Below are 113,879 nucleotides of genomic sequence, written 5' to 3'. Positions count from 1 at the left end.
GGTTCGCGCGAGGCGGGTTTGGAACGATCATCACCGAAGGCATCTACACAGACCAGGCGTTCTCGCAGGGCTACGTCCATCAGCCCGGCATGACCGACGAAGTGCAGGCCATGGCCTGGAAGCCGGTCGTCAACGGCATCAAGTCGCACGGAGCGGTGGCCATTGCCCAGATGATGCATGCGGGAGCGATCAGTCAAGGCAATCGCTTTCGCGACAGCACGGTGGGCCCGTCTGCCATTCAGCCAAAGGGCGAGCAGATGACATTCTATCACGGAAAGGACCGCTACGTACTGCCGGCAGCCATCACGGAAGAGCAGATCGCCGACGCCATCGCCGGCTTCGCGGGCTCGGCTGCGCGAGCGATCCAGGTCGCCGGGTTCGACGCCATCGAGATTCACGGCGCCAACGGCTACTTGCTCGACCAGTTCCTGACCGACTACGCCAACAGCAGAACCGATCGCTGGGGCGGCGCCACGGAGAACCGCGTGCGGCTAATCGTGGAAACCTTCAAGGCGGTGCGCGCGAAGGTCGGGAGCGCGGTGCCGGTCGGCGTCCGTATCTCGCAAGGCAAGGTGAACGACTATCATCACAAATGGGCGGGTGCGGAGCGTGACGCCGAAATCATCTTCGGCAGCCTCGGCGATGCCGGCGCCGACTTCGTCCATGTGACCGAGTTTGAGGCGTGGAAGCCTGCTTTCGCCGAGGACGGCCCGTCATTGATGCGCCTCGCCAAGCGCTACGCCCCCAAAGCGACGATTTTCGCCAATGGCAGCCTGCACAACATCGAGCAGGCGGTGGCTGCGCTCGACGATGGCGCCGATGTCGTCACGATAGGCCGCGGGGCCTTGGCGAACCCCGACCTGCCCAAGCGTCTGTTGGACCGCAGCTCTCTGGATGAATTTGACCCTGCGATCCTCGGCCCCATCGCCGACATCAAGGACACCGAACTGATGATGTGAGCGCGTCCCGCGACGTCGATGCCGAGGGCCGACGCTCTGAAGATCGTGCACGCATCGAAAGGAACGATCATGACGGACGCGATCTCCGATGCCTCGGTGGCGTTGTCGCTCATGCTGGAAGCATTGCGCATGCTCGATGGGCCCGAGCATTCGAAGGCTGCGGCCCACCTTCGAGCGGCCATCGAGCAGCTATCGCCTCACACCGCGCAACACTTGCTTCCACCTCTCGGTAAGGCTCCGAGCAGGTCCTAAGTCGTCGTCGGGGGTGTGACCGCAACGATCTCATCATCGCTTCGGCACCGCTCATCTCACCGCACGACCCGTGAAGACGGCAAGGCCGTGATGGTCGAGACCACCGGTGATTTCATAAAAAGACTTCTGATACAGTTCTTATGAATTTTCAAATTCATTCTGGATGACGACTCGCTATCGAAAATATGACTTGCACCAAGTATCTGAAATTACGCGGCTATATTATTTTCTTCGATCACGACAAAGCGAACCAATCCCACGCGTTCTTTGATGTGTTTTTATAAAAACGCATTTTATATAGAGACGCACAATAGTCGGATGCAACCGAAAGGATCAATGGCATGGCCAAGTTCGCCTTCTTCGTCGAGTTGAAAGCCAATCGGGGCAAGGAAGCGGAAGTCGAAGCTTTCCTGAAGCAGGGCGCCGCGATGGCGAAGGCAGAGGCCGGAATAGCGGCGTGGTACGGGCTCAAGGAAGAGGAGCCGGGACGCTACGGAATCATCGACACGTTCAATGACGAAGTTGGACGAGACGCGCATTTGAACGGCGAACTTGCAAAGGCGCTGTTCGCGAAGGCAGGCGAGCTGTTTTCCGAAGCTCCCAAGGTGCACCGGCTTCACGTCATCGCCCAGAAATAGAGCGTCTTACCGAGGCTCTTCGTTGCAAGGCAGATGATGAGCTTGGGCGACGCGACTTAACGAACACTTCAGCGAAGCGACCTCCCCCTAATTCTCCTGAAAAAGGACTCACGATGAACCAGGAATCGCCCAAGCCCACTGTCGTCCTTGTGCACGGGGCCTTCGAAGACGCGTCGATCTGGAATGGAGTGATTGAGAGGCTGCAGCGCGACGGCTACCCGGTCGTCGCCTTCGGCAATCCGCTGCTGGGCCCGGCAATCGACACCGCGTACCTGCGCAGCCTGTTGGACAAGATCCAGGGGCCCGTGATCCTGGCGGCCCACTCCTATGGCGGGGCCGTCATCACGCAGGCCGGGGACGACCCCAAGGTCAAGGGCCTTGTCTACGCGGCCTCCATCATGCCCGCGGTCGGAGAGGCCGCAACCCATTTGCTCGAACGGTACCCCGGCAGCACATTCCCCACGTCCGTCGAGCCGACCACTTACACCCTGCCCGACGGTACCAGCGGCACGTATCTCCTCTACCAGCCCGACAAGTTTCACAGCAACGTTGCCGCCGACGTGCCCGCGAGCGTGGCCGCCCTGATGCTCGCCGGCCAACGCCCCATGAACCTGGCGGCCCTAACCGAACCGCTGACATCCGCGGCATGGACGAGCAAGCCGAGCTGGCAAGTCAGGCCGCTGCAGGATCGCGCCATTCCGGTCGATGAATACAAGTTCGAAGCCGATCGCGCCCACTCCACCGTCATCGAGGTGAACGCTTCGCACGCCGTCCCCGTCTCCAACCCTGAAGTCGTGGCCGACGCAATCGAACAGGCCGCCCGCGCAGCAGCGAAGTAACGGCGTCCGCAAAGGGCGGTTGTCTGGCATCATTCAAACAGGAGGCCCATCCGATGACGCAGGACGGTGAGCAAGAAGCAGCGCCGCCCTGGGATGCGGCTCGGGTGAACCTCACATCGAACGAACTGGCCCCCGGCGTTTTCGCGGTCATGCCTGACGACGTGTTCGAGAAAGACCACGTCGCCACCACGGCCGGCTTCGTGATCGGCGAACGCAGCGTACTCGTCGTCGAGTCAATGCTGAATGGCGATCTCGCCTCGCAGCTTATCGGGCTCGTACGGCAAGTGACGTCGAAGCCGATCCGCTTCCTCGTCAACACCAGCTATCATGGCGACCACGCCTACGGGAATTACCTGTTTCCCGACAGCACTGTCGTGATTCAGCATCCGGCGACCAAGCGCTACATGGAAGAAAGCTTCGAGGACGATCGCCGTTTCATGATCAGCCTCATGGGTAAGGGGAAGGGCATCGAACGCGTGCAGGCACGCGCCGCTGACATCACCGTCCCCGACATGATCAGCGTCGATCTGGGCAGCCGCATCGTCGAGGTCCGTCACTTTGGGTTCGCGCAGACGCCAGGCGATTTGGTCATATGGGCGCCAGACGCGAAGGTGCTTTGGGTCGGTAACATGATCCAAGCACCGTCTCCGGCGCTTCCGTGGCTCCTCGAAGGGCGGCACAAGGAGACGATGACGACCCTTGCGCGCGTGCGCGACTTCCTGCCGGAAGACGCAACCATCATTCCAGGCCACGGCCGGCCGATGCGTCCCGCGGACATCGAATTCCCGCTTCGCTATCTTCGCGAGCTCGACAGCGCCGTGCGCACGGCGATCGCAGAAGGTCGATCGATCGAGGCCACGCTCGAGGCGGTCGCCATGGCGCACTACGGCGAGTACAGCCTGTTCGATTGGGCGCACAACTCCGTCAACGTGCCCGCCGCCTTCCGCCACCTGCAAGAGCCGGGTGGCGGAGTGGCCTAGAGGAAGATGCATCGGGGTCGACCGCGAGCCTGGAGCATCTCGTCGCGTTCGCAACCCTATCGATGTAGCTGATGTTACATCGATTTTTCGTTCGCATCGCCGGGAGAACGTCGATGCCGCCGACGTGTGAATGCAGCAGCGATCGAAGCGCTTGCTGTGCGCGTCACCTCATTGCCGGCTCGCAAGGCAACCCCTTTCGCTGATAGACACAGGGTCGGAGGCAGCTTTCGCCATGGAGCAGTTCGACTCGGTCCGAATCTTCCGGACCGCACGTCGGAAAGCGACTGCGGATTGGTCGGTGCAAGGAAGTCTGCCCCCGTTGTGGTCTTCGTCCTTTGGGCGATCAATTTGCGGGAGCGACCCTTGGCGAAAGGGTTACAGGAAGGGGAAATCAAGCAGGAGCTGCAAAATGGCGGGCACCTGCGCAATGTCCTCATCATCACCAAGACGATCGAGGGTATGGCGGAGCACCTGGCCTATGTTCGGCCGAGCTGGCGACGCGAATTCCTGCCGCTGCGAACCTGGGGCGACAAGGAAGATCGTACCTACAAGGATCTGGATCGGCTGCTCGTGCTTCTCCGCGACGACTTCGGCTATCGGGGCTTCATTGGGCTCTACATGGATGGTGATCCCGATCTCGTGCGCTATCGGGCGCTTTCGGAAAGCGAAGAGGCCGACGACAAGCCGTAAAGCTCGGATCCGACGGCACCGCTGGCTCACTGCGTGGCTCGCGGTGACATCAGGACTCTCACCCGCAGAATAAAAATGGCTCGCTTGATGCGAGCCATTTTCTCATCGGGACCGGTAAAGTCCGAACCTGGTTGCGGGATACACCACCACCGACCATGCCGGGACGACGCCCTTCAGCGATGTCGGGCCGCCAGGGTACGTCACGCGTCAGCGAAGGCCGCCGGTGACGTGGAGTGTCTCGCCCGTGACGTAGGACGCTTCGTCCGAAGCGAAGAAAGCCACCGCGGCAGCGATCTCCTCAACCTTGCCGATGCGGCCAAGCGGGGTGGTGGATTCGATCCAGTTGCGCATGTCGCCCTCGTGCAGGCCGGCGGACACGACGCCTTCGGTGGCGATCATGCCCGGATTGACGGCGTTGACGCGGATCTTGCGCGGCGCGAGTTCCTTCGACAGCACGGAGGAGATCGCATCCACCGAGGCTTTGGTCGCAGTGTAAACGGCGGTGTTCGCCGGCGCGATGGTCGATACGCCCGAGCTGATGTTGATGATGCTGCCCCCATTGGGATTGAAGTGCTGCACCGCTTCCCCCGAGATCAACAGAAGCCCGAGCACATTGAGGTCGAAATGCTTGTGGAAATGCTCAGGCGTGATGGCCTCGAGCGGCGCGAACTCGTAGATGCCCGCATTGTTGACGAGGATGTCGATCGCACCGAACGCCTTCACGGTCTCCGCGACGACGCTTTTCACGTTTTTGGCATCGGCCAGGTTGCCGTGCACGGCGACGGCTTTGCCACCCTTGGCGATGATGGCGGCGACCACGCGGTCGGCGGCCTCTTTGCTGGCGCTGTAATTGACGGCAACCGCCGCACCCTCAGCCGCAAGCCGGGCGGAGATTTCGGCGCCAATGCCTTTGGATGCGCCGGTCACGAGCGCAACTTTGCCTTCGAGTCTCTTGGTCATCGCATGTCTTCCGTTGTTCGGCGGGATGCCGATATTCAATAGTTCAATACTAGTGAACTATTGAATGAATTCAAGGGACGTGCTATATTTTGAGCATGGTGCAGTTCGTTCACCCATCGCGGGACGAGATTACACTCGCCGGGGTGCTTGGAGCTCTCGCGGATCCAATGCGGCTGCGCATCGTCAAAAGCCTGGCCGCGCAAAACGATTGCATGTCGTGCACCGAGGCGGCGCCTTGCCCTGACATGGCGAAGTCGACCCTGTCGAACCATTTTCGGATCCTGCGGGAGGCCGGCCTGATCCGGACGTCAAAGCAAGGCGTCCAGCACCGCAACGTTTTGCGCGAAGAGGATATCAACGCGCGGTTTCCAAAGCTGCTGAAAATGATCCTGAGCTTTCCGGACTGAGGGCATTCGCGCACGACAGATTTGTGGAGCGCGCAAGGTATCCACTGATGTTTCCACCGGGCGTATCCCAAAACAAAAATGGCCCGAGCTTCCGTCCCGGCGCGGCGTGTTGCCCGGCGTTCGCGCCATGATCGATCTTCTGGCTACAGCGCTGAAGGCCCAGGTCTAGCGCGCCGTCTCTGCGCCGACCTGCTAGGGCTGCAAGACATGTTGCTCCGCGCGCGTGACGGAGCCTCCAAGCAGGCACCCCACAGGCCGGCTGTCGGCGAAGCCGAGCCGCACCCGGATCTCGGACAACGATCCCATCGCCCGGCCCTGCATGATGGTGATCCGCGCGCTGTTGCGCTCGACCAGGCCGTTCTTGAGCAGTCCGAACGCGAGCGCCGCGGCGGCAATGCCGGTGGCAGCATCTTCCGGGTAGCCTGATGACTGCGGAAACTGTCGCGCCTCGAAGCGCCGTTCGCCCTGATGTTCGATGGCGTAGGGGTAAAGTCCGGTGGACCCGATCCGCCCGCAGCACGCCTCGATCCGCGCCGGGTCCGGCACCAGCTCGTTGAGCTCGCGGACGCCCTTGATCGGGATGAGCGTCTTCACGCGCGACGTGACGGCGTTCTGCACCGGCATATCCAGCAGATCGCGGCGCGACAGCTTGAGCGTCGACAGAACGTCCTCCTCTTCGGCACGCGAGAGATCAACGACCTTGCCGACGGGCTGGCTGATCTCGACGGACGGTTCGCCCGAGTCCACACGATCGACATAACCCGTCACCGATCCGCTGCGCGTCTCGATGCGGACCTGTTCGCCCGGCAAGCGCCCCTTGGTCGCGAGGACCCAGAGCGCGCCGATGGTCGCGTGACCGCACATCTCCATCTCGTGTCGCGGAACCCAGAACCGGAAGGCATAGTCGGCGTCGCCGCTGGGAGCCGGCAGGACGAAGCCCGACTCATGCCCGAAGCGCCGGGCCACCGACTGCATCCCTGCAGCAGTCAGGTTCGATGCATCGATGACAATTGGACAGGGGTTGCCGCCGCGCCCCGTGTGGGTGAACACGTTGACAAGCTCGACCTCGGTCATTGGACAGCTCGCTTCATGGAGTGCGCGACGGCGTCAACGATCGCGTTGGCAACAGTTTGATGGACCATGGTCAGATTCTGATGGCGCTCGAATGCCTCGCTGGGCGGAAGTGACAACCTCTGCATGTCGAATCCAAACCTGGGAAGTCGTAACGCTATTCAAGTTTTAGTGACATGTCCGGCTAGATCATTTCTTACAAGCGTCGAAATATTTGCACCGCGCCGATGTTTCTTATGCTGATGACAGCAACACCAGGATCCCCGATGCCCCCGGCTGCGCTGGTCTCCCTGGCGACGTCGGTGCCTCCCCACGTGTTTTTGCAAGAGGACGTGCTAACGGCGGCATGGGATGTCTTCGGCGCCCGCTTTCCCGAATTCGAACGGTTCTCAAGCATTTTCTCGAATACCGGCATAGTCAAGCGTCACGGCGTCAAGCCGTTCGACTGGTATCTCGAACGACGAGGCTGGCCCGAACGCACCGAGGCCTTTCTCGAGGGAGCTGAAGCGCTATTTGTCGATGTCGCCGAGAAGGCGCTGGCGAGCGCACAACTTGCTGGCGGCGATGTCGACACTGTCGTGACCGTCTCTTCCACGGGAATCGCGACACCAAGTCTCGAGGCGCGCGTTGCTCGCCGGATGGGCTTCCGGTCCGATACGATGCGTGTACCGGTGTTTGGTCTTGGCTGTGCGGGCGGGGTTTCTGGTCTATCGATTGCGTCGCGCCTCGCCCAAGCGCGCCCTGGCACCAACGTGCTGCTGGTCACGATCGAGCTCTGCTCACTCGCACTTCGCCTGGACGAACTTACCAAAGCCAACATCGTCGCCGTCAGCCTGTTTGGCGACGGTGCTGCTGCAATCGTGTTGCGCGCGGGCGATGGCGGTGCGACGCAGATCGAGGCTGCCGGCGAACACCTTTGGCCGGATACGCTTGGCATCATGGGATGGAGTGTCGATCCGGAAGGATTCGGCGTCATCTTTCGCCGCACCATACCTGACTTCGTCACGAGGCATTTCAACTCCGCCGTGACCGAAATTCTCTCCAGAATGCGTCTTTCGGTGGAAGACATTGACCGCTTCATCTGCCATCCCGGCGGCGCGAAAGTTATCTGCGCATTGGAAGGCGCGCTCGCGCTCGACCAAGGAACGCTCTCCCATGAACGACAGATTATCGCCGACTTTGGTAACATGTCGTCACCCACTGTATTGTTCGTGCTTGAGCAGGCTCGCGCGAAAGGGCTGCCGGCGCGCTCACTGTTGACGGCGCTCGGACCCGGCTTCACCGCGAGCTGTGTCACGCTACGGCACACTGCGTGACGTTTGCTGAACTCATTCTCGGCGCCATCACGCTGCAGCGCGTCGGCGAACTCGTCATTTCGCGCGCGAACACTCGAAAGCTCCTGGCCCGCGGCGCCGTCGAGGTGGCACCCCGGCATTATCCGTTGATCATCACGGTTCATGCCGTCTGGCTGTTGTCGCTGTGGGTGTTCGGCCGCGACCAACCGGTGAATGTCGTTGCCCTGGCCGGCTATCTTATCCTTCAGTGCCTTCGCTTCTGGATCATCTGGACGCTCGGCTCACGATGGACGACGCGGATTATTGTTCTGCCCGAACAGCCGCTCGTGTCAGCGGGACCCTATCGATTTCTGTCGCATCCCAACTATGCCGTGGTTGCCGGCGAGATCGCCGTGCTCCCTTTGGTTCTGGGTTTGCCGCTGCTGGCCATCGTCTTCACCATCCTCAACGCCGCGGTTCTCGCGATCCGCATACGGGCCGAAAACCTCGCCCTCGCCGCATCCCGTGAGACATTATGCGTGGCGCATAATGACTGAACGGGTTACCGAGCCGAGTGCAGCTACGTGGCTTGGCTTCGTCCTGATGTGCCTCGGCATGTTCATGGCGATCCTCGACATTCAGGTCGTCGCCACTTCGCTACCCACGATCCAGAGTACACTCGCCATATCGCGAGAGGCGATGAGCTGGATTCAAACCGCGTATCTGATCGCCGAGATCATCGCCATTCCACTGACCGGGTGGCTTACGCGCGTTCTGACGCTGCGATGGCTGTTCGTTATTGCGATCAGCCTCTTTACCCTTGCCTCCATCGGCTGCGCATTCAGCAGCAGTTTTACGACGCTTGTCAGCTTCCGCGTGCTTCAGGGTTTCGCTGGCGGCGTGCTGATTCCGGCGGTTTTTTCCGCTGTCTTTCTGCTGTTTCCGATCCGTTTGCATCCCGTTGCCACCACCATGGCCGGCATCATGGCCGTGCTGGCGCCCACGGTCGGGCCGGTGGTCGGTGGCTGGATCACCGACACCTGGTCCTGGCATTGGCTGTTTCTGATCAATGTCGCTCCTGGGGTGGTCGCCGCACTCGCCACGCCAATGCTGCTGCCGCGCGAACGACCCCGGCTTTCTGATCTGGCTACACTCGACGTGCCGTCTCTCGGACTTCTTGCGGTTTCGCTTGCATGCCTGGAGATCGGTCTGAAGGAAGGCCCGCAACGCGGGTGGCTTTCTCCATTCTGCTCCATCCTGATCGTCTTGAGTGCTGCCGCGGCAACCGTCTTCGCCATCCGAACACTCAGGGCCGCGCATCCGGTGGTCGAACTGTCAACCTTTAGATCGCGCTCGTTTGCAATCGGTTGCGCATTGAGCTTCTTCCTCGGAGTTGGATTGTTCGGCTCGGTCTATCTCATGCCGGTCTTCCTCGCCTATGTTCGACATCATGACGCATTTGAAATCGGCACGATCATGCTCGTCACCGGCGTTGCGCAGCTTGCCACCGCGCCGATTGCGGGCCTGCTGGAAAGCAGGTTTGATCCCCGCTGGTTGTCGGCGGCGGGGTTTGGTCTGTTCGCGATCGGGCTGGGTTGCAGTGCATTCGAGAGCCGTGTCGCCGACTTTCAAGAAATGTTCTGGCCGCAAGTCTTGCGCGGCGTTGCGATCATGTTTTGCCTGCTGCCTCCGACCCGGCTGGCGTTGGGTTCGCTGACCGCATCACGGGTACCCGACGCAAGCGGCCTGTTCAACCTGATGCGAAACCTTGGGGGCGCAATCGGCATCGCGCTGATCGATACGATCCTTTACGGGCGCACCGGCGGGCACGCCGACGCTTTGCGCGAGCGCCTGATTGCGGGCGATGTGACTGCGGCTCAGGCGATCGGGCTTGACGTCACGCTGTTTACCCACCGCCCTCCGCAGGTCTCCGATGCCACGGTTGAAGCCTATCTGCGTCCCATGGTCGAAAAGGCCGCGTTCGCGCTCAGCGCCAACGAAGCCTGGGCCCTCCTCGCTTGCGTGGCGCTGCTCGGACTGTTGCTCATTCCGTTCGCGGCCGGTCCCCTGGAAGGCACTGATGAGAATTCTGGTGATGGCGCACTCAATTGAGTGGTGAATAGAGATCGCAATTGCCGCGACGCCCGGCCCAACCGGCGAAGTTCGGCGTGGTTCGCTTACCTATCTGAGGAAGGCCGCACTGACCGAGGGACTCGTCGTGACCTGAGACGGTAGGCGCCCGCCCCACCAAAACAAAAATGGCCCGCGTGATGCGGGCCATTTTCGTATCGGAACCGGTAAAAGTCCGAACTTGGTTGCGGGGATAGGATTTGAACCTATGACCTTCAGGTTATGAGCCTGACGAGCTACCGGGCTGCTCCACCCCGCGTTAAACCTTTGCGCGCCTTCGCCGAAATGCCGGGGACGATGAATGAGGGCCGGCGCTATTCGCGTGGCTTGCTCTCGCGTCCCAAAGGCTTCCTTGGAAGGCAACCCCGGGGCAAAGCCCCTCGGGTGCGAGGCGTATGTACCAACCCGGGCTGCCTTTGGAAAGGGCCGCGGGGACGTTTTTTTCGACTTTATGACAGTGAGTTGGGCCGATTTCCGGCCCGTTTGGTGCGCTCTTGCCAGAAGTTCCACAAAGGGCCAGCTTGCGGGCAACAAAACCGGGGGCAAACGTCGTTTTCAGGGGAGACCACCCATGGACCATACCTTGGACCGCCCCTTGGCGAGCGCGCCACTCCCGGCGCTGAAGGATGCCTTCGAGGCCATGGTCGCGCGGGCGCGGGCCGAGCCGGCGCCCGACCTGGCCGAGCGGCTCGACCGGCTGGCGCGGCTGCGCACCGTGGTCGCCGACAACGAGGAGCGATTCCGGCAGGCAATCTCGGCCGATTTCGGCCACCGCTCGGCCGTCGAGACCACTATTGCCGAGACGATGCTGGTGTTCTCCGAGATCCGGCATGCGACCAAGCACCTGAAGAGCTGGATGGCGCCGCAGCGAGTGGCCACCGCGCTGCAATTCCTGCCCGCGCGCAACCGGCTGATCCCGCAGCCGCTCGGCGTCGTCGGCATCATCGCGCCCTGGAATTATCCGCTCCAGCTCACGCTTGCGCCCGCGATCGGCGCGATCGCCGCCGGCAACCGTGTCATGATCAAGCCGAGCGAACTCTCGCCGCACTTCTCAGTGCTGCTGAAGGAGTCGGTGGCCGCGAAATTCGATGCCACCGAGCTACTGGTGACAGGCGTCGAGGACGAAATCGCAAAAGCCTTCGCACACCTCCCCTTCGATCATCTGGTGTTCACCGGCTCGACCCGGGTCGGCCGGCTGGTCGCGGAGGCCGCCGGGCGCAATCTCACGCCCGTAACGCTCGAGCTTGGCGGCAAGTCGCCGGCGATCATCGACGCCTCCGCCGATCTCGAGGAGGCGGCCGAGCGCATTGCCTACGGAAAGCTGCTCAATGCCGGGCAGACCTGCATCGCGCCGGACTATGTGCTGGTGCCCGAGCGCTCGTTGCAGGCCTTCGCCGAAAAAGTGCGCGCGCAGATGCGGCGCATGTTCGGCACCGATCCCGCCAACAAGGACTACACCTCCGTCATCTCCGACCGGCATTATGCGCGGCTTGAAGGACTCGTGGCAGATGCTGCGCAGCGCGGCGCAAAAATCCTGCAACCGGCGAAAGCGGACGATCCGAACTGGAAAGCACACCGCAAGTTCCCGCCGACGCTGATCGTCGGCGCGACCGAGGCGATGGCGGTGATGCAGGAAGAGATTTTCGGCCCCGTTCTGCCGGTGCTGGGCTATCGCGATCCGGCGGAGGCGATCGCTTTCGTCAACGCCCGCGACCGGCCGCTCGCGCTCTACTGGTTCGGCAAGGATCGCGCCGCCCGCGACGAGGTGCTGTCGCGCACGATCTCCGGCGGCGTCACCGTCAACGACTGCCTGTTCCACTTCGCGCAAGCCAACCAGCCGATGGGCGGCGTCGGCGCGTCCGGCACCGGCGCCTATCACGGCGAATGGGGTTTTCGCACGTTCAGCAAACTGAAGCCGGTGTTTTATCGCTCCAAGTTCAACCGCCTCGCCGATCTCTATCCGCCCTACGGCGGCAAGATCGCGCGGCTGGAGAAGTTGATGCGGTTCATGTCGTAGCTTTCAGTCATTGCGAGCGAAGCGAAGCAATCCAGAATCCCGCCGCGGGGACAGTCTGGATTGCTTCGCTTCGCTCGCAATGACGAGAAGAAAATGCAGAGGGGGGAACATCAGTGACTGACACATTCGACTTCGTCGTCGTGGGCGCGGGCTCCGGCGGCTGCGCGGTGGCGGGGCGGCTGTCGGAGGATGCGGCGACATCCGTGGCGCTGCTCGATGCCGGCGGACGGAACGACAATTGGCGGATCACCACGCCATTCGGGCTCGCTTTGCCATACAGCGCGGCCAACTGGGCCTTCGATACCGTGCCGCAGAAGGGATTGAACGGCCGCATCGGCTATCAACCGCGCGGCAAAGGCCTCGGCGGCTCCTCGGCGATCAACGCCATGGTCTACATCCGCGGCCACAAATCGGACTACGACCACTGGGCCTCGCTCGGCAATGCCGGCTGGTCGTACGCCCACGTGCTGCCCTATTTCAAGTGCTCGGAGAACAATTCCGATTTCGACGGCGAGTATCACGGCAAGGACGGCCCGCTGCATGTCAACAGACTGCGCTCGGACAATCCGATCCATGACGTCTTCCACCAGGCCGCGCGCGAGGCGCAGTTCCGCATCCGCGAGGACTTCAACGCCGAGGACCATGAAGGGCTCGGCAGCTACCAGGTGACGCAGCACAAGGGCGAGCGCTGGAGCGCGGCGCGCGCCTATGTGCAGCCCTACATGGACAAGCGCGCGAATCTGCGCGTCGAGACCGGGGCGCAGGCCACGAAGATCCTGTTCGAAGGCGGGCGCGCGGTCGGCATCGAATATGTGCAGGGCAAGCAGACCAAGCAGCTGCGCGCCCGCCGCGAGGTGATCCTCGCCGGCGGCGCCTTCCAGTCGCCGCAGCTATTGATGCTGTCGGGTGTCGGCGATGGCGATGCGCTTGCCGCGCACGGCATTGGCGCCGAACATCATTTGCCGGGCGTCGGGCGCAATCTGCAGGACCATCCGGATTTCGTGTTCGTCTACGCCTCCGACTATCCGCATTTCGTTCATTCATCGCTCGGCCGGTTGCCATCCCTGCTCCGCGCCATCCAGCGGTATCGCCGGGAGCGACGCGGCCTGATGACCACCAATTTCGCCGAGTGTGGCGGCTTCCTGAAGACCAGGCCCGACCTCGCCGTGCCAGACATCCAGCTGCACTTCGTCATCGCGATGCTCGACGACCACGGCCGCAAGAAGCACAAGGAAGCGGGCTTCTCGTGCCATGTCTGCCTGCTCAGACCGAAGAGCCGCGGCAGCGTATGGCTGAAAAGCGCCGATCCGCTCGCTGCACCCATGATCGATCCGAACTTTCTGGGCGAGGCGGAAGATCTCGAGTCGATGGTCGCGGGCTTCAAGACCACGCGGCGGCTGATGGAGACGCCCGCGCTGCGCGCGTTGCAGAAGAAGGACATGTTCACGTCCGATGTGAGAACGGACGACGACATCCGCGCCATCCTGCGCAATCGCGTCGACACCGTCTATCACCCCGTCGGCACCTGCAAGATGGGCACCGATGCGATGTCGGTGGTCGATCCGAAGCTGAAGGTGCATGGCATCGAGGGCTTGCGCGTCGTCGACGCCTCGATCATGCCGACCTTGATCGGTGGCAACACCAACGCGCCGACCATCATGATCGGGGAGAAGGCGGCGGATATGATCAGGGCGGAGGTGCGTGCGAGTTAGCGCAACGCCGCCACCCAATTCTCCGCCGTCGTCCCCGCGACCGAGGGGATCCATAATCACAGGGAGATGTTGTGGGGCGAGATGGCAACTCCGAGTCTTCGCCAAACATCTCCCTGGGGATATGGGTCCCGGGCTCGCGCTACGCGCGCCCCGGGACGACGGCGGGGCTCAATTCAGCAGGAAACCACCATCGACGGTGATGACACTCCCCGTCATGTACCGCGACGCCTTCGAGGCCAGCAGCAGGATCGCGCCATCGAGATCGGACTCGGCGCCGACGCGGCGCTGCGGGATGCGTTTGGCCAATCGCTCGCCCGCGGGCGTCGACCAGAAGGCGTGATTCATTTCCGTGTCGATATAGCCGGGCGCCAGCGCGTTGACGCGGATGTTCTGGCCTGCGAGCTCCAGCGCCATCGCCCTGGTCGCCTGGAGGATGCCGGCCTTGGAGATCGCATAGGGCGACACCGCCTTCAGCACACCGGTGCCGAGCACGGAAGCGATGTTGACGATGTTGCCTTCCTGCTTGCGCGCGATCATGCGGCGCGCGACTTCGGTCGCGAGGAAATAAGCGCCTTTCAAATTGGCGCCGATCACGGCGTCCCAATCGGATTCGGTCTGCTCGGTCGCGAGCTTCTCGATGGCGATGCCGGCATTGTTGATCAGCACCGTGATCGGACCGAGCGCGGCTTCCGTGGCATCCACGGCCTTGGCGATCGATGACATGTCCGTGACGTCGAGCGCGACCGCGGCAGCGCGGCCGCCCTTGCCGCGGATCTCCTCCTCCAGGCTCTTCAGCTTGTCGGTCTGCCGCGCGGCGAGCGCGACGGCCGCGCCATGGTCCGCCAGAACCCGGGCAAATTGCCGCCCCAGCCCCTGGCTCGCGCCCGTCACTAGGATGGTTTCTTGACTGACGTCGAATAAGTCTGACATGACGCTTGCCTTGAGTGTTTTCCCTGAGCTTTGGAGCCACCAATACAGACGATTTTAACGATCTGAAACCGGAATGATCGGTCCGGCGTTCATTCGTTCCAACGACGCAAGCGTTCCATCGAGGCAGGCCTGACGCTCATGAACAGTTTCGATCTCGCGGTCTATGCGGCACTCGCCGTCGCGATCGGCTTCGGTTTCAGGACCGGCCTGCTCGGCAGCGCAATGACCATTCTCGCCTATCTCCTGGCCGCTCCCATCGCCGTCGCGCTGATGCCGTTGATCGTGCCGCAGGTCGCGACCAATCCGAACGCGCCGCTGCTGCAAAACTGGATCTGGTTCTTCGGCATCTTCGTGGTCGTCGGCATGCTCCTTGGTTATATCGGCCGCCTCGCGCTGAACGACACGATACGCGAAGCCGGGATCGGCGACCGGCTCGCCGGCGCCGCACTCGGCGCCGTCAGGGTCGGCCTCGTCGCCACCACGCTGGTGCTGGTGTTCGACCAGATCGTGCCGGCCAACCGCCAGCCGCCGTTCCTCGCCGGTTCGCATCTGCGGCCGCTGTTCTCGGCGGCCGGCAAGATGGGCTTCAAGACATTGCCGCCGGAGGCCGCGGCCGCGATCGACCGCCTCAAGCAGGAACGGCGCATCTAGCTTATTGTCTGGGCATGATCTTTTCGGAAAACCGCTGCACACTTTTCGGGATCATGCCCGCACATTTGCATCGCCGCGCGACCGCGCCATGCATTTTGACGCGGCCCCCTCCCTTATCAGCGGCGCCACGATTGGCTAGAGTGCGGCCCGTCTAAAACCTGCCTGACATTACGGGAGTGAAACAGTGGATCTTGGGATCAAAGGTCGCCGCGCCATCGTCTGCGCATCCAGCAAGGGCCTCGGCCGCGCCTGCGCCATCTCGCTGGCGGAAGCCGGCGTTGACATCACGCTGACCGCGCGCGGCGCCGAAGCCCTGAAGAAGACGGCCGACGACATCCGCAAGGCCTATCCGGGCGTGAAGGTCACCGAAATCGTCGGCGACATCACGACGCCTGCCGGCCGCGAGGCCGTGCTGAAGGCCTGCCCAGAGCCGGACATCTTGATCAACAATGCCGGCGGCCCGCCGCCCGGCGATTTCCGCAACTGGACCCGCGACGACTGGATCAAGGCGATCGACGCCAACATGCTCACGCCCATCGAGCTGATCAAGTCGACCGTCGACGGCATGATGGCGCGCAAGTTCGGCCGCATCGTCAACATCACCTCGGCGGCGGTGAAGGCGCCGATCGACATCCTCGGTCTCTCCAACGGCGCGCGCGCCGGCCTCACCGGCTTCATCGCCGGCCTGTCGCGCAAGACCGTGATCAACAACGTCACCATCAACGGCCTGTTGCCGGGCCCGTTCGAGACCGACCGCTTGACCGGCACCGCAAAGGCCGAGGCCGACAAGCGCGGCACGACGCCGGAGCAGATCCTGGCCGAGCGCGCCAAGCTCAACCCCGCCGGCCGCTTCGGCCAGCCCGACGAGTTCGGCTATGCCTGCGCCTTCCTCTGCGGCGCCAAGGCCGGCTTCATCACGGGCCAGAACATCTTGCTCGACGGCGGCGCCTTCCCCGGAACGCTGTGAGAGCAGTCTGGTACGAGCAAACAGGACCGGCGGCGGATGTCCTCACCTATGGTGAGATGGCGACGCCGGTCGCTGGCCCAGGCGAAGTTCGCATTCGCCTGGAGGCCTCCGGCGTCAATCCGGCCGATGTCGGCCGGCGCGGCGGCAGCTATCGCGCGATGGAATTTTCGCGCCTCATTCCGAACAGCGACGGCGCGGGTTTCGTCGACCAGATCGGCGACGGCGTAACGCGCTTCAGGGTCGGCGACCGGGTCTGGCTGTTCAACGGCCAGCGCAACGGCCGCGCCTTCGGCACGGCGGCCGAATATATCGCGCTCGCCGAGCAGCTGGTGACGCCGCTGCCGGATCATCTTTCCTTTGCGGAAGGCGCAACGCTCGGCATCCCCGCGATGACCGCATGGTGCAGCCTGTTTGCGGATGGGCCGATCGTCGGCAAGACCGTGCTTGTCACCGGCGGCGCCGGCGCGGTTGGCCATTATGCCGTGCAGCTCGCCAAATGGGGCGGCGCGCAGGTGATCGCGACAGTCAGCTCGGCGATGAAGGGCGAGCAAGCCCGGCGCGCGGGCGCCGATCTCGTGGTCAATTACAGGGACGAGGACGTCGTCGCCAAGGCTATGGCGTTCACCGGCGGACGTGGTGTCGATCGCGTGGCCGATGTCGATTTCGGCGGCAACGTCGCGACGACGTTGAAGCTGATGGCGCTCAATTCGACGATCGCCGTCTACGCCACCAACGGCAACCGCACACCCACGGTGCCGATGCGCGAACTGATGGAGAAGTGCATCACGCTCCGCTCGCTCGTCTTGTTCGCGCTACCGCCCGCGCTGCTTGCGGCGGCCCAGGCCGATATCACGAAATGGCTGGCGGCAGGGCCGCGCATTCACAACGTCGCGGCGCAGTTCGCGCTGTCGGATACTGCGCAGGCGCATCTCGCGGTCGAGAAGGGTGACAAGCTCGGCACCGTGATCGTCGACTGCGCGCGGTGACGACTTAGGATACCGGCGTGGTCCGCTCGTCGGTCCAGTCGATGCCGAGCTCGTCCATGCCATCGGCGAGCAGATCGCCCAGCATCGGCTCACCCAGCAGGTATTGCACCGTTTCGCGACGCGGGTTCTTGTATTCACCGCGCGCCTCGGCGGCGCGGGCACGCAGATCGTCCCACTCCTCCACTTCGCCATCGCCGCGGCCAAGCCACATCAGCGTGACGAGGTCGAGCTGCTCGTCCTCGTTCAGCGCGCGGATGAAACCGGACAGTTCGGCTGCGACCGGGTCGGAATTGGTGTCCTCGAGCACGTCGATCTCGTCATCATCAGAGGGATTGGACCCCGAGTCGGGGTCGGACGCCGCCTCCTTGACGTCGAATTCGCGGGCCTTCTCGATGATGAAGGCGACCTTCTCGGCGGAAATGGCAAGCTCTGGCATCGTCGCTCTCTCTGGCTGTCTCGGGGTTCCCCCGATAACGCAACATCGCGACAGATGATCCATTGCGTTCGACGGCGGAAGGCCGCATCTTTCGCGAAAGCAAGAAAATTGGGATCGCCGCATGCCGTGGACCGTGGGCAAGGTCAAAATCACCAAGATCGTGGAAATGGAGACGGTCGGCTCGACCCGCTTCATCCTGCCGGCCGCGACCAATGACGAGATCCAGAAGCTGCCTTGGCTGATCCCGCATTTCGCCACCGAGGAGGGCCGGCTGAAAATGTCGATCCACTCGCTGGTGGTGGAGACGCCGACGCGCCGCATCGTGGTCGACACTGGCCTTGGCAACGACAAGCAGGGCCGCGGTGTCCCGGTCTGGAATAACCGCAGCACGCCGTTTCTGGAGACCATGACGGCGGCGGGCTTTCCCCCTGACAGCATCGACACCGTGCTGTGCACGCATTTGCATGTCGACCATGTCGGCTGGAATACAAAGCTCGTCGATGGCAAATGGGTGCCGACTTTCCCCAGGGCGCGCTACCTGTTCGGCAAGACCGAGTATGAATATTGGCGCGACTATACGGCCGAGCCGGACAAGGTCGCGGTGTTCAACGATTCCGTGAAGCCGGTCGTCGATGCGGGCCTGGCCGAGTTGATCCCGAGCGATCACCGGCTCTGCGAGGAGATCAGCGTGATCCCGACCCCCGGCCACAGCCCCGGGCATATGAGCGTCCTGATCGAGTCCGGCGGCGAACAAGGGTTGCTCAGCGGCGACGTCGCCCATCATCCCTGCCAGATGGCGCATCTCGACTGGTGCTCGGTCGTCGACACCGATACCGCCCAATCGGCCGCGTCGCGGCACAAGGTGTTCTCGCGCTTTGCCGATACCCCGACGCTGGTGATCGGCGGCCATTTCTCGGCCGGGCACATCAAGCGGGACGGGGATGCGTTCAAATTTGTGGCGCTGCAATCGTAGGGTGGGCAAAGCCACCGGGTCGCGCGAATGCGCGCCCGATGACAGGCTCCGCGTGCCCACCATACCGGGCCATCAAAAAGAATTGGTGGGCACGGCGCTCCGCGCCTTTGCCCACCCTACAAAGGAAGGGCTGCAATGCGCCCCGTTTTGAGCGGTTGAATTTCCCGCCGCCCTGTTCCATGAAGCTATTTAACCGATCGGTCCATCTCCAGGGAGAAACGAGAATGAAGCTTGTTCGTTATGGCGAAAAGGGTGTGGAAAAGCCCGGCCTGATCGACAAATCCGGCCAATTGCGCGACCTGTCGGCGCATGTGAAGGACCTGACCGGCGAGGCCTATTCGCCGGAATCCCTGAAGAAGCTGGCGGGCCTTGACCCGGCCTCCCTGCCCGCCGTCTCCGGCAAGCCGCGCTTCGGCGCGCCCGTCACCGGCATCTCGAAATTCGTCGCCATCGGCCTCAACTACAGCGACCACGCCAAGGAAACCGGCGCCGCGATCCCGACCGAGCCGATCATCTTCATGAAGGCCAACACCTCGCTGTCCGGCCCGAACGATGCGGTCGAAAAGCCGCGCGGCTCGACCAAGCTCGACTGGGAAGTCGAGATCGCCGCCATCATCGGCACCCGCGCCAAGTATGTCTCGGAAGCCGATGCGCTGAACTACGTCGCCGGCTATTGCGTCTGCAACGACGTCTCCGAGCGCGCCTTCCAGACCGAGCGCCTGGGCCAGTGGACCAAGGGCAAGTCGCACGACACCTTCGGCCCGGTCGGCCCGTGGCTCGCCACCAAGGACGAGATCAAGGACGTGCAGAACCTGTCGATGTGGCTCGACGTCAACGGCCAGCGCCGCCAGACCGGCTCGACCCAGACCATGATCTTCTCCATGGCCAAATGCGTCTCCTACGTGTCACAGTTCATGACCTTGCTGCCGGGCGACATCATCACCACCGGCACCCCGCCCGGCGTCGGTCTCGGCATGAAGCCGCCGACCTTCCTCAATGTCGGCGATGTCGTCACGCTCGGCATCGAAGGCCTCGGCGAGCAGCGCCAGGAGATTGTGGCGGCGTAAGGCCTCCGCCCTCTCCCCGTCATTGCGAGGAGCGAAGCGACGAAGCAATCCAGACTATTTCCACGGAGACAGGCTGGATTGCTTCGCTTCGCTCGCAATGACGATAACCAACTGCCGGTCACCGCGTAGGACATTTTCCCATGAAACTCTCCTTCTCTGCCGCCTCGCCCTTCGCCCGCAAGGTGCGTATCGCCGCGATCGAGCTCGGGCTGATCGACAAGATCGAGCTCACGCCCGCGACCGTCGCGCCGGGCACGGTCAATGAGGATTATTCGCGCATCACGCCGCTGAAGAAGCTGCCGGTGCTGATCACCAATGACGGCGACGTCATTCTGGATTCCTACGTGATCGTCGAATATCTCAACGAGATGGCCGGCGGCAGCCTGATCCCCGATTACGGCCCGCGGCGCTGGAAGGCCAAGACCGATCACTCCCTGATCAACGGCATGCTCGATTCCATGCTGCTGTGCCGCTACGAGAAGATGGTGCGGCCGCAGGGCCTGCAATGGCAGGCATGGTCGGACGACCATTGGAACCGGGCCTGGACCGGCATGGCGCGCTTCGAGAACATGCCCGAAGTTTTGAACGGCCCGTTCGACATCTCGCAGATCGGCCTCGTCTGCGTGCTCGGCTATGCCGACTTCCGCTTCGCCGATTGCGGCTGGCGCAAGGCCTATCCGAAACTCGACGCCTTCCACCAGAAGATGCTGGAGCGCCCCTCGGTCAAGATCTCGGTGCCTCCAGCGGCGTAAACTAGGCTGCGGGGAGAAGGACGATGCGCGATCGCTTCCCCCGCCTCAGCATTCTCGGCGCGAGCCTCGTGCTCGCGTTGACCGTCTCAGCCACTTCCGTGCAGGCCGACGGCATGGCGACTGGACGACAAAACCTCGCCTGTGGATCGCCGTCGTCAATCGACGACGGGTGGACGACTGCGTCGCCCGACAGCGTTGGCATGGAAGGCATGCGGCTCTGCAGCATCGCTGCACGGCTCGATCAACGCGCGACCTCGGTCCATTCGGTTGTCGTCGTGCGCCACGGCAAGCTCGTCTTCGAGCAGTATTTTCCCGGCTACGACCAACCCTGGGGACAACCGGACGGCCAGCACGAATTTACCGCGACGACGAAGCATGACATGCGTTCGGCATCGAAGAGTGTCGCTTCGCTGCTCGTCGGCATCGCGATCGATCGCAAGCTGATCGAAGGCGTCGACGAGCCCGTGCTCAAATTCTTCCCCGACCATCAGGCGGCGAAGCAGGCGGGCTGGGAGGCCATCACGCTGCGCCATCTGCTAACGATGTCCTCCGGCATTGAATGGGACGAGGCACGGTCCTGGACCGATCCGAAAAACGACGAGCCGCATCTCACCTTTGAGGCCGATCCGATCGGCTATGTGCTCGCAAAGCCAGTCGCTGCGCCGCCCGACGTGCTGTGGACTTATAATGGCGGCGGGACTGAACTGCTCGGCAACATCCTCGAACGCGTCTCGGGCAAGCCGCTGGAGGCATTTGCTCGCGAGGTGCTGTTCCAGCCGCTCGGGATCAGCGATTTGGAGTGGAAAGCCTATAAGAACGGCAAGATTGCAGCGGCCGCGGGCCTTCGCTTGCGGCCGCGCGATGCGACGAAGATCGGCCAGCTCGTGCTCAATCGCGGCCAGTGGAACGGCCGGCAGATCGTCTCGGCCGACTGGATCGCACAATCTACCACGCCGCGCTTCCAGGCGATCGGCTATTTCGGCAGCACGATGTTCTACGGCTATCAATGGTGGATGGGCCGCTCGCTCGCCGGTGACAAGGAAATCAAATGGGTTGCTGCCTTCGGCTGGGGCGGCCAGCGCATCTTCATCGTGCCCGAGCTTGATCTCGTCATGATGACCACCGCTGCCCAATACGGCCAGCCGAAGGAAGGGCTGGCCGCGATCGACATCCTCTCCAACATCGTCATTCCATCCGTGCGCGATGCACGGTGAGCGCAAGGGAAGCGAGCATGAGCCTGAAATTCACCGTCGGCGATCTCACCATCCATCGCGTCATCGAGCAGGAAACCTCGTTCGTGCCGGCGCTGGAGATGCTGCCGGGACTGACGCCTGAGGTCCTAGCCGAGAACCGGGCATGGATGCGGCAGGCCAAGGCGCTGGACGAGCAGGACGTGCTGCTGCTGTGCTTCCAGTCCTATGTTGTGAAGACGCCGCATCACACCATCCTGATCGACAGCTGCATCGGCAACGACAAGCCGCGCCCGCAGCGGCCGAAATGGAACATGAAGACCGACGATACGTACTTGCGCGGACTCAACGCCGCCGGGTTCGCGGTCGACGACATCGATTTCGTGATGTGCACGCATCTGCATGTCGATCACGTCGGCTGGAACACGCGGCTCGAGAACGGCCGCTGGGTGCCGACCTTCCCCAAGGCGCGCTACCTCTTTGCCAAGCAGGAATTCGATCACTGGTCCGAGCAGAACGCGAAGGCGGAGATCCCGCCTTTCGCTGACAGCGTGCTGCCGGTGGTCGAGGCCAGGCGCCACGAGCTGGTCGGCAACGATCACCAGATCGGCGATCACGTCCGCATCCTGCCGACGCCGGGACATACGCCCGGCCATATCGCCATCACGATGGGCCGCGGCAAGGACGACGCCGTGTTCTCCGGCGACCTCATGCATTCGCCGCTGCAGACGCTCTATCCGGAGCTGTCGATCAAGTTCGACGTCGACCCGGCCGCGGCGGCGAAAACGCGCCGCAGCTTTCTCGAGCGCTATTGCGACACCGACACGCTGTGCTGCACCGCGCATTTCCCCTCGCCGTCGGTCGGGAAGATCAGGCGCAAGGGCAGCGCGTTCGTGTGTGCGGCGGTGTAGCGCGCGGCAATCGCCCGGCTTCCGTCATGCCCGGGCTTGTCCCGGGCATCCACGTTCTTACAATCAACGGCAACAAAAACGTGGATGGCCGGGACAAGCCCGGCCATGACGAGGAAACAAAAAATGGCCGACCTCCCCGACGTCCCTCTCCCCGCCGGCATCCGCTCGCGCTATGTCGACGGCATCAACGGCTTGCGCATGCACGTGCTCGAAGCCGGCTTCGAGACCAAGGGGCGGCCCTGCATCCTCTTGCTGCACGGCTTTCCTGAGCTCGCCTTCTCCTGGCGCAAGGTGATGCCGGCGCTGGCCTCGGCCGGTTATCACGTGATCGCGCCGGACCAGCGCGGCTATGGCCGCACCACGGGATGGACCGCGGATTACGACGGCGATCTCACGCCGTTCTCGCTCCTCAACCTCGTGCGCGACGCGCTCGCCCTGGTGTCGGCGTTCGGCTACAGGCAGGTCGATCTCGCCGGGCATGATTTCGGCAGCCCGGTTGCGGCCTGGTGCGCCCTGATCCGGCCCGACGTGTTTCGCTCGGTGACGCTGATGAGCGCGCCGTTCGGCGGAGCGCCGCCGATGCCGTTTGGCACCGTCGACAGTCCGGCAAAGCCGCCAGCAGAAGACCCCGTGCATCGCGAGCTCGCCGCGCTGCCGCGCCCGCGCAAACACTATCAATGGTATTACGCGACGCGCCCGGCCAACGCCGACATGCAGCACGCGCCGCAGGGCGTGCACGATTTCCTGCGCGCCTACTATCACCAGAAGAGTGCGGACTGGACCGACAACAAGCCATATCCGCTGACGTCGTGGTCCGCGGGCGAACTCGCAAAACTGCCGACCTACTACGTGATGGACGCCGGCGAGACGATGGCGGAGACGGTTGCGAAGGAGATGCCCTCGCCGGCCGCGATCGCCGCCAACCAATGGCTGCCGGACAGCGACCTCGCCTATTACAGCGCCGAATACGGCCGCACCGGATTCCAGGGGGGCTTGCAATGGTACCGCTACGGCACCTCGGGCATGCTCAACAGCGAGATGCAGCTGTTTGCGGGCCGCAGCATTGACGTGCCCACCTGCTTCATCTCGGGCAAGCAGGATTGGGGCACCTATCAGCGCCCCGGCGTGTTCGAAGCGATGCAGGGGCGCGGCTGCACGAAGATGCTCGGCTGCCATCTCGTCGACGGCGCCGGCCATTGGGTGCAGCAGGAACAGCCGGCCGAGGTGAGCCGCTTGCTGCTCGAGTTCCTCGCAAAAGTCGCCTGATTTGACCCGGGAACCCCGGCGCCTTATATAGTTTAGAATAATTCTAAACTATTAAACAGGTCCGCCGTGAAGACTTTTGCCGAACTGACCGAGCGCGAGGTGCTTGCGGTCGCGATCTCCTCCGAGGAGGAGGACAGCCGCATTTACATGACCTTCGCCGAGGACTTGCGCGAGCGTTACCCGGACACGTCGAAGATTTTCGAGGAGATGGCCGAGGAGGAACGCGGCCACCGGCATCGGCTGCTGAAACTCTATGAGGAACGCTTCGGCCAGCACCTGCCGCCGATCCGCCGCGAGAACGTCAAAGGCTTTCTGCGCCGGCGGCCGATCTGGCTGACGAAAAACCTGCCGCTCGACACCATCCGGAAAGAGGTCGAGACCATGGAGCTCGAGGCCGAGCGCTTCTACGCGCGGGCCGCCGAGCAGGCCGAGGATGTCGGCGTGCGCCGCCTGCTCGGCGATCTCGCCGAGGAGGAAAAGCATCACGAGAACCGCGCCGTCGCGCTCACCGACGAGATTTTGAAGCCCGACGTGCGCGCCGAGGAAGACCGCACGCGACGGCGCATGTTCGTGCTGCAATATGTGCAGCCGGGCCTCGCCGGCCTGATGGACGGATCGGTCTCGACGCTGGCGCCGCTGTTCGCCGCGGCTTTCGCCACCCACCAGAACTGGCAGACGTTTCTGGTCGGCCTCGCCGCCTCGATCGGCGCCGGCATCAGCATGGGCTTTGCGGAGGCGCTGTCCGATGACGGCTCGCTCACGGGACGCGGCTCGCCATGGCTGCGCGGCATCACCTGCGGCACGATGACGACGCTCGGCGGGCTCGGCCACACCCTGCCTTATCTCGTCCCAGACAGCTGGCCGAACGCATTCTGGATCGCGACGGGAATCGCCGGCGTCGTCGTGTTCTTCGAATTGTGGGCAATCGCCTTCATCCGCGCGCGCTACATGGACACCCCGTTCCTCCAGGCCGTGTTCCAAATCGTGCTCGGCGGCGCCATCGTGCTCGCGGTGGGGATATTGATCGGGGCGGCGTAGCTACCTCGGTGTCATGCCCCGCGAAGGTGGGGCATCCAGTACGCCGCGGCGGATGTGGTGAGAGCGAGTTCTCCAATGCGGGTCTCTGGAATACTGGATCGCCCGCCTTCGCGGGCGATGACGGCCGACTTGTTGCTGGACCTTCCCGCGATGACAGCTAGCCACATATCAATCGCGATCAAACGGCGGTTGCGGCATTCGGTCAAACTGCGCATCATCCCATCAGGGAAGCGCAGGAGCATGTCGTGGCGAAAACGGAATGGAGTTACAAGAGCGCGGTCGAGCTGTCGGCCGCGTTGACCGCAAAGAAGGTCTCCGCGGTCGAGCTCACGCAGGATGCGATTGATCGCATCGAACGTCACGACGGCAAGGTCAACGCGATCTGCGTCCGGGATTTCGACCGCGCGCTGAGCGCCGCGCGGGACGCGGACGCGGCGCGGGCGCGCGGCGAGCGGAAGCCGCTGCTCGGCCTCCCAATCACCGTGAAGGAATCCTACAACGTCGCCGGCCTGCCCACGACCTGGGGCATTCCCGCGCAGAAGGATTTTGTCGCGAAGGAAGACGCACTGCCAATCACGCGGGTGAAGGACGCCGGCACCGTCATCGTCGGCAAGACCAACGTGCCGCTCGGGCTCGGCGACTGGCAGAGCTACAATGACATCTACGGCACCACCAACAACCCCTACGATCTCGGCCGCACACCCGGTGGTTCGTCTGGCGGCTCGTCTGCCGCGCTCGCCGCGGGCTATGGCCCGCTGTCGATCGGCTCCGACATCGGCGGCTCGCTGCGTGTGCCGGCCTTCCATTGCGGCATCTATGCGCACAAGCCGACCTTCAGTCTCGTCGCCATGCGCGGCCACACGCCGCCGCCGCTGCCGCCTTTGCCGTTCGAGCGTGACCTCTCGGTGATCGGCCCGATGGCGCGTAGCGCCGCCGATCTTTCGCTTGTGCTCGACGTGATGGCCGGGCCCGATCCGATCGACGCTGGCCTCGCCTACCGGCTCGAGCTGCCGGCGGCGCGGCACACGGCGTTCAGGGATTTCCGCGTGCTGGTGATCGACACCGATCCGGTGATGCCGACCGACACGGCGGTGCGCGGCACCATCAACCGGCTGGCCGACAATCTCGCCAAGGCTGGCGTCAAAATCGAGCGCAACAGCCCGCTGCTGCCGGATTTCGCGGCCTCCACGCGGCTCTATATGCGCATGCTGATGTCGTTCCTCGGCTCGACTTTCGCGCCCGACATCTATGCTGGCGCGAAAGCGGCAGCAGCGGCGTTGCCAGAGGGTGACAACAGCTTGGCCGCGGAACGGCTGCGCGGTATCGCGCTCAACCATCGCGACTGGCAGGCGGCCAACGGCGGGCGCACCCGCCTTCGCGCGCAATGGCGCGAGCTGTTCAAGTCGTTCGACGCGGTGATCTGCCCGGTGATGCCGACGGCGGCCTATCCGCACGACCATTCGCCAGAGCAGGAAAAGCGCCGGATCAAGATCGACGGCAAGGAGCACGTCTATCCCGACCAGCTCGCCTGGCCGGGCATCGCGACGCTCCCCGGTCTGCCCTCGACCGCGATTCCGACGGGCTTTGCGCCTGATGGACTGCCCATCGGCGTGCAGATCGTCGGCCCGTGGCTGGAAGACCGCACGCCGCTCAAGCTCGCCGAGCTGATCGAGCGCGAATTCGGCGGGTTCGTGCCGCCCCCTTTGTTCAATGACTAGTGCCTCCCGTCATTGCGAGGAGCCCTTGCGACGAAGCAATCCAGACTGCATCCGCGGAGACATTTCTGGATTGCTTCGCTACGCTCGCAATGACGGAGTAAAATAACATAGAGGGAGAGAAACGTCATGAGCCAAGACCTCGACCAGCTCACCGCGCTCAACCACGACTATGTCGCGTCCGTGCAAAACTGCGACGTTAAACGCTTCGACGAAATCCTCGCGCCGGAGTTCTTTTGCTCCAATCCCGACAAGACATTGGTCGACCGCGCCGCCTTCCTGGAGCAGACGGCACGGCCGATCGCAATCCGCAATCTGCATGCGCATGATGTCATCATCCGCATCATGGGCGATTTTGCCATCATCCACGCTGCCACCAGCTACACCACCGCCGACGGCCGGCAGGCGACGGGGCGGTACACCGATTGCTGGACGAAGAAGAACGGGACGTGGCTCGCGGTATCAGCGCACGTGTCGCGGTGAGTTGAGGTCAGCCATCCTCACACTCCGCTGTCATGCCCCGGCTTGACCGGGGCATCCAGTACGCCGCGGCAATAGTCGGTTCACACAGCTTCCGCCGCGGAGTACTGGATCGCCCGCTTTCGCGGGCGATGACACCGTCATTGCGGTTGCTAGCTATCAAACACAATCACGCTGCGCAGCGTCTTGCCGGCCTTCATGTTGGCAAAGCCCTCGTTGATCTCGCTGAGCTTCAGCTTGGCCGAGATCCAATCCTCGAGGTGCAGCCGGCCGCGCAGGTAGAAATCAACCAGCCTCGGCATGTCCACGCGAAAATGGTTGGAGCCCATCGACGAGCCCTGGATCCTGCGCTCGCGCAGGAAGTCGAAGCCGTGCAGCTCGATCTTCTGACCGAACGGGATCATGCCGACGATGGTGGCCGTGCCGCCGGACGCCAGCATGCCAAAAGCCTGCTCCGCGGTCTCCTTGCGGCCGAGCACCTCGAAGGAATGATGCACGCCGCCATTGGTGAGGTCGCGCACCTGCTTCACGACGTCGCCGTCGGTGGGATTGATGATGTCGGTCGCGCCCAGCTTGGTCGCAAGCTGCAGCTTTGCCGGATTGGTGTCGATGGCGATGATGCGCCCGGCGCCGGCGATCTGCGCGCCGTTGATCGCGGCCATGCCGACACCGCCACAGCCGATCACGGCCACGGTCTCGCCGGCCGTCACCTTCGCCGTGTTCACGACCGCGCCGTAGCCGGTGATGACGCCGCAGCCGATCAGCGCGGCGAGATCGAGCGGCATCTCCTTGCGGATTTTGACGATGGCGTTCTCGTGCACCAGCATCTGCTCGGCGAACGACGAGAGGTTGAGGAACTGGTGCAACTTCTCGGGCTTCGACCATTGCATCCGGTTGGAGGCGCCCGGCAACAGCTTTACGGTGGTGTCGGTGCAGAGCACGGTGCGGCCCGTGGTACAGTTGTCGCAGGTGCCGCAGAACACCGACAGGCACGTCACGACGTGATCGCCCGGCTTCACATAGGTGACGTCGGAGCCGACCTGCTCGACGATGCCGGCGGACTCGTGCCCGAGCACCGCGGGCAGCGGATGCGGATACAGGCCTTCCATGAAGTGCAGATCGGAGTGACAGAGGCCGGCGACCGCCGTGCGGATCAAAACCTCGCGTGGGCCCGGCTTCGGCAGGCTGACATCCTCGATGACCAGCGGCTGATTGACTTCATAAAGGACGGCGGCCTTCATCGAGCACTCCCTATCGCTTCTTTTGGTTTGAGCGTGGAGTGCAGCCTACGCTGCCAGAACCAGTTCGCCAACCTCGCTCATGCCGGCGTCGCGATCCCCGAGCAGCAGCGCTGCGATCTTCGCTTGCGCGGCATTTTCCGTCAGCCGGAACGGATCGCTCGGCGCCACGCGATGGTCGATCACCAGCCGCGACAGCAGCAGCCGGCGCGCATCGCCGCGCATTTCGTGGATGCGATGCGCTTCCCAGGCGAGCGCGACCGCGCTCGCGACGTGATAGAGCAAGCTCGTCGCGCGGCGCGCATCGGCCTCGTTCTCGGAATTGCCCGCGACCTCGCGCGCGAAGCCGACGGCGCGATCGACGAGACCGCGCAAATTGTCGCGCCAGGCCTGCGGGACCGACACGCTATCATCGAGCCGCGCATGCAGATCGGCTGATAGCGCGGATTCGGCGCCGTGGCGGCCGACCGCGCGCCGGAGCGCATCGATGGCGACGATGTTGCCGGTGCCTTCCCAGACGGAGCCGAGATGGGCGTCGCGCAGCAGGCGGGGCGTGGCAAATTCCTCGATATAACCGATACCGCCGCGCATCTCGAGCGCATCGCCGCAAACCTTGCGCGCATCGCGCGTCGCACGGAATTTCAGCGTCGGCGTGAGGATGCGCAGCAGCGCCGCAGCATCCTGACTGCCAGCCTCGGCGCGGTCGAGTGCGTCGGCGGTCAGAAAACTCATCGACAGCGCCTGCTCGACCGGCAGCATGATCTTCAGCATCTGCCGCCGTCCCAGCGGCAGGTCGATGATGCGCTTGCCGAACACCACGCGGTTCTTGGCGACCGTCATCGCATCATGATAGGCGCGGCGCATCAGCGCGGTGGATTTGACGCCATTGGAGAGCCGCGACGAGTTCACCATCTCGGCCATCTGCACGAAGCCGCGGTCGAGCTTGCCGACCGCATAGGCGATCGCGCCTTCGAGCTTGATCTCGCCCGAGGCCATCGAGCGCGTGCCGAGCTTGTCCTTCAGGCGCACGATCCGGTAATGGTTCTGCGAACCGTCGTCGAGGAAGCGCGGCATCAGGAACAGGCCGACGCCGCGCGTGCCGGGGCCAGCGCCTTCGGGGCGCGCCAGCAGCATCACGACCTTGGCATCGGCGTTCGAGCAGAACCATTTTTCGCCATGGAGGCGCCAATGGTCGCCCTCCTGCACGGCGCGCGTGGTCAGTGTACCGACATCGGAGCCACCCTCCTTCTCGGTCATGAACTGGCCGCCCTGGGTCAGCTTGCTCATGTCGGTCTGGGTCAGGCCGTCGAGATATTTCGCCTTCAGCGCCTCGCTGCCGAAATTCGCCAAGAGCTTTGCGCAGCCGTCGGTGACGTTGATCGGGCAGCCCATGCCGAATTCGGTCTGGTTGAACAGGAAGGTGAAGGCGTGCTTGGCCACGACGGGATATTTGTCGGGCCAGCCCATGATGCCCTTGCGGATCGAAAGCGCGTGGATGCCGAACTCGCCGAACGCGGCATTCTCCAGCTCGCGATAGGCCGGGTGATATTCGATCCATTGCATGTCGCGGCCGAACTTGTCGCGCTGGTGCAGCACCGGCGTGTGCCGGTCGGCGAGCCGCGCGCAATCGTCGAGATGGCCACCGGCGAGCTCGCCGAGGCGATTGAGATGCGGCTCGATGTGGCGGAACAGCGTATCCGGCAGATGGATACGCAACAGATCAGTCAGCGCCGGATCGGCGCGATAGAAATTCATGCCTGATGTATCGGGCGCCAGCAGACCGGATGGTGCGGCCGCGACACTTTTTGGCTCACCTGTGACCGGCTTGTGCATGATCGTCCTCTTCGTTCCCGCCCGACGGCAATTCTTATCGCTTGCCGCTTGGGATGATGTCGATCATGCTCCAGTCGCAAAGTCGGATAAAGCCGCAAATTGTCAGGGAGGCATGATCGCCGTGAAGGAGCAATTCGCTCTGCGGAATTATGACCGACCCGGCTGGTTGTCCGCGCGGCGGATGCATAGATCAGCGGCTTCCCGTCTCCGAGAGATCACGCCATGGAACATCCGAAATACAAGATCGCCCTCATCGTTGGCGCGGGCGAAGGCCTGAGCGCCTCGCTTGCTCGGCTGCTGTCTGCGCAAGGCATCCGCGTCGCGCTGGCCGCGCGCAAGATCGAGAAATTAGGCGCGCTCTGTAGCGAGACCGGCGCCAAGGCCTATGCCTGCAACGCCACCGAACCTGAGGAGGTCGAGCGGCTGTTCGGCCTGGTCGAACGCGAGCTCGGCACGCCCGAGCTCGTCGTCTACAACGCCAGCGGCCGCACGCGCGGGCCGTTCGTCGATCTCGTTCCGGCCGATGTCGCGCAGGCGATCGCGATCAGCGCCTATGGCGGCTTCCTGGTGGCGCAGCAGGCGGCCAAGCGCATGCTGCCGAACAAGCACGGCGCGATCCTGTTCACCGGCGCCTCGGCGAGCGTCAAGGGGTATGCACAGTCGGCCTCGTTCGCGATGGGCAAGTTCGCGCTGCGAGGGCTGGCGCAGAGCCTGGCGCGCGAGCTCTCGCCGCAGGGCATCCACATCGCGCATTTCGTGATCGACGGCGGCATCCGCAGCGCGGCGCGGACCGAACCCGCCGACAAGCCGGATTCGATGCTCGATCCCGACGCGATCGCGGAGAGCTACTGGAACGTGCTGCAACAGCCGCGCAGCGCCTGGAGCTGGGAGCTGGAGCTGCGGCCCTGGGTGGAGAAGTTTTGAGTTGAGCTGTCGTAGGGTGGGCAAAGGCGCATAGCGCCGTGCCCACCGCCATGAATGAACAAACAGATGGTGGGCACGCTACGCTTTGCCCACCCGACAAGGGCGGGAAATATGACCACCGAAACCACCATCGATACCGGCACCAACGAACTCCTCTGCGTCATCCGCGACCGCGTCGCGGTGATCACGCTGAACCGGCCGGAGGCGCGCAACGCGCTGTCGGACACCTTGACGCCGGCGCTGCGGACGATGATCCGCACCTGCGGCGAGAGCCCCGAAGTCGGCGCGCTTCTGATCACCGGCGCGGGCGCGGCCTTCTGTGCCGGCGGCAACGTCAAGGGCATGGGCGCGCATCGCGATCCCAAGAAGCTCGAGATGTCGTTTGACGACAAGGTCGCCGACCTCCAGGAGCGGCAGCGGCTGCTCACCGGCGCGCTGGTGTCGGTACGCAAGCCGACCATCGCCGCCCTGCCCGGCCCCGCGGTCGGCGCCGGGCTCGCCATTGCCATGGCCTGCGACATCCGCATCGCCGCGCAATCGGCCTTCGTCGCCACCGGCTACGCCCGCATCGCGCTGAGCGGCGACTACGGCATCGCCTGGCTCTTGACCCGGCTGGTCGGCACCGCGCGGGCCCGCGAACTGCTGTTCACCGGTGATCGCGTCGACGCCGCGCGCGCAGAGGCCATCGGCCTCGTCAACCGCGTCGTACCCGACGACAGGCTGCAAGACGAGGCCTTTGCGCTGGCCAAGTCGCTCGCCGAAGGCCCGCGTCAGGCGCTGCGCTACATGAAGGACAATCTCGACGAGGCGCTGTTGTTCGATTTCGAGACCGCTCGCGACCACGAAGCCGGACGGCTGATCCGCCTGACCACGACTGCTGATCACAGGGAAGCCGTGCAGGCCTTCATCGAGAAGCGCAAGGCGGTGTTTACGGGGAAGTAGGGCTACGCAGCCAAGACCATCAGATCATTCCATAGAGTAGGTACCCCATTTTCAGGAGGGCTGAATGGATTGGTCTGAGATTGTGCGGAAAGCCGCGCTGCTGGCGGAGAAGACTGGGTATGTCACGTTCGATCAACTGAACGAACTGATGCCGTCCACCAGGCTGGAACCGGAAGACATCGAGGCCGTACTGACCGCTTTGAGCGACCGGGGTATCTGGATTGCGGAGGAGTAAGGTTCGCTCCTCCGTCCTCGTAGTAGGTCCGTAGCCCGGATGGAGCGGAGCGTAATCCGGGGCCGCTGGCGCACGTGGCACGAATCCCGGATTGCGCTTCGCTCCATCCGGGCTACGCAGCTCACTACTTGGCGGGCGCCCTCGCAAAATCCACGAATGCGCGCAGCGCTGCGGGCAATTGGCGACGGCTTGGATAGTACAGGAAGAAGCCGGGATAGGCCGGGCACCAGTCGGCGAGCACGCGAACCAGCTTACGCTTGGCGAGCAGCGCTTCGACCTGCGCCTCAAACACGTAGGCAAGCCCAGCGCCGTCGAGCGCCGCATCGACCATCAGATCCTGGTCGTTCATCGTCAGCGGTCCCGCGACGTCGATCGCGAGCTCGATGCCGCCGCGCTCGAATTCCCAATGATAGAGCGCGCCTGAGGTGAAACGGTAGCGGATGCAGGGCAGGCCTTTCAGGTCGCGCGGCGTGGTGGGCGGCTTGCGCGATTTGAAGAACCCGGGCGTGCCGACCACGGCAAAACGGTGCCGCGGGCCGATCGGGACCGCAATCATGTCGGCGGCAATGGTCTCGCCGAAACGCACGCCGGCATCGAAGCCGGCCGCGACCATGTCGATCAGGGCGTCGTTGATGACGATCTCGACGCTGACGTCGGGGAATGATTTCAGGAAACGCGTCACGATCGGCAGCAGTACCAGCTGCGCGGACTGGCGGGCGGCGGTGAAGCGCAGCGTGCCGGCGGGCTTGCCGCGGAAATTGTTGAGGTCCTCGAGCGCGTCGTCGATATCGCGAAAGGCCGGCGTGATGCGGGCAAACAGACGTTCGCCGGCCTCGGTGAGCGCGACGCTCCGGGTGGTGCGGTTGACGAGGCGCAGACCGAGCCGCTCTTCGACATTGCGCAAAGCGTGGGACAGCGCCGATGGCGTCACGCCGAGCTCGGTCGCCGCCGCGCGAAAACTGCGGTGGCGGGCAATGGCGAGGAAGGTCGCGAGGTCGGACGGGTCAATCCGCATTAATGAATTTGGCTCAAGAGCTTGCGGAATATATAGCAGATTATCTCAGCTATGGCGAGCCGCTACACCTTGCCCATCGGCTTCCGCACATCGTCGGGGCCAAAATGGAAAGGGCAACATCATGCGTGTCTGGTTCATCACAGGAGCATCCCGCGGATTTGGCGCTTTGATCGCCGAGGCCGCCTTGAAGGCCGGCGATGCGGTGGTCGCGACCGCGCGCGATCCGTCCACTGTCACCGCGCGCCTCGGCAGCCACGAGCGCCTGCTCGCGACCCGGCTCGACGTCACCAGCGAGGCCGAGGCGCATGAGGCGGCGGGCCAGGCTGTGAAGCGCTTCGGGCGCATCGATATCCTGGTCAACAATGCCGGCTACGGCCTGCTCGGCGCGATCGAGGAGGCCAGCGGCGCTGAGACGCAAAAGCTGTTCGGCACGAATGTATTCGGCCTGCTCGGCGTCACCCGCGCGGTGCTGCCGCATATGCGCCGCCAGCGTTCCGGCCACGTCATCAACATCTCGTCGGTCGGCGGTTACACCGGTTATCCCGGCTGGGGCGTCTATGGCGCGACCAAGTTCGCGGTCGAGGGAATCAGCGAAGCGCTGGCCGGCGAAGTGGCGCCGCTCGGCATCAAGGTCACCGTGGTCGAGCCGGGCTTCTTCCGCACCGACTTCCTCGACGACACCTCGCTGTCGCGCACCGCGCAGGTGATCGACGACTATCACGAGAGTGTCGGCAAGACCCGCGCTCACGCCGCCGAATTCAACCACGGCCAGCGCGGCGATCCGCGCAAGCTGGCGCAGGCCTTCCTGACGCTGGTCGATGCCAAGAACCCGCCGCTGCGCCTGCCGCTCGGCAGCGACACGGTGGAGCGGATCGAGGCAAAGAACCTCTTCGTTGCGCGGGAGCTGGCGGGATGGCGATCGGTCGCGACCTCGACCGACTTCACCAATGACGGCGCTTGAGCGAAGGCAAAAAAAGGCCCGGCTCTGGATGACCAGGCCGGGCTCGGAGTGGTGTCAGGCCGAGGCTGAGGGGCTGTCGGCCTGACGGGAAAGGGCGGCGAGGCGCCAGCTCGCGCAGGGAATATCTTTCGGTGCGACGTTGATCTCCTTATCGAAGCGCACCAGCTTCCAGTCGTCGGGATGATTGACGAAAGCGAAACCGGATTTGCGGGCGAGCGAGATCATGGTCTCGTTGGAGCGTAGCGTGTCGCCGAACATGTGCTCGGCACCGAGCGCAGCCGCGCGGCACTCGAGATTCTTCATCAGCGCAGTGGCGATGCCGTGGCCCTGCCAGCGGTCGTCGACCGACAGGCCGAACTCGAGTGTGGAGGTCTCGGCATGGAAGGCGTAGCGCGCCTCGGCGACGATGGTCTCGAAGCCGTCGACCATCTTCGTCGCGACAACAGTGAAGCGTTCGCGCGCGCCGACATCGAGGAATTCGCTCAGCAGGCCCTTTGGCAATTCGCTGATCGCACCGAAGAAGCGGTTGTAGCGGGAGCGGGTCGAGAGCGAGCGGAAATAGTGCTGAAGCTCCTCGGTGTCGCGCGGCTCGACGAAGCGGATGTTGATCGCCTCACCCTGCCGGGTGCGCAGCACGTCCGAATATTGCTTCAGATCTTCGAGGCGAAGAGTGCTCATGACACGAGCCCTGCGGAAAGAGGGACCGCCGGCGCCCCTGTGATCAGGCGGCGCCGGCCTGGCGGCCAATCAGGCCCGCCAGAAGGGTTTGTCAGCCTCGTAGGCGATGTCGGTCCAGGACAGGCCGACGTCGTGGAGATCGCGGGCCGTCCAGTGGGTCAGTTCGCGGCGGGTCCGGTAGCGCTCGTGCCAGACGTGAAGCGTCTCGCCGATCTGCTGGATCAGGCCGGGTGCATGATGATTTGTCATCGAATTGTGGGTCAAAGTAGACATTTTCAGCTCCTCGAGCTAACTTGACCGCTAATATCTGCTTGCTACCGCGTTGCGACAAACGACAATTTGTACCCCTTCGCATGAAATAACGTCATGCATCCTGCTGCCAGATGACTGCCAGATTGCCCTCCCTGAACGGATTGCGGGCCTTTGAGGCCGCCGCGCGCCATCTCAGCTTCACGCTGGCCGCGTCCGAGCTGAACGTGACCCAGACCGCGATCAGCCATCAGATCCGGCGGCTCGAGGAGGAGCTCGGCATCCGCCTGTTCGTCCGGCAGAACCGCGCGCTGGCGCTGACGCCGGAAGCGCGCGACTATTTGCCGGGCGTCCGCGCCGCCTTCAATGACCTCCGCCTTGCGACCGACCGGCTGCTGCGCAAGGACGACGACAAGGTGCTGACCGTCTCGACGCTGGCATCGCTCGCTGCGAAATGGCTGCTGCCGCGGCTGACCGATTTCCAGGAGCAGCACCCCGGCATCGACGTCCGCATCACCACCTCGACCAGCCTCGTCGATTTCCAGCGCGACAATGTCGATGCCGCGATTCGCTATGGCCGCGGTCAATGGCCGGGCCTGCGCGCCGACTGGCTGATGGCGGACGAGCTGTTTCCGGTGTGCAGTCCGTCGCTGCTGCGCGGCGACAAGCCGCTGCGCCAGCCTGAGGATCTCAAAGGCTATCCGCTGCTGCACACCTCCAATGCCAACAGCGATGACTGGCGGCTATGGCTGACGGCGGCCGGCCTTCCGGGCGACATCGCCAGGCAGCCCGGCATCACCTTCGACATGATCTTCATGACCATCCAGGCCGCAATCGACGGCATCGGCGTGGCGATGGGCCGGACCTCCTACGTCCAGGACGACATCGCCAAGGGCCGGCTCGTGGTGCCCTTCAAGATCGCGCTGCCGGCCGATGCGGGCTTCTACCTGGTCGCGCCGGAGGGCCGGCGCGAGGCGCCGAAGCTGGCCGCGTTCCGCGAGTGGATGATCGCTGCAACGCAGAATAAAGCCTGAAAAATCATCAGCTTCCGCGGTGAAATCGATTGACTCGCCGCGCCCCGCGCGAGAGGGGTAGGACAGATTGTCGCAGCAGGCAATCTGCTGCCTTGCCGTGGAATGAGTTCCGGTCCGGCCGCGCCTTCCAGGGGAGTAACGTCATGGCTGGACCAGCAACCAATCCGCCCGAGATCAAGTCGCGCATCGGCGCGATCCTGCGCGCCACATCAGGCAATTTTCTCGAGCAGTTCGATTTCTTCCTGTTCGGCTTCTATGCCGCCGCGATCGGCAAGGCGTTCTTCCCCTCCACCAACGAGACGGCGTCGCTGCTCAACACTTTCGGCGTGTTCTGGCTCGGCGCCTTGATGCGCCCCGTCGGCGCGATCGTGCTCGGCGCCTACATCGACCGCATCGGCCGCCGCCAGGGCCTGATCGTCACGCTCGGCATCATGGCGATCGGCACCGTCGTGATCGCTTTCTGCCCGAGCTATGCGACCATCGGCATCGCCGCGCCCGTCATCGTGCTGATCGGCCGCCTGCTGCAGGGCTTCTCCGCCGGCGTCGAGCTCGGCGGCGTCTCGGTCTATCTCGCGGAAATCTCCACGCCCGGCAATCGCGGCTTCTACACCTCGTTCCAGTCGTCGAGCCAGCAGGTCGCGATCTTCGTGGCCTCGATCCTCGGCTTCATCCTGTCCGAGGTGATGCCGGCGGACGTCGTGACCGCCTGGGGCTGGCGCATTCCCTTCTTCGTCGGTTGCCTCATCATTCCCCTGATCTTCATGCTGCGGCGGACGCTCGAGGAAACGCCGGCCTTCCTCGCCATGAAGAAGCACCCGACGGCAAACGAGGTGTTCGCCTCCGCGCTCGCCAACTGGCGCATCGTCATCCTCGGCATGATGATCGCGGTCCTGACCACGACGACATTCTACTTCGTCACCGTGTACACGCCGACCTTCGGCAAGACGGTGCTGAAGCTCTCGACGCAGGACGCACTGCTGGTGACGCTGCTCGTCGCCGTGACCAACTTCTTCTGGAATCCCGTCGGCGGCGCGCTGTCCGATCGCATCGGCCGCAAGCCGGTACTGCTCGCCATCGCCGGCCTGGCGCTCGTCACCGCCTACCCGGCACTGTCCTGGCTGGTCGCCGCGCCGACTTTCGGCAAACTGCTCGCGGTCGAGATGTTGTTCTCGTTCTATTTCGGCATGTACAGCGGCACCATGCTCGGTGCTCTCGTCGAGATCGTGCCGGCGCATGTCCGCACCACCTGCTTCTCGCTGGCCTTCGCGCTCGCCGCTGCGCTGTTCGGCACGTTCACGCCATTCGCCTCGACCTTGCTGATCGACTACACCGGCAACAAAGCCTCACCCGGCTTCTGGCTGATGTTCGCCGCTGCGCTTGGCATCATTGCCGCATCCATCGTCTATCGCGGTGGCCGCCAAGCGGTGACGACGTACGATGCGACCGGTGAAGCGGCGCCGGCGGTGAGCCACTGATGGTCATTCCGGGGCGCCTCGAAGAGGCGAACCCGGAATCCATTTCTCCCAACATTCTTGCGGCACGATGGATTCCGGGCTCGATGCTTCGCATCGCCCCGGAATGACAGTAACCTAAAGCTCCACCACCACGTAATCGCTCTCGACCTTCACCGGGATGGTCTCGGCGACATACGGGCCCTTCACCACGCTCGCACCCGGCTCGACATGCGCCGGATAGGCCTTCACGCGGAAGCGGCGGGGGTCGCAATAGGACTGGCCGGTGCGGATGTCGAACTCCCAACCGTGCCAGGGGCAGCGGATGATCTCGCCGAGCTTGGTGTATTCGATCTCGCCGGGATCCTTTGATTGCGCGAGCCCGATCAGCGGGCCCTCGCACAGCGCGGCGCCCTGATGCGGGCAGCGGTTCATCAGGCCGAAATACTCGCCCTTGATGTTGAAGACCGCGATCGGCCGTCCGTCGATCTCCAGAAATTTTCGCGTGCCCGGCGGAAGCTCATCCACCGCCGCAATCACGTGCCGCGCCATGCTTATGTCTTCCGCATGATCTGATCGGAAAACCGCTTCACACTTTTCCGGATCATGCGGCTATCCCATAGAGCTTGCGCGCATTGCCGAGATAGAACGCTTCGCGGTTGGCGTCGCTGACGCCCGCCGGCAGCACGCGCGACGGCTCGTCATAGTCCCAATGCGGATAGTCGGTCGCGAACAGCAGTCGGTCCCAGCCGATCCATTTGATGACGTCGAACAGATCCTCGCGCCGCTCCGGGTCCTCCATCGGCTGCGTGGTCCACCACACCTGCTCGCGGATATATTCCGACGGCGGCCGCTTCACATGCGGCACTTCGCTGCGCAGCCGGTGCCAGACCTTGTCGAGCCGCCAGGCGAGCGACGGGGCCCAGCCGAAGCCGGCCTCGATCATCACCATCTTCAGCTTCGGAAAGCGCTCGAACACACCTTCCAAGACAAGGCTCGCCAGCGCCGATTGCTGGCACTGCGAGTGGCCCACCATCTCCTCGATGTAATAGGAAGGCCAGCCGGACGGCGTGATCGGATTGCCGCCGAAGCCGAAAGCGTGCACGCCGACGGGAAGCCCCGCCTCTTCCGCGGCCTGATAGATCGGCCAGTAACGGCGTTGACCGAGCGGCTCGACATTGCGGCTGAGCAGGAGGACCTGCACGAAATTCTTGTCGCCGGCGCGCTCGCGGATTTCGGCGGCGGCCGACAGGCCGTCCTCATTGCCGACGACAATGGACGCCTTCAGACGCTTGTCCTTGCTGGTCCATTTGTCGATCTGCCAGTCGTTGATCGCCGAGCACAGCGCCGCCGAGAGCTCGTGATTGCGGATGCCCTGCCCGGTGTTGAGCGGATTGAGCACGCCGAGTTCCACGTTGTTGGGATCGAGCAGCTGCTTCCGCATGAAGGACAACGAAGAGCCCTGCGGCCCGCCTTCCGGCGGATAGGCGTCGCGACGCGATGCGTTGGGCTGGGCCTTCGGATAGGGCGGGCCTTCCATCATGCCCTGATAGGCATGGACGCCGTAGACTTCGAGATGATGCTGCCAGCGTTTCGCCAGATAAGGATAGAGCTCGGTGCGGGTGGCGCGTGCCGGATGGATGTCGCAGTCCGCGATTGCGGTTTTGACGGTCAGTGGGGAAGCGGCTTCGGTGCTCTCGCGGAATTGGACATTCATCGCCTTGCCTCCTTTGGCAGCGGGCTAAGTCAGGCGGGGATAGGTCGCATGCGGATTTTCGATCATGATCTTGCGCACGAGATCGGGGGTGAGGCCCTCGGGCAGCGCGTCCTGGCCGTCGAATTGCCAGTGCGGATAGTCCGTGGAGAATAGAACCAATTCGTCGGACTGCATATGATCAAACAGGCGAATTAATGTCTCAGGTTCCGGCGGCGCATCAAATGGCTGTAAAGAGAACCGGATGTTGCTGCGCACAATGTCGAGCGGCGCGCGATCGACCCATGGCGTCTCCATTCGCACCCCGCGCCAGAACTTGTGCAGGCGCCAGAGAAAAGGGGAGATCCAGGAGACGCCGGATTCGAGCATCACCATTTTCAGCCGCGGATATTTGGCGAACACGCCCTCGACGATCAGACTGGTGAGCTGAGTCTGGAACGCTTGGGCCTGACCGACATAATCCTCGATGTGATAGGAACCCCAGCCCACGGCAGTCGGCGGATTGTGATAGGCGGAACCGGCGTGAATCCCGACGGGCAGCTGGAGCCGTTCCGCCGCTTCGTAGATCGGCCACAGCGCGCGCTTGCCGAGCGGCGTGTCGCCCATGACCAGCATCAGCACCTGTACGAAGCGGCGGTCCTGTGCGCAGCGCTCGATCTCGGCGACGGCTTTCTCGACATTTTGCGTGGGGATCACGATCGAACCACGCAGCCGTGAATCGCGATCGAGCCATTCCTTCACCAGCCACTCGTTCAACGCGCGGCAGAAGGCGGCCTGCAAATCTTCCGAAAACACCATCTGCACGCCGTAGAGTGGATTGCAGATGGCGTGCGTAAGCTGGAAGGGATCGAGCAGATGGCGCTGCATGTCCTCCAGGCTTGCGCCGGGCTTGCCGGTTTCCGGCCGCCAATCGGGACGCGCCACGATCGGCGAGTTCTGCGGATAGGATTGTGAGACAAGGTCGACCATGCCGCGCGTCGTCACCTGATCGCGCCAATAGTCGTTGAGGTACGGCAGCAGGCTGGTCAGATGCGGCACGGCCGGATGCACGTCGCAGTCCACCCCGCCGGCGATCAGGGACGCCATCACGTCTCCTTCACGTTTCCTCGTCACGTTTTGTCTTGTCCACCATTCAAGCAGGCCTGCCTGTCGTCCGCAACTCGGCCAAGGCCGCTGTCATATGCTAGGAAGGCACAGCTCCGTTGCGAGGACTGAGAGGTTAAAGGGATGAAAGAGCTCGTCGGCATTGCGGAACAGGTTGCGGCCCGACTAATCGCGCGCAAACAGACCATTGCAGTGGCTGAATCCTCGACCGGCGGCCTGATCTCGGCCAGCCTGCTCGCGGTGCCCGGCGCCTCCGCCTATTTCCTCGGCGGCGCGGTGGTCTACACCCGCGATGCCAGGCGCGTGCTGATGGATATTTCGGACGAAGGAATGAAGGGCTTTCGTTCCTCGTCGGAGCCTTATGCAAAGCTGCTGGCCGAACAGATGCGCAGCCGCTTCGGCTGCGACTGGGGCCTGTCCGAAACCGGCGCCGCCGGCCCCACCGGCAACCGCTATGGCGATGCCGCCGGCCACAGCTGCATGGCGGTTTCGGGACCCGCGGCGGAGGTGATCACGCTGGAGACGGGCAACAACGACCGGTTTGCGAACATGCAGATGTTTGCTGCCACGGCGCTGAAGCTGTTGCTGAGGAAGCTGGAGGGGTGAACGCCCTCACATGGGAACCGCACGCGCTCCCGATCTCCAGCCGGACTGACCGTCGTGCCGGCGCATGAGCAAGCGCGTCACCGCCCAGGCGCGATAGGAGCAATGATGCAACTTCCTGCGTTCGTCTTCGCGACCCTGCTCGTCCTTGGGATAACGACGGCGCAAGCCGCCGGGGTCAGAAACTTCGACATTCCTGCCGGTCCGGCGGGACCGGCAATCCGATTGCTGGTCTGGACTCCGTGTGCAGAGCCACCTCGCGAGATGGATGCGCGTGGCGCCACCTTCTTCGCCGTGCCCGCATGTCCGGTCACCGGAGAAAAGCTTCCACTCATCGTGATGTCGCACGGCCGCCGTGGATGGTTCGGCGGTCACCATGACACCGCCGCGGCTTTGGCCGATGCCGGGTTCGTCGTGGCGGCGCTCAATCATCCCGGCGACACCATGCGTGACACCAGCCGCACCGACAGTCTTTCGGTTCTCGTCGAGCGCCCCACGGACATGAGCCGGCTGATCGACTATATGCTCGACGGGTGGTCGGACACATCCCGCATCGATCCTCAGCGCATCGGGCTCTACGGGTTTTCGTTTGGCGGCTACACCGGCCTTGTCGTCATCGGCGGCGATCCCGATCTGCGCAAGGGATTGCCGAATTGCGAGACCTCCAGCCTGAGGGCGTGCAAGCAACTCGAAAGCGGCGAGCTTCCTGATCAGCCGACGACCCATGATAAGCGCGTCAAGGCCGCGGTCATCATCGATCCCTATCCGGTGTTCGTCTTCCCCGAGGAGAATCTGAAAGCAATAGCAGTGCCGGTTCAATTGTGGAGTTCTGACCCCGCGCAGAATGCCGATGGTCTATCCGGATGCTGTGCGGCAGCGATCAATCAAAGGCTTCCGATCAAGCCGGACTACCATTTCGTGGACAATGCCCGGCATTTTTCCTTCCTCGCGACCTGCACCCCAAAGGACGCCCGGGAGGCGCCCGCCGTCTGCACCGATGCGCCGGATTTCGATCGCGTCGATTTCCACCGACGGCTTCACGCAGATGTCGTCGCGTTCTTTCGCAAGCATTTCGCCGAAAGCGCCAAGCCGTAACGCGGCCCTCGGCCCGGCGCCGCGCCGGTCTAAGAGCAGGACAAGCCGTTGCCGGGCTCGCGGCAGAGCTTCGCGCGAACCTCTACGATATCGATATCGTACTCCCCGGCTCTCCGCTTGCGCGAGGCGGAGGCCGAGTCGGCACTGTCCATTGAAAGCAGATTGAGCTGCTTCTTGGTCGCCGCGCTGCACATCAGAGCAGCGTTGCCGCCGAGGTATCTCGACTGGGCGCCAAGCTCCTGCCGGGTGAGCTCCGCGAATGGCCCCAGACGCAATTGCGTTTCGACCGCTGCGATTTCAGCGTCGCTCGCCTGCGTCCGGGCAACACCCTTCATCCTGCGTTCGAAGCCGTTTGCGATCGCCGCCCCATGTGCCGCACCAAGATCCGCAACCTCTTGCGCTGCGTCCGTAAACTCACCGCGCTGGGAACCGGCCAACAGATAGGACTTGCAAGCCAACGGGTTGCTCGCGAGCTTCAGGAGGGTCGCCAGCTCCGCCCGGTCCAGGGCATTGATGTGCTCGTCGTCGGCATAGACTTCCATCTCGCTCGCCAGGATCATGTTGAGTGCACCATTGGCGGCGGGCCATCCGCCCTCGTTGAAGGCCTCTTCGGTCTCCCGAAGGAAGACCGCCCTGAGCGCGGGATCGCTGCGGGCAATCGACGCGGCCAAAGGGAAGCGCGCGATGTTCTGATCGAAATCGCGCGCAAACGCGCTCGGCCCGGAGAGGCTCGCATATGCCAGGTTTCCGGCCAGCAGGGCGACGACGAGGAGCAGCAGGATTGATCTTCTGGTCATGTGAGAGTTTTGGTGTGGGCTACCGCGAGAGATCATCTCACGCCGGGTCACCGTCATCCATTGCAACTACAGGCTGCCCTTAATGAATCCTTTCGCAGCCGTGGCGAGTTGCACGCATGCCCTGCTATCTTGCCAGATGCCGCATGAAGATCCGCACCACATATCCCTGGACCCGCGGCGCTTCGTCATAGATATCCGACGCGAGCCGCTCGATGGTCTCACGCAGGGATAGGAATTGCGCCTGGCGCGCGCTGCTCTCGGTGCCCTGCATGCCCGCGAGCTCGTCCATCGCGGCATCGCTGATCTGGCAATGCACGACCTCATCCTCACGCATCATCGTGAAGCGGAAGGCCAACCGTTCGAGGTCGTGGCCGATGATCCTGTCGCGCGACAGCGGCATCCAATTGTCCCGTTCGCGCCCCCGAACGGGACAATGCTGAAAATCTGACGCTTTGTCACCACCCGCGCCAGGAGGCATCGCTGTCATGCGATGTTCATCAACAGCGAGCTTCCGTCGGTCGGCCCGGCTCCGACGTCAGTAGGCGAGCGCCGTGCCGGTCGGCTTGTCGAGTGCCGCGGCCAGCGATCGATACTCCTCACAATCCGTCCCGCAGATGGCAGCGATCCGGTTGAGATGATAGAGCGCCTGCTCGCGGTTACCCCGCTCGAGCTGCCACAACCCGTAATACTGCCACGTCAATACGTGGTTCGGATCTGCCTTCAACGCGCGCTCGTACCAGACCTGCGACTGCTCGTAGTCGCCGAGCTTGCGGTAGGAATAACCGATGAGGTTGGCGACGTTCGGATGGTCGTCATGGCCGAGCGATTTTAGTTGCTCGATCGCGGTCGCATAGTCGTTTCGCTCGTAGATGGTGTCATAAGCCACGCGGTAGCCGGCCGCGAAGGCGGGATCGCCGATACTGGACTGGTTGTTCGGCTTCCTGCCTTTGTGTGTTGCCTTGGTGCCCCAGCGCTTCGGGTAGACTGGCTGCGGCTGCAGCCTCTGATCCGCGTAGGCTCCGGCATAGGGATCAGTGGAGCTGATGCCGCCCCCGCCACCACCACCACCGCCGCCGCCGGCGGCAAAGGCCGGCGAGCTCAACAGTACTGCCGCAAATGTACCGAGCGTGACGAGCCTGATCATCGCTGTGATCATGTCTGCCTCCTGTCCTGTTCAAGCGACCCCGGACGACGTGATAACCCTGCGTCGGCCGCGATATTCCGGGACACTGTGCTCACAGAGACGTCAGCGTTCGTACGACAGTCACGTTGTCCTTTACTGGAACGCGACCTCGGCGAAGCTTCGCAGCTTTCGCGAATGCAGCCGTTCCGATTCCTGCTGCTTGAGCCGCTCCAGCGCCTTCAGGCCGATCTCGAGATGCTGGCCGACGCGGCGGCGGTAGAATTCGCTGGCCATGCCCGCGAGCTTGATCTCGCCATGCAGCGGCTTGTCGGAGACGCACAGCAGCGTGCCGTAGGGAACGCGGAAGCGGTAGCCGTTGGCGGCGATCGCGGCCGATTCCATGTCGAGCGCGACCGCGCGCGACTGCGACATGCGGCGGATCACCTCGGGCCCCGAGATCTCCCAGTTGCGGTTGTCGACGCTCGCGACGGTGCCCGTGCGCATCAGGCGCTTCAGCTCGAAACCTTCGAGCCCGGTGACGTCCTCGACCGCCTGTTCGAGCGCGACCTGCATCTCGGCCAATGCCGGGATCGGCACCCAGAGCGGCAGCTCGCGGTCGAGCACGTGGTCCTCGCGCACATAGCCGTGGGCGAGCACATAGTCGCCGAGCCGCTGCGTGTTGCGCAGGCCTGCGCAATGGCCGAGCATCAGCCAGGCATGCGGGCGCAGCACAGCAACGTGGTCGGTGACGTTGCGCGCGTTCGACGGGCCGGTGCCGATGTTGATCAGGGTGATGCCGCGATAGCCAGGCGCGACCAGATGGAAAGCCGGCATCTGCGGCGCGCGGGCAGGCGCCACCCCGCTGGTTGCGCCGCCGCTGCCCGTGCTCACATTGCCGGGCGCGACGAAGGCTTCGAGGCCGGCCTCGCCGGACTGCAGCCGCTGCTGGCAGAGCTGCGCGAAGGCATCGACATAGAACTGGTAGTTGGTGAAGATCACGAAATTCTGGAAATGCTCCGGATCGGTTCCGGTGTAGTGGTAGAGCCGCCGCAACGAATAATCGACACGGGCGGCGCGAAACAATGACAACGGCTCGGGCGCGCCCGGCTGAAGCTCGAAAGTGCCGTCGGCGATCGAATCGTCCATGGTGGCGAGATCAGGCACGTCGAACGCATCGCGCAGCGATCGCGTCACAAGGGAATTCTCGCTGGTGGTGATTGCGGCTTCGATATTGATGTCGCGGCGATAGGCGAAGTGGATCGGGATCGACTCGGCGGATTCGCCGATCTCGACGGGAACGCCGTGGTTCTGGATCAACAATCCGATCTGCTCGGTGAGATAGGCGCGGAACAGATCCGGCCGCGTGACGCTGGTCTCGTGCACGCCGGGGCCGGCGACGAAGCCGTAGGCGAGACGCGAGTCCAGCCGCGCATACGTCGCGGTGGTGACGCGGACGAAGGGATAATAGGCCCGCACCCGCGTCGTGATCGCCTCGCCGTTGACATAGGCCTCGAACCGGTCGCGCAGGAATTTCGTGTTGCGCTCGTAGATTTCCTCGAGGCGGGCGACGGCGAGGACGGCGTCGGTGAAGGATTTGGTGGCGATGGAGGGTGGGGACTGCATTGTTCGACCGCCGGGTTGCTGGGCATGAGTCGAACTATAGCAAAGAACGATGGCAATCGTCAGCGAAGGGCGGTTTGCGGACCACACGCTCCACTGTCATGCCCCGGCTTGACCGGGGCATCCAGTACGCCGCGGCGTCCCGGTTCGATCACAGCCGCCTCTGGAATACTGGATCGCCCGGTCAAGCCGGGCGATGACAGCGAGTGTGCGGCGCGCTCCGGGACGACGCGCTTTCGCGCGTCACTTCTCGCGGAAGGCCCGCATCAGCTGGTCGTGCAGCGGCTTCATCAGATAGGACAGCATGGTGCGGTCGCCGGTCTGGACGAAGGCTTCCGCCGGCATGCCGGGGATCAGCTTGGAGTCGCCGAGCTTGGCGACCTCTTCCGCGGGCATCGATACGCGGATGGTGTAGTAGCTCTGCCCGGTGCGCTGGTCGGTGGTGACGTCGGGCGACACGCGGCTGACGACGCCGTTGAGCTCCGGCGTGGTGCGCTGGTTGAACGCAGACAGGCGAAGCAGCGTCTTCTGGCCGATCTGGAGCTTGTCGATATCGACAGGATTGACCTTGGCCTCGACCTGGAGATCGTCGGCCTGCGGCACGATCAGCATCAGCGCGTCGCCGGCGGTGACGACGCCACCGACGGTATGCACGGTCGATTGCAGCACCATGCCGTCCTGCGGCGCGCGGATGTCGACACGGCGGAGCTGGTCTTCGGCGGCGACCTTGCGCTCGATCATTTCACCGATCTTGTCGTTGGTCTCGCGCAGATCCTTGGAGACCTCGCTCACCATGTCCTTGTCGACCTGGATGATCTGTAGCTCGGTCTCGGTGATCTTGCCCTTGGCCTGCGCGCGCGAGGCGATGTATTGCGCGCGCTCGCCGTTGAGGCGGGCGCTGTCGCGTTCCAGCGTGGTGAGGCGGGAGATCTGCACCAGGTGCTTCTCATAGAGATCGCGGACACCGACCAGCTCCTGCTGCACCAGGACGATCTCCCTGTCCTTGGCCTTTTCCTGCGCGGAGAGTCCTTCGATCTCCTCGTTGAGCTGCTGGACACGCTCGCGGAGCTGCGCCTTCTGCCCGGCGCGGCCATTGACGCGGACGTCGAACAACTTGGTTTCGGCGGAGAGCAGGTTCTTGACGTCGGGATCGTTGCCGCGATCGAGGAGCGATTGCGGAAACTCGATCTTGTCGACACCGCGCTGCTCGGCCTGGAGCCGCGCCGTGCGCGCCAGCGCGGCGTCGAGATTCTTGGTGACGATGGCGAGGTTCGCCTTGGTGACCGTGTCGTCGAGCCGCACCACGATATCGCCGGCCTTGACCACGTCGCCGTCGCGGGCACGCAGCTCGCCGACCACGCCGCCGGTCGGATGTTGCACCTTCTTGACGTTGGATTCGACCACGACCTGGCCCGGCGCGATCAGGGCCCCCGAGATCTGCACCGTCGACGCCCAGCCGCCGAGACCGATGACGAGGGCCAGCACGATGGCCAGCCCGAGCATCAGATGAAACCTGATGGAATCCCGCACGGTCCTCTTCGCGGCGGGCTTTCCGCCGCCGATAGCCATCGTGCTCATGACTTGGGCACTCCGCCTTCGCTGACGATCTTGATCGGTGCCGGCGGCGTCACGCGCGGCTGAAGCACCTGGGCAAGCACCTGCTCCTTCGGCCCAAACGCCTGCATACGGCCGTCGCGCAGCACCAGGATCTGGTCGACCGCCTCGACGCCGATCGGGCGATGCGCCACCACGATGACGATGGCGCCGCGCTCGCGCGCGCTGCGGATCGCGCGGGTCAGCGCCTCGTCGCCTTCGGTGTCGAGATTGGAATTGGGCTCGTCGAGCACGATCAGGAACGGGCTGCCGTAGAGCGCACGCGCCAGCGCCACGCGCTGCGCCTGGCCCGCGGAGAGCGCGGTGCCCTGCTCACCGACCTGGGTGTTGTAGCCCTCGCGCATCTTGATGATCATCTCGTGCACGCCGGCTTCCTTCGCCGCGGAAATGATGCCGTCAGAGGTCGCTTCGGGATCGAAACGGCTGATGTTCTGCGCGATGGTGCCGCCGAACAATTCGACGTCCTGCGGCAGATAGCCGATGTGGCGGCCGAGCATGTCGGAGGCCCACTGGTCGAGCGCCGCGCCGTCGAGCCGCACCTTGCCACGGACCGGATGCCAGACGCCGACCAGCGCGCGGATCAGCGACGATTTGCCGGAGCCGCTCGGCCCGATCACGCCGAGGCCATTGCCGGCGGTGAGCGCGAAGGTGACGTCCTGCACGATGAGGCGCTGATCGCCTGGCGGCACCATGGCGATGCCTTCGACCGACAGACGACTGGTGGGCGCCTGCAACTGGGTCGGCATCGTCTGCGGCGGCATCTGCTCCAGCAGGCGCGTGAGGCGCTGCCAGCTCTGACGTGCCGCGACAAAGGATTTCCAGTGCGCAATGGCGAGATCGACCGGCGCGAGGGCGCGGGCGGAGAGGATCGAGCCGGCGATGATGATGCCTGCGGTCGCCTCCTGGTGGATGACGAGATAGGCGCCGACCGCGAGCACGGCCGATTGCAGCATCATGCGCAGCACTTTTGCGACCGCACCGAGACCGCCGGCGACGTCGCTCGCACGCTGATTGCCGTCGAGGTATTTTTCGTTGGCTTCGCTCCAGCGCTGGTTCATCCGGCCGGTCATGCCCATCGACACCATGACTTCGGCGTTGCGTCGGCTGGAGGCGGCGAGATCGTTGCGCTGGGCGGCAAGGCCCATCGCGTCCTTGGCCGGCTGGCGGGACATGAATTCGGTGACCAGCGTCAGCCCGACCAGGATGATGGCGCCGACCAGAGCGGTGAGGCCGATCATGACGTGGAAGGCGAAGCAGATGGCCAGGTACAGCGGCAGCCAGGGCAGGTCGAAGAACGCGCTCGGACCCATGCCGCCGAGGAACGAGCGGACATTGTCGAGGTCGCGCAGCGGCTGCAGGCCCTCGTTGCGGCTGCCGACCAGGAGCGGCAGGCGCACGACGGTGTCGAACACGCGCTTGTTGAGGGCTTCATCGAGCGCCGTGCCGATCCGCCCCAGGATCCGGTTTCGGATCATGTCGAGCATGCCCTGCGCCATATAGAGGAAGCTGGCGATGATGATCAGGCCGACGAGAGTCGGAACGCTGCGGCTCGGCAGAACCCGGTCGTAGACCTCCAGCATGAAGATCGACCCAGTCAGATAGAGCAGGTTGATCATGCAGCTCATCAAGCCGACGCCGACGAACGCCGTGCGACAAGCACGCAAGGCGTCACCGAGCTCTGAACGGCGGACGCCGGGTACGGCTGCCATCAGTCTGATCTCTTTCGGGTAAGGGGCAACGCCCCTGATTTCCTAGGTCGTTCAGGGGTACGCGACCCGGATTAACATCGTATTCCCCCGCGACGAACGCGGCCGAATTAATCCAGGTCCCTGATAGGCCACCTCTACCCCTGACGGCCTCGCACGCAAGTCCGGTATTTCACAGTCTTTGCGGCTTTTTATAGCAGACATCGCGGCCTCTCCCCAGCGGGGGAGAGGCGAAAGTTCTGGCTCACCGAGCCAATGTGACGCTAGAGCCGGCCGCCGCCGCGCACCAGCCGCACCACCAGGAGCAGGATGATGGCGCCGATGGCGGAATAGATGATCTCGGACACGAGGCCGGTGCCGAGATGGATGCCGAGCTTCGGGAACAGGAAGCTTGCGACAAACGCGCCGGCGATGCCGATCACGATGTCGCCAATGATGCCGAACCCGCTGCCGCGCACCACCTTGCCGGCGAGCCAGCCGGCGACGAGGCCGACGAACAGGATGACGATGAGGCCTTGGCCAGAAATGTACATAAGTTGAAGTCCCTCTCCATGAACGGGGGCATGGAACCGGAACCGGGATGAATGGGGTCTGAATGGTCGGTTCGGATAAAAATGTCGAAAACAACCCCATGCACAGTAGGAGTGCAGTTGGCCGGCGGTGCGAGGTGAACTGTGACAAGTCGGTGTTGTCGTAGAGGGATTCTGAAGAAGTGCGCGATTTGAAGTGAGGGACGCGCCGCTCTCTCATTCCCTCCCCCTTGCGGAGGAGGGCCTGGGAGAGGGGTGGCCACGGGCGAGGTCTGAGTTTGTGGCTACCCCTCTCCCCCGCCCTCCCCCGCAAGGGGGAGGGAGCGCAGTGTTGCGCGGGGATGTAGTACGGCTGGAGAACGAACTACGACGCCGTCACCGGCTCCGCCAACACGCACCTCGCCGCCCGGCCCGGTCCGACCTCCACATTCGCAGGCAATTGCTCCAGACACCGCGGCTGGGCGACCGTGCAGCGGGGGGCGAAGGAGCAGTTGTTCGGCTTTTCGGCCAGCGAGGGCGGGGTGCCGGGGATGGTCTCCAGCCGGGCGCCGCGCTTGGCGCCGTGGATGGTGGAGGCGAGCAAGCCCTTGGCGTAGGGGTGCACCGGCGTGCGGACGATGTCGCGGAGCGTCCCCTGCTCCACGATCTGGCCAGCATACATCACCGCGACACGGTCGCAGATCTCGATCGCAACACCTATGTCGTGGGTGACGAAGATGACGGACATGCCGAACTCGCGCTGAAGCTCGCGCAGCAACAGCAGGATCTGGATCTGCACGGTGGCATCGAGCGCGGTGGTCGGCTCATCCGCCAGCAAGATCTTGGGACGGCAGGCGAGCGCCAGCGCGATCATCGCGCGCTGGCGCATGCCGCCGGACATCTCGTGCGGATAGGCATCCAGCCGCCGCCTGGCCGAGGGAATGCGCACGACCTCGAGCATTTCGAGCGCCCTCGCCCGCCCTTCCGCAAGGCTCTTGCCTTCGTGGCGCACGACGCTTTCGGCGATCTGCGCGCCGATGGTGTAGACCGGATCGAGCGCGAGCGCGGGCTCCTGAAAGATCATCGACACGGTCTGGCCGCGGAACGACGACAGCTCCTCGTCGTTCATGGCGAGCACGTCGCGGCCCATCACGTTGACCTTGCCCGAAATCTGCGTGCGCTTCTTCGGCAGCAGCCGCATCAGCGCACGCAGGGTCACGCTCTTGCCGGAACCGGACTCGCCGAGCAGGCCCAGCACCTCGCCGTCACCGAGCGAGAGACTGAGATCGTTCACGGCATAGACCGTGCGCTCCCCGGTGAAGCGGATGTTGAGGCCTGAGATGTCGACGAGCTTTGTCATGACGGCAGTTTCGGCAACCTATCGTGATAGTCGGTGACGCGCTGGAAGGCGGCGCCGATGGTGAGCAAGGTCGCTTCATCGAAGGAGCGGCCGATCAGCTGCATGCCAACCGGCAGGCCGCTTTTCGTGAAGCCGGAGGGAATGGTGAGCGACGGCAGGCCCAGAAAATTCACCGGGCGGGTGAACAGCGTCAGCCGCTGCACCATCGCCGGCGCGTTCGGGCCGCCGCCGACGTCGCTCTCCTCGATCGTCGGCGCCGGCACCGGCGATGCCGGCGCGATGACCGCATCGACACCAGCGGTGGCCGCATTGTGCGCGGCGAGTGCGGGGCCGCGCCAGCGCATGGCTTCGAGATAGGTGATGGCGGGAACGGCGAGACCGTTCTGAAGCCGCATCAGGACCTGCGGGCCATAGTCCTGCGGACGCTCGATCATCCAGCGCTTGTGGAAGGCGGCCGCTTCGGCCGCGAGCACGAGCTGGCTTGCCGCAGACAATTGCCGCTGGTCCGGCAGCTCGACTGTGACGATGTCGGCGCCCTCGCGCTTGAGCACCGCGATGGTCTCGTCCAGCACGCGCGCGACCTCGCCGTCGAGATCGTCGACATAGAAGGACGCGGGCACGCCGATCTTCAGGCCCTTGAGCGACCCCTTGGTGGCGCCGACATAGTCGGACAGCGGCTCATGACTGGTGGTCGAATCCGCGGGATCGGGACCGGCCATCAGCGCCAGCAGCAGCGCGCAATCCTCGGCGGTGCGGGCGAGCGGACCGACGGTGTCGAGCGATTGCGACAGCGGCATCGCGCCGGCGCGGCTGACGCGACCGACGGTGGTCTTCAGCCCGGTGACGCCGCAGAAATGCGCGGGCATGCGGATCGAACCACCGGTGTCGGAGCCGAGCGCCGCAAACGTCAGGCGCGCCGCGACCGACGAGCCCGAGCCCGACGAGGAGCCGCCGGTGATGTGCGCGACGTTCCAGGGATTGCGCACCGGGCCATAATGGGCGTTGTGGCCGGTCGGGCCATAGGCGAATTCGGCCAGATGCAGCGTGCCGAGGCGGACCTGGCCGGCATCCTTCAGCCGCTGCAAGGCCGTGGACGTGACGGTCGGCACGAAGTCGCGGCGGATCAGCGAGCCGCAGGTCGAGACGTGGCCTGCGTCGTAATACATGTCCTTGTGCGCGAGCGGCACGCCGTGCAGCGGACCGCGGACATTGCCCTTGGCGAGCTCGGCATCCGCGGCATCGGCAGCCTTCAACGCGGACTCGGCTTCAACCGACATGAAGGCGTTCAGATGCGGCTGCCACTGCGCGATGCGGTGCAGCAGCGCACGCGTCACCTCATGCGAGGACACCTGCTTCATCGCGATCGCGCGCGCGACCTCGGTGAGCGTCATCAATGCAGGCTCACGGCTCATTTCGACACCTTCTGCGTCTGCGCGATCGGATAGAGCGCGGGCTCGAGATCGAACGGCAGCGTGCCGGCGATGGCCGCAAAGCCTTCGAAGGCCGGTCCGATGGAATTGGAGATACGCGTCGCGATCTCGTCATCAACAGGGACGCCGGCGATCTGCGCGATCGGCTTGATCTCTTTGGGTGTCGGTCTTGTCATGCTGTTTCCTCTGCGGGCGCGCGGCTATGGCCTGATCCCGGTATCGCCATGTAGCACGCGGCTTCGTGGCCCATTGTATCGAGCGCGGTGAGCTTTGGTGCTGCATTTGCGCAGAGCGGCTCCGCAAACGCGCAGCGGGTGTGGAAGCGGCAACCCGGCGGCGGATCGATCGGATTGGGCGGATCGCCGGTGATCGGCGGCTTCTCGGTGCGACGATCCGGGTCCGACGACGGCATCGCGGCAAGGAGCGCACGCGTATAGGGATGCGCAGGGTTGTCCCAGACCTGGTCGACCGGGCCGAGCTCGACGACCTCGCCGAGATACATCACCAGCACGCGATCGCTGATGTAGTGGACGACGTTGAGGTCGTGGCTGATGAAGAGATAGGTCAGGCCGAACTCGCGCTTGAGATCGGCGAGCAAATTCAGCACCTGTGCCTCGACGGATTTGTCGAGCGCCGAAACGGCTTCGTCGAGGATCACCAGCCGCGGCGACAGCGCCAGCGCACGCGCGATGTTGACGCGCTGGCGCTGGCCGCCGGAGATCTCGTGCGGATAGCGGTTGGCGAAGTTTTCCGGCCGCAGGCCCACCTTGCCGAGCAGCTCGCGCGCCAGCGCCCGCGCCGTGCCATCGGCCATGCCGTGCACTTTCGGGCCGAACGCGATCGATTCCTCGATCGTCAGGCGCGGATTGAGCGAGGCATAGGAATCCTGGAACACCATCTGCATGCCGCGGCGCAGCTCGCGCAACGACAGCGCCTGGCCGACGGTCATGCCGTCATAGATGATGTCCCCGGTATCGCGCGGCATCAGATGCATCAGCAGCCGCGCGGTGGTCGACTTGCCGCAGCCGGATTCGCCGACGATGCCGACGGTCTCGCCCTTCGCGACCGAGAAGGAGACGTTGTCGACCGCGCGCACGGTGCGTTTCGCGGCGAACAGCCCGCCGCGCACCGGGAAATGCTTGGTCAGGCCGTTGACCTGGAGCAGCGGTTGCGCGACGCCGCCAACGTCCTCGACCGGCTCCAGCATTTCAACGGATGTGTTGCTCTCGCTCATGGCCTAGTTCCTAATGTCCATGGCGCTGCGCAGGCCGTCCGAGAGCAGGTTGAAGCAGATCGAGACCGCAAAGATCATCGCGCCCGGCAATGCCGCGACCCAGGGATTGACGTAGATCGCGGTGCGGAGCGTGTTCAGCATCAGTCCCCATTCCGGCTCCGGCGGTTTTGTGCCGAGGCCGAGGAAGGAGAGACCTGCGGCCAGGATCATCGAGACCGAAATGAGACTGGTCGCATAGACGAAGATCGCGCCCAAGACGTTGCCGAGGATGTGCACACGCATGATGGTGAAGGGCCCCGCGCCGGACGCACGCGCCGCTTCGACGAAGTCCATGTTGCGCACGCCGGTGGTCACGCTTTCGGCAACACGTGTGATCTGCGGCACGAACACAACGGTCAGGGACACGATGGAATTGAGGATGCCGGCACCGAGCGCGCCGGAGATCGCGATGGCGAGCAGCACGGAGGGAAAGGCGTAGAACACGTCGATCGTGCGCATGATCGCGGTGTTGAGCTTGCCGCCGACATAGCCAGCGACGAGGCCGAGCGACGTGCCGATGCAGAAGGCGAGGATCACGGGCAGGATGCCGATAACGAGTGACAGCCGGCCGCCATAGATCAGCCGCGCCAGCATGTCGCGGCCGAGCTCGTCGGTGCCGAGCGGGTAGCCTGCTGTGCCGATGTGGCGGAGGCGGCGGATCATCGAACCCTTGTAGGGATCTTCAAGTCCGAGCCACGGCGCGAGCACCGCGGAGAGGAAAATCAGCAGCAGCACCAGCGCGCAGGCCATGCTGACCTTGTCGCGGGCGATGCGGCGGCCGACGGTCGCCCAATAGCCGCGCGCCTTGGTCGCGGGCGCGGCCTGGAGCGCGGCGTCGGCGGTCGCTGACAACGGAAGCTCGCTCATCGGCTAGCCCCGCTTGATGCGCGGGTCGATCGCGGCTTGCGCGATGTCGACCAGCAGATTGAGGAAGACGAAGAACAGCGCCAGGATCAGGATCGTGCCCTGCAGCAGCGGCAGGTCGCGCTGGAAGATCGCCGAATTGAGCAGGAAGCCCGACCCCGGCCAGGAGAACACGGTCTCGATCAGGATCGAGCCGCCGAGCATGTAGCCGAGCTGAAGCCCCATCACCGCGAGCGCGGTGGGCGCGGCGTTCTTGATGACGTGGCGAAACACGCCGGTTTCGTGCAGGCCCTTTGCGCGCAGCGCCTCGACAAAGTCCTGGCTGAGGATGTCGCCGGTGAGCGCGCGCACGGTGCGGGTGACGATGCCCATCGGAATCACCGAGGTCGTGATCGCCGGCAGCACGAGATATTTCAGATGCGCCCAGTCCCAGGCCCAGGAGTTGGAGCCGTTCGGCCCGGCGCCGACCGCGGGCAGCCAGTTCAGCTGCACCGAGAAGATGATGACGAGCACCATGCCGAGCCAGTAATGCGGCACGGAGACGCCGGCGATGGCGAAGGAGGTCGCGACCTTGTCGATCCAGGTCTCGCGGAAATAGCCGGCGATCAGGCCGAGCAGGATGCCCATCGTGAAGCCGATGATGGCGGCCGCAATCGCGAGCGTGACGGTGTTGCTGACCGCGCGCATGACCTCGGCGAGCACGGGACGCCCCGTCGCGATGGAATTGCCGAGATCGCCATGAAGGGCACGCAGCAGCCACAGGCCGAACTGCACCGGCAGCGGACGGTCGAAACCATAGGCGGCGCGGAGCTGCGCCGCGAGCTCCTGCGAGGCGTCGGCCGGCAGCACGGCGACCAGCGGATCGCCCGGCGTGATGTGCACGAGCAGAAAGCACACCAGCGCCACGCTGATGACGATCGGAATGACATAGACGATGCGGCGAGCGATATAGGCGAGCACTGGTCTTCTTTCTTCCTTCTCCCCTTGTGGGAGAAGGTGGCGCGCGATCAGCGCGCCGGATGAGGGGTATCTATCCGCAGATACAGCGTTATCGAATGAGAGAGAGGGTCGCTCGCGGAGAGAGACCCCTCACCCGGCTTCGCTGCCGCGAAGCCGCCCTCTCCCACAAGGGGAGAGGGTGCACTGAGCGTGTGGCGCGAACTACTGCATCGACACCAGCGAGAAGTCGATGAACCAGCTCTTGGGCTGCACGACGCCCGTCACCTTCGGGCTGATGGCGCGGGGGCCGACGTCGTGGGCGACGTAGAGGAAGGCTGCATCGTCGACGGAGGCCGCGTGCAGCTCGGCGAGCGCAGCGTCGCGCGCGGCTGGATCAAACGTCTGCCGTGCCTTCTTCACCAGCTCGTCGAACTTGGGCTCGTGGATGAAGCCCCAATTGTTCGAGACCGGCGGCGCCATGCCGGACTGGAGGAAGCGCACCAGCGCGAAGAACGGGTCCATCGCCGCGTAGGTGACGTTGGTCGCGTTCGAGCCGTTGGCGCTGGGGTCCTTGGCGCCGCGGCGCCAGTTGGTGAACAGCGTGTTCCACTCGATGACGTCGAGCTTCACGTCGAAATAGCATTCGGCGAGCGCCTGCTGGAGATATTCGTTCATCGGCAGCGGCTGCATCTGGCCGGAGCCCGACGCCGAGGTCTGGATCTTCACCGTCAGCTTCTTTGACGGACCGAAGCCGGCCTCCTGCATCAACTTTTGCGCAGCCGCCTTGTCGTACTTGATCTCGAAGGTCGGCTTGCCGCGCCAGGGATGGCCGGGCTCGAAGGTGCCGGTCGCCGGCACCATCAGGCCCGCGAGCAGGCCGTCCTTGAGACCCTCGCGATCGACGCAGAGGTTGGCGGCCTTGCGGACGCGGATGTCATTCCAGGGCGAGCCTTCGACGCGCGAGAACTGCCACGGCCAGACATGCGGCTGCTCGTTGGCGTAGAGCTTGAAACCGCGCTGCTTGAGCTCGGGCAACGCGTCGGGCGCCGGCGCCTCGACCCAATCGACCTGCCCCGAGAGCAGCGCCGCGGTGCGCGCGTTTGCTTCCGGCATCGGCAGGAGCACCATCTTGTCGACCTTGGGCACGCGCGCCTTGTCCCAATAGGCCGCGTTCTTCACCAGCTCGAGGCGCTCGCGCGGCGTGAAGCTCGCCATCTTCCACGGGCCGGTGCCCGCGGCGTCCTTGGCGAACGCGGTCCACGCGGCCTGCGACTTCGCCTTGGCGTCGGCGCCTTCCGCCTTGTCGTAGAAATGCTGCCACTTCGCCGGGCTCGCCATGAACAGGTTGGTGAGGTTGATCGGCAGGAAGCTGTCGGGCTCCTTGGTGGTGAGCTCGACCGTCATGTCGTCGATCTTCTTCGCGGAGGCCAGCGTCGGCATGCGCGACGCGGTCACGCCGACCTGGCTGGCGTCGAACTGCGGCGCATCCTGCTTCAGCACCTTCTCGACGTTCCACACCACGGCATCGGCGTTGAACGGCGAGCCGTCATGGAAGGTGACGCCGGGGCGCAGCTTGAAGATCCACTTGGTCTTGTCGGCATCGTCGACCTTCCACTCGGTGGCAAGGCCCGGGATTACCACGCTCGCCTTGTCGGCCGAGGACAGGTCCCAGCCCGTGAGCGCGTCGTACATGGTGAGGCCGGTGAAGCGGTTGCCTTCAAAACCCTGATCGGGCTGGCCCAATGTGCGCGGAATATCGGCAGCGGTCATGCCGATGCGCAGCACGGTTTCGGCGCTTGCCACGCTCGGCCACGCGGCCGCAGTCGTCAGAGCCAGCGCAGCAATCAGCGCCGCGCGGGTGGTTGTCTTCATAAGCATCGTCTCAGTCCTCTTCCGGCTTTCAATGACTAATTTTGATGCAAACGTATGCAATGGCTATGCCAATGGGGAAACTTTTTCTGCAAATTGCCCCTGCGACGACAAGTCTGTGTGATCACGTGTCGGCAAAGCCACCGTCCTGCCTATTCTGGCATCAAGATTGCAAGTTTGGCTCTGAAATCTCCTGGGAGCCTTGGGCCATGCGTATCCGACTATCGACCTGTCTCGCCGTGCTTGCGCTGGCGTTATCCGCGATCACGGCACGCGCCGAAACGGTGGTGCGCTACGGCATCTCGATGGCGGACATCCCGCTGACGACGGGCCAGCCCGATCGCGGCGCCGGCGCCTATCAGTTCACGGCGTACACCATCTACGATCCGCTGGTCGCCTGGGAGATGGACGTCGCCGACCGCCCCGGCAAGCTGGTGCCCGGGCTCGCCACCGAATGGAAGGTGGATGATGCCGACAAGACCAAATGGCGGTTTGCTTTGCGCAAGGGCGTGAAGTTTCACGACGGCAGCGAGTTCAACGCCGACGCGGTGATCTGGAATCTGGACAAGGTGCTCAACGACAAGGCGCCGCAATTCGACAAGCGGCAGAGCGCGCAGGTGAAGACCCGCCTGCCTTCGGTCGCGAGCTACGCCAAGATCGACGATTTCACGGTGGAGATCACGACCAAGACGGTCGATTCCTTCTTCCCCTATCAGATGCTGTGGTTCCTGGTCTCGAGCCCGGCGCAGTACGAGAAGCTCGGCAAGGATTGGGACAAGTTCGCGAGCCAGCCTTCCGGCACCGGTCCGTTCAAATTGACCAAGCTGGTGCCGCGCGAGCTTGCCGAGCTCACGAAGAATCCGGACTACTGGAACAAGAAGCGCATTCCAAAGGCCGACAAGATCGTGCTGGTGCCGATGCCGGAAGCGCTGACGCGCACCAATGCGCTGCTCGCAGGCCAAGTCGACCTGATCGAGACGCCGGCGCCGGACGCCGTACCGCAGCTGAAAGCCGCCGGCATGAAGATCGTCGACAACGTCACGCCGCACGTCTGGAACTATCACCTCAGCGTGCTGCCGGGCTCGCCCTGGACCGACATCCGCCTGCGCAAGGCGCTGAATCTCGCGATCAACCGTGACGAAGTCGTTGGTCTGATGAACGGGCTTGCAAAACCCGCCAAGGGCCAGGTCGACCCGTCGAGCCCGTGGTTCGGCAAACCGACCTTCGAGCTGAAATATGATCTGGCCGCGGCCAAGAAGCTGGTCGAAGAGGCCGGCTACTCCAAGGCGAAGCCGCTGAAGGCCACCTTCATCATCGCCCAGGGCGGCACCGGCCAGATGCTGTCCCTGCCGATGAACGAATTCCTGCAGCAAAGCTTCAAGGAAATCGGCATCGACATCGACTTCAAGGTGGTCGAGCTCGAGACATTATATACGCATTGGCGCAAGGGCGCGGCCGACGAGATGAACGCCGGCATCACCGCCAACAACATCGCCTATGTCACCTCGGACCCGCTCTACGCCATCGTCCGCTTCTTCGCCTCCGACCAGATCGCGCCGGTCGGCGTGAACTGGGGCGGCTACAAGAACCCGAAGGTTGACGGGCTGATCAGCGAGGCCAAGCAGACGTTCGACACCGCCAAGCAGGACGATCTGATCGCGCAGGCCCACGCGCTGATCGTCGACGATGCCGTGCTGGTCTGGGTCGTCCACGACACCAACCCGCACGCGCTGTCGCCGAAGATCAAGCAGTTCGTGCAGGCGCAGCACTGGTTCCAGGATCTGACGACGATCGGGACGGAGTGAAGGCGGCAAACGCCGGTGTCGTAGGGTGGGCAAAGCGTAAGCGTGCCCACCACCTCTATACGCGGAGTAAGATGGTGGGCACGGCGCTAGCGCGCCTTTGCCCACCCTACGGGAGTTGATGTTGGTGGCGAAGAGCAGACGGACGCTACCGCGCCAAACACCGCTGTCGTCCCGGGGCGCGACGTAGTCGCGAGCCCGGGACCCATAACCGCAGGGAGTGGTTTGGCGAAGACTCGGAGTTACCGGCTCGCGCGATAACATCTCCCTGGGGGTATGGGTCCCCGCGTACGCGGGGACGACACTTTCAGTGCAGCACCAGCGATGGCCACGCACTCACACCGCTACTTCGTCAGCAGCGCATACGCGCCGTTCCATCCTTCCGCCGGCGGATTGATCTGGAATTCCTTGATTCGCGCCTCGTACAGCTTGAACAGCTTTTCCAGCGTGTCGGCATCCTCGCTGCGGCGGCCGCGCTCGATCGCTTCCAGCGCGCCCTGCCAGTCGCGGCCGCGGTAGCAGCCGAGCATCTCGATGGTGACGTTGCGCAGGCGCTGGAAAGCGCCCGAATGCATCACGTCCTCGCGGCCGGCGATGGCGTAGATCACCTCGGGCTCGGTCTTGCCCTTGACCATGATGAAGTCGAGCTCGAGGATCGCGAACTTGTCCTTGGCGGCGAGCGCGGTCCTGGAGCCGACGATGATGGGAAAGCCGTATTCCTTCGACTGGCCTTCCAGGCGCGAGGCGAGGTTCACGCTGTCGCCGAGCACCGAATAGTTCTTCTTTAGGTCGGAGCCCATGTTGCCGACGACGCCGATGCCGGTGTTGAGGCCGATGCCGACATTGAGCGGGATGTAGACGTGACCGCCGTCGGCGGCCTCCTGCTCGCGCTCCTTGTTGACCGCGTCGATCTGCTCCAGCATCTGGATCGCGGCCTCGCAGGCGTTGACCTCGTGCTCGGCATCGTCGAGCGGCGCGTTCCAGAACGCCATGATGGCGTCGCCCATGTACTTGTCGATGTAGCCCTTCTGATCGATGATGACGTCTGTCAACGGCGTCAGGAAGCGGTTCATCAGCGCGATCAGGCCTTGCGGATCCTGCTTGTAGCTCTCCGAGATCGTGGTGAAGCCGCGCACATCGGAAAACATGATCGTCATCTCGCGCTCCTCGCCGCCGAGCACCAGCTTTTCGGGCGACTGCGCGAGCTGCTCGACCAGGACGGGCGACATGTATTGCGCGAACATGCCGCGGATCTGCACGCGCTGACGCTGCTCGCGCACGAAGCTCGCGAAGATCAGTGTCAGATAGATCGCGGTGGTCGAGAGCAGCGGATAGGTGAAGTCGATGAGGTAGCGGTACTGCGCGTAGAAGAACCAGGACACGCCGACCAGGATGGCGGCGAACATCGCGCCCGCGAGCCCCAGACGGACAGGGCCGAGATTGGGCGTGAAGATGATGACGAGCAGGCCGATCACGAGCGCGGCGATCAGCTCGACGCCGAGCGCATAGTTCGGCTGCGAGATCACCGCGCCGCTGAGCACGCTCTCCAGCACCTGGGCATGGATCTCGACACCCGGCATGGTCGATGACACCGGCGTGGTCTTGATGTCGTTCAGCCCGACCGCCGAGGTGCCGACCAGCACCAGCTTGCCGGCGATCTTGTTCGGCGGCGCGGTGTTGTCGAGCACGTCGGCCGCCGAGATGTAGATCGAGGGATCCTGGCGGGCGTAGTGCACCCAGAGCTGGCCGTTCTTGTCGGTCGGAATCTCCACGCCCTTGAGGCGCACGGCCCTGATGCCGGTCTTGTCGGTCCGGACCAGCAGCGTCGGCGTTCCCGTGACGACGCGTAAAATCTCGAGGCTGAGCGAGGGCATGATGTTGCCCTGGGCGCGCATGATCAACGGCACGCGGCGGATCAGGCCGTCGCGCTCGGTCTTGATCGAGAACAGGCCGCGGCCGGCCGCGACCTTCTCGATGACGGACACGTTACGCAACAGGCCGGGGAATTCGAACAGGAAACGTTCGGCATCCGCTTCGCCGACCGTCGCGACGCCGGTGAAGGGCAACGACTTGTCGATCTCGGACGAGATCGCCGGCTGCCCGGTTTCGCCCAGCACCACGTGCGAGCGCTTGATCGCGTCGGCGAGGATCTGGTCGTTGGTCGGGAGCTCGCGCAGCCTGGCGCGGGTGGCGTCGTCGAGATCGCGCATCTGGCTCGCGACCAGATCCGGGTTGAGCCGGTCGGCTTCGGAGAACACCATGTCGAAGCCGATCGTCACCGCGCCGTTACCGGTGAGGTTCTGGATCAGGTCCGCGATCCGCGTGCGCGGCCATGGCCACTGGCCGAGCTTGGCGAGGCTCTTGTCGTCGATGTCGACGATGGTGACCGGCCGCGCCGCCTTGTGGCGGGGATCGATCAGCTGGAACATGTCGAAGGTGCGCAGCCGCAATTCCTGGATCGGCGGCGGATCCCAGACACGAGCGCCGGCAAAGACGACCAGCAGCGCAAGGCACATCAGCCGCGCGAAGCCGAGCTTCCGCGCAAACCACCGCCGCAGGATCTTGAGACGCTTCATTTCAGTCGGACTTCCTGACCTGTATCGCGCCCGGCGCACCGATCATGGAGCGTCCGCGAGCGATTGGCTATTCCCCGGCGGTCGAGGATTAAGGATTTTTTGCCGCGGTCAAGCTGCGAGCCGGCCGCCAGGAGGCCCGGGCGGCGATCAGGTGATGTGGAAGATGAAATCGCTGGCCTTCAGATTTGCCGCGATCACGTTCTTCAGCAGGATCGTCTCGTGGTTGTCCAGCGTGATCAGGGCGTCGCCCGATTGCGGAGCGATATTGACGTCGTGCAGCGAGCTGATGCTGCCGAACTGCCGCAGGTCGATCTTGTCGAGGCCGACCTCGAAATCGTCGACGCTGTGCTGGACCGCGGACTGCGACGACGTCGGCGCGAACACGAACTGGTCCTTGGCGCCGCCGCCGATAAGCGTGTCGCTCGACTCGGTGGCGAAGATCACGTCCTTGCCGTCGGTGCCCTCCAGGCGGATGCCCTGGCTGCTGGCGCCCTCGACGAAGATGAAGTTCACGGTGTCGGAATGACCGGTCGAGTCGGCAACGGTCACCTTGATCTTGTCCGTCGCGGGCGGCTGCGGATACTGCTCGGTGCTGGCGCCTGTCGGGTCGTAGGTGATGCCGGCACCTTCTGCGAGGCCGGTGTTGATCTGCTCGAGCGAGCCCGTCGTCGGATATGCACTGACGCTGCTGGTATCCGGATGCGAGGTCGACACCGTGACGGTGAAAATGTCCGTCGCCGCGCCAGAATCGGTATCGGTGACCACCAGATCGGTGATGATATCGTTGCTGTTCTCGCGGATGTGCTCGACGTGGAAGCTCTCGGTATTGATGACTGGACCGATGGCAGGCGTCACGCTGGTGCCGATGGTGGTGATGTCGTGCGAGATCGACGCGGTGCCGCCGGTGCCCGTCGCCGTGAGATCGATCGTCGCCGTCGAGCCAGCGGTGGTGATGGCGCCTGTATAGGTGTCGTCGAGAGCGTGGACGCCCAGCGCGCCAGGCTCGCCGCTGAATCCGTCTGCAGGCACAAACCGGATCAGCGTAGCGGAGCTCAGCACGAGCGCATTCGCATCACCGACCGAGTCGACATCGACCCAGCAGCCGCCAACCTTGTACTGCCAGACGCCCTGGTCAACGGTCGCGGCGTCCGACGTCACCGCGATGGCCTTGAAGGTCGCGCCAGTGTCGGCGTCATGGAACTTGTTCGTGAAGAGATCGCGGATCTTGCTGCCAGCCGGATCGCTGTCGTTGCCGGCGACGGCGGCCAGCGTCGCGCTGTCGAGCGTCGGCGCGTCGTTCTTGCCGGTGATCGTGATGGTGACGTCGGTCGTGGTGGTCTCGCCCCGGCCATCATCGAGCGTGATGGTGGACACGACCTTCGCCGTCTGGTCCTGGCCGAGGAAATCGAGCGCGTTGTCGGCGATCGAATAGTGCCAGGTGACGGTACCGTTGTTCTTGCCGGTCAGCTGATACGTCAGCGCGTTCTTCAACGCGGCGGTCTCGTCGGGCGTGAGCGACGCGGTGAGGTCGGTGGCGCCGTCGAGCCAGGTCACGTCCTGGTCGACCTTCGTCACCGTCGGACGGTCGGTCAGGTCGATGTCCTTGAAGTCGATCGAGCCGGTCGCGGCCGGCGACGGGTCGATCGTCGAGGACGAACCGGTGGTATCGGGCTGCTCGGAGAAGCTTGCGGTCAGCTGCGCCACATCCGTGGTGGTGAATGTCGGCGCATCGTCGTCCGCATGGATCGTGATCAGCGTGTGGCCACCCTCATCGCTGCCCGCGAAGTGCGCGTCGCGATAGTCTCCGATCAGGGTGAGGCTGATGCTCTTGCCATCGTCGCCGGTGACCGTCAGCACGCCGCCGTTCGCGGGGTGGTCGGCATCCGGGACATAAACCGCGCTGGTGCCAGGCCCCCACTTGATCATCGTCAGGTCGATCTTGTCGTTCGCGGACAGCTCCGCGATCGAGCCGCCGAAATCCTTCGTATCGATCTCCAGCTCGGCGCCGTCACCGGCAAGCGTGATCGTTTGCGATACCGCACCCTTGACCTCGAGCGTCGCGCCGGCATCGACGACGACCGCGCCCGTGGCCGAGCCCGACAGCGAGCCAAACAGCGTCAGCGTCCCGGTGTGAACCTCGATCGAGCCGGTGCCGGTGTTGGTGATGTCGCCCGTGATCGACGCAGTGCCCCAGCTGTCGATGTCGCCATAATTTTCGATGGTCAGATCGGCCCCGGAAATGGAGGCCCCGTGCAGATCGATGTCGCCGTGGTTGACGATCGAGGACGCATCGCCGAACACGCCGCTGCCGGCGACCGTCCAGGTACCGCCCGTCTCGTTATTGAACGTGGCGGTGGCGACCGAGATGTTGCCGTTGATGTGGCCGGCGTTGTTGATCGTGATCTCGCCGCCAGTCTCGACGATCGCATAGGTCGATGAGGTCACGCTGCCGGCATCGGCTGGCCCGATGGTGCCGGAGTTGGTGATAAATGCAGCGCCGGTGCCGTTCTCCTGGATGGAGATCGCAGCAAAACCATCGGCGCCGACCACGGAGCCGGTATTGGTGATGTGCGTCGAGCCGACCGCGCCCGCATCGTCCTGGTCGACATTGATGCCGAACGAGGTCGTGCCGGAGATGTGCCCGTTGTTGGTGACGGTGACTGCGCCGTTGCCATGGGAGACGATGTCGAGGCCGACCGCACCGGAAACGCCGCCGCCGATGGTCGCCGTGATATCGCCTGCACCGTTCGCACCGTCGTGCAGCACGATGCCGTTGCCGGTCTGGCCGGTGATGTCGCCCGATGTCGTCAGCGAGATGTCGCCGATGCCGTTCTGAGTGACGACAATGCCGTTGGTCGCACCGGTCAGCGTACCGCTCGGGGCCAGGACGATGTTGCCGCGACTGCCGATCGTCCCGCCCGAAGCGGTGAAGTCGAGCGCGTCGCCCTTGCCCGAATTGATGCCGGCATCGCCGGTGACCGTGAAAGTACCGCCGGTCGTCGCCTGACCGGCGATAGTGCCGGTAAAGGCATGGCTCGTCTTGTCGAGCTTGAGCGTATTGGTGCCGCCGGCGAAGCTGACGGTCTGCGCATCCGCACCACCGAGCTCCAGCGTCGTGTTATTGTCGATGATCAGCGCGCCGACACCGGTGATGCCGCCGGACAGGTTGAGCGTGCCGCTCTGGACTTCGATGGTGCCGGTGTTGGTGACGCCACCCGTGATCGTGTTGAGGCCGGAGACGCTGTAGAGATTGCCGGCATTGCCGAGGCTGCCGCCGTTGATCGAGACGTCGGACAGATAGAGCTTCGAGGTCCCGTCGACCGAGATCGTGCCGCCGGTGTTGGCGACGGTGACGGTCGTCAGCTTCAGCGTGCCGCCGGTCACTGCCTCGATTAGACCGTGATTGGTGATGCCGTGAAGGATGCCGGGATCGATCGTCAGCGTGCCGCTGGTGACCGAGATCGTGCCGGTATTGCCGACGTCGGCGTTGTCGATCGCGCTCGCGCCGGTCGATTCCAGCGTGCCGGCGATGGTGAGCGTGCCGCCGGCCAGGCTCGCACCGTTCAACGTCAGATTCTTGCTCGCATCGACATTGACGGTGCCGTGATTGACGATCGCGGTGCCCGAAACGGTCGCGTCGTCCAGCGTCAGCGTGGCGCCGCTCTCGACCGTCACCGCGCTGACGCTGAGCGTGGCGGCGTTGTCGATCTTGCTGGCGCCGGTGACGTCGATCGTGCCGGCGCCCCTGATGGCGCCGCCGCTGATCGTGGCATAGTCCAGCGTCAGTGCGGCACTGCCGTCGACGATGACGTCGCCGCTCGAATTGTCGACGGTCGAGCCCTGCTCGATCGCGAGCGCGCCGTTGGCGAGCACTTCGATGATGCCGGCATTGGTGACGGTCTCATCGCTGAGCGCATTGCGCGCACCGCTCACCTTGAAGACGGTATTGTTTTTCAGAATGCCGCCGCTCAGGACGGCATCGCCGGTCAGATCAATCTCACCGTTGTTGGTAATCGTGCCGGCGCCGCGAATGCCGGCGTTGAGGACGGGGCCTCCCTCGTCATCACCGCCACCGGTGTCGATCACCGCACCAGCTCCTCCGATGGTCGCATTGCTGACGATCAGCTTGCCGCTGGCGTCGACCGTGATCTGGCCGGCATTGGTAACGCTGGAGCCCTGATGGATCGTCAGCCAGCCGTTGGCCAGCACCTCGATCACACCGGTCGCGGTGTTGGACACGGTCTCGTGGGCGAACTCGACCGTGCCCTTGACGTTGACTGTGCCGGAATTGTTCAGCGTGCCGTTCTCGATCAGGCTGGTGCCGTCGAGCTCCAGCGTGCCCAAAATGCTGACGGTGCCGCCATCGACCGTCGCGGTGTCGACGATCAGCGTCGAGCCGGCATCGGCCCTCAGCAAGCCGCTGGCGTTGTGGATCGTGGCGAGCGTCTTCAGCGTGCCGCCGGACAGCTCGATCGTGCCGGAATTGGTGATCTTGGTGCCGCTGGCGAAATCGCCGCCGCCCGCGAGCGTCAGATAGCCGGCATTGGTGAGCACGCTCGTGCCCAGAATCTCGGCCTTGCCGCCGACCGACATCGTTCCGGTCGCGGCGGTCGTGAGGATCGAATCGGCACCCATGTTGAGCGCGCCTGATATCGTCAGCGAGCTCTGGACGATCACTTTCGGCGGCGGGCCACCGAAATCGTTCATCGTCAGCGACTTGGCGTAGGCCGCAGTGTCGATCGTCACCGGATAGGACGGCGTCAGGCCGTGCAGCTGATCGGTGATGACGATGACATCGTCATTGATGGTCGGGACCGTGCCGGTTGCCCAGTTCGCCGCGTCCTTCCAGAAGCCGCCGGAGGGAGCGCCGGCCTTGTCGGTCGCGATCCACACCACCGCGGGCGCATCGGTGCCGGTGATCGTGACGGTGATGGTCTGCTTCGAGGTCGCGCCTTGCGAATCCGTCAGCGTCACGGTGTAGACCAGCGTCAGGACCTCACCTTTCGGGATGAAGTCGGCGAGATAGACCGGCAGATCGGCCAGCGACCAGTTGATGGTGCCGGTGCCGTCTCCGGTGCTGTCGGCGCCCGCCGCGATCGCGACCGACATCGCGCTCTGGAACGCCGCGAGCGGGCCCGGCGGAACGGTGCCATCAGGCAGGGTCGCGCTGGTCAGCGCCACCGACACCGTATGCTTGTCGGTGAGATCGACGTCGCCGAAGTTCAGCGTGCCCGTCGTCGGCACATCGCTGGTGAGCGGGCCACCCGGCACGCTGGTGCCGCCTTCAAAGATGATGACCGGAACGCTGGTGGTGATCACCGGCTTGTCGTTGGTGCCGGTGATCGTGATCGTGATGGGGATGAAGGCGGTCTCGGGGCTGACCGAGAAATTGTTGTCGACGCGGACCATGTAGGTCAGCGTCAACGTTTCGCCGGCCGCGAGGAAGTCGAAGACGTGGTCGGGGATCGTGTAGGTCCAGACCGCCGAGCCGTTGTTGTTGTTGCCGCCGTCGGCGACGACGTTGATCTGGATCTGCGTCGCCGCGATGTCCTGCTTCTGGAGCGCGGTGAGCGAGCCGGTGACGTCCTGGCCGGCGCTCTTGTAGACGTAGTTCGGCGCGTCGGCGAGGTTCACGCTCACCGTGGGCCTGTCGCCCAGGTTCTGGTCGATGAAGGTGATGCGGCCGGAGATCGTGTCGGAATGCGTGGTGTCGCCGGTCGTGTCCGCGCGCTCGGTCAGCACAAACGCCGTCTTCACATTGCCGTTGAGATCGAGGCTCTGAGACAGAGGCTTGCCGGGGTAACGGTTGAAAGGCGTCGTGTGATCGCTGGGCCCCTGCGGTCCCTGCTGACCGAGGTTGGTGAAGAGCGCGGTCGCGATGTAGCCGGCCGGCGTCTTGATGACCAGGCCGTCGCTGGTCTGCGTGATCGTGTCGGTGAAGTTCGTGGTCAGCTTGGTGTTGGTGTTGTTGTCGGTGAACTTCAGCGTGAACACGTCTGTGATCAGCCTCTGGACGTCCGGCGACAGCATCCCGTTGGTGATCGAGACGTTGCCGCCGCTGATCTGGATCATCTGGCCGGCCTGGTTGACCGTCGCGATCGGCAGCAGCGTGACCTTGTCGAACAGGATGTAGGAGCCGGTCGTGCCGTTCGGCTCGACCAGCACCTGGAAGCTCGCCTGCGGCTGCGGATCGCCGCCGCCGGCGGGAACGACGAAGTTGATCTGGGTCAGCACCGCCGTGCCGCGGATGCCCATGGTGGCGACCGGCGTGTCGATCTTCATGTCGCCGTGCTTGGCGGTCTCGCCCGCGACGAAGGTGATGGTGCCCGCAACCAGGCTCAGCAGCGAGGAATTGCTCGACCCGTTGGGGTCGTAGACCATCTCGTTCAGCACCATCCGCGCATTGGAGGACAGGCCGAACACGGTGCCGTCGATGAAGGTGATGCCGAGCGTCGAATCCGCGCCGGTCGAGACCACATCGCCCTTCTCGACGTTATCGCCGTTGTTCAGCGTGACCGAGACGCCGTTGCGAACCGCGGTCGCGCTGCCGGAGAGTTTTGTGACGTGGCCGATGACCTGCGCGGCGGCGATGCCGGGCGCGGCCTGCGCAACCTGCACATGGCCCGTGAGCGCGTTGACGACGTCGCCGGTGAGATGGGCGCCATCGGGCGAGGCGATCGCTGCGCGCTTGTCGCCCTTGAAATAATCGTGAATGACGAACTCATGCCCCTCGTGGGACAGCACGAGGTCGAGACCTGCGCGCTTGAACTCGCCATTGAAGATCAGGTTAGCATCGGGAACAACGAACGTGCCGTCGGGCACGTGACCGTGCGCCTTCGCGACAAAAGGCTTGGCGATAAAAGTCTTGGCCGTAAAGGAATCGATATGAACGTCCGCGGCCGAGCGGGAACCCTCGCCATCAAGGGGAATCGTGGCGTCAAATTTGCCAGCGTAATTCAACCGGGGGGCACCGCAAAAAAGAGTTAAAATCTAAGTAAGTAACGACCGCCTAAGCTTGAATAGCATTACCAAGTCCTTAGCGAAACCATCTATTGCTTGTGTGATTCCCATCACTTGGCTGGAGGAGTCCCCAATAGCGGCGCCTTCACAGAGAAGCCGAAGTAATTCTTCAAATATTCCGAGGTCGGTTTTCGGCTTATTTTCACGCATTCCCAGTCATCCAAAGTAATCAGTCGCCCCTATCGAACGACGGATACTTGTGTCATCTTTTGTTCGTAGTACCCCGCAGCATCCTGCGACAAATACGGGGCAGAATCTGTGACCCAACTAACAGAACCCGTGAAATAACGGGCTGTTAGCCATAAGCGGTAGAATCAGCCCTCCCGCAACTTCTCCCTGCAATTGGTTCCATTTCGCGGCGACGGAGCCCTCCTAGCCGGCGAATCGTAAAATTTTACGCAATTTGCACAGGCCCGTTTCAGCCTGTCCCACGGTTTTGGGACCCCTGCCGGGCGCGTTAAGCAGAACAAAACGGCCCGTCTCGCACTATCTCCGCGAAAGCAACAAAGCCCGGCACGACCAGGTCGAGGGGGACCTGGCGAAGCCGGAAGGGGATGTCAGATGGAGACCGCTGCTCGCTCGCGCGCCTGGCGCGCTGTCCTTGTGCTGTGCGGATTGATCCTGCTCGGATCGGCCGCCGAGCTCCGCGCCGGCACGCTGCTGTCGCCTGGAGCCGGCGTCCTCGTGCGCAGATCCGCCGAGCCGTTCGGCGTGTTCGCCTTCGCCATCTCGTCCGGCAGCCTCCAGCAGAAATGGTTCGCGCTGAAGCAGAAGCTCGACGACGACATGGTGCAGCTCGCGCTGTGCGACGGCGACCGGGACAATTGCGCGTCGCCCGCGGCGCTCAAGCTGATCGCCATCGTCGACCAGGCCCGCAGCCGCGACGGCCGCGCGAAGCTGGGTGAGACCAATCGCGCCATCAATCTTGCCATCCGGGCCGCCAATGACGGCGCCGACGACGTCTGGAGCTCGCCGCTCGCGACCTTCGCGCGGGGCGCCGGCGATTGCGAAGACTATGCCATCGCCAAGCTGGCCGCGCTGCGGCTCGCCGGCGTTGCCAATGAGGACCTCCGCATCGTCGTGGTGCGTGACGTCAGGGCCGGCGAAGAGCATGCGGTTGCCGCAGCAAAGCTCGGCGGCCACTGGCTGATGCTCGACAACCGCCGCATGGCGATGGTCGAGGACGACGCGGCCCAGACCTACCAGCCGCTGTTCGTGCTCTACCAATCCGCCGTGATGAAATATGTCGACGAACCGGTGCGGTTGTCGATGGCCGCACCCGAGGCGCACTGATTTTCTTGTAGCCCGGATGGAGCGAAGCGAAATCCGGGACTTTCACGACGCGCACCGCTCCCGGATTACGCTTCGCTCCATCCGGGCTACGGGTCTCACGTAAACCGTCACGCCACAAAGCCGTTTCGCCGCGCGATCCGGGGCGCTAGCATGGCGCCTTTGCGGGGGCGACTGGAATGCGGTTCATCGTGCTGTCTGTGCTTGCGCTGCTGGTGTTGCCGGCGGCACCAGGCTCCGCGCAATCGGGCCCGTCCGACCGCTCCATCGCCGACAGGCTGCCGCTATTTGCCCGAAACAACTGCCAGCAGATCCGCGATCCCGGCAATCAATTGATCTGCGGTGACGCCGAGCTGGCCGCCGCCGCCGAGAAGCTCGGCACGGCGATCGAGGCGCGGCTCGCCCGCCTGCCCGATCGCCTGCCCGCGATCGAGGAGAATGCGATTTGGATCCGACAGCGCAACCTCGGCTGCGGCATCGTCGGCCAGACCGCGATCCGCACCGACGATTTCGACCGCGTGAAGGCGTGCCTTCTCAAGGTCACCGAAGAGCGCGCCGCAATCGTGCGTGATCCCGATTTCGACTGTCTCGCGGCCAACACGGCCGCGGGCGCGCTGATCTGCGCGGACCCGTCGCTGGCGCTCACCGAAACCGAGCTCAACAGCCAGGTGCTGGGCCTGATCGGCAGGCTGGATCCGACCGCGGCCCGCTTTGCCTTCGCCGAATACGGCCGATGGACGAGGGAGCGCGATCGCAAGTGCAATCTCGTCGGCAAGGAGAACGTGCCGCTTGCCGAGCTTTCGTCCGCGGAAGATTGTCTCGCCGACCATCTGAAGCGCAAGACCGAGGAGATCGCCGCCGCCAAGGGCGATCCGAAGAAAGTGTTCGGCCGGCAGGTCGCGGCCCGCTCGCCCGACACCGATGCCGTCGATTTCTGCGCCGCCCGGATTCACGCCGCCAATTCGTGCGGCAATTTCCTCCGCATCAACCGCGTCTACGCGCTCGACAGCCAGGTGACCGACCAGGAGGCGCAGGTCACGGGCGAGATCGAGATGGTCGTGCTGGCGCCCTTCACCATGTGCAGCAAGGTCGCATCCACCTGCACCGGCACCTGCTGGGACCCCAGGACGGGCCGTCCACAGCCCGGCCTCGGCAGCAAGGAGCGATCCGGCGAAGCCTTCAACGTCACGCGCCGCCTGAGAATCCAGCGGACCTTCGCTTTCGTCAAAGCCGCCGACGGCTGGCGCTGCCGGGAAGACGAGCTCGCGCCGGTGAATTCGGGGACGGCGGGCGGGGGATCGTAGGTTCTCCCCGTGGCGTGCTTTCTTCCTTCTCCCCTTGTGGGAGAAGGTGGCGCGCACATCGTGCGCGCCGGATGAGGGGTTCTCTCCACTCGCACGACCATTCATGAGGATAGAGACCCCGAACCCGGCTTCGCTCACGCGAAGCCAGCCTCTCCCACAAGGGGAGAGGGTGCACCGTCAGCGCCGCAAGAGCGAAGCCATCAAAACATCAGATTATCCTTCACCAGCACCCAGCGGCCGTTCTTCACTTGCTGCACCTGGGTGACGGTGGTGGCGAGATGGTTGGTCTTCGAGAACACCGTCGGCGGCGAATTAAAGATATCCTGGAACTTGTCGCCGGACTCCAGCGCGTCGAGCATCTTCTGGCCAGTGAGATCCTTGCCAGCCTTGTTGGCATAATGCGCGAACGTCATCACCGCATTGTAGCCGATGATCGCCTGGGTGTTGGCGTCGGCGTTGAACATCTTCTTGTAATTGACGAGCCAGTCCTTCACCTTTCCCTTCGCGGTGTCTTCGTAGGGAATTTCGAAGTTCGAGGCGGAATACAAGCCTTCCACCACTTCCTTGCCGAGCGCCGGCACTTCGAGCACGTTAACGGGCGTGGCGCCGAGGAAGGTGACGTCCCATCCGAGCTTCTTCGCTTCACCCATCGTGCCGATCGGCTCACGGAGGACCGCGCCGAGCACGACGAGGTCGCAACCGTCGGACTTCATCTTGGCGACCTGCGCGCTGAAATCGGAGGCGCCGCGCTTGTAGCTCGTGATCGAGGCCGGCTGCAGCTTCATGGCGGTGAGCTGCTGGTTGAAGCCGTCGAGCACGTTTTTGCCGTACTCGTCGTCCTGATGCAGGATGCACGGCTTCTTGAAATTCTTTGCCTCTATCATGTATTTGAGCGCTGCGCGCGTGCTCTCGACATAGGGCAGGAGGTTGTTGAACTTCAGCCTCTCCTGCGGCTTGGCCGGATCGAACTTGAAGGTGAACTCGGCCGCCGTCAGCGGGAAGAGCTGAAGCACGCCGGCGTCGAGCAAGATATCCTGCGCAGCGAGCACGGTCGGCGATCCCATTGGACCCACCATCGCGAAAATCTTGTCGCGCTCGATCAGCTTTTGCGAAGCCAGCACCGCTTTCTTCGGATCGTAGCCCGAGTCCTCGACGACCAGCTTGATCTTGCGGCCCTGGACACCGCCCGCCGCGTTGATCTCCTCGACCGCCATCTTCATGCCGTTCGAGACCGGCACGCCCCAGCCCTTGATCGGCCCCGACAGGTCCTGATGGGTGCCGATGACGATCTCGGATGCCGAGATGCCATCGTTGGTGACCTTGGTTTGCGCCGCGGCCGGCAGACAGGTGAGCACCACGGCGCTCACAGCAAGGCCGAACGTACTGAACGATTTCGACATTGACGTCTCCTCTCCTTTGGGCCCGTATGGTGCGAAGGGCGGGGGCCACAGCTCCTTCGCTTTCTCGAACTGGCAGGCTCGTCACGCCACCGCGCGCTGGCGATACATCGCCTCGATCTCGGCAGCGTAGCGCTTGTTCACGAAGCCGCGCTTCAGCTTCATGGTCGGCGTCAGCTCCTCGTCCTCCGGGGTCAGCTGGCGCTCGATCAGGTAAAATCTCTTGATGGTCTCGACGCGGGCGAAATTGCCGTTGACCCGTTCGATCTCGCGCCAGATCAGGTCCTGGATCTCCGCCGCGCGGCACAGGCTCGCATAATTGGTGAAGGGGATGTCGTGGTCCTGGGCGAATTTCTCGACATTCTCCTGGTCGATCATCACGAGGCAGGTCAGATAGGGCCGCTTGTCGCCGATCACCACGGCATCCGAGATGTAGGGCGAGAATTTGAGCTGGTTCTCGATCTCGGACGGCGTAACGTTCTTTCCGCCGGAGGTGATGATGATGTCCTTCATCCGGTCGGTGATGCGGACAAAGCCTTCGTTGTCGATGGTGCCGACGTCGCCGGTGTGCAGCCAGCCGCGATGGTCGATGGTCTCGGCGGTCTTCTCGGGCTGATTCAGATAGCCCATGAACAGGAAGTCGCCCTTGATCAGGATCTCGCCATCGGGCGACAGCGCGACCTCGCCCCAGGACACGGCAGTGCCGACCGAGCCGAACTTGATGCGTTCCGCCGGCATCATGGTCGCGACGCCGCAATTCTCGGTCTGGCCGTAGACCTCGTGCATGTCGATGCCGAGCGCGAGATACCAGCGGATCAACTCCGGCGCGATCGGCGCAGCGCCGGTGAACGCGATGCGGCAGCGGTCGAGCCCGATCATGCGGCGGATGTTGCGGAACGCGAGCCGGTAGGCGATGCCGTTGGCGATGCGCAGCGAGAGCGGCGGCGCCCTGCCCTCGATCCGGCAATCGACCATGCGATAGCCGACCTTGATGGCGCGGCGATAGACCCATTGCTGCAGCGGCGTCGCGTCCTTCAGCGCGATGGTGATCGCGGAATAGAACTTCTCCCAGACGCGAGGCACCGCAAAGAAGACGGTCGGCTGCACCTCGCGCAGATTGTCCGGCACCGTCTCCGGGCTCTCGGCGAAATTCATCACCGAGCCGAGTGCGACCGAGATGTAGTAGCCGGCGACCCGCTCGGCGACGTGGCAGAGCGGAAGGAAGATCAGCCGGTCTTCGTCCTCCCGCGCCGAGATGAAATCGTTGGCATGCCGCATCTGATGCGTGACGCTGCGGTTCGCGTGCATCGCGCCCTTGGGCGGACCGGTGGTGCCCGAGGTGTAGACGAGGATGACAAGGTCGTCCGCGCTGCGGCTGTCGATCATCTCCTGCCACAGCTCCTCGCGGCCGACCATGTGGTTGCGGCCGAGCGCACGGAACTCGTCGAGCGACATCACCATGTCGTCGGAGAAGCCGCTGAGGCCCTCCATGTCGAACACGATGATCTTTTGCAGGGACGGACAGCGCGCGCGGCAGGCGAGCACCTTGTCGAGCTGCTCCTCGTCCTCTGCAAAGATCACCCTGGTCCGGGAATCGTTGACCAGATATTCGACCTGGGACGATGCATCGGTCGGATAGATTCCAGAGGAAACACCGCCGGCGCACAAAATCCCCATGTCGGCATGAACCCATTCCGGCACGGCATTGGCGATGATGGAGGCGACGTCGCCGGGCAGAAAGCCGGAGGCGCGAAGCGCGTAGGCGATCTCCTTCGAGATCTCCAGCCACTCGCGCCAGCTGGTCGGCTGCCAGATGCCGAATTTCTTCTCGCGAATAGCCGGCCTGTCGCCCCGCGTCTCGGCGGCGCGCAAGAAGCTCTTCGCGATCGTATCAGCGACCGTCAGCACCGCCGGTCGGGCCATGCGCGTCTCCTCCTTGTCGCTCTCCCCTCCGCTGCCTGCCTTGCCGGCGGTCTGTTGTTGCGGATGGGCCAATCCATTTAACGCCTTCTCCTAGCGCCAAATCTTCAGCGCCAAGTCTTCTTCTTTTTCCAGCGCCGCTCGCCTCGTGCGCCCGCCTCCTTGGCACCAAGGTAGAATTCCTGAATGTCCTGGGAATGCATCAAGCGGTCGCAGGTGTCGTTCATCACGACGCGGCCGATCTCCAGCACGTAGCCGTAATGCGCCGTCTCCAGCGCCACCTTGGCATTCTGCTCGACCAGCAGGATCGACATGCCCTGCTCCTCGTTGACGCGGCGGATGATGGTGAAAATCTCCTTCACCAGCAGCGGCGACAGGCCGAGCGAGGGCTCGTCGAGCAGCAGCAAGGTCGGCCGGTTCATCAGCGCGCGCCCGATCGCGAGCATCTGCTGCTCGCCGCCGGAAAGCTGGCCGGCCGGCTGGTTGATGCGCTCCTTCAGCCGCGGGAAATAGCCGTAGACGCGCTCCAGATCCTCCGCGACGCCATCACGATCCCGGCGCGGATACGCCCCCATCATCAGGTTCTCGCGCACCGAGAGGAACGGGAATACCTCGCGCCCCTCCGGCACATGGCTGAGGCCGAGCCGCACGATCCGGTCCGCCTCCATGCGCTGGATCGACCTGCCCATGAATTCGATCGTGCCCTTCTGCGGATCCAGAATGCCCGAGATCGTCTTCAGCACCGTGGTCTTGCCGGCGCCGTTGGCGCCTAGCAGGGTGACGATGCGGCCGCGCGGCACCTCCAGCGAGATGCCGCGGATCGCCATGATCGGCCCGTAATAGCTCTCGATGTTGGATAGCTTCAGGATGATGTCGGGCGTGACGGCGGCGTCCATGCGTCAGGCTCCCAGATACGCGGCGACGACATCGGGATGCTGCTGCACCTCGGCGGGCGACCCCATCGCCAGCACCCGGCCATAGTTCAGCGCGATGACGCGATCGGAGACGCGGTTGACCAGCGACATGTCGTGCTCGACCATCAGCACGGTGACGCCGAGCTCGTTCTTCATGTCGCGGATCCAGAAAGACATGTCGCCGGTCTCCTCGACATTCAGGCCGGAGGACGGCTCGTCGAGCAGGATCAGTTTCGGCTCCGAGCACAGCGCGCGTGCGAGCTCGATCACCTTGCGCACGCCATAGGGCAGGCCGGAGATCAGCTTGTCGCGATAGGGTTCGAGATCGAGGAACTCGATCACCTGCTCGACCCTGCGGCGATGCACCTTCTCGTTCGCCCGCACGCTCGGCAGGAACAGCAGCTCCTGCCAGAGCCGGGTGGTCGAGTGACGGTGGCGGCCGACCAGGAGGTTGGAGAGCACGGTCGCGTTCTCGAACAGCTCGATGTTCTGGAAGGTTCGCGCGATGCCGAGCCTGGCGATGTCGTAGGGCGGCTGCTCCGTGATGTCCTGGTCTTCGAAGAAGATGCGGCCCGTGGTCGGCCGGTAGATCCGCGAGATCAGGTTGAAGATCGAGCTCTTGCCGGCACCGTTCGGTCCGATGATCGAGAGGATCTCGCCCTTCTCGACCGCGAAGGATACCGCATCGACCGCCTTCAGCCCTCCGAAATGCAGCGACAGGTTCTCCGCGCGAAAGTAGCTCATCGGTTGCGCTCCGACTTCACGTAGATCTTCTGACGCTTGAAGGTGGCGCGCTTGTAGAGCGGAAACAGCTGGAAGAAGAGCTTGATCTTGAGCCAGCGGCCGTAGAGCCCGAGCGGCTCGAACAGCACGAACAGCACGATGATGATGCCGTAGATCGCACCCTTCAATCCGTTGAGCGAGGCGAACGCCGCGACTTTCGACTGGATATTGCCCGCAGTCGCCGGACCCGCCCCGAACGTCGCGGCAATGCCGGCGATGATGCCGGGCAGGTCGTCCTTCAGATAGGTCAGGAACGGGTCGATCATCACGATGAAGATCGCGCCCAGCACCGCGCCGTGCAGGCTGAAGGTGCCGCCGATCAGGATCACGATGATGAACTCGATCGAGAGCTGGAGCGTGAACATCTCCGGCGAGATGAAGGAGAGCTTGTGCGCGAACAGCACGCCGGCAAAGCCGGTGATCGCCGCCGAGATCGCAAAGGACTTCACCTTGTACAGCGCGACGTTGACGCCCATGCTGCGCGCCGCGGTCTCGCTGTCGCGGATCGCGACGAAGGCGCGCCCCGTCGGCGAGCGCAGCAGATTGAGCGTGCCGACGATGGTCAACACCAGCACGGCCAGGCAGAGGAAATAGAAAGTCGGGCTGTCGCGCGGGACCGTGACGCCGAGCAGCGACAGGGTCTTGACCCGCATGCCCTCGTTGCCGTTGGTGACGCTCTCCCAGCGGGCCAGGATCTCCTCGACGATCAGGGCAAAGGAGATGGTGGCGATGACGAGGTAGATGCCGGTCAGACGCAGGGCGGGAAAGCCGACCATCGCGCCGATCAACCCGGTCAGGGCACCGGCAGCGAGGAAATAGACCGGGAACGGCACGTTATATTTCTGCAAGTATGCCGCCGTGTAAGCGCCGATCGCGAGGAACGCGGCGTGGCCGAGCGAGGCTTGCCCGGTAAAACCGGTCAGGATCAGAAGGCCGACGCCAACCGTCGCGTAGATGCAGACGAAGACGAGCTGGCTCATCAGATAGCTGGAGAGCACATAGGGCGCGATCAGCAGCAGCGCGAGCAGGATGCCGTAGGAGACGACGTAGCCGGAATGCGGGAACAGCTTGATGTCGTCCTCATAGTCGGTCTTGAACAGGAAGCGCATGGCGTTCAGACCTTCTTGCGGACGTGAAGGCCGAACAGGCCTTCAGGCTTCAAGAGAAGTACGGCGAGCAGCACGAGATAGGGCGCGACGTCCTTCCAGCCCTCCGCCAGATAGAAGCCGGCCATGCTCTCGATCACGCCGATCAGCACGCCGCCGACGACCGCGCCGGGGATCGAGCCAAAGCCGCCGAGGACTGCGGCGGGAAACGCCTTGAGGCCGAGCACGAGGCCGACATTGGAATGGATGAACGTGATCGGCGCCAGCAGCACGCCGGCGCAGGTCGCGACCGCCGCGCTGATCGCCCAGACGACCGACACCACGCGCTTGACCGGGATGCCCATGTAATAGGCCGCCAGCATGTTCTCGGAACTGGCGCGCATCGCGGTGCCGAGCGTGGTCTTGTTGAAAAACAGCCAGAGCAGCGCGCACAGGATCATCGTCGCGGCGATCACCGAGAGCTTGTCATAGGCCAGCACCAGCGAGCCGACGCGCAGCACGCCGTGGCTGAACGGCGTCTCGATCTTCAGATCGTCGGTACCCCAGATCATCCCGGCGACCGAGCGCAGGAAATAGCCGAGGCCGATGGTGGCCATGATGATGGAGAATTGCGGATAGCCGAGGATCGGCCGCACCACCACGCGCTCCGCCAGCATGCCGAACAGCGCCATGGCCGCCACCGCACCGGCAAAGCCGATCCAGTAGTTCAGTCCCATCATGCCGATGAAGGTGAAGGCGAAGAAGCCGCCCAGCATCATCAAATCGCCCTGGGCGAAATTGACGACCTCGGTGGCCTTGTAGACGAGCACGAAGCCGAGCGCGATCAGGCCGTAGACGCAACCGAGCGCAACACCGCTGACCAGCTGCTGAACGAAATCCAGCATCGCCGCGCAACCTCCCGATACAACAGCGGCTCTTCGCGACCGCCTTGCTGCATCTTGTGTCCAGTCGCTACGCGGTCGTTTCGCCGCGTTAGCGCCATTTGTCCCGGCAGCAATTCAGCCTGAACCGTCCAGCGCTGTCAACAAACGGTGACTTGCCATTAGTAGCAACCGGATGGCGGAATTTGGGGGCCGTATATTCACGGTGCCGAAACATCTTGGGATCATGGTCGCGAGCGATGCAAAACCGGATGGTGTGGCCGTCATGAAGCCGGACAGATCGGCGCTGGAAGTCCTGGGGTTAACGAAGCGTTTTGACCGTCTGGCGGTCGACAGCCTCGATCTCACCATTCACGCCGGCGAATTCTATGCGCTGGTCGGCCCCAACGGCGCCGGCAAGACCACCACTTTGCGCATGGTTGCGGGCCTGTTGCGGCCCGATGCCGGCGCGGTCTCGATCTTCGGCATCGATGCGCTCGCAAATCCCGTCGCCGCCAAGCAGCTGATGGCGTGGGTCTCCGACGAGCCCATGATCTACGACAAGCTGACGCCGCTTGAGTACCTCGAATTCGTCGCCGGGCTCTGGGGCATCGCGCCGTCGGCCTCGGAACCGGTCGCGCAGGACCTACTGACCTCGCTCGGGCTCGAGCCGCACCGGCACGAACGCTGCGAAGGCTTTTCCAAGGGCATGCGCCAGAAGGTCGCTCTCGCCGGCGCGCTGGTGCACGATCCCCGCCTCATCATCCTCGACGAACCGCTGACCGGCCTCGACGCCGTTTCCGCCCGCCACGTGAAGGGGCTGCTGAGCGAGCGCGTCCGCGCCGGCTGCACGGTCATCATGACCACGCATATTCTCGAGGTGGCCGAACGCATGGCCGACCGCATCGGCGTGATCGCCTCGGGCCGTCTGGTCGCCGAGGGCACGCTGACCGAGCTGCGCCAGCAGAACGGCCATGCCGACACCAGCCTGGAAGATCTCTTCATCGCGCTGGTGACGCTTCCGGAAGCCGCATGAGCTCGGCAACCGCGCTCTCCTGGTTTGCCCGCCACGAGCTCCGGCTCGCCTGGCGCGAATGGTTCGCCATGATGACCGGCGGGCGGCGCAAGCGGGCGCGCGCTGCAATGATCGGCCTGCTGTTCTTCGCGGCCCTCCTACACGTACCGGCCTGGGCTGTGATCGGCCGTTTCGCCGACCTGCAGCTGCCGCTCGACAAATCCTCGCTGATCGTGATCTCGGCGACGATCTTTCTGGCCTGGACGCTGATGCTGTCTCAGGCGATCGAATCGGTGACGCGGGTGTTTTACGCCCGCGCCGATCTCGACCTGATGATGTCCTCGCCCGCGACGCTGGCCAATCTGTTCTCGGTGCGCATCGCCGCGATCGCACTGGCCGTCACCGTGATGGCGCTGCTGTTCTCGACGCCGTTCATCGACGTGCTGGTGATCGGCGGCGGCGCGCGCTGGCTTGCGGCGTTCGGCGTCGTCATCGCCATGGGCCTCTCGGCCGCGGCGATCGCGATCGCCGTCACCATCCTGCTGTTCCGCCTGATCGGCCCGGCGCGCACGCGCTTCGTCGCCCAGGTCCTCGCCGCGATGATCGGCGCCGGCTTCGTGATCGCGCTCCAGGTCGCCGCGATCATGTCCTATGGCACGCTGTCGCGCTTCACCATCCTGACCTCGAGCAGCTTCGCCGCCTACGCGCCCGACGTCGACAGCATCTGGTGGTGGCCGGCGCGGGCGACCATGGGCGACAGCGAGGCGCTGCTGCTGCTCCTGGCGCTCGGGCTCGTGCTGCTCGGCAGCGTCATGGCGATGTTCTCGCACCGCTTTGCCGACACCGCGATCGATGCCGCCGCTTACGGCGCCTCCGGCAGCAAGGCCGCGAAACAGCGCCCGTTCCGCGGCGGATCGCGGCAACAGGCGCTGCGGCGCAAGGAATTTTCGCTGCTCTGGCGCGATCCCTGGCTGATCTCGCAGACGCTGATGCAGCTGCTCTATCTGGTGCCGCCGGCGCTGCTGCTCTGGCGCAACTTTGCCGACAGCTCCGCTGCGCTGACGCTGATCACACCCGTCATCGTGATGGCGGCAGGACAGCTCGCGGGCGGGCTCGCCTGGCTGACGATCTCGGGCGAGGACGCGCCCGACCTGGTTGCGACCGCACCGCTGACGCCGTCCAGCGTCATCCGCGCCAAGATCGAGGTCGTGCTGATCGCCATCGCCGCCATCTTCTGCCCGCTGATCGCGGCACTCGCTTTCGCCTCACCGTTCCAGGCCGCGGTCAGTGCCGCGGCTGTCATCATCAGCGCGGCGTCCGCGACTGCGATCCAGCTCTGGTTCCGGGTGCAGGCCCGGCGCAGCCAATTCCGCCGCCGCCAGACCTCGTCGCGGCTCGCAACCTTTGCCGAAGCCTTCTCCTCGATCGGCTGGGCCGCCAGCGCGGCGCTGCTGCTCGCGCTGCCGCTTGCCGGCCTCATCAGCGGCCTGATCACCGCGGGCCTCATCGCCATCACCTGGAAGTTCAGCCCAAGGCGCAACTAAACGCCGTGAGTAGGGCTGCGACACTGACGCGCTGTTGATCGCGGCCTATTGGCCACGCGCTGCATTGCACGCTAGACTTCTTCCGAAGTCATCGGGGACGGATTCATGCGGCGACTGGTTTCAGCGGCTCTGGCGCTGTTCGGCGCATTCCTCTCTCCTGCTCTCGCCCAGCAGCCACCTCAGCGGAGCGAATGCCTGGCGATGGCAAACGGCGCGCCCCGCGCAATACCGGCCGCCTTCCGGCAGGCCGCAGGCTCGGCTGAAGTCCAGATCACCTATGCCGGCCATTCCACCTATTTCATCGACACGCCGGGCGGCCTGCGCATCGCGACCGACTACAGCGGCGCCTACCAGGTCGGACGTCTGCCCGATATCGTCACCATGAACCGGGCGCACAGCACCCACTACTCTTTACTTCCCGACAAGCGCATTCCCCATGTGCTGCATGGCTGGGGCGAGGACGGCAAGCCGGCCGTCGTGTCGGAGCGCATCGGCGACACCTTCATCCGCAACGTCACAACCGACATCCGCCGCTATTTCGGTGACGATTCCGGCACCGACATGATCCGCGACGGCAATTCGATCTTCATCTTCGAGGTCGCCGGCCTCTGCATCGGCCATCTCGGCCATCTCCACCACAAGCTCGACGAAACCCATTTCGCCCAGATCGGGCGGCTCGACATCGTGATGGTGCCGATCGACGGCACCTACACCATGTCGCTCGACGGCGTCTCCGAGATCACCAAGCGGCTGCGCGCCTCTGTGGTGCTGCCGATGCATCGCTTCGCCACCCCGCTCGACGAGTTCATGCACCTCATCGGCCGGCAGTTCGAGATCGACCGGCGCAGCGAGCGCTCCTTCCGGATGTCGCGGGACGCGCTGCCGACGACGCCGACGGTGATCATCCTCGACGGCGTGTGACGCGCAATTTTCTCCAAGTCGATTGCCGTTCGGTCGTGCTGATCTCCTCGCGACGGGAGATCGACATGACAGACTTTGCCAGACTTTTGTACGCGGACGGACCGAACCCCGAGCACGCGGCGGCGCTCCAGCTCTATGGCCGCTTCGTCGGCGACTGGGATGCCGGGATCACCGCTCATGGCCCCGATGGAACCACGCACACCGCGCCCGGCGAAATCCATTTCGGCTGGGTGCTGGAAGGCCGCGCCGTTCAGGATGTCTGGATTATCCCTCGCCCAGCGGCTGCGCCGGCGTTTCCGATCGCCGGCAATTGGTACGGCACGACGCTACGGGTCTACGACCCCTCCATTTCCGCATGGCGGATTTCCTGGTTCGATCCCGGTCGTAGCGTGTTCCGCCAGCAGATCGGCCGCCCGCGCGGCGCGGACATCGTGCAGGAAGGTACGACCGATGCGGGCGACCTGACACGCTGGAGTTTCACAAAGATTACCGATGATTCCTTCCATTGGCTCGGCGAAGTGAAGCCGGCAGCCGCCGCCGATTGGCGGCTTGTGGTCGATGTGAGGGCGAAGCGGCGCAAGGGCTAACGACGGCGCCGCTGTGCTCGCGATGACGGGTGCGGTTGCGCAGCACGCGCAGCTGGATGCGAAGGAGAGGTGCTAGGCTCCCCCCACAAAAAATAAAGGGAGCGAATGCCGATGGCTGCAAGCGGTGTGCCCGCCAACACGAGCGGGCTATTCGTCGAGCCGCGCGAGGACTGGCTCGCGCAATATCAGGAGGAGATCATCGATCCCTTGCGGCCGATCGTCGATCCTCATCACCATCTCTGGGATCGCGGGCAGCGCTATCTGATCGAGGAGATGGCGGCCGATATCGCCTCCGGGCACAACATCATCGCCACCGTCTATGTCGACTGCCGTTCGATGTATCGCGCGCACGGGCCCGAGGCATTCCGGCCGGTCGGCGAAGTCGAGTTCGCCAACGGCGTCGCCGCCATGAGCGCAAGCGGCGGCTACGGCACGGCCGCGATCTGCGCCGGCATCGTCAGCCACGTGAACCTGTTGCTCGGCGATGCCGCCAAGCCGGTGCTGGAAGCCGAGATCGCGGCGGGCAACGGCCGCTTCCGCGGCATCAGGCATTCCTCGGCCTGGGACGAAGACCCTGTCGTCGCCGGCATGTATGCCAATCGGCCGAAGGGGTTGTTGCGGGATCCTACTTTCCGCAAAGGCTTTGCCTGCCTCGCACCGCTGAACCTGAGCTTCGATGCCTGGCTGTTTCACCCGCAGATCGGCGAGCTGACCGAGCTCGCGCGCGCCTTTCCCGACACCAGGATCGTGCTCGACCATTGCGGCGGCCCGGCCGGCGTCGGTCGCTTCGCCGGGCGGCGCGAAGAGGTGTTTCCGCAATGGCGCGCCTCGATCCAGGAGATCGCGAAGTGCGAGAACGTCTCGGTGAAGCTCGGCGGGCTCGCGATGTGCCTGCTCGGCTATGACTTCCATCTGCGCGCGAAGCCCCCGTCATCCGAGGAGCTTGCCGCGGCCTGGCGGCCCTATGTCGAGACCTGCATCGAGGCGTTCGGCCCCAAGCGCGCGATGTTCGAGAGCAATTTCCCGCCGGACAAGGGCCAGTGCAGCTACCAGGTGATCTTCAACGCGTTCAAGCGTATCGCGGCGCCCTTGAGCGAGGCCGAGAAGACGGCGCTGTTCTCGCAGACGGCGAGCGATGTCTACCGGCTCGAACTGCCGTCATGACGAGAAGAGGGGCCGGGATGTTGGTCCCGGCCCCTCTTCCGTCGTGGCCGCTGGGAAGCGTCCTTGAAAATGCTTGAACTCTAGCCAGCCCCCAACAGCGAGGCGGGGCGGCGCTCGCCGGCGGAGACGAACATCCGCTTGAGCTTGTTGACGACGCGGATCAGGAATCCGATCATCACGGGATTGGTCTTGCGGCAGAAGGCGATCTTCTTGACGTGGCCTTCGACATGCCATTTGGCATGCGCGCCGTCGCGGAAGAAAATGACGTCGCCCGGGCCGTAACGCTTCGGCGGCATGCCGTCGCTTTCGAGCACGATCGATCCTTCCATGATCATGATCGTCTCGTCGATGTCGTAGTACCAGTTGAAGCGCCCTTCGGTGCAGTGCCAGATGATGGTCGAGGCGGTGCCGTCGGCGCTGGTCGACAGGATGTGCGAGCGCGACACCGGATTGCCTTCGATAATCCAGGACGGCTCGATCGGCCGCAGCTCGAGATCCACGTTGCAACTACTGATTTCAATCAATGACGGCGACATCTGCTTCCCCAGGGAATAAAATATGTATGGCCGGGTCTGGGCCCGGATTGTTTCCAAAGATGTTGGAACGCTAGTAGCCGGTTTTTAATTCTTTCTTACGCAGGCGCCGACAATCAGCCGCAAGTTGCAGGCGCGACGAGGTTAACGTCGGGATTTGCCTGCAAATTCGCGCACATGAACCCATCTTTTCTGGGGTGCGACAAAGTGCGCGAAAGTGACCAGCGAAGGAGCCCGCACCGATGCCCCTCACCCCGGAGGTTCTGACAGCCCAAGGCGAGGTCGTCGCCTGGCTCGGCAGCCTCGATGTTTCCTTCGCAACCGAAGATGAGCCCTGGTTCACCATCGACGGCGTCGAAAACCCCCGGCAGATCGGCAGCGACGGCTGCGGCGGCACCTTCGTGCTGCTGCCATCGCGGAATGTGCTCTACGTCTCATCGGAGGGCCGCGCAGGAATTATCGCCGGCACGTTCGAGGCCTTCATCCAGCTCTTTGTCGCCCACCCCTACTGGCTGGACATCCTCAAATTCTCCGCCGGCGGCGATCTCGCAGAGATGCGGCGCGCGGCGGATGCGCTTGAGGCGACACTCGACCAGGAGGATGACGTCAACGCGGCCCGCGAGGAAATTCGCGGCAGCCTCGACCTGCCCGATGCGGACGATCCCATCGAAGCGCTTTACGAGGCGGTCGCCACGTCCGACGTCATCGTGCGGGCCACCGACGGCAGCCCGTTCACGACGCTGTTCAACCGCTTCAGCATCGACAACAACCGGATGCTGCGCAACGCGGCGGCGTGAGAGCGCGTGACGCCAGCGCTGGGGCTTGAACCTTCCACCATCATCGTCATGGCCGGGCTTGTCCCGGCCATCCACGCCTAGCGGCACAAAGAACGTGGATGCCCGGGACAAGCCCGGGCATGACGAGCAGCGGCGGACTACTTCGCCCACTCGCCCTTGCGGAACACCGGCACCTTGCTGCCGTCGGCGAGAATGCCGTCGATGTCGGTCTCGGCAGAACCGATCATCCAGTCGATATGGATCAGGCTCTGGTTGCCGCCTTGCGCGGCGATCTGCTGCGGCGTCAGCTGCGCGCCGTTGACGAAGCACTTCGAATAGCACTGGCCGAGCGCGATGTGCGAGGCCGCGTTCTCGTCGAACAGCGTGTTGTAGAACAACAGCCCGCTCTGCGAGATCGGCGAGGAATGCGGCACCAGCGCCACCTCGCCGAGACGCCGCGCGCCTTCGTCGGTGTCGAGCACCTTGTTCAGCACCTCCGCGCCGCGCGAGGCCTTTGCGTCGACGATCCTGCCGTCCTCGAAGCGCACCGCGATGTTGTCGATCAGCGTGCCCTGGTAGGACAGCGGCTTCGAGCTCACGACATGGCCAAAGACGCGCCGGCAATGCGGCGTTGTGAAAACCTCTTCGGTCGGGATATTGGCGTTGCAACTGATGCCGTTCTTGGACAGCGAGGCGCCGCCCTCCCATTCATGTCCGTCGGCCAGCCCGATGGAGAGGTCGATGCCGGGACCTGAATATTGCAGCGCGCGAAAGCGCTGGCCGTTGAGCCAGTTGGTGCGCTCGCGCAGCACCGCGTTGTGGCTCGCCCAATTGCCCATCGCATCCTCGCGGTCGACGCGGGAGGCCGCGAAGATCGCGTCTGCCAGCTTGCCGATCGCAATGTCCTCGGGATCATCAGGGAAGACCTGCTTGGCCCATGACGGGCTCGGATAGGCGATGATGTTCCAGTTGGTGTCGAAATTGACGATTTTTTCCAGCGCCGGCTGATAGGCTATCGAATTGGCCTTGCTGGCGCGCGCCACCTTGGAAGGATCTTCGCCGGACAGCAGCATCGGATTGTCGCCGACGATGGCGAGCCGCGCGGTGTTGTCGGAGAACGCCTTGGCCATGCCCTCATAGAGCCAGTTGGCGGCACGATCGAAGCTGTTGTCCTGGCCGTGGCGGTAGCGCGCCAGCGTCATCTCCTCATCCGACAGGATCGGCGTCACGATACCGGCGCCGGCCTTGTAGGCGTGCACGGCGATCCGCCGCACCAGCGGCAGCGCGATCGCGGGCGCCGTCAAGAGCAGATCCTGTCCCGGCCGCAAGCCCAGGCCCACCTTCACCGCCACCTCGGCCAGCCGGTCGAGTTTCACGGGATCGATGGGAACGGCGGAATTGCGGTGATCAATCATGCGGGGTCCTCTGCCGAAGCTCTCTCGTTCAATCTAAGTCTAGCATCGCAAGGCGCAAGTGCGCGAGCGCCTTGCGACACGGAGAGATACGGAGTTTCGCGCATTTTGGTTTTCAACGCGTTGCCGATTTCAGCACCCGGTCGACCATGGCAGGCGCAAGGCCGAGGTAATTTTTCGGTGAAGTCAGCGCTTCGATCGTGGCACGGTCGATCCTGACGGAGACGCGGGGGTCGGACGAGAGCGCGTCCGCCAATGTCAGACCCTTCTCATTGGCGAGCCGGCAGGCATCATAGACCACGTCATGCGCCTCCTGCCGCCCGATCTGCGGCGCCAGCCCCATCATGACCGCTTCGGCCACGATCTGGCCGCGGCTGATGGCGAGATTGTCGTTCATCTTCCTTTCATCGACGATGAGGCCTGCGAGCGCGAACTTCGCCTGGTGCAGCGCGCCGGCGGTCAGCACGAAGCTTTCCGGGATCGCCATCCATTCGGCATGCCAGGGCCCGGTGGCGCGCTCGAAATCCTGCACCATCGCATCCAGCATCAGACCGGCATGCTGGCGCACCGCCTTGGACGCCGCGAGCATCAGCTCCGAGGAGATCGGGTTGCGCTTCTGCGGCATGGTCGAGGAGGCGCCGCGGCCCTTGACGAAGGGCTCGTAGACCTCGGCGAACTCGGTCGAGGCCATGATCATGATGTCGAGCGCGATCTTGCCGAGCGAGCCTGTGACGAGCGCGAGGAAGTTCACGGCCTCGGCAAAGCCGTCGCGCGCGACGTGCCAGGTCGAGGCGGGAACGCCGAGCTCGAGCTCGACGCAGAGCGCCTCCTGCACCTCGAACCCCTTGCCGCCGAGCGAGGCCAGCGTTCCGGCGGCGCCGGCGAACTGTCCGACCAGCACGCGCGGCTTCAATTGCACGAGCCGCTCGGCGTGGCGGTCGAACATCGCGAGCCAGATCGCGGTCTTGTAGCCGAACGTCACCGGCAGCGCCTGCTGGAGATGGGTGCGGCCGGCCATCGGCGTGTCGCGGTAGCGCTTCGAGAGGTCCGCGAGGATGTTTCGCAGCTCGGCGATGTCGCGCTCGACGATCCCGAGCGCGGCGCGCAATTGCAGCACCACCGCGGTATCCATGATGTCCTGCGTGGTTGCGCCCCAATGCACGTAGCGGCCGGCCTCGCCGCACTGTTTCACCATCTGATGCACCAGCGGCAGGATCGGATAGCCGACGATGTCGGTCTCCTGTCGCAGCAGATCGAAATCGAATGCGGCGACGTCGGTCCGCGCCGCGATCTGGTCGGCGGCTTCCTGCGGGATCACGCCGCACTTCGCCTCCGCCTTCGCCAGCGCCACCTCGACCTCGGCATAGCGTCCGACCAGCGCGACATCGGAAAACACTTCGCGCATCTCGGGCGTGCCGAAGGCGTCGCGGAACAGCATGGAATCGAGCACGGTCGTCGAGGCGGGAAAAGCGGGCATGGGCGTTTCTTTATGGTTTGCGTTTGTGTGAGAGCAGCTTACGCGGGCCGCGCTGTTCGGCAATGGACATTCATGGCTCGCCACACATTCGATGCCGTACGACGACATTACGACGGCGCATCGCTCCATCACCCCGTCATCCTGAGATGCGAAGCGTGCGACGCGCGGCGGCGCACGAAGCGCCTCGAAGTGATGAGCGGCCGCGATGCAGCCGGGCCGTCGCCCTTCGAGGGCCGTGACAAGGCGGCCACTTCAGGGGGACGGGATAAATTGTGAGCGCGGCAAGATCGGGCTATGTGCGCAGCCCGCGCACCAGACCCGCCACATTCTCATTCAAGTTGCATTCCTATCCGAAAACGGCATAGCAGCCATCACGCGATCGTGGTGAACCCGGCAGGCCGCTCAGCGGACTCACAGTCTTAGAGTCGAAATCCATTCTGATTTCATCATTGCCTGATGTCATTGCGAGGGTTGAGTTTTCGACGTGCAGTTTATGTTCCGGGACCACCTTCTCGACACCGACCGGCGCGAGCTGAGCCGCGAGCAGGTTCCCGTGGCCGTGGAGCCGCAGGTCTTCGACCTCGTCGTCCACCTCATGGAGAACCGCGACCGGGTGGTCAGCAAGGATGAGCTGATCGACAAGATCTGGCACGGGCGCAGCGTCTCCGAATCCACCCTGACCAGCCGGATCAACGCGGCGCGCAAGGCGATCGGCGACAGCGGAGCCAACCAGGCGCTGATCCGCACCATCGCGCGCAAGGGCTTTCGTTTCGTCGGCGCTGTCCAGACGCAGCGCGGCGCGGCCTTGCCGGAGCCGGGCCGTGTCGCCCAGGCGCCGCAGGCGGCGCTCGCGCTGCCCGACCGTCCCGCGATCGCCGTGCTGCCCTTCACCAATATGAGCGGCGACCGCGAGCAGGACTATTTCTCCGACGGCATCAGCGAGGACATCATCACGGCGCTGTCGAAGCTGCGCTGGTTCTTCGTCGTCGCCCGCAACTCTTCCTTCGTCTACAAGGGCCGCGCCGTTCACATGCACGAAGTCGCGCGCGAGCTCGGCGTACGCTATGTGCTCGAAGGCAGCGTGCGGCGCAGCGGCGATCGCCTGCGCATCTCGGCGCAGCTCAACGACGTCTCGACCGGCAGCCATCTCTGGGCCGAGCGCTACGACCGCGAGCTTGCCGACATCTTCGCCGTGCAGGACGAGATCACCGAGGCGATCGTCGCCGCGATCGAGCCGCAGCTCTATACCGCCGAAAGCTTTCGTGCCCAGCAGAAGCCACCGGGCAGCCTCGACGCCTGGGACCTCGTGATGCGTGCGCTGTCGCATTATTGGCGCATCACGCGCGAGGACAACGCCGCCGCACAAGGACTGCTGGAACAGGCGACCGCGATCGATCCCGCCTATGGCAAGGCGCTGGGCCTGCTCGCGACCAGCCATATCTTCGGCGCGCATATGGGCTGGGCCGACATGGCCATGACCGTGCCGGTCGCCGAACGCGCGGCGCTCGCGGCGGTGGAAGCCGATCGCGAGGACGCCTGGGCCCATCACGGTCTGGCTTATACTTATTTGTTCCGCCGCCGCTTCGACGACGCGCTGGCTGAGTTCGAGCTGACGCTGCAACTCAATCCGAATTTTGCGATGGCGCACGCTTTCTACGGCGTGACGCTGTGCTACGCCGGGAGATGGCGAGACGGCGATGCCGCCGCTCGCCGCGCGCTGCGGCTGAGCCCGCGCGATCCGCTCGCGGCGATCTATTGCGGCGTAGCCGCCTATGCCCAGTTCATCGGCCGCAACTATGAGGGCGCCGTGCAGATGGCGCGGGAATCGATGCGGCAGCGCGCCGATTTCGTCGGCGCCCATCGCGTGCTGACGGCCGCCGCCGGCATGTTGGGCGATCCTCAACTCGCGGCGTACGCGCTGCGGGGCCTGCAACGCACCCAGCCCGGCATCTCGCTGGCCTGGCTCACGCGCGAGCTGCCGATGCGGCGGGCAGAGGATCGCGAGCACTATCTGCAGGGGTTTCGGCGCGCGGGAATGAGGTGATGCTGTTTACCCTCCCCTGGAGGGGTCCGGGACGAGCGTAGCTCGCCCGTGGGTCGGCTCGCATCTGAGCGCAGCGAAGATGAGAGACGGGGTGGGGTGACGGTCTCTCCACAATGAACACTGCCTGCGTGGAGAGATCCCCCACCCCGCTCGCGCTTCGCGCGATCGACCCTCCCCCTCCAGGGGAGGGTAAGTGCACCCTACTCCTGCATCATCTCGCCGCTGCCGCCGAACTCGGCCGGAAAGTCCTTCAGTTTCGGCAGGCCATCGCGCATCGGCAGCACCGTCTCGGCGTAGTTGACGTGAACACCGGGTGTGAATGCGAGCGTGGGGATGGTGGCGGTGAAGACGTCGATCAGGTCGAGCGGCGGGTGGTTGGTCATGAGATGACCGCCGCACTTCTTGCAATATTTGCGCTGGCTGAGCGGCGTCTTGGCAAAGGTCTCGACGTTCTGGGCGCCTTCGGTGATGCGCACGGCTTCCGGCTTCCACAGGCTGAAGGCATTCACCGGTCCGCCCGACCACGAGCGGCAGGAGCGGCAATGACAATAGCCCATCGCCGCCGGCTCGCCTGTGACCTCGATTGTGACCGCGCCACAGAAGCAGTTTCCGACATGTTTCATTGGGTCGTCTCCGTTGGATGAAGGTTGAAATTCCTCTCCCCGCTCCGGCTCGCCGATAAACCGGCAAAGGCGGATGCGGGGAGAGGCGTCGGAGCGGAGGGAATCACCCCGAGGGACGTTGAGGGCTGGAGGCCGGCAACGTCCGTTACGCGCTTCGGTTCCGCCGCGCGTCCTCCTTTCGGTGGACGCGGCGGAAAGATGCTACGGCTATACCGATCTGCGCCAGGGAATAAGCATCGACACCCGTTGTTTGTACTGCCGGTATTCGTCGCCGAAGAGATCGACGAGGTCGTGCTCCTCCAGCGCGATGCCGACGAAGATGTAGAGCGTGGTCACGGCCGCGAACAGCAGATGGCCCGCCGTCATGACCGGCGCCGCCCAGAACGCGATGATGAAGCCGAGATAGATCGGATGACGAACGAACTTGTAGAACAACGGCGTCTTGAAGCGCGGCGGCGCCGCCTCATTGCCCACGAGATGGTTGGTCACCTGGTGCAATCCGAACAATTCGAAGTGATTGATGATGAAGGTCGAGGCGAACACCAGCACCCAGCCCGCGAGGGACAGCGTGACCAGCGTCACGGCGAGATCCGGGTTTCCGACATCCCATACGACCGCAGGCATTGGACGCCACTGCCAGAACAGGAGCAGCAATGACAGGCTCGCGAACAGCACGTAGGTCGAGCGCTCGACCGGCTTGGGGACGAACTGCGTCCACCACGCCTTGAACTGCTTGCGCGCCATCACGCTGTGCTGAACGGCGAACAGCGTCATCAGCAGTAGATTGATGATGACGGCTTCGGCCGTCGGCGTGTCGGTTCCGGTGTCGATGGTCTTCGGCACCACCAGCCCCATGACGAAGCCGATGGCGTAGAGAATGGTGACGAAAAACACGAGATATGCCGCAATTCCGTACAGAAAGCCGATGAATTTGAAAATGCGTGAGCCCGCAACCTCCGGGCCGATGGAATGAAGCTGGTGATCAAGTTGGGTCATAGAACGCTCCGTTGTGCCGAGGCATCGGCACTGTTTAGTGTTCGCACCATGCCGGATCGGACACCCCCTGACTTTCACGGACGGTTGATTTTCGCCTGAGACCACTTTGATTTTTGCTTGAGACGACAGAAACGTGCGATTTCTCTTTGAAAACAACGTGCTCGACGGCGACCTGCGGGAACTGACGTGCAGCGGCGCAGCCGTGCCGCTGCAGCCGCAGGTGTTCGATCTGCTGCTCTATCTGGTCGCGCAACGCGCCCGTGTGGTCAGCAAGGATGACCTGATCAGCCAGATCTGGAGCGACCGCATCGTCTCGGATTCCGCCCTGAACAGCCGAATCAATGCCGCGCGCAAGGCGCTTGGCGACGACGGCGCGACGCAGCGGCTGATCAAGACGATCCCGCGCAAGGGCTTTCGCTTCGTCGGCGAAGTCCGGGAAGATGTAGCAGCGACGCTTGCGCCGGTGGAACCCGGCCCTGCCCCGGTGCGCGCCGTGACGGACCGCCCGGCGATCGCAGTGCTCGCCTTCGAGAACATGAGCGGCGATCCCGCGCAGGAATATTTCGGCGACGGGATCAGCGAGGACATTCTCACCGCGCTGTCGAAGCAGCGCTGGTTCATGGTGATCGCCCGCAATTCGTCCTTCACCTACAAAGGGCGCTCGGTTCATATCAGGCAGATCGCCGAGGAGCTCGGCGTCCGCTACATCGTCGAAGGCAGCGTGCGCAAGGTCGACAACCGTGTGCGCATCACCGCGCAGCTCAACGACGCCACCACCGGCAGCCATCTCTGGGCCGAGCGCTACGACCGCGAGCTTGTCGACGTCTTCGCCGTGCAGGACGACATCACCAACGCGATCGTCGCGGCGATCGAGCCGCAGATCCATGCGGCCGAGAATTTTCGCGCCGACCGCAAGCCGCCCGCGAGCCTCGATGCCTGGGACCTGCTGATGCGCGCGCTGTCGCATTACTGGCGAGTGACGCAGCAGGACCACAAGGCTGCGCAGGCATTGCTCGAACGCGCCATTTCGATCGACTCGAACTACGGTCAGGCGCTGTCGGTGCTGGCGGCAAGCCACATGTTCGGCGTCCATCTCGGCTGGGCGGAGCTTGCCACGACGGTGCCGATCGCGGAGGCCGCCGCGCTCGCCGCGGTGCGTCATGACCACGAGGATGCCTGGGCCCATGCCGCGCTCGGCAGCGTCTTCTTCTCGACGCGCAGGCTTTCCGACGCGCTGTCCGAGTTCGAGCAGGCGCTCGCGCTCAACCCGAACTTCTCGCTGGCGCAGGGCTATTACGCCCTGGCGCTGTCCTACGCCGGTCGTTCCGGGGAATCGTTCGATGCGGCGCAGAGGGCGATCCGGCTCTCGCCGCGCGATCCGTCGCTGGCGATCTATTACGGCATTGCCGGCTATGCGCGCTTCACCGAACGGCATTACGACGAAGCGATCGCGCTGGCGCGCGAGGCGATCCGCCATCGCGGCGACCTCACCGGTGCCTACCGCGTGCTCGCGGTGTCCGCCGGCATGACCGGCGACGGCGCGCTGGCCGAGATGGCGCTGGGCGAACTCCGCCGTACCCAGCCCAACATCTCGCTGCACTGGATCGCAACGCAGCTGCCCTGGGCCAGTGACGCCGATCGCGAGCACTATCTGGAAGGGTTCCGGCGCGCGGGGTTGGGGTAGAGAACTCCCTCTCCCCGCAAATGGGCAAAGGGCGGATGCAGATACGACGCGTCGTCTCAGGCTCCTCCGCACGCGGTCAGTGGATCGTAATCGGGCCGCATCAGCATCGCGTGGAGCTGGCGCCGCCGAATGCCCATGTTGCCACCGTCGAAGATCGGCAGCGCCAACGCGTCCTGCAACAAGCGGCCGAACGGCGCCGCGTGATCATAGCTGTCGATGCCGACCACGCGCATCAGGTCGGTGATGACCCGCACCGCGGCTTCGGAGCCGAAGATCTTGGCCTGGATCGCGAGCTCGTCGGCGCCCGGTGATTGCGTATCGAGCGCATGGCAGGCCCGCCAGCTCAGGTAGCGCGCGGCTTCGATAGTGGTCTTGGCATCGGCGAGTGCATAGCCGACCGCCTGATGCTCGATGATCGCCTGTACCCCGCCGCGTTTCTCGGTGCGGGCAAAATGCAGTGCGAAGTCGAAGGCGGCCCGCATCATGGCGACGCCGAAGATGCCGACCAGCGCCGCCGTGCCGGTGAAGGCGGCGGACGCCAGCATCAAGCCGCCCCCCTCCTGCCCGAGCAGATTGCCGTGCGGCGCGGTGACGGCACGCAGGCTGAATTCCGGCACGAGGTGAGCGCGGTGGCCGATCGAATCAATGGCGCGTTCGAACACGATGCCATGCACCGGGCCTTCGACCGCAATGATGGAGACACCCTGCTCCGGTGGCGCGGCGGGATTGGTCCGGCACACCACGCACAACACGTCGGCGCCATTGCGATCCCACCCGGTGGCGGACGACACCCATTTCTTGCGGCCGTTGATGATCCAATTGCCGAGCTCGCGTTTTGCGGTGGTGCGCACGCCCTCGCCCGGCGGCGGTGCGGCAGCATTGGCGCTGCCGCCGGGTTCCGAGGAGCAGAAGCCCGCAAGCGGAGCGCCGCTCGTCTTCAGGAACGGTGCAAGCAGGCGGGCGCATTGCTCCGCGGTGCCACCAAGCAGAATTGGCAGCAGACCGAGCACCGTGCCGAGCATGGTCAGCGTCACGCTCGGATTCACGGCGTAGAATTCTTCCGCCAGGATCGCCATGTCGATGAGTCCGGCATTGTCGCCGCCCGCCGGCGCCGGAATGCATTTGCGCAGATAACCGGCAGCGACCATCGCCTCATAGGTCGGCTTCGTCGCGAGGAAGCGCTCTTCCGGCGTCGCCAGCAACTCGGCCTTGCCGGCGCCGGCCAAGACCTCCGCCGCGAATTTTCGCGATTGAAGCTGCAACGCGCGCTGCGCAGGTGAAAGCGTGAAATCAATCGCCATCGAACATCTCCCTCGCTCCGGCAGGTCACCAGGGTGAGCCGAGCGAGGGCGGAAAATCTTGGTCGGCAGCGACCTAATTCTTGGCTGGAGGTGAACTACTCGCCCTTCCCCTTCGTCCTGCGAAATTCGCGCGGGGCGAGGCCGTGGCTGCGCTTGAAGAGGCGGTTGAAGTGCGAGATGTCGGAAAAGCCGGCCTCATACGCGATCGTGGAGATGGTCTTGTGACGATGCTGCGCGTCGAGCAGGTCGCGGGCGCAGATCAGGATCCGCCGATCGCCGACATGCTCGCCGACGGAGCGGCCGGTCGCGACGAACAACCGGTGCACATAGCGCTCCGAGCAGCGGAACTTCCGGGCAAGCAATTCGGCATCGAGACCGGGATCGTCGCTGTGGCGGTCGATATGGTCGAGCATCATCGACAGCAGCACGGGCGCATTCACGCGCGCAACCGGCATTTCACCCAGCATCTCCGGTGCATGCGCGATCAGCTCGACCACATGCGTGCCGCTGCTTGCCGCAACGGCGGGTGCTGCCAGGCAAAGCTCGGCATAGCCCGCGAGCGTGCGCGACAACGCGCGGCCATTTTCCCTCCTCGACAACGCAAGCCGCGGAGAATCCGTAAAGCTCTTTGGCAGGTGCCGCCGCGGCACGGCAAAGCAAAAGAGGCGGAAGTCGCGGCCGTTGGCAATCTCGAACGGCTCGGTCGTATCGGCGACCGCGAGGTCGCCGGGCGCACAGACCTGCTCGTGTCCCCGCTGCGTCGTGCGGCCCAGACCCTCGAGCTGGAGATTGACGAAGCAGAGATCGTCCGTGCTTCGCGCAATATGGGGCCGCAGCCGGAGAACGCAGTGCCCTGTGGCTTTCACCAGCGAAATCTGGACCGACGCAGCGTCGGTACGCGCGATCGAACCTTCGAAGGGACGGTCGGCGATTTTACGCGGCTCGAGCCGGACAAAGGCCGCAGCGAGATCGTCGGCCCAACTGCCGAAGGGCCGATCGGCACGAGAGGGCTTGGCTGACCATTCCATAGGTGCGCCCCCGGAACGAGGAATTCGCGCGTGCAAATTCAGATTGGACGACCCAGCGGGACGGAAGGATAGCTTTTGGCGAACAACCGGTCAAATCTCGAAGGCGCGCAATATGCGACCGCCATCACGTCGTCATTGCGAGTGCAGCCGTCGGCGTACCGGAAACCACGTGAATGGTTAGAGAAGCAATCCGCTACTTGGCTTTGGCCTGTATCGGCTTCGGTGCCGGCACGGCGGCCCATTCCTTGTCGGCGCGGGGGCCGTTGAGATCGCCGGTGAGGCCGACGAGCTGGCCGGGCAGCACGTCGAGGGTCTGCTGCCAGGTCTGGGTCTGGCACAGGAACTTGATCAGGCAACCCCTGAGCTTGAGGCGATCGGCGGAGTCGCGCCACAGCGAGACCGAATAGGATTTGCCGTCCTCGGCATTGTAGATCTCGCCGGCAAACTGTCCCTCCGGCGTCGCCTGCAAACCCATGATGAGCTGATGGCCGAGCAGCGCGCGGGCGCGTTTGTCGGGATCGGGATTCTCCTTGTCGCGATAGGGCTGGCCGCGCTTGTCGGCCGGTTCCTTCATCCAGACGATGAAGCCGCAGATGCGGTCGCGCGACGGCCCGCAGCGCTCGAGCCTGATGCGCGCGCGGCCGTCCTGGACGAGCCAGGTGCCGCTGGGGTCGGGCGGCGCCGCGGCGCCGGCGCGGCCGCCAAACACCATCATCAGGATCGTGATCGCAACGCGCAGCACGAAGCGAAGGACAATGTTCATCTGCGGCACCTTTCGTTGGATGGGTCGCGGCGTCAGTTCAATTGCGCCATCAGCGCGTCGGCGCCCTTGTCGAGGCCAGCGGTGGCGGCGGCGAGCGCGCCGGCGGTGGCCTTGATGTCGTAGGCAGCCGGGTATTGCTTGGTGACGTAGGCGGAGAGCAGGCGCGCGGCGGCGGCGTCGAAGATCTCGACGCCGTAGATGACCGAGCCGGTCATGGTGCCTTCGCCGTCGCGCGCGGCCTGCACGCCGTTGTAGACGGCGCCGGCGACGTCGAAGCGGGAGAGCGTGCCGAGCACCGGCGTGTTGGCGACGGCGCCGGTGAGTGTCAGCCTGATCCGCAGCGTCTCCGGCCCACGCTCGCGCACCAGCGCGAAGCGGCCGCGCAGACCCTCGGCGAAACGGTTCTGCATGTAGGCGGCAAGCGTCGCCTTGTCCTTGTCGGACATGTCGCCGAACTGGTGATCCCTGCCGCGATAGACCACGACCGGTTCGAGGATGACTTTGTTATAAGCGCGCCAGTCGACCGGCGTGGAATAGCGGTAGGGCACGCGGCCGGAGGCGTCCGACTTGTCCGGAGCCATGTAGGCTGAGGACGCCATCCCGGAATACGGCACGGGCGCGACGGTGGCGCAGCCCGCGACGGCTGCGCCGAGCAGCAGCGTTCCCAGACCGCGCAGGGCGATCGAGCGATTCATTCCAGACTCCTCTAGCGGCTTGCTGCCCAGGCAGTGGCGACCGCAGCCGCGTACGGGACCAGACGCGGCTGCGGCGCTCACCAGTGCCAACCCAAGGCTTCGTCCGGGGCCATCTCGGAAGCCTTGAGTCGTCTCAGTGTGTCGATTTATAAAACCGACTAGACGGTTTGTAAAGTTCAAAAACGCGGGCATGGCACATTTGGCCGCAGGCGCGGCTTTGGGCAGCGATCGGCGGGAAATCGTTAACGATGAATCAGGCGCGCTTGCGCGGCGTTGCGGCCTTTGCCGCCGAAGGCGCGCCGGATTTGGCGGTGCGCTTGGCGCCCGGCTGCGCGAGGCCGGTCCACTGCGCGTCGTCGAGCAGACGCGCGAACAGCCGCTGGTGCTCGTCCTTGCTGAGCGGTGACATGCCGAACAACGAGCTCAGCAGGAGTCCCATCGCGCCGGCCCAGCGCAGCATCGCGAGATCAGGATCAGTGGCCTCTTCCCTGATCGCCGCCATCCTCTCCATCTCGCGCTCGCGCGGCAGCGCCATCAGGCTCGGATTCTCGACCATGGCCGCAACCAGCGCCAGCGCGGCAGAATTCGGCGAGGTGGCCGCTTCGCGCACGGTCGCGAGCTGGGTCGCCAGATTGGGATTCGCGGAGGTCGCGCTCACCTTTGCCATGGTGCTGGTGGCGAACTCCTCGAAATGCGCCATCTGCCGGTCGAGCAACGCCTTCAGCACCGCTTCTTTGGTGCGGAACTGATGCATCACGCCGCCCTTGCTGAGTCCGCTCTCGCGCGCGATCGCATCCAGCGTCAGCCGGCCCGGCCCGGCGCGCGCGATGATCGCGATGGCCGCTTCGAGTGCGGCGTTACGGGATCGTTCGGAGCGGCTGGCATTGTCCATGGCCGACTTGTCTCCGTGACAAGACAATGAATCAAGTGAAAACAGGACGCGCTGTACATTTTTTGTGCGAACACTGTCGAGACTTTCATCTTGCGGCCCCGAATGAGACTGTGTGAGCCTCGATACCGGATGGGGACTGGGATGGGCCGGCCGGAGCTTTGCGCGCCATGACGTGCGAAGCGTTCTCGGCCGGTCTCGCTTGAGAAAGATACGACATGCCAAAACGAGTGTTGCTTGGTGCCCTCCTGGCTTGCGGCCTCACGGCCTCGGCGCTGGCGCAAGAGCCGAGGACGGGGGGCGTGATCAACGCCGTGATCCAGCCCGAGCCGCCCGGCCTGATGCTTGCGCAGGTCCAGAACGGCCCGACTCAAATGGTCTCGGGCAACATCTTCGAGGGCCTGCTGCGCTACAGCCCCAAGCTCGAGCCGCTGCCGGAGCTTGCCGAAAGCTGGAGCGTCAGCGAGGACGCCAAGACCTACACCTTCAAGCTCAAGAAGGGCGTGACCTGGCATGACGGCAAGCCCTTCACCGCCGCCGACGTCCTGTTCTCGATGGAGATGCTGAAGCAGACGCATGCGCGTGCCCGCACCAATCTGGCGCAGGTCGACAAGATCGAGACGCCGGACGACTATACGGTGGTGTTCACGCTGAAGCAGCCGTTCGGACCGTTCCTCGGCATCTTCGAGGTCGGCTCGATGCCGATGGTGCCGAAGCATCTCTATGAAGGCACCGACTGGAAGACCAACCCCTACAACAACGCGCCGGTCGGCACCGGCCCCTTCATGTTCAAGGAGTGGCAGAAGGGCTCGTTCATCCGCCTGGTCAAGAACCCGAACTACCACGAAAAGGGCAAGCCCTATCTCGACGAGATCTACTGGCAGATCATTCCCGACGCCGCCGCGCGCTCGGTGGCGTACGAGACCGGCAAGGTCGACGTGCTGCCCGGCGGCTCGGTCGAGAATTTCGACGTGCCGCGGCTGTCCAAGCTGAAGGACACCTGCGTCACCGGCGCCGGCTGGGAGTTCTTCTCGCCGCTCGCCTGGCTATGGCTCAACAACCGCCAGGGTCCGCTCGCCGACAAGCGGGTGCGGCAGGCGATCATGTTCGCGATCGACCGCGATTTCGCCAAGGACGTGATCTGGAACGGGCTCGGCAAGGTGGCGACAGGCCCGTCCGCCTCGACCATAAGGTTCTACACCGACGACGTGCCGAAATACCCTTACGATCCGGCCAAGGCCAAGGCGCTGCTGAAGGAAGCCGGCTACAAGGGCGAGAAGATCCGCCTGCTGCCGCTCGCCTATGGCGAAACCTGGCAGCGCTGGGGTGAAGCCGTGAAGCAGAACCTCCAGGACGTCGGCATGAACATCGAGACGATCGCCACCGACGTTGCCGGCGGCAACCAGAAGATCGGCGACTGGGACTACGACATCGCCTTCACCTATCTCTACCAGTATGGCGATCCCGCGCTCGGCGTCGGCCGCAATTATATCTCCAGCAACATCGCCAAGGGGCAGGTCTTCAACAACGTCGAGGGCTACTCCAACCCGGAGATCGACAAGCTGTTCGCCGACGGCGCGACCGCGACGCCGGACTCGAAGCGCAAGGAGATCTACGAGAAGGCGCAAAAAATCCTGGTCGAGGACGTGCCGGTGGCCTGGATGCTCGAACTGCAATTCCCGACCATCACCCGCTGCAAGGTCAAGAACCTGATCACCACGGGGATCGGCGTCAATGACGGCTTCAAGGACGCATGGCTGGACAAGTGATGACTGCCCTCTTCACCTCTCCCCGCTCGCGGGGAGAGGTCGAATGTGCGCATAGCGCACATTCGGGTGAGGGGGAGTCTCCGCGAGTCCAACTATCACCGTCCCCGCGGAGAGTCCCCCTCACCCCAACCCTCTCCCCGCATCCGCCTTCGTCGAGGCTTCGGCGGACAAGAGCGGGGCGAGGGAGCCCAGTGTCTCCGTGGCTCCAGGTCACGCTACAAGAGATGACTCTCTAATATGCTCTCCTTCGTCGCTCAGCGTATCGTGAAGGGCGTGATCGTCCTGCTCGCGATCGTCGTTCTCAATTTCTGCCTGATCCGGCTTGCGCCCGGCGACCCCGCGGTCGTGATGGCGGGCGAGGCCGGTGCCAGTGACCAGGTCTTCGTCAAGCAGCTCCGGGAAAAGTTCGGCCTCGACAAGCCGCTGCCCGAGCAGCTCTTCATCTACGTCAAGGGCGTCGTCACGCTCGACCTCGGCTTCTCCTTCCGCCAGCAGGCGCCGGTCGTGAAGCTGATCGGCGAGCGGCTGCCGGCGACGCTGCTGCTGACACTGACCGCATTCGCGATCTCGCTCATGCTCGGCGTTCTCTTCGGCACCTTCGCCGCGCGCTTTGCCGGAACCTTCCTCGACACGGCCATCACCGTGTTCGCGCTGATCTTCTACGCCATGCCGATCTTCTGGGTGGCGCTGATGGGAATCCTCCTGTTCTCGGTCACCATGGATTGGCTGCCGAGCTTCGGCTACGAGACCGTCGGCGCCAACCTCACCGGCATTGCCCACGCAGTCGACGTCGCAAAGCACCTGATCATGCCGGCGATGACGCTCGGCCTGTTCTTCATGGCGACCTATACCCGCATGACGCGCGCTTCGATGCTGGAGGTGAAGCGCCTCGACTTCGTCAAGACCGCGCGCGCCAAGGGCCTTTCCGATGCCGTGATCCAGCGTCGCCACGTGCTGCGCAACGCGCTGCTGCCGGTCGTGACGCTGGCCGGTGTGCATTCCGGCACGCTGATCGGCGGCGCCGTCATCACCGAGACCGTATTCGCCTGGCCCGGCATCGGGCGTCTGATGTACGACGCGCTGCTCCAGCGCGACTACAACCTCCTGCTCGGCGTCTTCGTGATCTGCTCCGCCATGGTGCTGATCTTCAACCTCATCACCGACCTCGTCTACCGCCTGGTCGACCCGCGCATCGAATTCGCTTCATGAAACAGTTCTGGAAATCGATGCTGAAGAGCCCGAGCGGCGTCGTCGGGCTCGTCATCCTTGTCCTTGCGATCTCGATCGCGGTGTTCGGGCCGATGCTGTTCCCGAATTCACCCTGGCGCATGGTGCAGCGGCCGTTCCTGCCGCCCTTCACGCTCTCGACCGTGCCACTCGGCACCGACGCGCTCGGCCGCGACGTGTTCGCCGGCATGATCTTTGGCGCGCGCGTCTCGCTGCTGGTGGGTCTCGTCTCAACGCTGGTCGCGCTGGTCGTCGGCGTTCCCATTGGCGCCATGGCCGGCTATTTCGGCGGCAAGGTCGACGACGCCCTGATGCGCTTCACCGAGTTCTTCCAGACCATTCCGAGCTTTGCGCTCGCGATCGTGCTGGTCGCGATCCTCCAGCCCTCGATCTATTCGATCGTGGCCTCGATCGCGGTGGTGAGCTGGCCGCCGGTCGCCCGCCTCGTGCGCGGCGAGGTGCTGTCGCTGCGCACGCGCGAATATGTCCAGGCCGCGGTGGTCACGGGCCAGAGCAACACCTGGATCATCCTGCGCGAGATCCTGCCCAACGCGCTGTCGCCGGTGATCGTGCTGGCCTCGCTGATGGTGGCGACCGCCATCCTGCTGGAATCCTCGCTGGCGTTCCTCGGGCTCGGCGATCCCAATCTGATTTCCTGGGGCTACATGGTCGGCGCCGGCCGCACCGTGATCCGCCAGGCCTGGTGGATCACCGTGTTTCCCGGCGTCGCCATTCTGATCTCGGTGCTCGGGCTGAACCTGATCGGCGAAGGCCTCAACGACGCGCTCAATCCGCGCCTGTCGCGGGAGGGCCGCTGATGATGACCGCCCCGCCCGCCGTCTCGATCAAGAATCTGCGGATCGCGCTGCCCAAGGGCGCCGAGCGTCCGTTCGCGGTCGACGGCGTTTCGCTGGATTTGCGGCCCGGCAAGATCGTCTGCGTCGTCGGCGAATCCGGCTCCGGCAAGTCGATGTGCGCGCATGCGCTGATGGGCCTTCTGCCTGATACGGTCACCGTCACCTCCGGCGAGATCCAGTTCGAAGGCCGCGACCTGCTCAAGCTCGACGACGACGGCTGGCGCGATCTGCGCGGCCGCCGCCTCGCGATGATTTTTCAGGAGCCGATGACCGCGCTCAATCCGTTGATGCGGATCGGCGACCAGATGGCGGAGATGTTCGAGGCCCACGGCCTGCTGACGCCGAAGGAGCGGCGCGCCAAGGCCCTATCGCTGGCGCGCGAGGTCGGCCTGCCCGACCCCGAGCGCATTGTCCGCGCCTATCCGCACCAACTCTCCGGCGGCCAGCGCCAGCGCGCCATGATCGCGATGGCGCTCGCGCTCGAGCCCGCAGTGCTGGTCGCGGACGAGCCCACCACCGCGCTCGACGTCACCACGCAGGCGCAGATCCTGAAACTGATCCGCAACCTCCAGCGCAACCGCAACATGGCGGTGATGTTCATCACCCATGATTTCGGCGTGGTCGCCGACATCGCCGACCAGGTCGTGGTGCTCAGGCATGGCAAGGTCGTCGAGGAAGGCCCCGCTAGCTCCGTCTTCAACAATCCGCAGCATGACTACACCAAGGCGCTGCTCGCCGCCGTGCCGTCGATGGACCCGCCGGCGCGCGAGCCGCTCGATGACCAGGCCAGGGCCGTCGAGGTGATCGGGCTGGACAAGACCTACGTCACATCAGGCGGTTGGTTTCGCGACGACCGCCGCGTCGATGCCGCGCGCGAAGTCAACTTCAACATCCTCAAGGGCGAGACGCTCGGCCTCGTCGGCGAATCCGGCTCCGGCAAATCGTCGGTAGCGCGTCTGGTGATGCGACTGATCGAAGCCGACCGCGGCACGGTGCGGATCGGCGAGACCGATCTCACCTCGCTGTCGGGCAAGGCGCTCCGCGCCGAGCGCCATCGCATCCAGATGATCTTTCAGGATCCGTTCGCCTCGCTCAATCCGCGCCGCAAGGTCGGGCACATCATCGCCGACGGTCCGATCGCAGCCGGCATCGATCCGAAAGTGGCGTTCGACCGCGCCCGCGATCTCCTCAAGATGGTCGGACTGGACGCCGGCGCGCTCGACCGCTACCCGCATGAATTCTCCGGCGGCCAGCGTCAGCGCATCGGCATTGCGCGCGCGCTCGCGCTCGAACCCGAGATCATCGTCGCCGACGAAGCCGTCTCCGCGCTCGACGTCTCCGTGCAGGCGCAGGTGTTGCGACTGCTCGAAGACCTCAAGGCGCGCCTTGGCCTCTCGATGCTGTTCATCACCCACGATCTGCGCGTCGCGGCGCAAATCTGCGACCGCATCGCGGTGATGCAGCGCGGCGCCATCGTCGAATTGAAGCCGACCGCACAACTGTTCGCCGCGCCGGAGCACGCCTATACGCGCGAACTGCTGGCGGCGGTGCCCGGGCGGAAAGAGCCCGCGCCGGCGGCGTGAGTCGGCCGATCGCGGTTGCTACTTGCCCGGAGGGTTGGTGTTCTTCCAGGTGGGGACTGAGTTGGTCACGCCGACCGATGGTTGATTAGACGTTCCGACCGACGGCGCCGTGACGGTCCCGACGGTCTGTCCGGAGCTTCCATAGGTCGTGCCTTGCGTTGCTGGCGCTCCGGAAAGACCGCCCGTGTTGCCTTGGGTGCCCGCCGCAGACGTCTGCGCGCCTGCAGCGAATGGCGATGCCGCAAATCCGACCGCGATAAGTACCGCAATCGAGCGTCTCGTTCCTGTCATGGCTAATCCTTTCGGGCGCGGTGTCTCAGTCGCGTCGGCCGTTCGCTCGTCGAACCACTCGTGCACTGAGCAATCTTACAACTCCACGCGCGTGAAAATGTGCCGCAATACGATCACACTGCAGGGCCTGGCGCTCCATCACGATAGCGCGACGAGCAGCTCCAGCCGAACAGGGGCGCACGGGCGCACTCCCGGCGCATTGGCTCGCCGCCGCACGGAGGATGCTCGCATGTCGTGCCTTGCTTGCAGCGGTCCCGGGACGCAAGCAGCGCGCGCCGGCAACGTCAGGCCAGCGCATCAGCCAAGGTATTCCGCTCCTCTTCGGGCGACGGAACACTCACGGGCTTTTTATCCCTCGTGACCGGCCGCACAGATGCGAAACAGAGGCCGACACCCCAGATTCGCATGGAATGATTTCCATCATCTGATGATGGACTTCCGATCCATTGGAGCCGATATGGGCCAGGTTATTCAGTTTATCTCGAAATCCGAGCGCGAGCGCGTTCGCCTCATTCAGGAGGCACGCGCGATCTACGACAGCATTTTTCCGCCGGCTGATCCGAGCGGCGAGCCGCAGGGCAAGGCGACGATCGGTCGCGCGGCCAACGGCGACGCAGGAAATCTGGCGTGATCAAGATCATCGCTGTGCTCTGCAGCCTCTCCTCTCCGGCAAATTGTCACGAGCAGATCGTCACCACCTCGGACTTCGCCAACGTCTCGATGCAGTCCTGCCTGATGGGCGCGCCGCAGCTCGCCGAATGGATGAACCAGCATCCGGCCGAACGCCTGGCTGGATGGCGCTGCGTGTTCGGTCAACAGACCGGCAGGGGCGCCTGAGGCCACAGGCCGTCTGGTCGAGGACGGCGCCATCCAGTTGAACCGTGACGAGCATGCATCGCCAGGCTAGAATGGCGACGCTGCTTGGCAGAGGGGGACGCCGGATGGAGGTCGCCAGCCTCGTTCTTCCCGTGTTCGCAATCATCGTCACCGGCTGGCTTGCCGGCGAACTCGGTTATCTCTCCCGCTCGCTTGCGGACGCGCTGGTGCATTTTGCCTACAACGTGGCGATGCCGGCGCTGCTGATCGTCACGATCGCCCAGGAGCCGGCGCGCAACCTGCTGGAATGGCGCTTCCTGCTCGCGTTCGGCGGCGGCTCCCTCCTCTGCTTCGCGCTGGTCTTCCTGGCGGTCCGTGCGGACGGCAAGCACGACCTCGCCAGCAGCACGATCCATGGCATGGCGGCGGCCATGACCAATACCGGCTTCGTGGCGCTCCCGATCCTGCACGCGATCTACGGCCAGCCCGCCGTCTTGCCCGCCGCGGTGGCGACGGTGTTCGTCGCCGGCGTGATGTTTCCGCTCACGGTCATCCTGCTGGAAAGGGACGTGCGCAGCCCTGCCCATTCCGCCGGGCTGGTGAAGCAGATCCTGCTCAATCCGATGGTGCTGTCGACGCTGATCGGTCTCGTCTGGGCGATCACGGGCTTGCCGATTCCGGCGCCCGTCGCGGCCTATCTGAACATCATTGCCGCCGCGCTCACGCCCTGCGCACTGTTTGCCATCGGGCTTGGCCTGTCGGTCGACGGCCTGCGATCCAACCTGAAAGCATCGTTCGCGCTCGCGACCGTGAAGCTGGTGGTGATGCCGCTGATCGTCTACGGACTTTGCGTGGTCACTGGCCTCAACCCGCTCTACACGGTCGCCGCCGTCATATGCGCGGCCGTGCCGACGGCGAAGACCGTCTATGTGCTGGCGCACGAGCACAAGGTCGAGGAGAAGCTGGTCGCGGCCACCGTCTCGGTCACGACGATGCTGTCGGTCGCGACATTGCTGGTCGCGCTCTACCTGCTCTCAGGCCTCGCGCCGGGTGTGCGTTGACAGTCGCCGGCGCGCCTGGCGGCGTGTTCTCTATCTCGTGGTGTTGCTCCAGGTCGGCACCGAATTGGTCACGCCGACCGACGGCCAATTGTACGATCCGATCGAGGGCGCCGTGACTGTCCCGACCGTCTGTCCGGACGACCCGTAAGAGGTCCTGGGCTGCGCGACCGGCAATGCGGCGGCGCCATAGGTCGGGGCCACCACGCTCGTGCTGTAGTGATGCCGGCTCGGCCGGGCCTTCTTCGCTTCGGCTGCAAAAGGCGCGGCAAGCAGTCCGACAGTGATGAGTGCGGCAATGGCGGGTTTGATGCTTGTCATGGCGGTTCCCTTCATTGGCTGCGAGCCCATTGTGCCATGTGTTCATTCAACGCGGAATTTCCATGGGTACCCGTTCATAACTTCGTGCACGCCCGAATGTGCCTGACCCGGACACCGCTGCCGTGGTCATCGTCGCTTCGGACGACATGCCTTGCGGCCATGTCGCTCCTTGACTGTCGCGACGGAGTGCATCAGCGCCTTGAAGGCGACGATCGCCGGATCGTCAGCGAGCGCGTGGTCGGGCCGCGACTCCAGATGCTCGACCACGGCCAGCAGCGCGTCCGCGATCTGTCCGATCTGCTTGCCGTAACCGGCGACATCCGACAGCACGTCCTTCTCGACATCTGGCGCCGAGGATTGCCCCACCGTGATGTTGACGAGACCGAACTGGCCGCCGGTGGGACTGAAGAACGACGGATAAATGGACTGGACGACATCCCCCGACAGGGGCAGCTTGAACACAGGCATGCGATTTCGCCTCGCTGACGCTCGACCGGCATGGACACACTATCACGACCACTCGCCTTCGGATGGACCCGAATCAGCGCTAGTGCATTGCCTTCAGTGACTTCCCTGGACGCAAGCAGCATGACCGGCCCCGAACTGAAGCAGCTCCGCAACGACCTTTCCGATGCCCTCGAGCGCAAGCTCACCGCGGCCGACATGGCCAAGCTTTGCGGACTGCCGGAGAAGGGCGGCGCCGACACCATCCGGCGCTGGGAAGTGAGCGGGCCGACGCCGTCCGCAACCAAGGTGCTGCGCGTGCTGGCGATGGCGAGCGAGCGCTATCCGATCATGGAGAAGTTCGACGTCTTCGATCGCCACGACGTCCGCGAGGAAGACCGGCCTGCAAGGCGCGCGGCCTTCCGCGCGCAGATGCGCGATGAGGTACGGCGGCGGCTTGGTTAACGAGAGACATGCGCAAGTTACCCGAGACGTGCGACGTTAAGCCTTCCTTCACCACTTCTTAAGCCGCCATTAAGCACGAAAATCATTTACAGCCCAATAAGTTAGGTTGGCTGTCGCTGTGCCACGGATGTGACAGCATTTTCGTCAAAAGCGAGCTATCTGCAAAACCAACGACGGCGCGGACAGCGCGTCTGCCGGGGACCAAAGTGCTGGAGTTCAAGACGATGAAGAAGATTTTGTTTGCGACCGTTGGGCTGCTCGTGGTGGGCGCTGCCGCGCCGGCCGTCGGCGCCGATCTCGGCAACCGCAACTATTACAAGGCGCCTGCGCCGGCCTATGCCGCGCCGATCTACAACTGGACGGGCTTCTATGTCGGCGGCCATGTCGGCGGCGCGTTCTCCAGCGACAACAATTTCAACGGCCTCTCCACCGGCAACAACGGCAACGGCCGTTTCCTCGGCGGCGTGCAGGTCGGTGCTGACTGGCAGTTCAACCCGAACTTCCTGGTCGGCGTCGAAGGCCAGTATTCCTGGCTCTCCGGCAGCGTCGGTGCGGCGTTCCCGGGCGGCGTCGCCTACAGCAACGACCAGCGTGGCCTCGGCTCGATCACCGGCCGCGTCGGCTACACCTGGGGTCCGGGCCTGCTCTACGTGAAGGGCGGCTACGCCTATTCGGACAACAACGAGAAGGTGACGATTGGCGGCGTGCCGACCGGCTTCATCATCGATGGCGATCACCGCAACGGCTACACCGTCGGCGCCGGCCTCGAATACATGTTCGCCCCGAACTGGTCGGCCAAGGCCGAGTACCAGTACTACAATTTCGGCGACGCACACTTCACCGCGGGCCCGCTGGTGGGCACCGGCAACTTCACGACCGACGACCACACCTTCAAGGCGGGCGTCAACTACCGCTTCAACTGGGCCAATTCGGCGGTCGCGCGCTACTGATCGCGCCTCAAAAATCTCTTCGCAATCAAGGGCCGGCAATTCTGCCGGCCCTTTCTTTTTTCGCTGTGCGGAACAGGCGCAACCGATTGTGCAACTTGCGATTTTTTAACCCGACCCAGGGATACTCCGCGGCGAAAATATAAAGATCACGCGTGGGGGAATTTCGATGGCGATCCGTCTGGGTGCTGGCCGTGTCCTTGGCCGTCTCAAGCCTCGTTTCAAGATGCCAAGGTGGGGCGTGCGCGGCAGCCTGTTCGCCGCCTTCGCATTGATCGCCGGCATGGGCCTCGTCATCGCAGCCGGCGCCGGCTTCGTGTTCAATCACCTCGGCGCGACCATGATGGATCTGAGCGGCCGCGACATCCCGCGCCTCTCCGCCAGCCTGCAGCTTGCCTCGCAAAGCGCGACGCTCGCGGCGCAAGGCCCGGGCCTGCTGGCATCGCCCTCCGACGAGGCGCTGAAGGAACGCACCAAGAGCGTGAAGGACATCCAGCAGCTCGCCATGGCCAAGCTCGGCGAGATCATCGAGCTCGGCGCCGACAAGCAGATCGCAACCGCGCTGCGCGACACCGCCAAGAGCATCGACGAGGCGACCCAGAGCCTGGTGTCGGCCGCGCGCGAGCGGCTCGAGACCGGCGCGCTGCATGACAAGCAGTATGAGGCGCTGCGCAACGCGCAGCTCACCTTCGTCGGCGCGGCCGGTCCTGCGATGCTGGACGCACAGACACGCTTGAACGCGATCCTCGGCGCGGCGGAAGTTTCCGCCGATGATGCGACTGAGGCCGCCCGCACCGTCTCCCAGGTCGCGACAATCTCCGCCAACGGCAATCTCATGGCCGCCGACATGATGGCGGCGCTGTCGGCCAACAATAGCGACACGCTGGAAGCGATCGAGAAGGAGTTCAAGGCGACGCGCGACCGCGTCAAGTCGAACCTCGAGGATCTCCCGAACATGCCCTCGATGCAGACGGTGCGCGACGCCGTGCAGAAGCTGTTCGCCTTCGGCGAGGGCAAGACCGGCGTGTTCAAGATCCGCCAGAAGGAGCTCGACGCCATCGACTACGGCCAGACCATTCTGGACGAGACCCGCAAGCTCAATGTCGGTCTCGGCATCAGCGTGCAGCAGCTCGTCGACGGCGTGCAGAAGGAGACCAACGCGTCGACCTTCCAGGCGCGCCAGGAGATCTCGCTCGCCACCACCGCGATGCTGGCGCTGGGCGCGCTGATGCTGGTCGGCTCGGCGCTGTTCGTCTGGCTCTATGTCGGCCGCAACATCCTGCGGCGGATCGGCGCGCTGCATCAGTCGATGCAGCTGCTCGCGAACGGCGACCTCGAGACCGAGATCTACCGCTCGAAGCACCACAATGACGAAATCTCGGTGATGGCGAACACGCTGCAGGTGTTCCGCGAGAGCATGATCGAGGCCCGCGCGATGTCGAGCGAGCAGGACAAGGACCGTGTCGCCAAGGCCGAGCGTGCCGCGCGCATGGAAGCGAAGATCGCCGAGTTCGAGGGCGCGGTACGCAACGCGCTCGACAATCTCGCGCAGTCGGCCAATTCGATGCAGTCCACCGCGCAGAGCATGTCGAACACCGCCGACCAGTCCAACGCACTGGTGAACGCGGTTGCCTCCGCCGCGGAGGAAACCTCGGTCAACGTGCAGACCGTGTCATCAGGCACCGAGCAGCTGTCGTCCTCGATCGAGGAGATCAGCAAGCAGGTCGTCACCTCGGCCGCGATCGCCAGGAAGGCGGTCGACGAGGCCGGCGCCACCGACACCACGGTGCAGAGCCTTGCCGACAGTGCGAGCCGCATCAGCGTCGTGGTCGACCTGATCCAGACGATTGCGTCTCAGACCAACCTGCTCGCGCTCAACGCCACCATCGAGGCGGCGCGCGCGGGCGAAGCCGGCCGCGGCTTCGCAGTGGTCGCCTCCGAGGTGAAGAGCCTCGCGAGCCAGACCGCCAAGGCGACGGAAGAGATCCGCACCCAGATCGCCAGCATGCAACAAGTCACCACCTCGGCGGTCGGCGCCATCCAGGGCATCGGCCGGATCATCGGCGAGATCAACGACGTGACGACGACGATCGCCGCCGCGGTCGAGGAACAGGGCGCAGCCACCCGCGAAATCGCCCGCAACATCCAGCATGCCGCCGGCGGCACCAGCGAGGTCTCGAGCAACATCATCGGCGTCTCCACGGCGTCCGCGGAAGCCGGCGCGGCGGCGAGCCAAGTGCTTGGCGCCTCCGACGCGCTCCGCCGCGAAGCCGACATGCTGCGCGGAGAGATCGACGCGTTCCTCAACAACATGCGGGCGGCGTAAGCCGCCGGCCCGTAGCCCGGATGGCGCGCGGCGTAATCCGGGTTACGGAAAACTGCTGGTATGACCGCCATGCGGAGACCACGGCCCGGCCTTTTTCGGCTGGCGCCCCGCGCCCGGCGGGTTTAAGCCGGTAGCATGAACCCGAAAACCGACACCGTGCAGTCCTCGGCCGAGGCCCTGCGCTATCCCTGGGAACAGCATCCCGGCCCCGAAGAGATCGTCGAGGTGCGTCCCGGCGTGTTGTGGGCGCGGCTGAAACTGCCGTTCCGCCTCAACCACGTGAACATCTACCTGCTCGCCGACGGCGACGGCTATGCCATGATCGATGCCGGCTTCGGCAACGAGGAGACGATCGAGGCCTGGACCAGACTGTTCGAGGGGCCGCTGAAGGGCGTCAACATCACGCGCCTGATCGTCACGCATTCGCACCCCGATCACGTCGGCCTCGCGGGCTGGATCGTCGAGCGGTTCAACTGCCCGCTGGTGATGACGCAGGTCGAATATCTGCAATCGGTCTACCACCAGAACCGCGGCACCGAGGAGCGGCGCGAAGCCCAGCGGCTGTTCTTCCGCCGCCACGGCATGGACGAGTCGCTCACCGAAAAGCTGCTCGGCCGCGGCCAGGATTATCTCAAGCGCGTCTCGGTGCTGCCGCCGTCCTACCGCCGCATCTCGCATGGCGACGAGGTCGTGATCGGCACGCGCCGCTTCAAGGTGATCACCGGCGGCGGGCACGCGCTCGACCAGGCGATGCTGTATTGCGCCGACGACAAGCTGTTCCTCTCCGCCGACCAGGTGCTGAGCAAGATCTCGCCCAATGTCAGCGTCTGGGCGGTCGAGCCCGACCAGAACTCGCTCGGCGAATATCTGGCCTCGCTCGCGAGCCTCACCACCACCCTGCCCTACGATCTGCTGGTGCTGCCCGGCCACGGCGTGCCGTTCTATGGTCTGAAGACCCGCATCAAGCAGCTCGCCGATCACCACGAGGAGCGCTGCCGCCTGATCGCGGAAGCCTGCAGCGAGGTGCCGCAGACCTCGCGCGCCCTGGTGCCTGTCGTGTTCAACAAGCACGTGCTTGACGAGCACCAGATGGGCTTTGCCGCCGGCGAACTCGTTGCGCACGTCAATTACATGATCGTCGAGGGCCGGCTGACGGCGGAGACGAAAGACGGCGTGCTCCAGTTCCGGACGACGTGAGCCACGGCGTCATGGCCGGGCTTGTCCCGGCCATCCACGTTCTTTCGAGAAGAAACGAGTTCGCGGATGCCCGGGACAAGCCCGGGCATGACGAGTTTGTGGAAGCGGCTCACTTCATATTTGCGATCGCGTGCATCGCCGCGACGTAGCCGAACGGGCCGAGCCCGCAGATCACACCGGTTGCCACGAACGAGATCTTCGAATGCCGGTGATATTCGTCGCGGGCATGGATGTTGGAGATGTGGACCTCCAGCACCGGGCCTTCGAATGTCTTGATCGCGTCCATGATCGAGACCGAGGTGAAGGAAAGACCGGCCGGATTGATGACGATCGCATCGGCATCCTGCCGCGCCGACTGGATCAGATCGACCAGCACGCCTTCATGGTTGGACTGGTGGAAGGCGAGCTTGAGCCCGAGCTTGGCAGCCGCTTCCTCGCAGCTTGCGTTGACCTGGTCGAGCGTGGTCGTGCCGTAGATGTGCGGCTCGCGGATGCCGAGCATGTTGAGGTTGGGACCGTTGAGGATCATCACGCGCTTCATGGACAGGTCCTTCTAGAAGTTAGCCACCGAACCATTTGGCCGGGCCGGTGACGAGAACGGGAAACAGCGTCAGCAAGGCTAGCACGACGAGCTGCGCGATCATGAAGGGCCAGACGCCCCGGATCAGATCATCCATCGAGACGCGGGCAACGCCACAGACGACGTTGAGCACGACGCCGACCGGCGGCGTGATCAGGCCGATCGCGTTGTTGATGATGAAGAGCACGCCGAAATAGACGGGGTCGATGCCGGCCTGCTTGACGATCGGCATCAGGATCGGCGTCAGGATCAGGATCGTCGGCGTCATGTCCAGCGCGGTGCCGACGATGACGACGATGATCATCAGAACGAAGGTGAGGAGGGTCTTGTTGCCCGCGAACGGTTGCACGAGCGCCACGATCTGGTCGGAGATCTCGGCAACCGTGATCAGCCAGGACGATACCAGCGCCGCGGCGACGAGGAACATCACGACAGCCGTGGTCTGCGCGGTCGAGACCAGCAGCGCCGGCAATTGTGCCGGCCTGAGCTCGCGATAGACGCCCATCGCCACCACCAGCGAGTAGACGGCGACGACGACGGCCGCTTCCGTCGGCGTGAAGATGCCGAAGCGCAGGCCGAAAATGATGATCATCGGCAGCATCAGGGCCCAGAAGCCGTCGATCAGCGCGCGCCAGATCTCAGTGAAACTCTTGCGCGGCAGGCGCGCCGGATTCTCCTTGCGCACCACCCACCACCAGGCAAAGCACAGGCCGACGCCGAGCAGCAGGCCCGGCACGATGCCGGCCAGAAACAGCTTCGAGATCGAGACATTGGCGGCGACGCCGAAAATGACGAAACCGATCGACGGAGGAATGACGGGCGCGATGATCCCGCCGGCAGCGACGAGGCCAGCCGCACTGGCGCGATTGTGGCCGGCGGCGGCCATCATCGGCACCAGGAGCGCACCGAGCGCCGCGGCGTCCGCGACCGCCGAGCCCGAGAGTGAGGCCAGAATGCATGACGTCAGGATCGCGACATAGCCGAGCCCGCCGCGGAAATGGCCGACCAGCGCGATCGCGAAGTTGAGGATGCGGCGCGCCAGCCCGCCGGTGTTCATGACTTCGCCGGCGAGGATGAAGAACGGCACCGCCATCAGCGGGAAGGAATCGACGCCGTTGATAACGTTCTGCGCGATGATCTGGGAATCGAACATCGCCAGATAGGTCATCAGCGCGATGCCACAGATGATCAGCGCAAACGCAATCGGCATCCCGATCGCCATGGCGCCGAGCAGCGAGAAGGTGAAGACGGCGACAGTCATGCCTGCTGCTTTCCGCTCGCGGCGCCAGGAGAATGCGGGAGCTCCTCGGACTCGCTGATGGCGATCAGATCGGCATCGGCGACCTGCCCGGTCACGAGCCGATAGAGCTCGTGCACGATGATCACGCAGGAGGAGGCGCCGAACACGATCCCGGCAGCGTAGAACAGGCCGACCGAGAGCCCCGAGGCGGGCGCCACCGTATCCCAGTTCAGCACCGTCTGCTTCCAGGAGCCCTCCGTCAGCAGCACGGAGGCATAGAGCATCAGCGCGTGGCTGAGGCCGTAGCAGACCTTGCGGCCGAACGGCGACAGCACCTTGACGAGGCTATCGACGCCGAGATGGGCATGCTCCTTCAGGCCGATGATCGCACCCAGAAACACCATCCACACGAACAGCCAGCGCGACAGCTCTTCCGAGATCGCAATCCCGGAATTGAAGCCGTAGCGCAGCACGACGTTGCCGAACACCAGCACCACCATGGCGGCGAGCAGCACCGCGATCACCGCGCGGAGCAGCCAGAAATAGGCGTCGACCATCGTTTTCATCATGTCCGTCCTGCTGCGCGTCGGCTTACGGCTTCAGCGCGTGCACGCGGTCGAGTTCACTGTTGAACAGCTTGACGATGGCGGGGTCGTAGTCGGCCGAGAATTTTTCCGCGATCGGCTTGGTCTTCTCGCGCATGCGATCGAGCTCGGCGGGTGCGATCTCGTTGACGGCCATGCCCTTGGCCTTGAGCTCGTCGATCGCGGCAGCGGCCTGCTCGCGGCTGACCTTGCGCTGGTAGTCGCGTGCCTCGATCGCCGCGTCCTGCAAAATCTTCTGCTCGTCGGGCGAAAGACCGT

The 113,879-nt window shown here is 64.3% G+C and carries 104 protein-coding genes and 1 tRNA gene (2 of these 105 running past the window's edge); 53 read left to right on the top strand and 52 right to left on the bottom strand.

Going from position 1 to position 113,879, the window contains the following annotated elements; translation table 11 throughout:
* From AB7G19_RS05245 to AB7G19_RS05225, 5 genes are all read left to right on the top strand, one after another.
* Positions 1-959, top strand: the 3' portion of a protein-coding gene (locus tag AB7G19_RS05245; RefSeq protein ID WP_425364320.1) for an NADH:flavin oxidoreductase. 145 nt of this gene lie to the left of the window's left edge; the window shows 959 of its 1,104 coding nt (coding positions 146-1,104); the start codon falls outside the window, past its left edge; it ends in the stop codon at positions 957-959.
* A 593-nt stretch (positions 960-1,552) separates the two neighbouring features.
* Positions 1,553-1,849 (top strand): putative quinol monooxygenase, encoded by a 297-nt coding sequence (locus AB7G19_RS05240; RefSeq protein ID WP_063980866.1) that lies wholly within the window; start codon positions 1,553-1,555, stop codon positions 1,847-1,849.
* A 113-nt stretch (positions 1,850-1,962) separates the two neighbouring features.
* Complete coding sequence (locus AB7G19_RS05235; protein ID WP_063980865.1) at positions 1,963-2,688, top strand: alpha/beta fold hydrolase; 726 nt, start codon at positions 1,963-1,965, stop codon at positions 2,686-2,688.
* A 53-nt stretch (positions 2,689-2,741) separates the two neighbouring features.
* Entirely contained in the window at positions 2,742-3,668 is a 927-nt protein-coding gene (locus AB7G19_RS05230; RefSeq protein ID WP_231143837.1) for an MBL fold metallo-hydrolase, read from the top strand.
* Positions 3,669-3,989: 321 nt separating this feature from the next.
* Positions 3,990-4,358 carry a hypothetical protein gene (locus AB7G19_RS05225; RefSeq protein WP_063980863.1) on the top strand — a complete coding sequence of 123 codons (369 nt, stop codon included), beginning with the start codon at positions 3,990-3,992 and terminating at the stop codon, positions 4,356-4,358.
* A 207-nt stretch (positions 4,359-4,565) separates the two neighbouring features.
* On the opposite strand, the gene AB7G19_RS05220 is transcribed toward AB7G19_RS05225, so the two are convergent.
* Positions 4,566-5,318: an SDR family NAD(P)-dependent oxidoreductase gene (locus tag AB7G19_RS05220; protein WP_063986064.1), complete on the bottom strand. Its 753-nt coding sequence runs from the start codon at positions 5,316-5,318 to the stop codon at positions 4,566-4,568.
* Between the two features lie 95 nt (positions 5,319-5,413).
* Here AB7G19_RS05220 and AB7G19_RS05215 point away from each other — a divergent pair, with 95 nt between their 5' ends.
* On the top strand, positions 5,414-5,725 hold the full coding sequence (locus tag AB7G19_RS05215) for an ArsR/SmtB family transcription factor (protein WP_028148917.1): 312 nt from the start codon (positions 5,414-5,416) through the stop codon (positions 5,723-5,725).
* A 192-nt stretch (positions 5,726-5,917) separates the two neighbouring features.
* On the opposite strand, the gene AB7G19_RS05210 is transcribed toward AB7G19_RS05215, so the two are convergent.
* Positions 5,918-6,799 (bottom strand): PhzF family phenazine biosynthesis protein, encoded by an 882-nt coding sequence (locus AB7G19_RS05210; RefSeq protein WP_063980861.1) that lies wholly within the window; start codon positions 6,797-6,799, stop codon positions 5,918-5,920.
* A 263-nt stretch (positions 6,800-7,062) separates the two neighbouring features.
* Here AB7G19_RS05210 and AB7G19_RS05205 point away from each other — a divergent pair, with 263 nt between their 5' ends.
* The 3 genes from AB7G19_RS05205 to AB7G19_RS05195 are packed head-to-tail and all read left to right on the top strand — an operon-like array spanning position 7,063 to position 10,182.
* Entirely contained in the window at positions 7,063-8,112 is a 1,050-nt protein-coding gene (locus AB7G19_RS05205; protein ID WP_063986063.1) for a type III polyketide synthase, read from the top strand.
* Positions 8,109-8,627: an isoprenylcysteine carboxyl methyltransferase family protein gene (locus AB7G19_RS05200; protein ID WP_063980860.1), complete on the top strand. Its 519-nt coding sequence runs from the start codon at positions 8,109-8,111 to the stop codon at positions 8,625-8,627. The genes AB7G19_RS05205 and AB7G19_RS05200 overlap by 4 nt, the downstream gene beginning before the upstream one ends.
* Positions 8,620-10,182, top strand: coding sequence for a DHA2 family efflux MFS transporter permease subunit (locus AB7G19_RS05195; protein ID WP_231143836.1), 1,563 nt, complete (start codon positions 8,620-8,622; stop codon positions 10,180-10,182). The genes AB7G19_RS05200 and AB7G19_RS05195 overlap by 8 nt, the downstream gene beginning before the upstream one ends.
* Before the next feature lie 200 nt (positions 10,183-10,382).
* Here AB7G19_RS05195 and AB7G19_RS05190 read toward each other — a convergent pair.
* A tRNA-Met gene (locus tag AB7G19_RS05190) sits at positions 10,383-10,459 on the bottom strand.
* A gap of 312 nt (positions 10,460-10,771) precedes the next feature.
* Here AB7G19_RS05190 and AB7G19_RS05185 point away from each other — a divergent pair.
* Positions 10,772-12,217 (top strand): coniferyl aldehyde dehydrogenase, encoded by a 1,446-nt coding sequence (locus tag AB7G19_RS05185; protein WP_063980858.1) that lies wholly within the window; start codon positions 10,772-10,774, stop codon positions 12,215-12,217.
* A 113-nt stretch (positions 12,218-12,330) separates the two neighbouring features.
* On the top strand, positions 12,331-13,929 hold the full coding sequence (locus tag AB7G19_RS05180; RefSeq protein ID WP_063980857.1) for a GMC family oxidoreductase: 1,599 nt from the start codon (positions 12,331-12,333) through the stop codon (positions 13,927-13,929).
* Between the two features lie 168 nt (positions 13,930-14,097).
* Here AB7G19_RS05180 and AB7G19_RS05175 read toward each other — a convergent pair whose 3' ends face one another.
* A complete protein-coding gene (locus AB7G19_RS05175) occupies positions 14,098-14,859 on the bottom strand; it encodes an SDR family oxidoreductase (protein WP_063980856.1) in 762 nt (253 codons plus the stop codon).
* Positions 14,860-14,997: 138 nt separating this feature from the next.
* Between AB7G19_RS05175 and AB7G19_RS05170 the strand changes: the two genes are divergently transcribed.
* The 3 genes from AB7G19_RS05170 to AB7G19_RS05160 all read left to right on the top strand — a co-directional run bounded on the left by AB7G19_RS05170 (position 14,998) and on the right by AB7G19_RS05160 (position 17,463).
* Entirely contained in the window at positions 14,998-15,510 is a 513-nt protein-coding gene (locus tag AB7G19_RS05170; RefSeq protein ID WP_028157265.1) for a CvpA family protein, read from the top strand.
* Between the two features lie 184 nt (positions 15,511-15,694).
* The gene (locus tag AB7G19_RS05165) at positions 15,695-16,477 is read left to right on the top strand and encodes an SDR family oxidoreductase (protein WP_231143834.1); all 783 of its coding nucleotides are present in this window, start codon (positions 15,695-15,697) and stop codon (positions 16,475-16,477) included.
* Complete coding sequence (locus tag AB7G19_RS05160; protein WP_283017980.1) at positions 16,474-17,463, top strand: NADPH:quinone reductase; 990 nt, start codon at positions 16,474-16,476, stop codon at positions 17,461-17,463. The genes AB7G19_RS05165 and AB7G19_RS05160 overlap by 4 nt, the downstream gene beginning before the upstream one ends.
* A 4-nt stretch (positions 17,464-17,467) precedes the next feature.
* On the opposite strand, the gene AB7G19_RS05155 is transcribed toward AB7G19_RS05160, so the two are convergent.
* On the bottom strand, positions 17,468-17,899 hold the full coding sequence (locus AB7G19_RS05155) for a DUF3775 domain-containing protein (RefSeq protein ID WP_038933620.1): 432 nt from the start codon (positions 17,897-17,899) through the stop codon (positions 17,468-17,470).
* A gap of 121 nt (positions 17,900-18,020) precedes the next feature.
* Between AB7G19_RS05155 and AB7G19_RS05150 the strand changes: the two genes are divergently transcribed.
* The 9 genes from AB7G19_RS05150 to AB7G19_RS05110 all read left to right on the top strand — a co-directional run bounded on the left by AB7G19_RS05150 (position 18,021) and on the right by AB7G19_RS05110 (position 27,294).
* On the top strand, positions 18,021-18,872 hold the full coding sequence (locus AB7G19_RS05150; protein WP_063980853.1) for an MBL fold metallo-hydrolase: 852 nt from the start codon (positions 18,021-18,023) through the stop codon (positions 18,870-18,872).
* 224 nt (positions 18,873-19,096) lie between these two features.
* A complete protein-coding gene (locus AB7G19_RS05145; RefSeq protein ID WP_063980852.1) occupies positions 19,097-19,939 on the top strand; it encodes a fumarylacetoacetate hydrolase family protein in 843 nt (280 codons plus the stop codon).
* A 140-nt stretch (positions 19,940-20,079) separates the two neighbouring features.
* Positions 20,080-20,691, top strand: coding sequence for a glutathione S-transferase family protein (locus AB7G19_RS05140; RefSeq protein WP_063980851.1), 612 nt, complete (start codon positions 20,080-20,082; stop codon positions 20,689-20,691).
* Between the two features lie 23 nt (positions 20,692-20,714).
* Positions 20,715-21,905 (top strand): serine hydrolase domain-containing protein, encoded by a 1,191-nt coding sequence (locus AB7G19_RS05135; protein WP_063980850.1) that lies wholly within the window; start codon positions 20,715-20,717, stop codon positions 21,903-21,905.
* A gap of 17 nt (positions 21,906-21,922) precedes the next feature.
* Positions 21,923-22,792 carry an MBL fold metallo-hydrolase gene (locus AB7G19_RS05130; protein WP_063980849.1) on the top strand — a complete coding sequence of 290 codons (870 nt, stop codon included), beginning with the start codon at positions 21,923-21,925 and terminating at the stop codon, positions 22,790-22,792.
* Positions 22,793-22,915: 123 nt separating this feature from the next.
* Positions 22,916-24,058, top strand: a complete 1,143-nt coding sequence (locus AB7G19_RS05125) for an alpha/beta hydrolase (RefSeq protein WP_063980848.1) — start codon at positions 22,916-22,918, stop codon at positions 24,056-24,058.
* Between the two features lie 66 nt (positions 24,059-24,124).
* Entirely contained in the window at positions 24,125-25,096 is a 972-nt protein-coding gene (gene mbfA, locus AB7G19_RS05120; RefSeq protein ID WP_063980847.1) for an iron exporter MbfA, read from the top strand.
* Positions 25,097-25,341: 245 nt separating this feature from the next.
* The gene (locus AB7G19_RS05115) at positions 25,342-26,814 is read left to right on the top strand and encodes an amidase (protein WP_063980845.1); all 1,473 of its coding nucleotides are present in this window, start codon (positions 25,342-25,344) and stop codon (positions 26,812-26,814) included.
* A 126-nt stretch (positions 26,815-26,940) separates the two neighbouring features.
* Positions 26,941-27,294, top strand: coding sequence for a nuclear transport factor 2 family protein (locus tag AB7G19_RS05110; RefSeq protein WP_063980844.1), 354 nt, complete (start codon positions 26,941-26,943; stop codon positions 27,292-27,294).
* Positions 27,295-27,443: 149 nt separating this feature from the next.
* Here the strand turns inward: AB7G19_RS05110 and AB7G19_RS05105 are convergent, their stop codons facing one another.
* Together AB7G19_RS05105 and AB7G19_RS05100 are read right to left on the bottom strand one after the other, a co-directional pair.
* Positions 27,444-28,532: a Zn-dependent alcohol dehydrogenase gene (locus tag AB7G19_RS05105; RefSeq protein ID WP_063980843.1), complete on the bottom strand. Its 1,089-nt coding sequence runs from the start codon at positions 28,530-28,532 to the stop codon at positions 27,444-27,446.
* A 45-nt stretch (positions 28,533-28,577) separates the two neighbouring features.
* Complete coding sequence (locus AB7G19_RS05100) at positions 28,578-30,362, bottom strand: acyl-CoA dehydrogenase family protein (protein ID WP_063980842.1); 1,785 nt, start codon at positions 30,360-30,362, stop codon at positions 28,578-28,580.
* A 222-nt stretch (positions 30,363-30,584) separates the two neighbouring features.
* On the opposite strand from AB7G19_RS05100, the gene AB7G19_RS05095 reads away from it, so the two are divergent.
* The 3 genes from AB7G19_RS05095 to AB7G19_RS05085 all read left to right on the top strand — a co-directional run bounded on the left by AB7G19_RS05095 (position 30,585) and on the right by AB7G19_RS05085 (position 32,463).
* The gene (locus AB7G19_RS05095) at positions 30,585-31,286 is read left to right on the top strand and encodes an SDR family NAD(P)-dependent oxidoreductase (RefSeq protein WP_063980841.1); all 702 of its coding nucleotides are present in this window, start codon (positions 30,585-30,587) and stop codon (positions 31,284-31,286) included.
* A 111-nt stretch (positions 31,287-31,397) separates the two neighbouring features.
* Positions 31,398-32,228 (top strand): enoyl-CoA hydratase, encoded by an 831-nt coding sequence (locus AB7G19_RS05090; protein ID WP_063980840.1) that lies wholly within the window; start codon positions 31,398-31,400, stop codon positions 32,226-32,228.
* Positions 32,229-32,292: 64 nt separating this feature from the next.
* On the top strand, positions 32,293-32,463 hold the full coding sequence (locus AB7G19_RS05085) for an RNA polymerase sigma factor region1.1 domain-containing protein (protein WP_063980839.1): 171 nt from the start codon (positions 32,293-32,295) through the stop codon (positions 32,461-32,463).
* A 124-nt stretch (positions 32,464-32,587) separates the two neighbouring features.
* On the opposite strand, the gene AB7G19_RS05080 is transcribed toward AB7G19_RS05085, so the two are convergent.
* Entirely contained in the window at positions 32,588-33,478 is an 891-nt protein-coding gene (locus tag AB7G19_RS05080; protein ID WP_063980838.1) for a LysR family transcriptional regulator, read from the bottom strand.
* A 121-nt stretch (positions 33,479-33,599) separates the two neighbouring features.
* On the opposite strand from AB7G19_RS05080, the gene AB7G19_RS05075 reads away from it, so the two are divergent.
* On the top strand, positions 33,600-34,439 hold the full coding sequence (locus tag AB7G19_RS05075) for an oxidoreductase (protein ID WP_063980837.1): 840 nt from the start codon (positions 33,600-33,602) through the stop codon (positions 34,437-34,439).
* Positions 34,440-34,493: 54 nt separating this feature from the next.
* Here the strand turns inward: AB7G19_RS05075 and AB7G19_RS05070 are convergent, their stop codons facing one another.
* The gene (locus tag AB7G19_RS05070; RefSeq protein ID WP_063980836.1) at positions 34,494-35,117 is read right to left on the bottom strand and encodes a GNAT family N-acetyltransferase; all 624 of its coding nucleotides are present in this window, start codon (positions 35,115-35,117) and stop codon (positions 34,494-34,496) included.
* A gap of 69 nt (positions 35,118-35,186) precedes the next feature.
* Positions 35,187-35,390 (bottom strand): DUF1127 domain-containing protein, encoded by a 204-nt coding sequence (locus AB7G19_RS05065; RefSeq protein ID WP_063980835.1) that lies wholly within the window; start codon positions 35,388-35,390, stop codon positions 35,187-35,189.
* Between the two features lie 110 nt (positions 35,391-35,500).
* On the opposite strand from AB7G19_RS05065, the gene AB7G19_RS05060 reads away from it, so the two are divergent.
* Positions 35,501-36,400 (top strand): transcriptional regulator GcvA, encoded by a 900-nt coding sequence (locus AB7G19_RS05060; protein WP_063980834.1) that lies wholly within the window; start codon positions 35,501-35,503, stop codon positions 36,398-36,400.
* A gap of 143 nt (positions 36,401-36,543) precedes the next feature.
* Positions 36,544-37,875, top strand: a complete 1,332-nt coding sequence (locus tag AB7G19_RS05055; protein ID WP_063980833.1) for an MFS transporter — start codon at positions 36,544-36,546, stop codon at positions 37,873-37,875.
* Between the two features lie 114 nt (positions 37,876-37,989).
* Here the strand turns inward: AB7G19_RS05055 and AB7G19_RS05050 are convergent, their stop codons facing one another.
* The 3 genes from AB7G19_RS05050 to AB7G19_RS05040 are packed head-to-tail and all read right to left on the bottom strand — an operon-like array spanning position 37,990 to position 40,651.
* Positions 37,990-38,403, bottom strand: a complete 414-nt coding sequence (locus AB7G19_RS05050; protein ID WP_028149261.1) for a Rieske (2Fe-2S) protein — start codon at positions 38,401-38,403, stop codon at positions 37,990-37,992.
* A gap of 52 nt (positions 38,404-38,455) precedes the next feature.
* Complete coding sequence (locus AB7G19_RS05045) at positions 38,456-39,568, bottom strand: amidohydrolase family protein (protein ID WP_063980831.1); 1,113 nt, start codon at positions 39,566-39,568, stop codon at positions 38,456-38,458.
* Between the two features lie 24 nt (positions 39,569-39,592).
* Complete coding sequence (locus tag AB7G19_RS05040; RefSeq protein ID WP_063980830.1) at positions 39,593-40,651, bottom strand: amidohydrolase family protein; 1,059 nt, start codon at positions 40,649-40,651, stop codon at positions 39,593-39,595.
* A gap of 141 nt (positions 40,652-40,792) precedes the next feature.
* Between AB7G19_RS05040 and AB7G19_RS05035 the strand changes: the two genes are divergently transcribed.
* Positions 40,793-41,275, top strand: a complete 483-nt coding sequence (locus AB7G19_RS05035; protein ID WP_063980829.1) for a CinA family protein — start codon at positions 40,793-40,795, stop codon at positions 41,273-41,275.
* 105 nt (positions 41,276-41,380) lie between these two features.
* Positions 41,381-42,367 (top strand): alpha/beta hydrolase family protein, encoded by a 987-nt coding sequence (locus tag AB7G19_RS05030; protein WP_063986062.1) that lies wholly within the window; start codon positions 41,381-41,383, stop codon positions 42,365-42,367.
* Positions 42,368-42,396: 29 nt separating this feature from the next.
* Here AB7G19_RS05030 and AB7G19_RS05025 read toward each other — a convergent pair whose 3' ends face one another.
* The 14 genes from AB7G19_RS05025 to AB7G19_RS04960 all read right to left on the bottom strand — a co-directional run bounded on the left by AB7G19_RS05025 (position 42,397) and on the right by AB7G19_RS04960 (position 57,480).
* Complete coding sequence (locus tag AB7G19_RS05025) at positions 42,397-43,221, bottom strand: hypothetical protein (RefSeq protein ID WP_187387913.1); 825 nt, start codon at positions 43,219-43,221, stop codon at positions 42,397-42,399.
* A gap of 67 nt (positions 43,222-43,288) precedes the next feature.
* On the bottom strand, positions 43,289-43,564 hold the full coding sequence (locus AB7G19_RS05020) for a DUF1488 family protein (RefSeq protein WP_063980827.1): 276 nt from the start codon (positions 43,562-43,564) through the stop codon (positions 43,289-43,291).
* A gap of 135 nt (positions 43,565-43,699) precedes the next feature.
* The gene (locus AB7G19_RS05015) at positions 43,700-44,320 is read right to left on the bottom strand and encodes a tetratricopeptide repeat protein (RefSeq protein ID WP_063980826.1); all 621 of its coding nucleotides are present in this window, start codon (positions 44,318-44,320) and stop codon (positions 43,700-43,702) included.
* Positions 44,321-44,440: 120 nt separating this feature from the next.
* On the bottom strand, positions 44,441-45,910 hold the full coding sequence (locus AB7G19_RS05010; RefSeq protein WP_063980825.1) for an AMP nucleosidase: 1,470 nt from the start codon (positions 45,908-45,910) through the stop codon (positions 44,441-44,443).
* Positions 45,911-46,150: 240 nt separating this feature from the next.
* Positions 46,151-47,485, bottom strand: coding sequence for an HlyD family type I secretion periplasmic adaptor subunit (locus AB7G19_RS05005; RefSeq protein WP_063980824.1), 1,335 nt, complete (start codon positions 47,483-47,485; stop codon positions 46,151-46,153).
* Positions 47,482-49,230 (bottom strand): type I secretion system permease/ATPase, encoded by a 1,749-nt coding sequence (locus AB7G19_RS05000; protein ID WP_063980823.1) that lies wholly within the window; start codon positions 49,228-49,230, stop codon positions 47,482-47,484. The genes AB7G19_RS05005 and AB7G19_RS05000 overlap by 4 nt, the downstream gene beginning before the upstream one ends.
* Positions 49,231-49,490: 260 nt before the next feature.
* Positions 49,491-49,760 (bottom strand): GlsB/YeaQ/YmgE family stress response membrane protein, encoded by a 270-nt coding sequence (locus AB7G19_RS04995; RefSeq protein WP_063980822.1) that lies wholly within the window; start codon positions 49,758-49,760, stop codon positions 49,491-49,493.
* A 361-nt stretch (positions 49,761-50,121) separates the two neighbouring features.
* Positions 50,122-51,096 (bottom strand): ABC transporter ATP-binding protein, encoded by a 975-nt coding sequence (locus tag AB7G19_RS04990; protein ID WP_063980821.1) that lies wholly within the window; start codon positions 51,094-51,096, stop codon positions 50,122-50,124.
* On the bottom strand, positions 51,093-52,508 hold the full coding sequence (locus AB7G19_RS04985) for an Asp-tRNA(Asn)/Glu-tRNA(Gln) amidotransferase GatCAB subunit A (RefSeq protein ID WP_063980820.1): 1,416 nt from the start codon (positions 52,506-52,508) through the stop codon (positions 51,093-51,095). The genes AB7G19_RS04990 and AB7G19_RS04985 overlap by 4 nt, the downstream gene beginning before the upstream one ends.
* The gene (locus AB7G19_RS04980) at positions 52,505-52,702 is read right to left on the bottom strand and encodes a hypothetical protein (protein ID WP_018321359.1); all 198 of its coding nucleotides are present in this window, start codon (positions 52,700-52,702) and stop codon (positions 52,505-52,507) included. The genes AB7G19_RS04985 and AB7G19_RS04980 overlap by 4 nt, the downstream gene beginning before the upstream one ends.
* Entirely contained in the window at positions 52,699-53,760 is a 1,062-nt protein-coding gene (locus AB7G19_RS04975; protein ID WP_063980819.1) for an ABC transporter ATP-binding protein, read from the bottom strand. Before AB7G19_RS04975 ends, AB7G19_RS04980 begins: the two co-directional genes overlap by 4 nt.
* 3 nt (positions 53,761-53,763) lie before the next feature.
* Entirely contained in the window at positions 53,764-54,666 is a 903-nt protein-coding gene (locus AB7G19_RS04970; protein WP_014498429.1) for an ABC transporter permease, read from the bottom strand.
* A 3-nt stretch (positions 54,667-54,669) separates the two neighbouring features.
* Positions 54,670-55,623, bottom strand: coding sequence for an ABC transporter permease (locus AB7G19_RS04965; RefSeq protein WP_014498430.1), 954 nt, complete (start codon positions 55,621-55,623; stop codon positions 54,670-54,672).
* Between the two features lie 201 nt (positions 55,624-55,824).
* Positions 55,825-57,480, bottom strand: coding sequence for an ABC transporter substrate-binding protein (locus AB7G19_RS04960; RefSeq protein WP_063980818.1), 1,656 nt, complete (start codon positions 57,478-57,480; stop codon positions 55,825-55,827).
* Positions 57,481-57,680: 200 nt separating this feature from the next.
* On the opposite strand from AB7G19_RS04960, the gene AB7G19_RS04955 reads away from it, so the two are divergent.
* A complete protein-coding gene (locus AB7G19_RS04955) occupies positions 57,681-59,276 on the top strand; it encodes an ABC transporter substrate-binding protein (protein WP_441267734.1) in 1,596 nt (531 codons plus the stop codon).
* A gap of 341 nt (positions 59,277-59,617) precedes the next feature.
* Here AB7G19_RS04955 and AB7G19_RS04950 read toward each other — a convergent pair whose 3' ends face one another.
* Positions 59,618-61,849 carry a CHASE2 domain-containing protein gene (locus AB7G19_RS04950; RefSeq protein WP_063980816.1) on the bottom strand — a complete coding sequence of 744 codons (2,232 nt, stop codon included), beginning with the start codon at positions 61,847-61,849 and terminating at the stop codon, positions 59,618-59,620.
* 147 nt (positions 61,850-61,996) lie between these two features.
* Positions 61,997-68,809, bottom strand: a complete 6,813-nt coding sequence (locus AB7G19_RS04945; RefSeq protein WP_441267733.1) for a VCBS domain-containing protein — start codon at positions 68,807-68,809, stop codon at positions 61,997-61,999.
* 621 nt (positions 68,810-69,430) lie between these two features.
* Between AB7G19_RS04945 and AB7G19_RS04940 the strand changes: the two genes are divergently transcribed.
* Both AB7G19_RS04940 and AB7G19_RS04935 read left to right on the top strand, forming a co-directional pair.
* Positions 69,431-70,162: a transglutaminase-like cysteine peptidase gene (locus tag AB7G19_RS04940; protein WP_063980814.1), complete on the top strand. Its 732-nt coding sequence runs from the start codon at positions 69,431-69,433 to the stop codon at positions 70,160-70,162.
* Between the two features lie 176 nt (positions 70,163-70,338).
* Positions 70,339-71,463, top strand: coding sequence for a lysozyme inhibitor LprI family protein (locus tag AB7G19_RS04935; RefSeq protein ID WP_063980813.1), 1,125 nt, complete (start codon positions 70,339-70,341; stop codon positions 71,461-71,463).
* 200 nt (positions 71,464-71,663) lie between these two features.
* On the opposite strand, the gene AB7G19_RS04930 is transcribed toward AB7G19_RS04935, so the two are convergent.
* The 6 genes from AB7G19_RS04930 to AB7G19_RS04905 form a co-directional block, all read right to left on the bottom strand.
* Positions 71,664-72,863, bottom strand: coding sequence for an ABC transporter substrate-binding protein (locus tag AB7G19_RS04930; protein WP_063980812.1), 1,200 nt, complete (start codon positions 72,861-72,863; stop codon positions 71,664-71,666).
* Between the two features lie 81 nt (positions 72,864-72,944).
* Positions 72,945-74,783, bottom strand: a complete 1,839-nt coding sequence (locus AB7G19_RS04925; protein ID WP_063986061.1) for an AMP-dependent synthetase/ligase — start codon at positions 74,781-74,783, stop codon at positions 72,945-72,947.
* Between the two features lie 104 nt (positions 74,784-74,887).
* Entirely contained in the window at positions 74,888-75,676 is a 789-nt protein-coding gene (locus AB7G19_RS04920) for an ABC transporter ATP-binding protein (protein WP_063980811.1), read from the bottom strand.
* A 3-nt stretch (positions 75,677-75,679) separates the two neighbouring features.
* A complete protein-coding gene (locus tag AB7G19_RS04915) occupies positions 75,680-76,438 on the bottom strand; it encodes an ABC transporter ATP-binding protein (RefSeq protein ID WP_063980810.1) in 759 nt (252 codons plus the stop codon).
* Positions 76,435-77,586: a branched-chain amino acid ABC transporter permease gene (locus AB7G19_RS04910; protein WP_028148665.1), complete on the bottom strand. Its 1,152-nt coding sequence runs from the start codon at positions 77,584-77,586 to the stop codon at positions 76,435-76,437. Before AB7G19_RS04910 ends, AB7G19_RS04915 begins: the two co-directional genes overlap by 4 nt.
* A gap of 5 nt (positions 77,587-77,591) precedes the next feature.
* Positions 77,592-78,467: a branched-chain amino acid ABC transporter permease gene (locus tag AB7G19_RS04905; RefSeq protein ID WP_014498442.1), complete on the bottom strand. Its 876-nt coding sequence runs from the start codon at positions 78,465-78,467 to the stop codon at positions 77,592-77,594.
* Positions 78,468-78,729: 262 nt separating this feature from the next.
* Between AB7G19_RS04905 and AB7G19_RS04900 the strand changes: the two genes are divergently transcribed.
* From AB7G19_RS04900 to AB7G19_RS04880, 5 genes are all read left to right on the top strand, one after another.
* Positions 78,730-79,479, top strand: a complete 750-nt coding sequence (locus tag AB7G19_RS04900; RefSeq protein ID WP_063986060.1) for an ABC transporter ATP-binding protein — start codon at positions 78,730-78,732, stop codon at positions 79,477-79,479.
* Positions 79,476-81,002 carry a hypothetical protein gene (locus AB7G19_RS04895; RefSeq protein WP_063980809.1) on the top strand — a complete coding sequence of 509 codons (1,527 nt, stop codon included), beginning with the start codon at positions 79,476-79,478 and terminating at the stop codon, positions 81,000-81,002. The genes AB7G19_RS04900 and AB7G19_RS04895 overlap by 4 nt, the downstream gene beginning before the upstream one ends.
* Positions 81,003-81,107: 105 nt before the next feature.
* Positions 81,108-81,923 carry an MBL fold metallo-hydrolase gene (locus AB7G19_RS04890; protein WP_063980808.1) on the top strand — a complete coding sequence of 272 codons (816 nt, stop codon included), beginning with the start codon at positions 81,108-81,110 and terminating at the stop codon, positions 81,921-81,923.
* Positions 81,924-81,988: 65 nt separating this feature from the next.
* The gene (locus AB7G19_RS04885) at positions 81,989-82,510 is read left to right on the top strand and encodes a hypothetical protein (protein WP_063986059.1); all 522 of its coding nucleotides are present in this window, start codon (positions 81,989-81,991) and stop codon (positions 82,508-82,510) included.
* 111 nt (positions 82,511-82,621) lie between these two features.
* Positions 82,622-83,674: an amidohydrolase family protein gene (locus AB7G19_RS04880; RefSeq protein WP_063980807.1), complete on the top strand. Its 1,053-nt coding sequence runs from the start codon at positions 82,622-82,624 to the stop codon at positions 83,672-83,674.
* An 80-nt stretch (positions 83,675-83,754) separates the two neighbouring features.
* Here the strand turns inward: AB7G19_RS04880 and AB7G19_RS04875 are convergent, their stop codons facing one another.
* Complete coding sequence (locus AB7G19_RS04875) at positions 83,755-84,210, bottom strand: cupin domain-containing protein (protein WP_063980806.1); 456 nt, start codon at positions 84,208-84,210, stop codon at positions 83,755-83,757.
* A 239-nt stretch (positions 84,211-84,449) separates the two neighbouring features.
* Between AB7G19_RS04875 and AB7G19_RS04870 the strand changes: the two genes are divergently transcribed.
* Positions 84,450-85,004, top strand: coding sequence for a hypothetical protein (locus AB7G19_RS04870; protein WP_063980805.1), 555 nt, complete (start codon positions 84,450-84,452; stop codon positions 85,002-85,004).
* 137 nt (positions 85,005-85,141) lie between these two features.
* Here the strand turns inward: AB7G19_RS04870 and AB7G19_RS04865 are convergent, their stop codons facing one another.
* Positions 85,142-86,398: an aminopeptidase gene (locus tag AB7G19_RS04865; RefSeq protein ID WP_063980804.1), complete on the bottom strand. Its 1,257-nt coding sequence runs from the start codon at positions 86,396-86,398 to the stop codon at positions 85,142-85,144.
* Between the two features lie 112 nt (positions 86,399-86,510).
* Positions 86,511-87,872, bottom strand: coding sequence for a 3-carboxy-cis,cis-muconate cycloisomerase (gene pcaB, locus AB7G19_RS04860; protein ID WP_063980803.1), 1,362 nt, complete (start codon positions 87,870-87,872; stop codon positions 86,511-86,513).
* Between the two features lie 484 nt (positions 87,873-88,356).
* On the opposite strand from pcaB, the gene AB7G19_RS04855 reads away from it, so the two are divergent.
* On the top strand, positions 88,357-89,916 hold the full coding sequence (locus tag AB7G19_RS04855) for a winged helix-turn-helix domain-containing protein (protein ID WP_063980802.1): 1,560 nt from the start codon (positions 88,357-88,359) through the stop codon (positions 89,914-89,916).
* Between the two features lie 200 nt (positions 89,917-90,116).
* Here AB7G19_RS04855 and AB7G19_RS04850 read toward each other — a convergent pair whose 3' ends face one another.
* Positions 90,117-90,539: a GFA family protein gene (locus AB7G19_RS04850; RefSeq protein ID WP_028148676.1), complete on the bottom strand. Its 423-nt coding sequence runs from the start codon at positions 90,537-90,539 to the stop codon at positions 90,117-90,119.
* Between the two features lie 207 nt (positions 90,540-90,746).
* A complete protein-coding gene (mddA, locus tag AB7G19_RS04845; RefSeq protein ID WP_063980801.1) occupies positions 90,747-91,535 on the bottom strand; it encodes a methanethiol S-methyltransferase in 789 nt (262 codons plus the stop codon).
* Positions 91,536-91,668: 133 nt separating this feature from the next.
* Between mddA and AB7G19_RS04840 the strand changes: the two genes are divergently transcribed.
* Positions 91,669-93,219: a winged helix-turn-helix domain-containing tetratricopeptide repeat protein gene (locus AB7G19_RS04840; RefSeq protein WP_208089065.1), complete on the top strand. Its 1,551-nt coding sequence runs from the start codon at positions 91,669-91,671 to the stop codon at positions 93,217-93,219.
* A 56-nt stretch (positions 93,220-93,275) separates the two neighbouring features.
* Here AB7G19_RS04840 and AB7G19_RS04835 read toward each other — a convergent pair whose 3' ends face one another.
* The 5 genes from AB7G19_RS04835 to AB7G19_RS04815 form a co-directional block, all read right to left on the bottom strand.
* On the bottom strand, positions 93,276-94,520 hold the full coding sequence (locus tag AB7G19_RS04835) for an acyl-CoA dehydrogenase family protein (protein ID WP_063980800.1): 1,245 nt from the start codon (positions 94,518-94,520) through the stop codon (positions 93,276-93,278).
* 95 nt (positions 94,521-94,615) lie between these two features.
* The gene (locus AB7G19_RS04830; protein ID WP_441267732.1) at positions 94,616-95,548 is read right to left on the bottom strand and encodes a helix-turn-helix domain-containing protein; all 933 of its coding nucleotides are present in this window, start codon (positions 95,546-95,548) and stop codon (positions 94,616-94,618) included.
* A 193-nt stretch (positions 95,549-95,741) separates the two neighbouring features.
* The gene (locus tag AB7G19_RS04825; protein ID WP_063986058.1) at positions 95,742-96,311 is read right to left on the bottom strand and encodes a DUF2147 domain-containing protein; all 570 of its coding nucleotides are present in this window, start codon (positions 96,309-96,311) and stop codon (positions 95,742-95,744) included.
* A 32-nt stretch (positions 96,312-96,343) separates the two neighbouring features.
* On the bottom strand, positions 96,344-97,006 hold the full coding sequence (locus AB7G19_RS04820; RefSeq protein WP_063980798.1) for a DUF3313 domain-containing protein: 663 nt from the start codon (positions 97,004-97,006) through the stop codon (positions 96,344-96,346).
* A 253-nt stretch (positions 97,007-97,259) separates the two neighbouring features.
* Complete coding sequence (locus AB7G19_RS04815) at positions 97,260-97,898, bottom strand: TetR/AcrR family transcriptional regulator (protein ID WP_063980797.1); 639 nt, start codon at positions 97,896-97,898, stop codon at positions 97,260-97,262.
* Between the two features lie 215 nt (positions 97,899-98,113).
* Between AB7G19_RS04815 and AB7G19_RS04810 the strand changes: the two genes are divergently transcribed.
* The 4 genes from AB7G19_RS04810 (at position 98,114) to AB7G19_RS04795 (ending at position 103,331) form a co-directional block, all read left to right on the top strand.
* On the top strand, positions 98,114-99,664 hold the full coding sequence (locus tag AB7G19_RS04810) for an ABC transporter substrate-binding protein (protein WP_063980796.1): 1,551 nt from the start codon (positions 98,114-98,116) through the stop codon (positions 99,662-99,664).
* A 237-nt stretch (positions 99,665-99,901) separates the two neighbouring features.
* On the top strand, positions 99,902-100,873 hold the full coding sequence (locus AB7G19_RS04805) for an ABC transporter permease (protein WP_063980795.1): 972 nt from the start codon (positions 99,902-99,904) through the stop codon (positions 100,871-100,873).
* Entirely contained in the window at positions 100,870-101,709 is an 840-nt protein-coding gene (locus AB7G19_RS04800) for an ABC transporter permease (RefSeq protein ID WP_028148686.1), read from the top strand. Before AB7G19_RS04805 ends, AB7G19_RS04800 begins: the two co-directional genes overlap by 4 nt.
* A gap of 2 nt (positions 101,710-101,711) precedes the next feature.
* Positions 101,712-103,331, top strand: a complete 1,620-nt coding sequence (locus AB7G19_RS04795) for an ABC transporter ATP-binding protein (RefSeq protein ID WP_063986057.1) — start codon at positions 101,712-101,714, stop codon at positions 103,329-103,331.
* A gap of 18 nt (positions 103,332-103,349) precedes the next feature.
* On the opposite strand, the gene AB7G19_RS04790 is transcribed toward AB7G19_RS04795, so the two are convergent.
* Entirely contained in the window at positions 103,350-103,622 is a 273-nt protein-coding gene (locus AB7G19_RS04790; RefSeq protein WP_084794951.1) for a hypothetical protein, read from the bottom strand.
* A 457-nt stretch (positions 103,623-104,079) separates the two neighbouring features.
* On the opposite strand from AB7G19_RS04790, the gene AB7G19_RS04785 reads away from it, so the two are divergent.
* The 3 genes from AB7G19_RS04785 (at position 104,080) to AB7G19_RS04775 (ending at position 105,499) form a co-directional block, all read left to right on the top strand.
* Positions 104,080-104,253: a hypothetical protein gene (locus AB7G19_RS04785; RefSeq protein ID WP_187387912.1), complete on the top strand. Its 174-nt coding sequence runs from the start codon at positions 104,080-104,082 to the stop codon at positions 104,251-104,253.
* Positions 104,250-104,459 (top strand): hypothetical protein, encoded by a 210-nt coding sequence (locus AB7G19_RS04780; RefSeq protein ID WP_028148688.1) that lies wholly within the window; start codon positions 104,250-104,252, stop codon positions 104,457-104,459. The genes AB7G19_RS04785 and AB7G19_RS04780 overlap by 4 nt, the downstream gene beginning before the upstream one ends.
* 104 nt (positions 104,460-104,563) lie before the next feature.
* A complete protein-coding gene (locus AB7G19_RS04775) occupies positions 104,564-105,499 on the top strand; it encodes an AEC family transporter (RefSeq protein ID WP_063980792.1) in 936 nt (311 codons plus the stop codon).
* 30 nt (positions 105,500-105,529) lie between these two features.
* Here AB7G19_RS04775 and AB7G19_RS04770 read toward each other — a convergent pair whose 3' ends face one another.
* Together AB7G19_RS04770 and AB7G19_RS04765 are read right to left on the bottom strand one after the other, a co-directional pair.
* Positions 105,530-105,817 carry a hypothetical protein gene (locus AB7G19_RS04770; protein ID WP_063986056.1) on the bottom strand — a complete coding sequence of 96 codons (288 nt, stop codon included), beginning with the start codon at positions 105,815-105,817 and terminating at the stop codon, positions 105,530-105,532.
* A gap of 126 nt (positions 105,818-105,943) precedes the next feature.
* The gene (locus AB7G19_RS04765) at positions 105,944-106,285 is read right to left on the bottom strand and encodes a hypothetical protein (RefSeq protein WP_063980791.1); all 342 of its coding nucleotides are present in this window, start codon (positions 106,283-106,285) and stop codon (positions 105,944-105,946) included.
* Positions 106,286-106,405: 120 nt separating this feature from the next.
* On the opposite strand from AB7G19_RS04765, the gene AB7G19_RS04760 reads away from it, so the two are divergent.
* From AB7G19_RS04760 to AB7G19_RS04745, 4 genes are all read left to right on the top strand, one after another.
* A complete protein-coding gene (locus AB7G19_RS04760; protein ID WP_063980790.1) occupies positions 106,406-106,726 on the top strand; it encodes a hypothetical protein in 321 nt (106 codons plus the stop codon).
* A 224-nt stretch (positions 106,727-106,950) separates the two neighbouring features.
* Positions 106,951-107,676, top strand: coding sequence for an outer membrane protein (locus AB7G19_RS04755; protein ID WP_063986055.1), 726 nt, complete (start codon positions 106,951-106,953; stop codon positions 107,674-107,676).
* Between the two features lie 166 nt (positions 107,677-107,842).
* On the top strand, positions 107,843-109,999 hold the full coding sequence (locus tag AB7G19_RS04750) for a methyl-accepting chemotaxis protein (RefSeq protein ID WP_063980789.1): 2,157 nt from the start codon (positions 107,843-107,845) through the stop codon (positions 109,997-109,999).
* 135 nt (positions 110,000-110,134) lie between these two features.
* Positions 110,135-111,196 (top strand): MBL fold metallo-hydrolase, encoded by a 1,062-nt coding sequence (locus AB7G19_RS04745; RefSeq protein ID WP_231143827.1) that lies wholly within the window; start codon positions 110,135-110,137, stop codon positions 111,194-111,196.
* Between the two features lie 109 nt (positions 111,197-111,305).
* Here the strand turns inward: AB7G19_RS04745 and aroQ are convergent, their stop codons facing one another.
* The 4 genes in view from aroQ to AB7G19_RS04725 are tightly spaced (at most 25 nt apart) and all read right to left on the bottom strand, a layout consistent with a single transcriptional unit that may run on beyond the window.
* Entirely contained in the window at positions 111,306-111,737 is a 432-nt protein-coding gene (gene aroQ, locus AB7G19_RS04740; protein ID WP_063980787.1) for a type II 3-dehydroquinate dehydratase, read from the bottom strand.
* 19 nt (positions 111,738-111,756) lie between these two features.
* Positions 111,757-113,037 (bottom strand): TRAP transporter large permease, encoded by a 1,281-nt coding sequence (locus tag AB7G19_RS04735; RefSeq protein ID WP_063980786.1) that lies wholly within the window; start codon positions 113,035-113,037, stop codon positions 111,757-111,759.
* Entirely contained in the window at positions 113,034-113,582 is a 549-nt protein-coding gene (locus tag AB7G19_RS04730) for a TRAP transporter small permease (RefSeq protein WP_063986054.1), read from the bottom strand. The genes AB7G19_RS04735 and AB7G19_RS04730 overlap by 4 nt, the downstream gene beginning before the upstream one ends.
* 25 nt (positions 113,583-113,607) lie before the next feature.
* Positions 113,608-113,879 carry the 3' end of a TRAP transporter substrate-binding protein gene (locus tag AB7G19_RS04725; RefSeq protein WP_063980785.1) on the bottom strand. It continues 757 nt past the right edge of the window, so only the last 272 of its 1,029 coding nucleotides appear in the window; its start codon lies off the right edge, out of view — the gene reads right to left on this strand; its stop codon occupies positions 113,608-113,610.

The organism is Bradyrhizobium sp. 215_C5_N1_1, from assembly GCF_052075935.1.
In the GTDB taxonomy this organism is placed as follows: domain Bacteria; phylum Pseudomonadota; class Alphaproteobacteria; order Rhizobiales; family Xanthobacteraceae; genus Bradyrhizobium; species Bradyrhizobium barranii.
Note: the sequence above shows the minus strand (reverse complement) of the source record. Positions and strands in the feature narration are given on the sequence as shown.

Coding starts and splice junctions, on each gene's coding strand:
- AB7G19_RS04875 (WP_063980806.1), bottom strand. CDS start 84,210: ATGTCGCCGTCATTGATTGAAATCAGTAGTTGCAACGTGGATCTCGAG.
- AB7G19_RS04930 (WP_063980812.1), bottom strand. CDS start 72,863: ATGTCGAAATCGTTCAGTACGTTCGGCCTTGCTGTGAGCGCCGTGGTG.
- AB7G19_RS04850 (WP_028148676.1), bottom strand. CDS start 90,539: ATGAAACATGTCGGAAACTGCTTCTGTGGCGCGGTCACAATCGAGGTC.
- AB7G19_RS04825 (WP_063986058.1), bottom strand. CDS start 96,311: ATGAACATTGTCCTTCGCTTCGTGCTGCGCGTTGCGATCACGATCCTG.
- AB7G19_RS04940 (WP_063980814.1), top strand. CDS start 69,431: ATGGAGACCGCTGCTCGCTCGCGCGCCTGGCGCGCTGTCCTTGTGCTG.
- AB7G19_RS05095 (WP_063980841.1), top strand. CDS start 30,585: ATGGAACATCCGAAATACAAGATCGCCCTCATCGTTGGCGCGGGCGAA.
- AB7G19_RS05215 (WP_028148917.1), top strand. CDS start 5,414: ATGGTGCAGTTCGTTCACCCATCGCGGGACGAGATTACACTCGCCGGG.
- AB7G19_RS04975 (WP_063980819.1), bottom strand. CDS start 53,760: ATGAGCGAGAGCAACACATCCGTTGAAATGCTGGAGCCGGTCGAGGAC.
- AB7G19_RS04920 (WP_063980811.1), bottom strand. CDS start 75,676: ATGGACGCCGCCGTCACGCCCGACATCATCCTGAAGCTATCCAACATC.
- AB7G19_RS04910 (WP_028148665.1), bottom strand. CDS start 77,586: ATGCGCTTCCTGTTCAAGACCGACTATGAGGACGACATCAAGCTGTTC.
- AB7G19_RS04745 (WP_231143827.1), top strand. CDS start 110,135: ATGAACCCGAAAACCGACACCGTGCAGTCCTCGGCCGAGGCCCTGCGC.
- AB7G19_RS04880 (WP_063980807.1), top strand. CDS start 82,622: ATGGCTGCAAGCGGTGTGCCCGCCAACACGAGCGGGCTATTCGTCGAG.
- AB7G19_RS04735 (WP_063980786.1), bottom strand. CDS start 113,037: ATGACTGTCGCCGTCTTCACCTTCTCGCTGCTCGGCGCCATGGCGATC.
- AB7G19_RS04955 (WP_441267734.1), top strand. CDS start 57,681: ATGCGTATCCGACTATCGACCTGTCTCGCCGTGCTTGCGCTGGCGTTA.
- AB7G19_RS04795 (WP_063986057.1), top strand. CDS start 101,712: ATGACCGCCCCGCCCGCCGTCTCGATCAAGAATCTGCGGATCGCGCTG.
- AB7G19_RS05210 (WP_063980861.1), bottom strand. CDS start 6,799: ATGACCGAGGTCGAGCTTGTCAACGTGTTCACCCACACGGGGCGCGGC.
- AB7G19_RS05240 (WP_063980866.1), top strand. CDS start 1,553: ATGGCCAAGTTCGCCTTCTTCGTCGAGTTGAAAGCCAATCGGGGCAAG.
- AB7G19_RS05030 (WP_063986062.1), top strand. CDS start 41,381: ATGCAACTTCCTGCGTTCGTCTTCGCGACCCTGCTCGTCCTTGGGATA.
- AB7G19_RS04770 (WP_063986056.1), bottom strand. CDS start 105,817: ATGACAAGCATCAAACCCGCCATTGCCGCACTCATCACTGTCGGACTG.
- AB7G19_RS05005 (WP_063980824.1), bottom strand. CDS start 47,485: ATGAGCACGATGGCTATCGGCGGCGGAAAGCCCGCCGCGAAGAGGACC.
- AB7G19_RS04980 (WP_018321359.1), bottom strand. CDS start 52,702: ATGACAAGACCGACACCCAAAGAGATCAAGCCGATCGCGCAGATCGCC.
- AB7G19_RS04820 (WP_063980798.1), bottom strand. CDS start 97,006: ATGAATCGCTCGATCGCCCTGCGCGGTCTGGGAACGCTGCTGCTCGGC.
- AB7G19_RS04950 (WP_063980816.1), bottom strand. CDS start 61,849: ATGAAGCGTCTCAAGATCCTGCGGCGGTGGTTTGCGCGGAAGCTCGGC.
- AB7G19_RS04915 (WP_063980810.1), bottom strand. CDS start 76,438: ATGAGCTACTTTCGCGCGGAGAACCTGTCGCTGCATTTCGGAGGGCTG.
- AB7G19_RS04755 (WP_063986055.1), top strand. CDS start 106,951: ATGAAGAAGATTTTGTTTGCGACCGTTGGGCTGCTCGTGGTGGGCGCT.
- AB7G19_RS04835 (WP_063980800.1), bottom strand. CDS start 94,520: ATGGCGATTGATTTCACGCTTTCACCTGCGCAGCGCGCGTTGCAGCTT.
- AB7G19_RS04830 (WP_441267732.1), bottom strand. CDS start 95,548: ATGGAATGGTCAGCCAAGCCCTCTCGTGCCGATCGGCCCTTCGGCAGT.
- AB7G19_RS05045 (WP_063980831.1), bottom strand. CDS start 39,568: ATGAATGTCCAATTCCGCGAGAGCACCGAAGCCGCTTCCCCACTGACC.
- AB7G19_RS05135 (WP_063980850.1), top strand. CDS start 20,715: ATGCGCGATCGCTTCCCCCGCCTCAGCATTCTCGGCGCGAGCCTCGTG.
- AB7G19_RS04760 (WP_063980790.1), top strand. CDS start 106,406: ATGACCGGCCCCGAACTGAAGCAGCTCCGCAACGACCTTTCCGATGCC.
- AB7G19_RS04730 (WP_063986054.1), bottom strand. CDS start 113,582: ATGAAAACGATGGTCGACGCCTATTTCTGGCTGCTCCGCGCGGTGATC.
- AB7G19_RS05085 (WP_063980839.1), top strand. CDS start 32,293: ATGGATTGGTCTGAGATTGTGCGGAAAGCCGCGCTGCTGGCGGAGAAG.
- AB7G19_RS04905 (WP_014498442.1), bottom strand. CDS start 78,467: ATGCTGGATTTCGTTCAGCAGCTGGTCAGCGGTGTTGCGCTCGGTTGC.
- AB7G19_RS05035 (WP_063980829.1), top strand. CDS start 40,793: ATGAAAGAGCTCGTCGGCATTGCGGAACAGGTTGCGGCCCGACTAATC.
- AB7G19_RS04750 (WP_063980789.1), top strand. CDS start 107,843: ATGGCGATCCGTCTGGGTGCTGGCCGTGTCCTTGGCCGTCTCAAGCCT.
- AB7G19_RS05175 (WP_063980856.1), bottom strand. CDS start 14,859: ATGTCAGACTTATTCGACGTCAGTCAAGAAACCATCCTAGTGACGGGC.
- AB7G19_RS05230 (WP_231143837.1), top strand. CDS start 2,742: ATGACGCAGGACGGTGAGCAAGAAGCAGCGCCGCCCTGGGATGCGGCT.
- AB7G19_RS04995 (WP_063980822.1), bottom strand. CDS start 49,760: ATGTACATTTCTGGCCAAGGCCTCATCGTCATCCTGTTCGTCGGCCTC.
- AB7G19_RS05040 (WP_063980830.1), bottom strand. CDS start 40,651: ATGGCGTCCCTGATCGCCGGCGGGGTGGACTGCGACGTGCATCCGGCC.
- AB7G19_RS04985 (WP_063980820.1), bottom strand. CDS start 52,508: ATGAGCCGTGAGCCTGCATTGATGACGCTCACCGAGGTCGCGCGCGCG.
- aroQ (WP_063980787.1), bottom strand. CDS start 111,737: ATGAAGCGCGTGATGATCCTCAACGGTCCCAACCTCAACATGCTCGGC.
- AB7G19_RS04935 (WP_063980813.1), top strand. CDS start 70,339: ATGCGGTTCATCGTGCTGTCTGTGCTTGCGCTGCTGGTGTTGCCGGCG.
- AB7G19_RS05000 (WP_063980823.1), bottom strand. CDS start 49,230: ATGGCAGCCGTACCCGGCGTCCGCCGTTCAGAGCTCGGTGACGCCTTG.
- AB7G19_RS04990 (WP_063980821.1), bottom strand. CDS start 51,096: ATGACAAAGCTCGTCGACATCTCAGGCCTCAACATCCGCTTCACCGGG.
- AB7G19_RS05105 (WP_063980843.1), bottom strand. CDS start 28,532: ATGAAGGCCGCCGTCCTTTATGAAGTCAATCAGCCGCTGGTCATCGAG.
- AB7G19_RS05100 (WP_063980842.1), bottom strand. CDS start 30,362: ATGCACAAGCCGGTCACAGGTGAGCCAAAAAGTGTCGCGGCCGCACCA.
- AB7G19_RS04890 (WP_063980808.1), top strand. CDS start 81,108: ATGCGGCGACTGGTTTCAGCGGCTCTGGCGCTGTTCGGCGCATTCCTC.
- AB7G19_RS04800 (WP_028148686.1), top strand. CDS start 100,870: ATGAAACAGTTCTGGAAATCGATGCTGAAGAGCCCGAGCGGCGTCGTC.
- AB7G19_RS05220 (WP_063986064.1), bottom strand. CDS start 5,318: ATGACCAAGAGACTCGAAGGCAAAGTTGCGCTCGTGACCGGCGCATCC.
- AB7G19_RS05140 (WP_063980851.1), top strand. CDS start 20,080: ATGAAACTCTCCTTCTCTGCCGCCTCGCCCTTCGCCCGCAAGGTGCGT.
- AB7G19_RS04775 (WP_063980792.1), top strand. CDS start 104,564: ATGGAGGTCGCCAGCCTCGTTCTTCCCGTGTTCGCAATCATCGTCACC.
- AB7G19_RS05015 (WP_063980826.1), bottom strand. CDS start 44,320: ATGATCACAGCGATGATCAGGCTCGTCACGCTCGGTACATTTGCGGCA.
- AB7G19_RS05060 (WP_063980834.1), top strand. CDS start 35,501: ATGACTGCCAGATTGCCCTCCCTGAACGGATTGCGGGCCTTTGAGGCC.
- AB7G19_RS05065 (WP_063980835.1), bottom strand. CDS start 35,390: ATGTCTACTTTGACCCACAATTCGATGACAAATCATCATGCACCCGGC.
- AB7G19_RS04870 (WP_063980805.1), top strand. CDS start 84,450: ATGCCCCTCACCCCGGAGGTTCTGACAGCCCAAGGCGAGGTCGTCGCC.
- AB7G19_RS05185 (WP_063980858.1), top strand. CDS start 10,772: ATGGACCATACCTTGGACCGCCCCTTGGCGAGCGCGCCACTCCCGGCG.
- AB7G19_RS04895 (WP_063980809.1), top strand. CDS start 79,476: ATGAGCTCGGCAACCGCGCTCTCCTGGTTTGCCCGCCACGAGCTCCGG.
- AB7G19_RS05075 (WP_063980837.1), top strand. CDS start 33,600: ATGCGTGTCTGGTTCATCACAGGAGCATCCCGCGGATTTGGCGCTTTG.
- AB7G19_RS05235 (WP_063980865.1), top strand. CDS start 1,963: ATGAACCAGGAATCGCCCAAGCCCACTGTCGTCCTTGTGCACGGGGCC.
- AB7G19_RS05025 (WP_187387913.1), bottom strand. CDS start 43,221: ATGACGGTGACCCGGCGTGAGATGATCTCTCGCGGTAGCCCACACCAA.
- AB7G19_RS05020 (WP_063980827.1), bottom strand. CDS start 43,564: ATGCCGCTGTCGCGCGACAGGATCATCGGCCACGACCTCGAACGGTTG.
- AB7G19_RS04865 (WP_063980804.1), bottom strand. CDS start 86,398: ATGATTGATCACCGCAATTCCGCCGTTCCCATCGATCCCGTGAAACTC.
- AB7G19_RS04900 (WP_063986060.1), top strand. CDS start 78,730: ATGAAGCCGGACAGATCGGCGCTGGAAGTCCTGGGGTTAACGAAGCGT.
- AB7G19_RS05150 (WP_063980853.1), top strand. CDS start 18,021: ATGCCGTGGACCGTGGGCAAGGTCAAAATCACCAAGATCGTGGAAATG.
- AB7G19_RS05130 (WP_063980849.1), top strand. CDS start 21,923: ATGAGCCTGAAATTCACCGTCGGCGATCTCACCATCCATCGCGTCATC.
- AB7G19_RS05205 (WP_063986063.1), top strand. CDS start 7,063: ATGCCCCCGGCTGCGCTGGTCTCCCTGGCGACGTCGGTGCCTCCCCAC.
- AB7G19_RS05145 (WP_063980852.1), top strand. CDS start 19,097: ATGAAGCTTGTTCGTTATGGCGAAAAGGGTGTGGAAAAGCCCGGCCTG.
- AB7G19_RS04815 (WP_063980797.1), bottom strand. CDS start 97,898: ATGGACAATGCCAGCCGCTCCGAACGATCCCGTAACGCCGCACTCGAA.
- AB7G19_RS05155 (WP_038933620.1), bottom strand. CDS start 17,899: ATGCCAGAGCTTGCCATTTCCGCCGAGAAGGTCGCCTTCATCATCGAG.
- AB7G19_RS05050 (WP_028149261.1), bottom strand. CDS start 38,403: ATGGCGCGGCACGTGATTGCGGCGGTGGATGAGCTTCCGCCGGGCACG.
- mddA (WP_063980801.1), bottom strand. CDS start 91,535: ATGACCCAACTTGATCACCAGCTTCATTCCATCGGCCCGGAGGTTGCG.
- AB7G19_RS04805 (WP_063980795.1), top strand. CDS start 99,902: ATGCTCTCCTTCGTCGCTCAGCGTATCGTGAAGGGCGTGATCGTCCTG.
- AB7G19_RS05055 (WP_063980833.1), top strand. CDS start 36,544: ATGGCTGGACCAGCAACCAATCCGCCCGAGATCAAGTCGCGCATCGGC.
- AB7G19_RS04960 (WP_063980818.1), bottom strand. CDS start 57,480: ATGCTTATGAAGACAACCACCCGCGCGGCGCTGATTGCTGCGCTGGCT.
- AB7G19_RS04970 (WP_014498429.1), bottom strand. CDS start 54,666: ATGAGCGAGCTTCCGTTGTCAGCGACCGCCGACGCCGCGCTCCAGGCC.
- AB7G19_RS04925 (WP_063986061.1), bottom strand. CDS start 74,783: ATGGCCCGACCGGCGGTGCTGACGGTCGCTGATACGATCGCGAAGAGC.
- AB7G19_RS05170 (WP_028157265.1), top strand. CDS start 14,998: ATGAACAGTTTCGATCTCGCGGTCTATGCGGCACTCGCCGTCGCGATC.
- AB7G19_RS05110 (WP_063980844.1), top strand. CDS start 26,941: ATGAGCCAAGACCTCGACCAGCTCACCGCGCTCAACCACGACTATGTC.
- AB7G19_RS05125 (WP_063980848.1), top strand. CDS start 22,916: ATGGCCGACCTCCCCGACGTCCCTCTCCCCGCCGGCATCCGCTCGCGC.
- AB7G19_RS04765 (WP_063980791.1), bottom strand. CDS start 106,285: ATGCCTGTGTTCAAGCTGCCCCTGTCGGGGGATGTCGTCCAGTCCATT.
- AB7G19_RS05070 (WP_063980836.1), bottom strand. CDS start 35,117: ATGAGCACTCTTCGCCTCGAAGATCTGAAGCAATATTCGGACGTGCTG.
- AB7G19_RS04785 (WP_187387912.1), top strand. CDS start 104,080: ATGGGCCAGGTTATTCAGTTTATCTCGAAATCCGAGCGCGAGCGCGTT.
- AB7G19_RS04790 (WP_084794951.1), bottom strand. CDS start 103,622: ATGACAGGAACGAGACGCTCGATTGCGGTACTTATCGCGGTCGGATTT.
- AB7G19_RS05090 (WP_063980840.1), top strand. CDS start 31,398: ATGACCACCGAAACCACCATCGATACCGGCACCAACGAACTCCTCTGC.
- pcaB (WP_063980803.1), bottom strand. CDS start 87,872: ATGCCCGCTTTTCCCGCCTCGACGACCGTGCTCGATTCCATGCTGTTC.
- AB7G19_RS05195 (WP_231143836.1), top strand. CDS start 8,620: ATGACTGAACGGGTTACCGAGCCGAGTGCAGCTACGTGGCTTGGCTTC.
- AB7G19_RS05080 (WP_063980838.1), bottom strand. CDS start 33,478: ATGCGGATTGACCCGTCCGACCTCGCGACCTTCCTCGCCATTGCCCGC.
- AB7G19_RS04810 (WP_063980796.1), top strand. CDS start 98,114: ATGCCAAAACGAGTGTTGCTTGGTGCCCTCCTGGCTTGCGGCCTCACG.
- AB7G19_RS04885 (WP_063986059.1), top strand. CDS start 81,989: ATGACAGACTTTGCCAGACTTTTGTACGCGGACGGACCGAACCCCGAG.
- AB7G19_RS05010 (WP_063980825.1), bottom strand. CDS start 45,910: ATGCAGTCCCCACCCTCCATCGCCACCAAATCCTTCACCGACGCCGTC.